Annotated in this window: 91 protein-coding genes, 1 tRNA gene and 3 rRNA genes (2 of these 95 running past the window's edge); 42 read left to right on the top strand and 53 right to left on the bottom strand. The window is 70.1% G+C overall.

The window, feature by feature from the left end:
- From ACUKCB_RS26050 to ACUKCB_RS26040, 3 genes are all read right to left on the bottom strand, one after another.
- Window positions 1–842: the 5' portion of a hypothetical protein gene (locus ACUKCB_RS26050; RefSeq protein ID WP_473038176.1), read on the bottom strand. 232 nt of this gene lie to the left of the window's left edge; 842 of the gene's 1,074 nt are visible here — the first part of the coding sequence; its start codon is at window positions 840–842; its stop codon lies off the left edge, out of view.
- 316 nt (window positions 843–1,158) lie between these two features.
- Complete coding sequence (locus tag ACUKCB_RS26045; protein ID WP_473038175.1) at window positions 1,159–3,621, bottom strand: ATP-binding protein; 2,463 nt, start codon at window positions 3,619–3,621, stop codon at window positions 1,159–1,161.
- 263 nt (window positions 3,622–3,884) lie between these two features.
- Window positions 3,885–4,559 (bottom strand): GmrSD restriction endonuclease domain-containing protein, encoded by a 675-nt coding sequence (locus ACUKCB_RS26040; protein ID WP_473038174.1) that lies wholly within the window; start codon window positions 4,557–4,559, stop codon window positions 3,885–3,887.
- A 617-nt stretch (window positions 4,560–5,176) separates the two neighbouring features.
- Here ACUKCB_RS26040 and thpD point away from each other — a divergent pair.
- Window positions 5,177–6,082, top strand: coding sequence for an ectoine hydroxylase (thpD, locus tag ACUKCB_RS26035; RefSeq protein WP_473038173.1), 906 nt, complete (start codon window positions 5,177–5,179; stop codon window positions 6,080–6,082).
- Between the two features lie 138 nt (window positions 6,083–6,220).
- Here the strand turns inward: thpD and ACUKCB_RS26030 are convergent, their stop codons facing one another.
- The 3 genes from ACUKCB_RS26030 to ACUKCB_RS26020 form a co-directional block, all read right to left on the bottom strand.
- On the bottom strand, window positions 6,221–10,144 hold the full coding sequence (locus ACUKCB_RS26030; protein WP_473038171.1) for a TcpE family conjugal transfer membrane protein: 3,924 nt from the start codon (window positions 10,142–10,144) through the stop codon (window positions 6,221–6,223).
- Window positions 10,145–10,162: 18 nt separating this feature from the next.
- Window positions 10,163–10,486, bottom strand: a complete 324-nt coding sequence (locus ACUKCB_RS26025; protein WP_191274107.1) for a hypothetical protein — start codon at window positions 10,484–10,486, stop codon at window positions 10,163–10,165.
- A gap of 83 nt (window positions 10,487–10,569) precedes the next feature.
- Window positions 10,570–11,535: a conjugal transfer protein gene (locus ACUKCB_RS26020; RefSeq protein ID WP_473038170.1), complete on the bottom strand. Its 966-nt coding sequence runs from the start codon at window positions 11,533–11,535 to the stop codon at window positions 10,570–10,572.
- A 405-nt stretch (window positions 11,536–11,940) separates the two neighbouring features.
- Here ACUKCB_RS26020 and ACUKCB_RS26015 point away from each other — a divergent pair, with 405 nt between their 5' ends.
- The 4 genes from ACUKCB_RS26015 to ACUKCB_RS26000 all read left to right on the top strand — a co-directional run bounded on the left by ACUKCB_RS26015 (window position 11,941) and on the right by ACUKCB_RS26000 (window position 15,219).
- Window positions 11,941–12,522, top strand: a complete 582-nt coding sequence (locus ACUKCB_RS26015) for a Uma2 family endonuclease (RefSeq protein WP_473038169.1) — start codon at window positions 11,941–11,943, stop codon at window positions 12,520–12,522.
- A 227-nt stretch (window positions 12,523–12,749) separates the two neighbouring features.
- Window positions 12,750–13,451: a hypothetical protein gene (locus tag ACUKCB_RS26010; RefSeq protein WP_473038168.1), complete on the top strand. Its 702-nt coding sequence runs from the start codon at window positions 12,750–12,752 to the stop codon at window positions 13,449–13,451.
- A 166-nt stretch (window positions 13,452–13,617) separates the two neighbouring features.
- Window positions 13,618–14,667 carry an AAA family ATPase gene (locus ACUKCB_RS26005; protein WP_473038167.1) on the top strand — a complete coding sequence of 350 codons (1,050 nt, stop codon included), beginning with the start codon at window positions 13,618–13,620 and terminating at the stop codon, window positions 14,665–14,667.
- Window positions 14,668–14,673: 6 nt separating this feature from the next.
- Complete coding sequence (locus ACUKCB_RS26000; RefSeq protein ID WP_473038166.1) at window positions 14,674–15,219, top strand: hypothetical protein; 546 nt, start codon at window positions 14,674–14,676, stop codon at window positions 15,217–15,219.
- Between the two features lie 82 nt (window positions 15,220–15,301).
- On the opposite strand, the gene ychF is transcribed toward ACUKCB_RS26000, so the two are convergent.
- Window positions 15,302–16,387 carry a redox-regulated ATPase YchF gene (gene ychF / locus ACUKCB_RS25995; protein WP_473038164.1) on the bottom strand — a complete coding sequence of 362 codons (1,086 nt, stop codon included), beginning with the start codon at window positions 16,385–16,387 and terminating at the stop codon, window positions 15,302–15,304.
- Between the two features lie 267 nt (window positions 16,388–16,654).
- On the opposite strand from ychF, the gene ACUKCB_RS25990 reads away from it, so the two are divergent.
- Window positions 16,655–17,620: an FkbM family methyltransferase gene (locus tag ACUKCB_RS25990; protein WP_473038163.1), complete on the top strand. Its 966-nt coding sequence runs from the start codon at window positions 16,655–16,657 to the stop codon at window positions 17,618–17,620.
- Window positions 17,621–17,669: 49 nt separating this feature from the next.
- Here ACUKCB_RS25990 and ACUKCB_RS25985 read toward each other — a convergent pair whose 3' ends face one another.
- Entirely contained in the window at window positions 17,670–18,368 is a 699-nt protein-coding gene (locus tag ACUKCB_RS25985) for an alpha/beta fold hydrolase (RefSeq protein WP_473038162.1), read from the bottom strand.
- Window positions 18,369–18,572: 204 nt separating this feature from the next.
- Here ACUKCB_RS25985 and ACUKCB_RS25980 point away from each other — a divergent pair, with 204 nt between their 5' ends.
- Window positions 18,573–19,910 carry a DNA recombination protein RmuC gene (locus ACUKCB_RS25980; RefSeq protein ID WP_473038161.1) on the top strand — a complete coding sequence of 446 codons (1,338 nt, stop codon included), beginning with the start codon at window positions 18,573–18,575 and terminating at the stop codon, window positions 19,908–19,910.
- Between the two features lie 192 nt (window positions 19,911–20,102).
- Window positions 20,103–20,642 (top strand): DUF6542 domain-containing protein, encoded by a 540-nt coding sequence (locus ACUKCB_RS25975; protein ID WP_473041145.1) that lies wholly within the window; start codon window positions 20,103–20,105, stop codon window positions 20,640–20,642.
- Between the two features lie 39 nt (window positions 20,643–20,681).
- Here ACUKCB_RS25975 and ACUKCB_RS25970 read toward each other — a convergent pair whose 3' ends face one another.
- From ACUKCB_RS25970 to ACUKCB_RS25960, 3 genes are all read right to left on the bottom strand, one after another.
- A complete protein-coding gene (locus ACUKCB_RS25970) occupies window positions 20,682–20,924 on the bottom strand; it encodes an exodeoxyribonuclease VII small subunit (protein ID WP_473038160.1) in 243 nt (80 codons plus the stop codon).
- A gap of 2 nt (window positions 20,925–20,926) precedes the next feature.
- The gene (xseA, locus tag ACUKCB_RS25965; RefSeq protein ID WP_473038159.1) at window positions 20,927–22,390 is read right to left on the bottom strand and encodes an exodeoxyribonuclease VII large subunit; all 1,464 of its coding nucleotides are present in this window, start codon (window positions 22,388–22,390) and stop codon (window positions 20,927–20,929) included.
- A gap of 136 nt (window positions 22,391–22,526) precedes the next feature.
- Window positions 22,527–23,243 (bottom strand): DUF8129 domain-containing protein, encoded by a 717-nt coding sequence (locus ACUKCB_RS25960; RefSeq protein WP_473038158.1) that lies wholly within the window; start codon window positions 23,241–23,243, stop codon window positions 22,527–22,529.
- Between the two features lie 298 nt (window positions 23,244–23,541).
- Here ACUKCB_RS25960 and ACUKCB_RS25955 point away from each other — a divergent pair, with 298 nt between their 5' ends.
- Window positions 23,542–24,513: a 4-hydroxy-3-methylbut-2-enyl diphosphate reductase gene (locus ACUKCB_RS25955; protein ID WP_473038157.1), complete on the top strand. Its 972-nt coding sequence runs from the start codon at window positions 23,542–23,544 to the stop codon at window positions 24,511–24,513.
- 143 nt (window positions 24,514–24,656) lie between these two features.
- Here ACUKCB_RS25955 and ACUKCB_RS25950 read toward each other — a convergent pair whose 3' ends face one another.
- Window positions 24,657–25,310 carry a DUF4245 domain-containing protein gene (locus ACUKCB_RS25950; protein WP_473038156.1) on the bottom strand — a complete coding sequence of 218 codons (654 nt, stop codon included), beginning with the start codon at window positions 25,308–25,310 and terminating at the stop codon, window positions 24,657–24,659.
- Between the two features lie 112 nt (window positions 25,311–25,422).
- Window positions 25,423–26,034 (bottom strand): TetR/AcrR family transcriptional regulator, encoded by a 612-nt coding sequence (locus tag ACUKCB_RS25945; protein WP_191274648.1) that lies wholly within the window; start codon window positions 26,032–26,034, stop codon window positions 25,423–25,425.
- Window positions 26,035–26,194: 160 nt separating this feature from the next.
- Here ACUKCB_RS25945 and glpX point away from each other — a divergent pair, with 160 nt between their 5' ends.
- Together glpX and ACUKCB_RS25935 are read left to right on the top strand one after the other, a co-directional pair.
- A complete protein-coding gene (gene glpX / locus ACUKCB_RS25940; RefSeq protein WP_473038155.1) occupies window positions 26,195–27,220 on the top strand; it encodes a class II fructose-bisphosphatase in 1,026 nt (341 codons plus the stop codon).
- Window positions 27,221–27,413: 193 nt separating this feature from the next.
- Window positions 27,414–29,138: a hypothetical protein gene (locus ACUKCB_RS25935; RefSeq protein WP_473038154.1), complete on the top strand. Its 1,725-nt coding sequence runs from the start codon at window positions 27,414–27,416 to the stop codon at window positions 29,136–29,138.
- A gap of 155 nt (window positions 29,139–29,293) precedes the next feature.
- On the opposite strand, the gene ACUKCB_RS25930 is transcribed toward ACUKCB_RS25935, so the two are convergent.
- Both ACUKCB_RS25930 and ACUKCB_RS25925 read right to left on the bottom strand, forming a co-directional pair.
- Window positions 29,294–30,115, bottom strand: a complete 822-nt coding sequence (locus ACUKCB_RS25930; protein ID WP_473038153.1) for an ABC transporter permease — start codon at window positions 30,113–30,115, stop codon at window positions 29,294–29,296.
- Window positions 30,112–31,038 carry an ABC transporter ATP-binding protein gene (locus ACUKCB_RS25925; RefSeq protein ID WP_473041144.1) on the bottom strand — a complete coding sequence of 309 codons (927 nt, stop codon included), beginning with the start codon at window positions 31,036–31,038 and terminating at the stop codon, window positions 30,112–30,114. The genes ACUKCB_RS25930 and ACUKCB_RS25925 overlap by 4 nt, the downstream gene beginning before the upstream one ends.
- 396 nt (window positions 31,039–31,434) lie before the next feature.
- Here ACUKCB_RS25925 and ACUKCB_RS25920 point away from each other — a divergent pair, with 396 nt between their 5' ends.
- The 5 genes from ACUKCB_RS25920 (at window position 31,435) to ACUKCB_RS25900 (ending at window position 36,664) form a co-directional block, all read left to right on the top strand.
- Entirely contained in the window at window positions 31,435–31,806 is a 372-nt protein-coding gene (locus ACUKCB_RS25920) for an RNHCP domain-containing protein (RefSeq protein ID WP_473038152.1), read from the top strand.
- Window positions 31,803–32,246, top strand: a complete 444-nt coding sequence (locus tag ACUKCB_RS25915) for an RNHCP domain-containing protein (RefSeq protein WP_473038151.1) — start codon at window positions 31,803–31,805, stop codon at window positions 32,244–32,246. Before ACUKCB_RS25920 ends, ACUKCB_RS25915 begins: the two co-directional genes overlap by 4 nt.
- Before the next feature lie 107 nt (window positions 32,247–32,353).
- On the top strand, window positions 32,354–32,923 hold the full coding sequence (locus ACUKCB_RS25910; protein WP_473041143.1) for a DUF1707 SHOCT-like domain-containing protein: 570 nt from the start codon (window positions 32,354–32,356) through the stop codon (window positions 32,921–32,923).
- A gap of 139 nt (window positions 32,924–33,062) precedes the next feature.
- The gene (locus ACUKCB_RS25905; RefSeq protein WP_473038150.1) at window positions 33,063–34,451 is read left to right on the top strand and encodes a class II fumarate hydratase; all 1,389 of its coding nucleotides are present in this window, start codon (window positions 33,063–33,065) and stop codon (window positions 34,449–34,451) included.
- 128 nt (window positions 34,452–34,579) lie between these two features.
- On the top strand, window positions 34,580–36,664 hold the full coding sequence (locus ACUKCB_RS25900) for a protein kinase domain-containing protein (RefSeq protein ID WP_473038149.1): 2,085 nt from the start codon (window positions 34,580–34,582) through the stop codon (window positions 36,662–36,664).
- A 129-nt stretch (window positions 36,665–36,793) separates the two neighbouring features.
- Here the strand turns inward: ACUKCB_RS25900 and ACUKCB_RS25895 are convergent, their stop codons facing one another.
- Window positions 36,794–37,459 carry an aggregation-promoting factor C-terminal-like domain-containing protein gene (locus ACUKCB_RS25895; protein WP_473038148.1) on the bottom strand — a complete coding sequence of 222 codons (666 nt, stop codon included), beginning with the start codon at window positions 37,457–37,459 and terminating at the stop codon, window positions 36,794–36,796.
- Window positions 37,460–37,503: 44 nt separating this feature from the next.
- Window positions 37,504–38,220 (bottom strand): aggregation-promoting factor C-terminal-like domain-containing protein, encoded by a 717-nt coding sequence (locus tag ACUKCB_RS25890; protein WP_473038147.1) that lies wholly within the window; start codon window positions 38,218–38,220, stop codon window positions 37,504–37,506.
- A gap of 878 nt (window positions 38,221–39,098) precedes the next feature.
- Here ACUKCB_RS25890 and ACUKCB_RS25885 point away from each other — a divergent pair.
- Window positions 39,099–44,018 (top strand): SCO7613 C-terminal domain-containing membrane protein, encoded by a 4,920-nt coding sequence (locus tag ACUKCB_RS25885; RefSeq protein ID WP_473038146.1) that lies wholly within the window; start codon window positions 39,099–39,101, stop codon window positions 44,016–44,018.
- Between the two features lie 186 nt (window positions 44,019–44,204).
- Here the strand turns inward: ACUKCB_RS25885 and ACUKCB_RS25880 are convergent, their stop codons facing one another.
- The 3 genes from ACUKCB_RS25880 to ACUKCB_RS25870 form a co-directional block, all read right to left on the bottom strand.
- Window positions 44,205–45,563 carry a PhoH family protein gene (locus ACUKCB_RS25880; RefSeq protein ID WP_473038145.1) on the bottom strand — a complete coding sequence of 453 codons (1,359 nt, stop codon included), beginning with the start codon at window positions 45,561–45,563 and terminating at the stop codon, window positions 44,205–44,207.
- A gap of 306 nt (window positions 45,564–45,869) precedes the next feature.
- Window positions 45,870–46,631, bottom strand: coding sequence for an isoprenyl transferase (locus ACUKCB_RS25875; RefSeq protein WP_473038144.1), 762 nt, complete (start codon window positions 46,629–46,631; stop codon window positions 45,870–45,872).
- 93 nt (window positions 46,632–46,724) lie between these two features.
- Window positions 46,725–47,336, bottom strand: a complete 612-nt coding sequence (locus tag ACUKCB_RS25870) for an RNA polymerase sigma factor (protein WP_473038143.1) — start codon at window positions 47,334–47,336, stop codon at window positions 46,725–46,727.
- A 312-nt stretch (window positions 47,337–47,648) separates the two neighbouring features.
- Between ACUKCB_RS25870 and ACUKCB_RS25865 the strand changes: the two genes are divergently transcribed.
- Entirely contained in the window at window positions 47,649–49,016 is a 1,368-nt protein-coding gene (locus tag ACUKCB_RS25865; RefSeq protein ID WP_473038142.1) for a serine/threonine-protein kinase, read from the top strand.
- Here ACUKCB_RS25865 and ACUKCB_RS25860 read toward each other — a convergent pair.
- The 3 genes from ACUKCB_RS25860 to mca all read right to left on the bottom strand — a co-directional run bounded on the left by ACUKCB_RS25860 (window position 49,013) and on the right by mca (window position 52,287).
- Window positions 49,013–51,052 (bottom strand): thioredoxin domain-containing protein, encoded by a 2,040-nt coding sequence (locus tag ACUKCB_RS25860; RefSeq protein ID WP_473038141.1) that lies wholly within the window; start codon window positions 51,050–51,052, stop codon window positions 49,013–49,015. The genes ACUKCB_RS25865 and ACUKCB_RS25860 overlap by 4 nt on opposite strands.
- A gap of 75 nt (window positions 51,053–51,127) precedes the next feature.
- Entirely contained in the window at window positions 51,128–51,403 is a 276-nt protein-coding gene (locus ACUKCB_RS25855; RefSeq protein WP_473038140.1) for a hypothetical protein, read from the bottom strand.
- Between the two features lie 5 nt (window positions 51,404–51,408).
- A complete protein-coding gene (gene mca, locus ACUKCB_RS25850) occupies window positions 51,409–52,287 on the bottom strand; it encodes a mycothiol conjugate amidase Mca (RefSeq protein ID WP_473038139.1) in 879 nt (292 codons plus the stop codon).
- Window positions 52,288–52,443: 156 nt separating this feature from the next.
- On the opposite strand from mca, the gene ACUKCB_RS25845 reads away from it, so the two are divergent.
- From ACUKCB_RS25845 to ACUKCB_RS25835, 3 genes are all read left to right on the top strand, one after another.
- Window positions 52,444–52,860, top strand: coding sequence for a DUF4307 domain-containing protein (locus ACUKCB_RS25845; protein ID WP_452547190.1), 417 nt, complete (start codon window positions 52,444–52,446; stop codon window positions 52,858–52,860).
- Between the two features lie 148 nt (window positions 52,861–53,008).
- Window positions 53,009–53,509: a transcription elongation factor GreA gene (gene greA / locus ACUKCB_RS25840; RefSeq protein ID WP_191274028.1), complete on the top strand. Its 501-nt coding sequence runs from the start codon at window positions 53,009–53,011 to the stop codon at window positions 53,507–53,509.
- A 161-nt stretch (window positions 53,510–53,670) separates the two neighbouring features.
- A complete protein-coding gene (locus ACUKCB_RS25835; RefSeq protein ID WP_473038138.1) occupies window positions 53,671–54,273 on the top strand; it encodes an RDD family protein in 603 nt (200 codons plus the stop codon).
- Window positions 54,274–54,290: 17 nt separating this feature from the next.
- Here the strand turns inward: ACUKCB_RS25835 and ACUKCB_RS25830 are convergent, their stop codons facing one another.
- Together ACUKCB_RS25830 and ACUKCB_RS25825 are read right to left on the bottom strand one after the other, a co-directional pair.
- Window positions 54,291–55,691 (bottom strand): hypothetical protein, encoded by a 1,401-nt coding sequence (locus ACUKCB_RS25830; RefSeq protein WP_473038137.1) that lies wholly within the window; start codon window positions 55,689–55,691, stop codon window positions 54,291–54,293.
- 250 nt (window positions 55,692–55,941) lie between these two features.
- Entirely contained in the window at window positions 55,942–57,096 is a 1,155-nt protein-coding gene (locus ACUKCB_RS25825) for an FIST signal transduction protein (protein ID WP_473038136.1), read from the bottom strand.
- Between the two features lie 136 nt (window positions 57,097–57,232).
- Between ACUKCB_RS25825 and ACUKCB_RS25820 the strand changes: the two genes are divergently transcribed.
- Window positions 57,233–58,654: a sigma 54-interacting transcriptional regulator gene (locus ACUKCB_RS25820; protein WP_473038135.1), complete on the top strand. Its 1,422-nt coding sequence runs from the start codon at window positions 57,233–57,235 to the stop codon at window positions 58,652–58,654.
- Window positions 58,654–59,808 (top strand): VWA domain-containing protein, encoded by a 1,155-nt coding sequence (locus ACUKCB_RS25815; protein WP_473038134.1) that lies wholly within the window; start codon window positions 58,654–58,656, stop codon window positions 59,806–59,808. The genes ACUKCB_RS25820 and ACUKCB_RS25815 overlap by 1 nt, the downstream gene beginning before the upstream one ends.
- A 33-nt stretch (window positions 59,809–59,841) precedes the next feature.
- Here the strand turns inward: ACUKCB_RS25815 and ACUKCB_RS25810 are convergent, their stop codons facing one another.
- Window positions 59,842–60,654 carry a GntR family transcriptional regulator gene (locus tag ACUKCB_RS25810; protein ID WP_473038133.1) on the bottom strand — a complete coding sequence of 271 codons (813 nt, stop codon included), beginning with the start codon at window positions 60,652–60,654 and terminating at the stop codon, window positions 59,842–59,844.
- Between the two features lie 7 nt (window positions 60,655–60,661).
- A complete protein-coding gene (locus tag ACUKCB_RS25805) occupies window positions 60,662–61,393 on the bottom strand; it encodes a GntR family transcriptional regulator (protein ID WP_473041142.1) in 732 nt (243 codons plus the stop codon).
- Between the two features lie 294 nt (window positions 61,394–61,687).
- Here ACUKCB_RS25805 and ACUKCB_RS25800 point away from each other — a divergent pair, with 294 nt between their 5' ends.
- Window positions 61,688–61,930 (top strand): hypothetical protein, encoded by a 243-nt coding sequence (locus ACUKCB_RS25800; RefSeq protein ID WP_473038132.1) that lies wholly within the window; start codon window positions 61,688–61,690, stop codon window positions 61,928–61,930.
- Window positions 61,931–62,059: 129 nt separating this feature from the next.
- Here the strand turns inward: ACUKCB_RS25800 and ACUKCB_RS25795 are convergent, their stop codons facing one another.
- The 3 genes from ACUKCB_RS25795 to ACUKCB_RS25785 all read right to left on the bottom strand — a co-directional run bounded on the left by ACUKCB_RS25795 (window position 62,060) and on the right by ACUKCB_RS25785 (window position 65,515).
- Window positions 62,060–63,205: a cystathionine gamma-synthase gene (locus ACUKCB_RS25795; protein WP_473038131.1), complete on the bottom strand. Its 1,146-nt coding sequence runs from the start codon at window positions 63,203–63,205 to the stop codon at window positions 62,060–62,062.
- 72 nt (window positions 63,206–63,277) lie between these two features.
- Complete coding sequence (locus tag ACUKCB_RS25790) at window positions 63,278–64,006, bottom strand: acyltransferase (RefSeq protein ID WP_473038130.1); 729 nt, start codon at window positions 64,004–64,006, stop codon at window positions 63,278–63,280.
- A gap of 141 nt (window positions 64,007–64,147) precedes the next feature.
- Window positions 64,148–65,515 (bottom strand): cystathionine beta-synthase, encoded by a 1,368-nt coding sequence (locus tag ACUKCB_RS25785; protein WP_473038129.1) that lies wholly within the window; start codon window positions 65,513–65,515, stop codon window positions 64,148–64,150.
- A gap of 377 nt (window positions 65,516–65,892) precedes the next feature.
- Between ACUKCB_RS25785 and ACUKCB_RS25780 the strand changes: the two genes are divergently transcribed.
- From ACUKCB_RS25780 to ACUKCB_RS25770, 3 genes are all read left to right on the top strand, one after another.
- Window positions 65,893–66,963, top strand: a complete 1,071-nt coding sequence (locus ACUKCB_RS25780; protein WP_473038128.1) for an SGNH/GDSL hydrolase family protein — start codon at window positions 65,893–65,895, stop codon at window positions 66,961–66,963.
- Between the two features lie 46 nt (window positions 66,964–67,009).
- A complete protein-coding gene (locus ACUKCB_RS25775; RefSeq protein WP_473038127.1) occupies window positions 67,010–68,230 on the top strand; it encodes an acetyl-CoA C-acetyltransferase in 1,221 nt (406 codons plus the stop codon).
- 292 nt (window positions 68,231–68,522) lie between these two features.
- Entirely contained in the window at window positions 68,523–68,774 is a 252-nt protein-coding gene (locus ACUKCB_RS25770) for a DUF4287 domain-containing protein (RefSeq protein ID WP_191273992.1), read from the top strand.
- 118 nt (window positions 68,775–68,892) lie between these two features.
- On the opposite strand, the gene ACUKCB_RS25765 is transcribed toward ACUKCB_RS25770, so the two are convergent.
- The 3 genes from ACUKCB_RS25765 to pruA all read right to left on the bottom strand — a co-directional run bounded on the left by ACUKCB_RS25765 (window position 68,893) and on the right by pruA (window position 72,799).
- On the bottom strand, window positions 68,893–69,780 hold the full coding sequence (locus ACUKCB_RS25765; protein ID WP_473038126.1) for a Bax inhibitor-1/YccA family protein: 888 nt from the start codon (window positions 69,778–69,780) through the stop codon (window positions 68,893–68,895).
- 242 nt (window positions 69,781–70,022) lie between these two features.
- On the bottom strand, window positions 70,023–70,949 hold the full coding sequence (locus tag ACUKCB_RS25760) for a proline dehydrogenase family protein (protein ID WP_473038125.1): 927 nt from the start codon (window positions 70,947–70,949) through the stop codon (window positions 70,023–70,025).
- Window positions 70,950–71,173: 224 nt separating this feature from the next.
- Window positions 71,174–72,799 carry an L-glutamate gamma-semialdehyde dehydrogenase gene (pruA, locus tag ACUKCB_RS25755; protein ID WP_473038124.1) on the bottom strand — a complete coding sequence of 542 codons (1,626 nt, stop codon included), beginning with the start codon at window positions 72,797–72,799 and terminating at the stop codon, window positions 71,174–71,176.
- 221 nt (window positions 72,800–73,020) lie between these two features.
- On the opposite strand from pruA, the gene ACUKCB_RS25750 reads away from it, so the two are divergent.
- Window positions 73,021–74,793: a PucR family transcriptional regulator gene (locus ACUKCB_RS25750; RefSeq protein ID WP_473038123.1), complete on the top strand. Its 1,773-nt coding sequence runs from the start codon at window positions 73,021–73,023 to the stop codon at window positions 74,791–74,793.
- 536 nt (window positions 74,794–75,329) lie between these two features.
- On the opposite strand, the gene ACUKCB_RS25745 is transcribed toward ACUKCB_RS25750, so the two are convergent.
- From ACUKCB_RS25745 to eno, 6 genes are all read right to left on the bottom strand, one after another.
- A tRNA-Leu gene (locus ACUKCB_RS25745) sits at window positions 75,330–75,403 on the bottom strand.
- A 148-nt stretch (window positions 75,404–75,551) separates the two neighbouring features.
- A complete protein-coding gene (locus ACUKCB_RS25740; protein ID WP_473038122.1) occupies window positions 75,552–76,928 on the bottom strand; it encodes an NAD(P)/FAD-dependent oxidoreductase in 1,377 nt (458 codons plus the stop codon).
- Between the two features lie 356 nt (window positions 76,929–77,284).
- Window positions 77,285–78,274: a Ppx/GppA phosphatase family protein gene (locus ACUKCB_RS25735; RefSeq protein ID WP_473038121.1), complete on the bottom strand. Its 990-nt coding sequence runs from the start codon at window positions 78,272–78,274 to the stop codon at window positions 77,285–77,287.
- The gene (locus ACUKCB_RS25730; RefSeq protein WP_191273955.1) at window positions 78,271–78,855 is read right to left on the bottom strand and encodes a DUF501 domain-containing protein; all 585 of its coding nucleotides are present in this window, start codon (window positions 78,853–78,855) and stop codon (window positions 78,271–78,273) included. The genes ACUKCB_RS25735 and ACUKCB_RS25730 overlap by 4 nt, the downstream gene beginning before the upstream one ends.
- 112 nt (window positions 78,856–78,967) lie before the next feature.
- Window positions 78,968–79,342: an FtsB family cell division protein gene (locus ACUKCB_RS25725; protein WP_473041141.1), complete on the bottom strand. Its 375-nt coding sequence runs from the start codon at window positions 79,340–79,342 to the stop codon at window positions 78,968–78,970.
- A 162-nt stretch (window positions 79,343–79,504) separates the two neighbouring features.
- Window positions 79,505–80,788 carry a phosphopyruvate hydratase gene (gene eno / locus ACUKCB_RS25720; RefSeq protein ID WP_191273953.1) on the bottom strand — a complete coding sequence of 428 codons (1,284 nt, stop codon included), beginning with the start codon at window positions 80,786–80,788 and terminating at the stop codon, window positions 79,505–79,507.
- A gap of 323 nt (window positions 80,789–81,111) precedes the next feature.
- Between eno and ACUKCB_RS25715 the strand changes: the two genes are divergently transcribed.
- The 3 genes from ACUKCB_RS25715 to ACUKCB_RS25705 all read left to right on the top strand — a co-directional run bounded on the left by ACUKCB_RS25715 (window position 81,112) and on the right by ACUKCB_RS25705 (window position 84,004).
- Window positions 81,112–82,581, top strand: coding sequence for an FtsW/RodA/SpoVE family cell cycle protein (locus ACUKCB_RS25715; protein WP_473038120.1), 1,470 nt, complete (start codon window positions 81,112–81,114; stop codon window positions 82,579–82,581).
- A gap of 182 nt (window positions 82,582–82,763) precedes the next feature.
- Window positions 82,764–82,895, top strand: a complete 132-nt coding sequence (locus ACUKCB_RS25710) for a hypothetical protein (protein WP_473038119.1) — start codon at window positions 82,764–82,766, stop codon at window positions 82,893–82,895.
- A gap of 2 nt (window positions 82,896–82,897) precedes the next feature.
- Complete coding sequence (locus ACUKCB_RS25705) at window positions 82,898–84,004, top strand: protein-L-isoaspartate O-methyltransferase family protein (RefSeq protein WP_473038118.1); 1,107 nt, start codon at window positions 82,898–82,900, stop codon at window positions 84,002–84,004.
- A gap of 480 nt (window positions 84,005–84,484) precedes the next feature.
- On the opposite strand, the gene ACUKCB_RS25700 is transcribed toward ACUKCB_RS25705, so the two are convergent.
- Together ACUKCB_RS25700 and ACUKCB_RS25695 are read right to left on the bottom strand one after the other, a co-directional pair.
- Window positions 84,485–84,712, bottom strand: coding sequence for a hypothetical protein (locus ACUKCB_RS25700; protein WP_473038117.1), 228 nt, complete (start codon window positions 84,710–84,712; stop codon window positions 84,485–84,487).
- The gene (locus ACUKCB_RS25695; RefSeq protein ID WP_473038116.1) at window positions 84,709–84,954 is read right to left on the bottom strand and encodes a hypothetical protein; all 246 of its coding nucleotides are present in this window, start codon (window positions 84,952–84,954) and stop codon (window positions 84,709–84,711) included. Before ACUKCB_RS25695 ends, ACUKCB_RS25700 begins: the two co-directional genes overlap by 4 nt.
- Window positions 84,955–85,390: 436 nt before the next feature.
- Between ACUKCB_RS25695 and ACUKCB_RS25690 the strand changes: the two genes are divergently transcribed.
- Window positions 85,391–86,281 carry a helix-turn-helix domain-containing protein gene (locus ACUKCB_RS25690; RefSeq protein WP_192733319.1) on the top strand — a complete coding sequence of 297 codons (891 nt, stop codon included), beginning with the start codon at window positions 85,391–85,393 and terminating at the stop codon, window positions 86,279–86,281.
- On the top strand, window positions 86,268–86,450 hold the full coding sequence (locus ACUKCB_RS25685) for a DUF397 domain-containing protein (RefSeq protein WP_473038115.1): 183 nt from the start codon (window positions 86,268–86,270) through the stop codon (window positions 86,448–86,450). The genes ACUKCB_RS25690 and ACUKCB_RS25685 overlap by 14 nt, the downstream gene beginning before the upstream one ends.
- 51 nt (window positions 86,451–86,501) lie before the next feature.
- On the opposite strand, the gene ACUKCB_RS25680 is transcribed toward ACUKCB_RS25685, so the two are convergent.
- Window positions 86,502–87,311 (bottom strand): MazG family protein, encoded by an 810-nt coding sequence (locus ACUKCB_RS25680; protein ID WP_473038114.1) that lies wholly within the window; start codon window positions 87,309–87,311, stop codon window positions 86,502–86,504.
- 1 nt (window position 87,312) lies between these two features.
- The gene (gene cysC / locus ACUKCB_RS25675; RefSeq protein ID WP_473038113.1) at window positions 87,313–88,929 is read right to left on the bottom strand and encodes an adenylyl-sulfate kinase; all 1,617 of its coding nucleotides are present in this window, start codon (window positions 88,927–88,929) and stop codon (window positions 87,313–87,315) included.
- Between the two features lie 482 nt (window positions 88,930–89,411).
- Here cysC and mfd point away from each other — a divergent pair, with 482 nt between their 5' ends.
- Both mfd and ACUKCB_RS25665 read left to right on the top strand, forming a co-directional pair.
- Window positions 89,412–93,020, top strand: coding sequence for a transcription-repair coupling factor (gene mfd, locus ACUKCB_RS25670; protein WP_473038112.1), 3,609 nt, complete (start codon window positions 89,412–89,414; stop codon window positions 93,018–93,020).
- Between the two features lie 119 nt (window positions 93,021–93,139).
- Complete coding sequence (locus tag ACUKCB_RS25665) at window positions 93,140–93,532, top strand: hypothetical protein (protein WP_473038111.1); 393 nt, start codon at window positions 93,140–93,142, stop codon at window positions 93,530–93,532.
- Between the two features lie 286 nt (window positions 93,533–93,818).
- On the opposite strand, the gene ACUKCB_RS25660 is transcribed toward ACUKCB_RS25665, so the two are convergent.
- Window positions 93,819–95,453, bottom strand: coding sequence for a cell division protein PerM (locus tag ACUKCB_RS25660; RefSeq protein WP_473038110.1), 1,635 nt, complete (start codon window positions 95,451–95,453; stop codon window positions 93,819–93,821).
- A gap of 154 nt (window positions 95,454–95,607) precedes the next feature.
- Between ACUKCB_RS25660 and ACUKCB_RS25655 the strand changes: the two genes are divergently transcribed.
- Window positions 95,608–96,141, top strand: a complete 534-nt coding sequence (locus ACUKCB_RS25655; protein WP_473038109.1) for a DUF1707 domain-containing protein — start codon at window positions 95,608–95,610, stop codon at window positions 96,139–96,141.
- 130 nt (window positions 96,142–96,271) lie between these two features.
- On the opposite strand, the gene sucD is transcribed toward ACUKCB_RS25655, so the two are convergent.
- From sucD to ACUKCB_RS25640, 3 genes are all read right to left on the bottom strand, one after another.
- Entirely contained in the window at window positions 96,272–97,150 is an 879-nt protein-coding gene (sucD, locus tag ACUKCB_RS25650) for a succinate--CoA ligase subunit alpha (RefSeq protein WP_473038108.1), read from the bottom strand.
- A gap of 14 nt (window positions 97,151–97,164) precedes the next feature.
- Window positions 97,165–98,346 (bottom strand): ADP-forming succinate--CoA ligase subunit beta, encoded by a 1,182-nt coding sequence (sucC, locus tag ACUKCB_RS25645; protein ID WP_191273786.1) that lies wholly within the window; start codon window positions 98,344–98,346, stop codon window positions 97,165–97,167.
- Between the two features lie 366 nt (window positions 98,347–98,712).
- Window positions 98,713–99,123 carry a cobalamin B12-binding domain-containing protein gene (locus ACUKCB_RS25640; RefSeq protein WP_473041140.1) on the bottom strand — a complete coding sequence of 137 codons (411 nt, stop codon included), beginning with the start codon at window positions 99,121–99,123 and terminating at the stop codon, window positions 98,713–98,715.
- Window positions 99,124–99,271: 148 nt separating this feature from the next.
- Between ACUKCB_RS25640 and ACUKCB_RS25635 the strand changes: the two genes are divergently transcribed.
- From ACUKCB_RS25635 to ACUKCB_RS25620, 4 genes are all read left to right on the top strand, one after another.
- Entirely contained in the window at window positions 99,272–99,586 is a 315-nt protein-coding gene (locus ACUKCB_RS25635; protein WP_473038107.1) for a hypothetical protein, read from the top strand.
- A gap of 69 nt (window positions 99,587–99,655) precedes the next feature.
- Complete coding sequence (locus ACUKCB_RS25630) at window positions 99,656–101,107, top strand: AlkA N-terminal domain-containing protein (protein ID WP_473041139.1); 1,452 nt, start codon at window positions 99,656–99,658, stop codon at window positions 101,105–101,107.
- Window positions 101,104–101,679, top strand: coding sequence for a methylated-DNA--[protein]-cysteine S-methyltransferase (locus ACUKCB_RS25625; RefSeq protein WP_473038106.1), 576 nt, complete (start codon window positions 101,104–101,106; stop codon window positions 101,677–101,679). The genes ACUKCB_RS25630 and ACUKCB_RS25625 overlap by 4 nt, the downstream gene beginning before the upstream one ends.
- Before the next feature lie 153 nt (window positions 101,680–101,832).
- A complete protein-coding gene (locus ACUKCB_RS25620) occupies window positions 101,833–102,867 on the top strand; it encodes a M23 family metallopeptidase (protein ID WP_473038105.1) in 1,035 nt (344 codons plus the stop codon).
- Window positions 102,868–103,220: 353 nt separating this feature from the next.
- Here ACUKCB_RS25620 and rrf read toward each other — a convergent pair.
- From rrf to pcrA, 4 genes are all read right to left on the bottom strand, one after another.
- Window positions 103,221–103,336: ribosomal RNA gene (gene rrf, locus ACUKCB_RS25615) — 5S ribosomal RNA — on the bottom strand.
- Window positions 103,337–103,440: 104 nt separating this feature from the next.
- Window positions 103,441–106,536: ribosomal RNA gene (locus ACUKCB_RS25610) — 23S ribosomal RNA — on the bottom strand.
- 327 nt (window positions 106,537–106,863) lie between these two features.
- A 16S ribosomal RNA gene (locus ACUKCB_RS25605) occupies window positions 106,864–108,396 on the bottom strand.
- Together the 16S, 23S and 5S rRNA genes form the textbook arrangement of a ribosomal RNA operon.
- Before the next feature lie 687 nt (window positions 108,397–109,083).
- Window positions 109,084–111,414, bottom strand: a complete 2,331-nt coding sequence (gene pcrA / locus ACUKCB_RS25600; RefSeq protein WP_473038104.1) for a DNA helicase PcrA — start codon at window positions 111,412–111,414, stop codon at window positions 109,084–109,086.
- Window positions 111,415–111,562: 148 nt separating this feature from the next.
- On the opposite strand from pcrA, the gene ACUKCB_RS25595 reads away from it, so the two are divergent.
- A complete protein-coding gene (locus ACUKCB_RS25595; RefSeq protein ID WP_473041138.1) occupies window positions 111,563–112,492 on the top strand; it encodes a nucleoside hydrolase in 930 nt (309 codons plus the stop codon).
- 93 nt (window positions 112,493–112,585) lie between these two features.
- Here ACUKCB_RS25595 and ACUKCB_RS25590 read toward each other — a convergent pair whose 3' ends face one another.
- Both ACUKCB_RS25590 and ACUKCB_RS25585 read right to left on the bottom strand, forming a co-directional pair.
- Window positions 112,586–113,257, bottom strand: a complete 672-nt coding sequence (locus ACUKCB_RS25590; RefSeq protein WP_191266338.1) for a response regulator — start codon at window positions 113,255–113,257, stop codon at window positions 112,586–112,588.
- Window positions 113,258–113,391: 134 nt separating this feature from the next.
- The gene (locus ACUKCB_RS25585) at window positions 113,392–114,597 is read right to left on the bottom strand and encodes an ATP-binding protein (protein ID WP_473038103.1); all 1,206 of its coding nucleotides are present in this window, start codon (window positions 114,595–114,597) and stop codon (window positions 113,392–113,394) included.
- Window positions 114,598–114,821: 224 nt separating this feature from the next.
- On the opposite strand from ACUKCB_RS25585, the gene ACUKCB_RS25580 reads away from it, so the two are divergent.
- Window positions 114,822–115,343, top strand: partial view of a PspC domain-containing protein gene (locus tag ACUKCB_RS25580; protein WP_473038102.1) — the 5' end (the start) only. Its footprint extends 993 nt past the window's final position; the window shows 522 of its 1,515 coding nt (coding positions 1–522); the start codon lies at window positions 114,822–114,824; its stop codon lies off the right edge, out of view.

The following is a 115,343-nucleotide window of genomic DNA, read 5'->3' as shown; positions in this document are numbered from 1 at the left end:
GCCAGGACCGCGGCGTCCACCAGCCGCCCGTACTCGACGATCTGGCCGACCCGGTCCCGGATGTGGCCCTCCACCGCGGCCAGGTGCCGGCGCTGGGGTTCGAGTGCCTCGCGTACCCGGGGTGAGGCCGCCCGCTGCCACCGCAGGACGTACCCCCGGCGCAGTTCGCGCTGTCGGGCCAGCAGGGAGGCGACCCGCCACTCCTGCTCCCGTAGGACCGACAGTCCGCGGGCGAGGTCCAGGCCGTCGGACCGGCCCAGTTCCGCCCGGGCGTCGACGACCCCGTCCACGGTCTGCTGAACCGCCGCCAGCAGTCCGTGGTCGGCGGTGCTGACGTCCTCGGGCCACAGGACCCGGTCCCGGTGGCGTTCCCTCGGAGGCTCCTTCGTCCCCGCGGTGAGGGTGTCCGCGGTGACCATGCCGACCAGCACCGCGAACAGCAGCCAGGGGGCGCCTCCGAGCGGGTCGGGCGGCAGGACGCCGAACAGCCACGGGGGAACGGACAACAGGACGGCCCCGCCCACCGCGGCACCGGCCCCGCGGACCGCCGGCGCGGCCTCCCTGCGCAGGGCCAGTGCGGTGACGTAGGCGACCAGGCTGATACTGGCGATCACCATGGCGAGATACCAACCCGCGGTGAACAGCGCCAGGAACAGGGTGAACCCGACCCCGAGCAGTTGGATGCCGCCCTCGCGCAGGCGCAGGGCGCGGCCGGCGTCCTCCCGGTCGGTGCGCGCACGGCGCGGTGCGGGGGCGTTGGCGTCTTGGAGGAGGCCCCCGCGCAGTTCCTCGGGCAGGGCGGGGTCGACGACGGGGCGCGGCCGGATGACGTCCTCACTCATGGGCGGTCCCTCGTGAGTGGTGGGTGTCGGTCGGGATGCGGGGTCGTCCGGAGAGTGGGGGAGAAGGCGTGGGGAGGGGCCGGTCGGGAAGGACCGTCCGGGGATCCGGGTCCGGGCGGTCGCCCCCGGGTCGGGGCGGGCTACGGGTCGGCTGGGGCCGGGGCACGGTACGGAAGGACGGACGACAGTCTCCTCGTTCCCCGTCCGCGGGGCGCCCGAACCCGGCTCCCCGCGCCCCTTCGGCGCCGGTGGCCCGCCCGCACCCGCCGCCCGCCCTCCCGAACCGCCGCTGAACTGCGTCTACACGAGGGGGCCGCTACTGGTCGCGGCCGTTAACGGACACCAGGGAATCTTCCGCTGGCCGCTCGCGGGTGGGGTTGGTGTCCAGCCAGCGCAACAGGTCCTCGGAGACCAGGTCGACACCGATCCGCCCGGTCCGGCCGTCGAGGTCGCGGAAGAGGCACTCCCCGTTCCCGAGGTTGCGGAGCACCGCCATGTGGTCCTCGTTGGAGTCCACCCCCAGCAGCGCCATCACGTCCGCCACCTCGTGGGCCTCGCTGGACCGGAAGGCGAACACCGAGGACAGGCAGTTGGTGACCTGCTCGTTGAGCATGTCGCCCGCGTTCTGCGACACCAGGATGAGCGCGGTGTTGCGGGACCGGCCCATCCGGGAGACCTCGGGGACGAGTTTGGCGCCCTCGGGGGTGGAGGTGACCGCCCACGCCTCGTCCAGGAAGATCGCCTTGGGCAGGCGCCGGTCGAGGCCGTTCATCAGGCGGCGGGCGAACTGGGAGACCAGGTAGAGGAGTGCGACGGACAGCCGCTGCTCGTAGGAGTAGTCGTCGCGGTTGACACCGGAGTCGGGCAGGGTGAGCCCGCCCAGGGTGAACACGGTGGTCCACCCCTCGGTGTCGATGCGCGCCTCGCCCTGGGGGTCGAAGCACAGCGAGGCCAGCCGCATCTCCGACATGGACCCCAGGACCGCCCCCAGGTTGCGGGAGGCGGCGTCCTCGGAGGAGACCAGGTGGTCGACGACCTTGGCCAGGGAGGGCTGGGGCTGGTTGGCGACCGTGGCGACCGCCTGGATCATCGCCGACTCGCGTTCCTCGCTCATCCGGGGCAGCAGCAGGCGCAGCGTCTCGGTCGCCATGGTCTTCTTGGCGGCGAGGTCGTCACCGAACGCGAAGGGGTCGAGCAGGCCGGGCTGGGCCGATCCCAGAGACATGATCCTGGCCTTGCGCCCGCGGTGCTTGAGCAGCTCCACGAGGGACTCGGCGTCGCCCTTGGGGTCGATGGCGGCGACCGTGACCCCGCGCAGCGCCAGTTGGTAGATCATCAGCAGCGCGAGGGTGGTCTTGCCGCCGCCGGGCTCGCCGGTGATGGCGATGGCCGTGGGGCGGTTGCGGGCCGCGGCGACCATCGGGTCGAAGTGCACGATGGACCGCGCCCGACCGATGGTCTCGCCGACGTAGGGGCCGACCCAGCCCCCGCCCCGGCCGTCCTCGCGGTCGCCGACGTCGACGGTCGCGGTGGGCATGCCGCCCGCGATGGTGCGCAGCGGCTGGCGCTGGGCGTAGGCGTTCAGGCGGATGCGGTCGCCCGGCAGTGACTCGTTGAACAGGGAGAACTGGTCGCCGGTGGAGTTGATGACGTCGATGCCGATGTCGCGGTAGTGCTCCACGACCGCCTCGACGTGCTGGCCGAGGAGGCGTTCGGTGGGCGCGGAGACCATGAGCCGGTGCCAGCCGTACACGAACGGCAGCCGCTCCTTGGTGATGCCGTGCTCCAGCATGCGGGCGGCATCGATCTGCTCGGCGAGCGCGATCGGCGCCTCGACCCCGGCCTCGCGGATGTGGGCGTCCATGTCGCGGGCGTGCGCGAGTTTGCGGCCGACGTCCTTGGAGGCCTTCGCCGGCGGGATGAGCTTCATCCGGAGCGAGATCTCGACGGGGAAGGGCAGCGCGTCCGCGTGGTGCAGCCAGGGCTCGCCGTCGGGGAAGGGCATGAGGTCCGGGAAGCGGGCGAACGACAGGAACGCCACGTAGGTGGACCCGGCGGGCTGTTCGAGGCGGAGCATGGAGCGGCCGTTGTGCACCACCCCGTCCACCAGCGCCTCGATCTCGCCCCGGCCCCAGGTGCGACGGCCCGCGGCGGAGGGACGGGGTTCCTCGGCGGTGCCGCTGACCGCGTGCCGGATGAGCCAGGCGACCTCGTCGGAGGTGGCGTGCCGGGCGTGCAGGGAGCTGGCGGCCAGGGCGCGGCCCAGCCGCTCGGACTGGTCGGTCCAGCGGGCGATCTCCTTGTCGTCGATCGCGTCGTCCTCGATCCCGAGGATCTGCTCGGTGCGCTGGTAGGCGCCGAAGAACTGGGAGAACAGGCCCAGGCCGGCGCCCGCGTTGCGCAGGCCCAGGCGCACGCCCAGGTAGACCTCCTTGGTCCAGAAGTCCTTGGCCCACACGTGCCGGTACATCTCGTCGAGGTAGTCGTACCAGCCGGGGCCGGCGTCGGCGGTCCCGTCCAGTCGGGTCGCCCACTGGGCGGCCGGGTAGGTGCGGTGGGCGACGCGCAGGTGCACCTCGGCGTCGTTCATCCGGATGGCGGCGAGGGCGATGGTGATGTTGGTGGCGAGCGCCTGGCGTTCCTCGGGGGTGGTGAACTCGTAGGACACCGTGGGGAGCCGGAAGTAGGCCCAGGCCTCGTTGTCGCTGAAGAGCACACGGTCGTCGAAGTAGCGGACCGCGAGGCGGGTCGCCCCACGGGTCCCCCTGGTGCCGGTCATCTGCTCGCCCTTCCTCGTGACAGCGCTGGCGGTTCCGCCCGTGAACCATCACCCATAGTGCTGCATCCGGCTGTGGCTGAGAAGCCGGGACTGTTTCGGCGCGCCAGAACCCCGGGCACTGGGCGGGCCACCGGGGTTCCGTACGGGTCCGGGAAAGACCGGACCGGAAGCAGAGCGCGGCCCGGCCCCGTACGAGGGACCGGGCCGCGTTCGTCTGCGGACGGGGGCGTCAGCGGACAGGGGCCGTCAACCGGCTGCGTCCGCTAGCAGGCGGTGTCGAGGGTGCTCTGGAGCGCGGACTCCTCGGAGAAGGTGATGGTGAGGTCGTAGACGTACTTCACGTTGATCCAGGACTTGGCGTAGTCGCAGTGGACGGCGGTGTTGGTCGGCATCCACTCCGAGGGGTCCTTGTCCCCCTTGGTGCTGTTGCTGGACGGGGTGGCCAACCACAACTGGGAGCTCGTGACGTCGTTGGCGAAGTCGGCGCGCCGGGCGGTGGACCAGTCGGCGGCGCCGGTCTTCCAGGCCTCGCTGAGCGGGACCATGTGGTCGACGCTGATGTCGCCGGGGACGTCGTACACCCACTCGTCGTCGAAGGCGCTCCACCAGCTCCCGGCGGTGGGCTGGCAGCCGGAATCGGTCACGACGCCGTGGCCGTCCCGCTGGAGCACGACCTGGCGGGCCGTGCAGGGGCTGTCGACCACGTACCAGTGCGGGAAGAGGCTTCGGTCGTAGCCGGACTGCGGACCCTTGGGGGCGACGGTGAGCGAGTTCAGCTGGGACTGGGCCGCGGAGTCGCCGGGGATGTTCGGCGCAAGGGTGTGGTCGGCGGCGGCCGGGGCGGACCAGCCGAGGACCATCGCCACCACGGCGGCGGAGACCGCGGCTGCGGCGCGAGCGAGCACCCGGGGGGCGGGGGGCCTGAGCGGAAGGGGCACTGAGTTCTCCTCTTGAGCGGGTCGAGGAAATACGGACCCCACCACTGTGGGTCGGCGAAGCCTTTCCTGCCAGTACCCGCGGGGGTAATTCCGCGTGAACCGGAGGGCACGGGGAGAGAACTCCGAAGACACGCACGGCGGCGCGTGGAGTAGCGTGCAAAGTCGCGTGCGGGAGCACGGGCAGGGACGCGCGTCCGGGCCCCCGACAGCGGTGGAAACACCCCTTGAGATTGCACCGCGAGCCGCACCAGATGCATGTGAAATAGATCACATAGACAGATGCGCCGAAGCGGCTCAGAGCCTGAGATCCGCCGCCGCAAGTGGACGACCTGGGATGATTACAAACCGACGGCGATCAGAGGGCCGGACGATCACCCTCCGCGACACCGTGCAGGTGAACACCACCGAAAGGCGGAGCGGGAGCACCGAAAACCCGCAGGCAAAGCCGCCGAGAAATATGTTTTCGCCCATATAGTATGGCTGTACTACCCAGCGGCCAGATCTGTAAACCCGCGCCGTAAAGGACGCCGGATATCCTCCCCGCGCAAGTTTGTTAAGTTCGCATGTCGTACGGAGAACCCGATTCTGAGAGGAGCACCCTCACCGAGGGGAACGGCATGACTCTGCAAATGGATCTTCCGACCGCGGACGAGTACCCGACCCGAAAGGCCACCGAACCGTCCCTGCTCTACCGCAGGGACCCCGTCGTCTGGCAGGGCTCCGAAGGAGGCCCGTTCACCTCAGGGGAACTGGAGGACTACGACCGCCGCGGCTACACACAGGTCGAGTCGATGGTGAACCCGCAGGAGGTCGAGGCCTACCGCGCCGAGCTCCGCCGACTCAGCTCCGACCCCGCGCTGCGCGCCGACGAGCGCGTGGTCGTCGAACCGTCCTCCGACGAGGTGCGTTCGGTCTTCGAGGTGCACAAGGTCAGCAAGGTCTTCAACGACCTCGTGAACGACCCGCGCCTCGTCAACCGCGCCCGCCAGATCCTCGGATCCGACGTGTACGTGCACCAGAGCCGCGTCAACTACAAGCCGGGCTTCGGCGGCGGTTCGTTCTACTGGCACTCGGACTTCGAGACCTGGCACGCCGAGGACGGCATGCCCCGCATGCGAGCGGTCAGCTTCTCCGTGGCGCTCACCGACAACTACACCCACAACGGTGCCCTGATGATCATGCCCGGGTCGCACCGGACCTTCGTGTCCTGCGTGGGCGAGACCCCGGACGACCACTACCGCTCCTCGCTGAAGAGCCAGCACGTGGGCACCCCGGACCAGGCGTCCCTGACGATGCTGGCCGACCGGCACGGCATCGACGTGCTCACCGGCTCGGCGGGCGACGTGACCGTGTTCGACTCCAACTGCATGCACGGCTCCGGCGGCAACATCACGCCCTACCCGCGCTCCAACGTGTTCATCGTGTTCAACAGCGTGGACAACGCGTGCACGAAACCGTTCAGCGCCAACGGCGCCCGCCCGGAGTTCCTCGCCGCCCGGGAGAACACACCCGTCGGCCGGTAACTCCGAACCCAACCATGATCTTGCCCCCAGTGCAGTCCTCGGTCGTCGAGCCCTGCACTACGGGCAAGATCACGGCTGTGGAGGCGACAGCACGGCGGCCCGCCCCCGGTCGGGGGCGGGCCGCCGTGTGCGTCCGGCTCAGGTGGCCGTGGAGGCAGGGGCCAGGGCGTTGACCAGAACCCCGCCCAGAGCCCCGTGGGCGCGTTTGGTGGCCGGGCGCAGGGCACCGACGTCGATCTTCGTGTACGAGGAACCCAGGTGGTCGTCCCACGGGATCCGCACGATCGCGCGGCAGCGGCCGCGGGCCACCCGCTCGGCGGCGTCCACGTCCTGGAGGCTGCGCTTGCTCACACCGTTGACCACCAGGATCGAGTTGGCCCTGAGGGCGCCGTAGCCGTTGCCGTCCAACCACTCGAAGGTCATGGAGACCGCGCGCTCGGCGTCCGCGCTGGCCGGGGCCACCAGGACGAGCCCGTCGGCCACCGGCAGGGCCCGAGCCACACCCGTGGCGGCCGGGTCCAGCAGCGTCACACCGTAGAACCCGCCGAGCAGACCGGTGAGCTGGCCGTAGTCGCGGTCGTCCAAGGTCTGGACATAGGGATCGTCCAGGGTCTGGACGACCTCCAGCCCGGTCCCGGCCCTGCCCGCGTAGGAACGCATCCGGTCGTACTCGTCCACGGAGTCGGCGTTGGCCAACAGCGCGGTGAGGGTCTCCGGGGCCTGCGCGCCGACCCTGCGGGACAAGCCGTTCGGGCCGGGGTTGACGTCGACCGCCACCACCCGGTCGTCGCGGTGCGCGGCGAGGGTGTGTCCGACCATCAGGGCGGTCACCGTCTGCCCGGCGCCACCGGTGCAGCCGAGGACGACCAGGGAGCGCGGTCCGGCCAGCGGGGTGCGCAACCGCTCGATGTCGCTGGCGGGCAGGTCCGAGCGAACCGGTGCCCCTCCCCCGGTGACGACCTTGGCCAGACGGCGCCAGCCGCGGGTACCGCCGGAGTCGGCGGCGGGCTCCTCGGCCTGCCCGGCCGACTCGGGTTCGGGCCGCTGGGAAGGTACCCCGTTGGGGGTGTCCCCCAGGCGGGCCTGTTCGCCGGTGCCGTGGTCGAGTTCCAGTTCGGGCTTGGCCGGGTCCGTGTCGACGGACGCGGGCCCGGAACCGCGGGACGGGTCGGGCTCCTCCCCCGGGGTGGGCTGGCCGAAAAGCTGGCCGATGCGCCGGGCGTTCTGGGCGACCCGGTGGAAGACCCCGTCGTGCAGGTCGTGCTCCCCCGGAGCACCCCGGGGTGCGTCCGTCGTGGTCTCCTCTGCGCCCGGAGCGGTCGGCTCCGCACCGGCCTGCGCCGCCCGGGCCTGTGGCTCGTCCTCCCCTGCGGCCGGAGAGTCCGCCGAAGCGGTCGGGGCAGTGGAGGCGGCCCGCATCGTCCGGGACAGCCGGTCGGAACGGGCCGGGGCCTCCGGTTCGGTCTCGGCCGCCGCAGGGGTCCGGCGGGCGCGGAGCGCGGCGGCCTCCGCCTCGGCTAGCTCGGCCTCGGTCCTCCTGGCCGCGGACTCGGACGCAGGCCCGGACGCGGCCCCGGAGCCGGATGCCGAGGCCGCGGGCTCGGGGGAAGCCGTCCCGGCCCCGTGTCCGGACTCGGCAGGAGCGGACGCGGTGGGTGCGGGGTCCTTACGGACCTCCGCGAAGCTCACGAGCTCACCCGTGCCGTGGTCCAGCTGGGTGGGCGGCTTGGGCCCCTCGTCCGGCTCGGCGGCGGCCCCGGCCGTACGGCGCTCGGCCTCCGCCGCCTCCTCCCGAACGGCACGTTCCCGGTCCTGCCGCTCCCGCGCCTGCTGTTCGCGGACCTCCTGTTCGCGGGCCTCGACAGCGGCCCGGCGCTCCTCGCGGAGCTCGCTGACCGCGATCACCGGGTTGTCGCGGTCCCCCACCTTGGGCTGGTCCGGGTGGCGGCGCTTACCGTCGTCGAACCACTCCGAGGGGTCCCTGCGCTCGTCCGCGCGCTCCCCTGAGGGCACGGCGTCGGCGAACTTGGGCCGCGGCGGGGCCGGGGTGTCGGCCTTGCTCAGATGCTGGTCGAGCACGGACATGTGCTCGGACCATTCCGGGCCACGCTCGGCGGGGTCCTCCTGGACGGGCTCCACCGGCATGGCCTCGTGCTCGCCGGTGCCGTGGTCCAGCTGTAGCGGCGGTTTGGCGGCACCGTCCGCAGGGACGGGGACGGGTTCGGCGTGGGAGGTCTGCGGCCCGGCCTCGGAACGGCCGATCCCGGCGTCGCCCCCCTCCTCGCGCGGCCCCCGCCCGCTCTGCTTCCGGTCCTGTTCCCCTTCCGGTGCGGCCTCCCCGGGCGTGCCGGAGGCCGGGGGCAGCCACGGCGCCGCGGACACCTCATCGGCCGCCGTGGGGCGTCCGGTGGCGGCGGCGTAGCGGGCGGCGTAGTCGGACAGGTCCGGGTAGTCGGTCCCGCCGGCGGAACCCGGCCGGCGCCCCTCCTCGTCGGCGTCGAGCGCCCACGGAGCAGCGTGCGGGCGCCCCTGGCGTCGTGTCTTCGCCGAAAGATCCGGACCGGTTCCCCCGCTGTCCGGGAGGGCCTGTCCCCGGGCCCTGGTTCTGGGCTCGGGCTGGGCCGGGCGGAGGCGTTCACGCACCGGGGCCGGTTCCGGGCCCACCTCCGCGACGGACCCCTCCTCGTCAACGGGGCGCTCACGGCGGTCCGCGAGGTCCTTGGCCACTCTGATGCCCTGGACCCGACCGCGCAGGCGGCGCGCGGCGGCGGACTCCTCGCCCGCCCCCTCCGGTACCGAGGCCGCCGCGCCCTGCTCGCGCTCGTCCGCGTCCCGCGCGGGGACGGGTGCGCCCGGGGTGACCGCGTCGGCGAGTTCGGCGCTGCTCATGGCGCCCGTCTCGCTGGCGGCGTAGGCGCTCTTGGAAGTCAGTCCGAGGGGGGTGTGGCCGGAGGAGGCACGCAGCTGGGCGAACCACGCGTCGCGGTCGCGCTGCTCGTCCTCCTCGGTGACGTAGAGCGGTTCGTCGAAGCCCTCACCGGTGTCGTCGTCGGCCTCGGGCAGATTCCGTCCCGGCCCCCGGCCCCCGTCGGTACCGTCGTCACCGGTTCGTCCACCGTGGTGTCCGCCTCCGTCGGGGCCGGAGCCGTCAGCGCCGGGTTCCGCCCCCAGGGCGAAGCCGAAGTAGTTGAGGAAACGGCGGCCCACCCCGGAGCGGGCACGGTCCTCGTGCTCGGGGGTGTCGGCGGCCGGCGCCCGGTGCCCGAACCCGTCCTGCTGCTCCGCCACGGCACCGTCCTGCCCGATCGGGTCGGTGCCGTGGCCGACCCGGCCGTGCCCGCCCACAGCGGCGGCGGCAACGGCCGGGACCCTCTGGGCGAAGGTGTACTCACGCACGGGGGTGTACTCGACGGAGTCGTCGGGGTCGGGGGTCGGGCGGGACACGGGTTCGGCCACGGGGTCCGGCTCGGGGGCGGGGCGGGGCGCGGCGCCGACGGGCACACCGCGCAGCGGCGGCGCGGCCTCGGGGTCGGCGCGCAGACCGCTGCCTCCCGTGGCCGGCTGCTCCTGCGCGGCCGATTCCTGATCCGCGTCATCGGAGACGGCGGCGAGCCCCTGACCGGCGGCCTCCTCCGCCTGGACGCGACGGGCCGCGCTCCGGGTCAGGGGCAGGGGCCCGGCGTCGGGGTCCCGGTGCCACACCCGGGCCGAGACCCGGGCCTCGGCGGGCTCGTACTCGGGAGCCAGCCGGGTGTAGACGCGAGCCTCGACGAGGAAGCGCGCCTGCGAGATGAGCAGTTCGGTGAGGCGTTTCCCTTCGACCACCGGTCGGGTGGCCAGCACGGTGATCACGCCCGGCGGAACGACCCACAGCACCAGGTGCCAGCCGTTGCCGAAGTCGAACGGGGCGTTGAGGATGCTCAGCAGCACCACCCACAGCGCGAACACGCCCAGGGCGACCCCGAAGGTACCCACCGGGAGCGGCATGGGCAGCCGGAAATCGTAGAGCTTGTACAGCCGCTTCTCGATACGCCAGATGTTGGTGTACGTGGGCAGATCCACGTTTCCGGCCTCCCTCGCCTATTCCGTCGATACGCCCATCGCTCGGGCGAGCGCCACGGCGATGACCTCGATGATGCCGGGGACGTAGAAGACGATCCCGATGAAGATCGCCAGGATGATGAACTGCATGAAGCGGGTGATCTCCCTGGTGAACAGGAAGAAGATCGCCACGATGGACACGATGACGAGGAAGAGCGGCCCGAAGAAGCCGCGCAGGAAGTCCGCGAGTCCACCGGTGTCGGGGGCGTTCTCCGCGGGGGTGGTCCCGTTCGCGAGGGAGGTCGGGTCGGCGCTGCCGAGGGCCGTCATGGTGTCGGCCGCGGCGGACAACAGGGGGAGCATGTCAGGCGCCTTCCTCCGCTGTCGGTGCTGGTGTGCACATGGTTTCTCTCGTCTCCTTGCCTACGGGCCCCGTCACCGTCCGGTCACTCGCCGAACGAGTGCGGGGCGCCCTGGATGTCACGCACGTACCACTCGTTGCCGGAGTCGACGATCGTGACCAGGTAGTTCTGCACCACCTGACCGGTCTCGCCCGCGCCGTCGTCGGAGTCGGCGGAGGGCAGGGACCAGACCACGGTGGTCGCCACCTGTCGTACGTCATCATCCCCGGTCGAGGACTGGGATGGCACCGTCAGATCGGACAGTTCGTGGAATTCCAGACTGTTCGCCGGAAGCGGGGTGATTGTGGCACCCGGTTCCACGTAGCGATCGAGGTGACCGGGCTCCTGCGCGTAGGCCTCGAAGAAGCCGGGGAGCACCTCCCAGAGCTGGTCGGCGACCTGCGGGTCCTCCTCGAACGAGGAGCCCGCGGGCAGCTCGGCCAGGTCGGGTTCGGCGAGCAGGGCGGGGCGGCCGGAGAGGACGAGGGAGTCGCCGTCGCTGTAGACCGGCACCTGGAGACTCATGGTTTCGCCGTTGACGTCGGCGCGGACGACCACGAGGGCGTTGTACTCGTCGCTGACGTCGACGGCGACCACGGTCAGGTTGTCCCCGGTGAGGCTGTCCGCGGGGACGTTGAGCCCTCCCGCCTCGCCCTCGGGGACGAAGGCGGCCAGGGCGGCCTGTCGGGCTTCGGGGTCGGAGGTGTCGAGGTAGGTCTCGGCGAAGCGCAGCGCGAAGGCGGCCGCGGCGGTCTCGGGGAAGTCGACCGTTTCGGCGGTCTCGGGTTCCGCCGAGGAGGTGGGGAGGGAGAAACCGTTTCGGACGGGGAACCAGATGCCGTTGAAGATGACGACGATGATGAACGCCCACAGCAGGACGCGCCCCACGCCGACCCACCAGCGCCCGCCGGCGCCGGCGCGCGGCCTGCGGGGAGGCGGAGCGTCGAGTTCGCGGTCGGTGTCGTCCGCCCGGTCACGCACCGCGGTGTCGCGCCGCGACGTCTTGGCCATCCCCGCCTCCTCCACACAGTGACGCGCCGGCTGGTAAGCCGACGCCCGAACATCATCGCGCCGTCGCCGACGCTTCCGTCATGCCCTTGTCTACCCCATCCCTATAGTGAGGCATTGTGCGGGTTGGGAGCCGCCAGGACGAGTCCGCGTTTCCCCGTCGGGTGCACATTGTCCCCCATGGAAGAACTTCGCAAAAAGCGCAGAATATGGCAATGCGCCACTGAACTCACCCTATGGCTGTGCACGTCAGCGTATTTCTGGCCAGACCGTAAAGGGGTTAGTCACCGTTCGGAGAGCAAGACCTGTCCCCGGAGGACAGGAAAACGTTGACCGGATGTAACCGGGATCTCCCCGAAGGTATCCGCCGCCGCGACCGGCCGACGGCCGAACCGCTAACGTGGGGACATGACCGCGCTGCCCGAATGGATGCGTCCGCCCCGGGAGGAAGGCTGGTTCGCGGAGGACCTGGACCACCTCCCGGAGGCCCCCCGGCACACCGAGCTCATCGACGGAGCACTCGTCTTCATGATGTCCCCCCAGCGCTCCTGGCACGGCCGTCTGGTCACCGGACTGACCACCGCACTGACGGACCAGGCTCCCCGGGGCGTCGAGATCGAACGGGAGATGACCGTCCGGCTCGACGCGCGCAACCGGCCCGAACCCGACCTCCTGGCCACCAGCGCCCCTTACGAGCCCGATCGCACGTGGTACGCCCCCGAGGACGTCCTGCTGGTCGTCGAGGTCGTCTCACCCGAGTCCGCCCACCGGGACCGGACGGTCAAGCTCCGCAAGTACGCGGAGGCCGGGATCCCCCACTACTGGTGCGTCGAGGAGGAGAACGGGGTCCCGGTCGCCCACGTCTACGAACTCGACGGGCCCACGGGCGCCTACGCCCCGGCGGGTATCTTCCGGGGCACGCTCCAACGGCCCCTGCCCTTCGACCTCGACCTGGACCTGGCCGGGCTCCTGCCCCGACGCCGGACCTGACCGGCGGTTCAGCCGGTACCGGGCTGCGGGAACGACGGTGCCCCGGCGTAGGGTTCCAGGCATGGAACAACGGCTCCCCCCGCTTACTCCGCGCGTGCGCGACGTCGTCGCCGCTGCGCACCACGACGGGACAGAGGGCTTCGAGCACCGCCCCGCCCCGTGCCGCACCGCACTCCCTGCGGTGCCGGGCACGCGGAACAGGGCGCCGGAAGGCCGGTGACGAGACCGTGAGCGGTAGGAACGGATCCGTCCGGCGCAAGGTGGGCAGGGCGCACCCGGCCCGGCGGATGGAGCGGGTGTTCGGGTACGGCGCTCTGGCGGGGCTGGGGCTGTTGCTGCTGAGCATCCCGATCGGCATCGTGACCAACCTGGTCACCGGCGAACTCGAAAGCCCGGTGTTCCTGGTGCCGCTCGGCCTGGGAACCGTACTTGCCTGCGCGGGCTGGGTCATGTGGGGCTCGTGGTCGGCGACGCTGGACCGGTACACCGAACCCCTGAGCACCACGGCGAAGCTCACCCTCGCCGGCACCACCGCGACCGTCCTGAGCGTGCTGCTGTTCATGGGCGCCGGAATCCCCGTGGTCATGTACGCCGACGCCGGCCCTCCGCCGGGGTGGGTGATCCCCACCGTGATCGGTATCGGCGGCACGGGGGTATTCCTGTTCACCGCCACCCTCGTCGGCGCGGCCGTCTACGGAGGCGTCGCGCTGGGCGGGCCGCGCTGGTGGTGGGTGGGGGTACTCCTGTCCGCAGGCATCGCGGCGACCAGCGCCGGTTGGGCGGTCGGGCACGTGCCGACCGCCGTGCTGGGTGCGCTCAGCCTGGTGGGGGCGATCGTCGGCTACCGCCGAGCGCTGAAGTCCGGCCTCCGGAAGGGCAGGCCGGACGCCGTGGAGGCGGACGACCACCGCCGGGGGCGCGGCCGGTGACCCCGGGCCGAACGAGCGGGTAGGGGACACGGCCCCTCGTGAACGGTTCGGGGCACACGCTCACCCCTTGACGCCGGTCCCCGGTGCGGTGACCGTAGGGCTTCACCGGACTCGTCCCCCTGGTCCGCACCGGCAATATTTCCGGTCAGCCCATTAGACTGGCCTCATGGCGAAGCACCCGATCACCCGACTCGACGCATTCGCGTTCGGCCCCTTCCGCGATATCAGTGTGGATCTCGCTCCCGGATTGAACGTGATCGTCGGTGACAACGCGACGGGGAAGTCGCAACTGCTCAAACTTCTTTATACCGGCACGAAGTCACTGCACGAAGCCGAAGTACTGACGAAGAAGGAACTCAGTTCAGCGATCGCGTCGAAGCTGGTCGGCACCTTTCGCCCCGAGAGTCTGGGACGGCTCTGCCGCCGCGTCCAGGGGACCGAAAGGACGAACGTCAGCATGAAGTACTCGGGGATCCGTGAACCGCTCAGCTTTTCCTTCTCCTCGAAGGCGACGCGCGAGGTGGTCATGGACCAGGTGCCGCATCGGCCGTTGGAAGACGAGCCGGTCTTCCTCCCCTCTCATGAACTGCTCTCGCTCGCCGCCACATTCGTCGCCCTGTACAACACCAGGGAGACCCCGTTCGAAGAGACGTGGAGGGACACTGCGGAACTCCTGCAGCGACCGGCCCTTCTCGGGCCCAAGGGGAAACGCGCCAACACGATCCTCAAACCGTTCTCCGACCTCCTCCAGGGCGGAACCGTCTTCGAGAGGGACGGGCGGTTCTTCCTCAAACAACCCGGTATCGGGAATCTTGAGGCCCCCCTCCTGGCGGAAGGCCATCGGAAACTCGCCATGATCGTCAGGCTCATCGCCTCCGGGGTCCTCCTGGAGGGGGGTTACCTGTTCTGGGACGAGCCCGAGGCCAACCTCAACCCCAGGTCACAAAGGGCGGTGGCGCACGCTCTGATCCATTTGGCCTCGCAGGGCTCCCAGATCTTCGTAGCGACCCACAGCATGTTCCTCCTACGCGAACTGCAGATGTCCTCCGGCGACGTCGCCCCCCGCTACATCGGACTGGAACGGCGTCGAAGCGACAACGAGAACGTAGCCGCCGCCGAAGTGACGGCACAGGCGAGTGACGATCTCGACGAACTCGATTTCATCGCCGCCCTCGAAGCAGAGGCCGAGCAGTCCGATCGCTACCTCGCTTGGTAACCCGCCATGACCACCCGTGAAATATGCGTGGACGGGACCTACTTCACGTTCCCGGACGGCTGGCAGGTCGACGTTTTCGACGAGTGGCCGCAGTTCCGCAAGGCAGCAGGAGCGCTGAGCCTCAAAGGCTGCGACGTCCTCGCCCTCGACAACGATGATCTGTGGATCATCGAGGTGAAGGACTACACCTACGCAAATGCGGAGCAACCACCGGATCTCGCCAAAACGGTGGCTCTGAAAGCGGCCGGAACGATGGCATTGCTCTACTCCCTCGCCCGAACGAACGCGGACAGCAGTGCCAGGGACTTCGCGATCAGGTGCGCCTCGAGCACACGGATCCACCTAGCGCTGCACATCGACGTGAAGGACGGGGGGCGGCGGCAGAGACAGATCAAGCCGGTGCTTTCACCGGTACTGAACAAACTCCGGCATTACCAGAAGGCGCTCGGTCTGCACAAAGCACACGTCACCTCGACGCTCGCACCGAGTGCCTCCACACCGTGGACCGCCCGTAGGGACCCCGCGACACGGGCCGTTCACGTGGACCGCTGAGGTCTCCGGGCAATCGTTGCGACACGAGGGGCGGACCGAACCGGTCGGGCCGCCCCTCGTGTGCATGTGTGGATTCGACGGGTCAGACGTTGAAGCGGAACTCCACCACGTCGCCGTCGGCCATCACGTAGTCCTTGCCCTCGATGCGGACCTTGCCCGCGGAGCGGGCGGACTGCATGTCCCCGGCCTCGACCAGGTCGTCGTAGGAGACCACCTCGGCCTTGATGAAGCCGCGCTGGAAGTCGGTGTGGATGACGCCGGCCGCCTCGGGGGCGGTGGCGCCCTGCTCGATCGTCCAGGCGCGGGCCTCCTTGGGCCCGGCGGTCAGGTAGGTCTGCAGACCCAGGGTGGAGAAGCCGACCCGGGCCAACTGGGCCAGGCCGGACTCGGTCTGGCCGAGGGACTCCAGCAGCTCCTGCGCCTCGTCCTCCTCCAGCTCGGCCAGCTCCGCCTCGATCTTGGCGTCGAGGAAGATGGCCTCGGCCGGGGCGACCAGGTCCTGGAGCTTGGTGCGCAGGGCCTCGTCGGCGAGCTCGTCGCTGTCGAGGTTGAACACGTAGATGAACGGCTTGACGGTGAGCAGGCTCAGCTCACGCAGCCGGTCCAGGTCGACGTCCTTGGCCTGGGACAGGGAGACGCCCTCGTTGAGGATCTCCTGCGCGGCCTGGGCGGCCTTGAGCAGCTCCTGGGCGTTCTTGTCCTTGGCGTTGCGCTTGGCGTCCTTCTCCAGGCGCGGAACGGCCTTCTCCAGGGTCTGGAGGTCGGCGAGGATCAGCTCGGTGTTGATGGTCTCGATGTCGCGGGAGGGCTCGACGTCACCGTCGACGTGTGTGACGTCGGCGTCCTCGAAGGCCCGGATGACCTGGCAGATGGCGTCGCTCTCGCGGATGTTGGCGAGGAACTTGTTGCCCAGGCCCTCGCCGGTGGAGGCGCCGCGCACGATGCCCGCGATGTCGACGAAGTCCACCGTCGCCGGCAGGATCTTCGCCGAGCCGAAGATCTCGGCCAGCTTCGCGAGCCGGGCATCGGGCACGCCCACGACTCCGACATTGGGCTCGATGGTCGCGAACGGATAGTTCGCGGCCAGAGCGTCGTTCTTGGTCAGCGCGTTGAAGAGGGTGGACTTGCCAACGTTGGGCAGGCCGACGATCCCGATAGACAGACTCACAAGGTCAGAGTCTATGCGGACCAAGGGGGCGGCCGGTCCGTCCCCGTCGGAAAGCAGACGCGGGTGCGAAAACACAGCCGGCGAAACCCAATCACCGAAACACAGTGCACTCATGACACTACCCAGAGTAGGTTCGGTGTGCGGCCGGGCTCCAGGGGCGGGAACCGGGCACACACCTGCGGGCCACAGGAACGCGCCCGAGGGGCGACGGAGCGTTCGCCGCCCCGGCAGCAGCCACCACGGCACCGTTCTTTGGGGGAAGACACTGTGGTCCAAGACCAGCTGCGCGCGTTCGTGCACCGATACCCGATCGTGCGCTTCGCCACCCGGAAGATCCGCGTCCACCTGCCCAGACGCTTCGGCGGCCTGGACCCGTCCAGGGTTCCGCCATGGAACCGCCGCTTCCGCCTGGACCTGCCCCGGCCCGCGGACGACCGGCGCAGGGTCGGCCCGGACACACTCACCCTCCAACTGCCCGGAGACCTGACGGTCCCCCGGCGACTGGCCGCCTCGGGCCTGTCCAGACACGAACCCGGCAGCCTCGCCAGCTTCATGGCGATCCTCGACCACACCCGCCCCGGCGCGGTCCTGGACATCGGTGCGGGCGTGGGGGTGTACTCGATGCTGGCGGCCGCGCGCTCCCGCTGCCCCGTCTTCGCCTTCGAGCCCACCCCGGAGCTCGCCTCCGCCGCACGGTCCGTCTCGGCCTCCGCCGACCTGGGCTTCAGCGTCGTGGACCTGGCCCTGAGCAACCACAACGGCACCGGACACCTGCGCCGGGCCCTGCACAACGACATGTGCAACCGGCTCGTGCGCACCGCCCGGCTGGGGTTCGCGCACATCACCGTGCGCACGACCACCTTGTCGCGCTGGAACGAGACCGCCGCCACCTACCCGACCGTGGTGAAGATCGACACCGCCGGAACCGAACCGGACGTGGTCGCCGGGGGCCTGGAAGTCCTGCGGCGCTACCGCCCCTGGGTGATGACCAAGGTGCGACCCGACCGGGGAGTGGAGGAGCGCCTGATGGCCCTCCTCGACCCGCTGGAGTACCGGTGGTTCCCGATCAGCGGCGCCCCGCCCTACGAGGCCCGCACCGAGATCTCCGGCAGGGCGTCCCCCGCCTGGGAACGGATGTGGATGCTCGCGCCGGAGGAACCGTCGAGCGAGTTCTGGGATTCGGTCACCGTGTGGCGCGAGGCCCTGGACAAGTGTCGGAGCGGACCCGCCTGATTCCCGGGGGCGCGGCCTATCCGCTCGGCCCGCACGTGTCGGGACCGGCTCAGATCCAGCCGTCCAGGGCGGTGAGCAGCCCCGGGAGGTCGTCACGGTGGATGCAGTGCCCGGCCCCTTCCACCGTGCGGACGGTGAAGCCGCGGTCGACCAGGGTGCGGGCGCCCTCGGGCCCGACCGGCGAGCCCACCCCCGCGACCACCGCGAGTGAGGGCACCTCGGCGGTTTTGGGGAAGTTGTCCAGCCCGGCGACCTGTTCGGCCACCCAGGTGTGGAAGTCCGGGTCGGCGGCGGCGAAACCCTCCAGCTCGATCCGTACGTCCTCGTCGCTCCACGACGGATGGAGTTCGCGTACCCGGGCGGCGTCGGCGGTGGCGTACGCCCGACGTATGCGTTCCGCGGTCCCCTCGGGCAGGGGCGGGACGCGAAAGGCCGGGTCCACGTAGACGGCCCGGGCCGGGCGCAGGTGCTCCAGCGCCAGGGACACGGCCACGCAGCCGATGGAGTGGCCCATGACCAGGTCGGCTCCGGCGGGCAGCGTGTCGACGAGGTCCTGGCGGAGCGCCTCCGTGGAGTACTCGCCGCGCGGGCTGTCGCCGTGCCCGCGCAGGTCCACCCCGACGACCCGGTAGCCGCGGCGGACGAGTTCGTCCTCCACGGCGTGCCAGGTGCGGTGCAGGGCCGATCCGCCGTGCACGAGGAGTGCGGTGCGGTCTCCGTCTCCGCTGGTATGGGTGGCGAGGCGCATGTGGGGCCTTTCTCCGGGGGCCGCGGATGTCACGGGGGTTCCGGAAAGCGTGAGTCTTCGGCTCCGCCCCGGCAACCCCCGCCGGTGGCCGGTTCCGGTCAGGGGTCGGGTGCCGGCGGGCCCGCCCCGGCCCGCGGTCTCCGAGCCGCCCGGGGTCCTGCGCGTTGACGACACGGGACGACCGTGGATTGAGAACATGGCGCCATGGATGCCCTCGCACTCGTACTCACGCTCCTGATCGGTCTGGCGGTCGGCACCGCCCTCGGATGGACGCTCGCCCGGGGCCGTGGCGCCGAGGCCCGAGCGGACGCCCGAGCGGCCCAGGAGCGCGCCGCCTACGTGGAGGAACAGCTCGCGGACCGGTTCCGGGCTCTGTCCGCGCAGGCCCTGGATCAGACCAACCAGCGTTTCCTCGAACTCGCCGAGGGGCGGCTCCGGGCCGTGAGCGCCGAGGCCGGGAGCGATCTGGACGAGCGGCGGCGGGCCGTGGAGCGGATGGTGGAACCGTTGACGGCGACTCTGGACCGGGTGGAGACGCAGTTGAGGGAGGTCGACGCCGGGCGGGCCGCCGCGCACGCGGAGCTGGCCAAGCAGGTCGAGTACGTGCGTGAGGGCTCGGATCGCCTGCGGGACCAGACGCAGTCGCTGGTGACGGCGCTGCGCAGGCCGGAGGCGCGCGGCCGGTGGGGTGAGCTGCAGTTGCGTCGGGTGGCGGAGCTGGCCGGGATGGCCGCGCACTGCGATTTCGAGGAGCAGGCGGTGTCCGGGTCGCAGCGACCGGACATGGTGGTGCGGTTGGCGGGCGGCAAGAACATCGTCGTGGACTCCAAGGTCCCGTTGGCCGCGTATCTGGACGCGGTCGAGGCCGGAGAGGGGCCCGGGACGCGGGACAGGCTGCGGGCGCACGCCAGGCACGTGCGCACCCACGTGGACCAACTGGCGGCCAAGTCGTACTGGGCGGCCTTCACTCCCGCGCCCGAGTTCGTGGTGCTGTTCATCCCCGGTGAGGCATTCCTGGCCCCGGCGTTGGAGTACGACCCGGAGCTGCTGGAGTACGCGATGGGGCGACGGGTGCACATCGCGACACCGACCACGCTGATCTCACTCCTGCGGACGGCGCAGTACGCGTGGCAGCAGGAGGCACTGAGCGAGAACGCCCGCGAAGTGTTCGACCTGGGCAAACAGTTGCACGCACGGTTGTCGAAGCTGGGCGGGCACGTGGAGGGGCTGGGCCGGGCGCTGAACCGGACGGTGGGCGCCTACAACCAGACCGTGGGGTCGCTGGAGAGCCGGGTGCTGGTGACCGCGCGCAAGTTCGGGGAGCTGGGTCTGGTCGAGGGCGATCTGGGGCGACCCTCGGGTGTGGAGGAGCGCCCGCGTACGGTGACGGCACCGGAGTTCACCGAACCCGCGTCGGTCGAATCGGATATGTCGGAACTCGGAATCACGGGCACCGCTGGTTTCGACGGTATTCGGCATGGGGGTAACGGCCACAACGGTTCGACCCAAAAGAAACACGGTGAGACCGTTCACGGAGAGTGACTTAACGGTCAACCGTCCGGAACCGGCCAGAACCAGCCGGGGAGATCCCGGCGTCCAAGGGGTGGAAGCCGCGTTCACCCCGGAAGGGGCAAGTGGCCGAAATGACGACACGATCCCAGGAAAGACCCCCGAACATTCACGAGAAGTGACACACTAAACACTGTGAGTAACAAACTTGGGAGGCGCACGACCATGCCCCCGCGCAAGACGGACGGTCCGGAGCCCGGACAGGCCCCGTACTTCGTGCGGTCCAGCGGTCGCAGCCGGGAGGCACCCAGCGCGGACAGGACGGCACGCAGGCAACCGAACACGGCCCCGGCGGCTCCCCGGCGCCCACCCCGGCTGACCGGGCGCGGCGGGGTACTGCTGATCGTCGTGTTCAGCTTCACCGGAACCATGATCGCCCACCTGGCCTCCGTGACCACCGCCCCGGGCCTGGCCTTCACCCTCGCCTGCCTGGTCACCGCGTCCCTCGTCCGGCCCAGTGACCTGCTGTCGCTGTCGGTGAGCCCGCCGATCGCCTACTTCGCCGCCGTGGTCGCCGCCGAGAGCCTGCTGGCTCTGGGCAACGAGGGCTTCGCCCGCGTGCTCATCCTGGGCCTGGCCTCCCGGCTGGCCGAGGTCGCGCCGTGGCTGTTCCTGGGCACGGCGCTGGTCCTGGTCATCGCGGTCTTCCGCGGTCTGCCCGGCAACCTGCGCACCCTCGGCGACGAGCTCAACGGCCGCGAATAGCCCCGCGACGTTCCGGGGCCCGAAGTCGGGCCGCCGGGGTCAGAAGGGCGCGTCGGCGTCCTCGGGCTCGTCGCCCCGCCGCTCGTCCATGGCGGCGGCCAGCTTGGCGCGAGCACCCTCCAGCCAGCGCTCACAGATCCGGGCCAGTTCCTCGCCGCGCTCCCACAGCGCCAGGGACTCCTGGAGGGTGAGGCCGCCCGACTCCAGTTTGCGGACGACGTTGTTCAACTCCTCCCGGCTCTCCTCGTAGCTCAGTTCCGGGGCCTCACTCGTGTCGGCCATACCTACTCCCCCTCGGGCTGTGCGGTGTCGGTCTCGGTGCCGGTCTTCCTCGCGGTACCAGCCTTCTTCGCGGTGCCGGCCTTCTTCGCGGTGCCGGCCTTCTTCGCGGTACCGGTGTCCTTGGCGGCACCGGCCTTCTTCGCGGTACCACCCTTCCCTGCGGCACCGGTCCTCCCGGTTGCGGCGGACCCGCGCGGGCCGGCCTTCTCCGCCGGTGCGGGCTCCGCGGCCGCCCCGACCACCGCGGTCTCCTCCTCGCTGTCCACGGAGTCGACAGTGGTCCTGAGTCCGTCCTCCGCGAAGCGCAGTCGCAGGACCTCCCCCACCTCGGGCTCGGTCGCCGAACGGACTACCGAGCCGTCCTCGCGCTGCACGATGGCGTAACCGCGCGCCAGAGTGGTGGCCGGGGACAGGGCGTGCAGCCGGGCCTCGGTGTGGCCGAGACCGTCGGTGGCGCGGTCCAGCGAGACGGTCAGGCTCCGCCGGGCCCGGTCGCGCAGCTCCAGGACCTGCTCGGTGAGCCGCTCCGTCTCCCGAACCGGGTCGGCCAGGACCGGGCGGGCCCGGATGCCCGACAACCAGGTGAGCTCCCGGTCGAGCCCGCCGCCGATGACCCTGCGGCCGCGGTCGCGGAGCTGACGGATGATCTCCAGCTGCTCTCCCACGTCCGGGACGGTGCGCTTGGCGGCGTCGGTGGGGGTGGAGGCCCGCACGTCCGCCACGTGGTCCAGCAGGGGCGCGTCCTGCTCGTGACCGATCGCGCTGACCACCGGGGTGGCCGCGGCGGCGACGGCGCGGACCAGGGCCTCGTCGGAGAAGGGCAGCAGGTCCTCCATGGAACCCCCGCCCCGGGCGATGACGATGACGTCGACCTCGGGGCGCGAGTCCAGTTCGTGCAGTGCCTCGATCACCTCACGGGTGGCACGCTCGCCCTGGACCGCCACCTGGCGCACCTCGAAACGCACGGCGGGCCACCGACGGCGGCTGTTCTCCAGCACGTCGCGCTCGGCGGCCGAGTCACGACCGCAGACCAGGCCGACGGTGTTGGGCAGGAACGGCAGCGGGCGCTTGCGGGCCGGATCGAACACGCCCTCGGCGGTCAGGGTGCGCCGCAGCTGTTCCAGACGGGCCAGGAGTTCACCGATACCGACGTGCCGGATCTCCCTGGCCCTCAGCGAGAAGGTGCCCTTGAGCTGGTAGAAGTCGGGCTTGGCGTGCATGACCACGCGGTCTCCGGGCCCCGGGGCCGGTTCCTGCCTGCGTAGGACGGAGGTCTCGCAGATCACCCGGATGGAGGCGTTGGCGACCGGGTCGCGCAGGGTCAGGTAGGACATGCGGCCGCGCGAGTTCAGCTCGGCGATCTGGCCCTCGACCCAGATGGCGCCCAGCCGGTCGATCCAGCCGCCGACCGCTTGGAGTACGACCCTGACCGGTTGCGGTGACTCCGCGGAACTCTCCATGCCCATGGCTCCAGAGCCTAGGCCAGGGTGGTGACAGTTCCGGGCAGGAGAGGCCGCGCGGCCCCGGAACCGGGCCCAGCGGAGTCGACCGGGCCGCCGGCCCCGGCGCCGGGCGTGCTCCACGGAGCACGCCGCGGCGCGCTCAGGCCCCGGCCTCGAGCTTGGCGATGCGGTTGTCGTACATCTTCACGAACTCGGGGCGGCCCTGGTGCGCGACCTCGTAGGCGCGCAGGTCGCGGACCTGATCGATGGTGAGCTTGCGCAGGCGGGCACGGACGGAGGGCAGGGTGAGCTCGTCGTAGGTGGGCACGGCCAGGTCCTCGGCGGCGGGGGCGGCCCCCTTGCGGACCTTCTCCAGGACCTCGTCGCTGGCGACCCTGGTGTGCGCCTCGGCGGCCTCGATCTCCTCGGCCAGAGCGGAGCCGTCCTCGGGAACGTCGGCGGTGGCCGGGGCGGAGGGGCCTTCCCTGCGCTCCTCGACCAGCCTGGCGGCCTCGGCGGCGGTGGACCCGGCCTCCTCCTCGGCTCCGTCCCCGGGCCGCGGCCCGTCGGACTGTGCGGCCTCGGCGGCGGTGGCCCCGACAGCAGTGGCACCGGTGTCAGGAGCGGCCTCGGACTCGGCGGGAGCCTCCTCCTTCTTCTCCTCCTTCTCCACGGGGGTCTCGGTCTTCTCCGAAGGAGCCTCAGTGGCGGCGTCGGCGGCCGCGGCCGGGGCCTCGGTGCTGTCCGCCGTCTCCGCGGTCTCCGCCGTGGGGGTCTCGTCCTTCTTGTCCTGCACGGTCGTGACGACCGGGTCCTTGCGCCCGAAGATGCCCTTGAAAAGGGAGGTCAGCTTCGTGACGATGGTCGGGTTCGACATAGGACGGGGGCTCCTGATGCTCTCGGCGTTGGGCCGGCGGCGCGCGTCCAGCAAACCAGGCAAGGCCGAGTTGAGGGCGAACCGCCTCATAACAGATGCGATGGTGAACCAGGATAGAGGAGGGATTACCAGCATGAGCGGGTGGGAAGTGAACGATTTCGCCACTTCGCAGCCCGGCCGGGAGCATTCCGTTGCCCTGCCGTCACCTGCCTGTGGCCTTACCGATAGGTGAACCCCCGACAGGTGCCCTATCCCACACCCGGACGCACAGCCCGAGATCACACCTAGGATGTGTCCCATGAGTGCGATGACGACTGCCACGAACCAACGCCGTGTGCTACTCGCCAACCCCCGGGGTTACTGCGCCGGTGTCGACCGGGCGGTCATCACCGTCGAGAAGGCCCTGGAGCAGTACGGCGCCCCGATCTACGTGCGCAAGCAGATCGTGCACAACACCCATGTCGTACGCACCCTGGAGGAACGCGGCGCGATCTTCGTCGAGGAGACCGAGGAGGTGCCCGAGGGCGCCATCGTCGTCTTCTCCGCCCACGGCGTCTCGCCGGCCGTCCACGAACAGGCCGAGCGGCGCCGGCTCAAGACCATCGACGCCACCTGCCCGCTGGTCACCAAGGTGCACAAGGAAGCCCAGCGCTTCGCCGGCCAGGACCGCGACATCATCCTCATCGGCCACAACGGCCACGAGGAGGTCGAGGGCACCAGCGGCCACGCACCCGAGCACATCCAGGTCGTGGAGAGCCCGGAGGAGGTCGACAAGGTCGAGGTCCGCGACCCGGACAACGTCTCCTGGCTGTCCCAGACCACCCTGTCGGTGGACGAGACCAACCAGACCGTGGACGCGCTCCGGAAGAAGTTCCCGAACCTGCTCGCGCCGCCCAGCGACGACATCTGCTACGCCACCTCCAACCGCCAGGAGGCCGTCAAGGCGATGGCGCCCGAGTGCGAGCTCGTGATCGTGGTCGGCTCCGACAACTCCTCGAACTCCGTGCGGCTGGTCGAGGTGGCCCTGGACGCCGGTGCGGACGCCTCGTACCTGATCGACAACGCCACCCTGATGGAAGAGGCGTGGCTGGAGGGCGTCACCACGGTGGGTGTGACCAGCGGCGCCTCGGTGCCCGACATCCTGGTCCGGGAGCTGCTGGACAAGCTGGCCGGTTACGGCTTCGGCTCGGTCAGCCCGGTGACGACCGCCGACGAGACCCTCACCTTCTCGCTGCCCAAGGAGCTGCGCCGCGACCTGCGCGCGGAGTAGGGCCGGGCCGCGAACGACGAAACGATGACGGGGCCTCGGAGGGCCGCCCCTTTTCGGGGGGGCGCCTCCGGGGCCCCGACGCGTGTGGGGTGCCTCGGCGTTCGGGTGCCCGGGACCCCCGGGCCGCCGGATACCCGGGGCGGTCAGGAGTCGGTGTCCTCCGACCCGCTCTCCCCGACGGTGTCGTCACCGTCTCCGGAGCCTTCGCTGCTGGCGGAGTCCTCGTCCGAACCCGCTCCGGCCGCCTCGCCTCCGTCGGCCTCCTCGGCCTCCCGGGCCGGGAAGGTCTCCAGGTGCTCGGCCAGAACGGCGAACTCGTCGACGGAGGTACTACCGGAGATCACCAGGGTCCGGTCCTCCTCGCGCAGCACCAGGGCTCCCCAGTCCTCGGACTCCAGGTGCTCCCACTCCTGACCGCCGACCATGACGGTGCCGACCGGCTCGGCGTCCTTGACCTGGTCCTCCACCACGTCGTCAGGGTCCCTGTCGCTCTGGGTCAGCCTGGCGTGGCTGTCCTGCGGGGTGGCGAACCCGACGGTCCACTCGACCGGGCCGGTCAGGTCCAGGGTGGAACTGGTGGGCGTCCATCCCTCCGGGAGGTCCTCGGAGGGCGCCGTCACCGGGTAGTCGGCGGCGTCCCGGAGCACCTCGATGTCCGGGCGGTACTCCACGGTGGGGATGTGTTCACCCGATCGGGTGGAGACCACGAACACCATCACCAGGAGGATCACGACGACGACCCCGAGGGAGATGGCGTAGTTCTTGAAGGTGGCGTTGGCCCGGCTGTATGCACTCATGACAGTGTCCAGCTTGCCCCAGACCCCGGCCCGCTTCGACCGGGGGTGCGGTTAGGGCACGTGAGCGGGGCCTCGCCCCGCCGCGGGCCCGGGACGCGAACCCGCCGGGAGCTCAGTCCCGGAGGCGGTTGCGGGGCTCGAGTTCGGTGAGCAGACCGGTGATCTCGTCGGCCAGCCGGTGGGCGTCGGCATCATCGCGACGAACGACCTCGGCGACGGCGAGGAGCATGGAACCGCTCACCACGATCAGCAGTGCCTCGTCCACGGGCTCGTCCGCCTTGCGGAACAGGGCCACGTTGCGGTCGGTCCACTGGGTGAGCCGGGACCGCAGCTGGTAGTCGAACCCGGGAGGTCCGTCCCCGCTGAAGAACAACCGGGCAGTCTCCCGCTCCTCGATACAGCCGAGGAGGTAGGCGTGCGCCGCGATGTTCATCAGCCGTGTGGGATCACTCTCACCGCTGGCCCGTGCCTCGCGGACCGCCTGGTGCGTGCGCTCCTGCTGCCGCTGCTGGAACTCCTCGTACAGGGCGATGTACAGATCCGCCTTGCCGGTGAAGTGGTGGTAGAGGCTGCCGACACTGGCCCCCGCGACCGAGACGACCTCGCTCACACCGGCCTTCGCGAAGCCCACGGTGCGGAACACCTGGGCCGCGGCCTTCAGCAGGGCACTGCGGGTGGCCGCGCCCCGCGGCGAGACCCGCGCGGGCTTGTCCGTCTTGTCCACTGTCACGCCCTCACTCCTGTCCGGGTCCCCGCCAGCGTAGACCGTAACGCCCCCGCCGCGGTCGCCCTCCCCCACAGGGCCCGTGACGACCGGGGCTCACCTCGGGTGACTACCCTAAGAGGTGAACTCCACCCTGTTCCCGACGGAAGGTGTCACGTCCATGTCGCAGCCCAGTGGTCAGCCCGCGCAAGCCCCGGCGCCCGACCGCAACCTCGCGCTGGAACTGGTCCGCGTGACCGAGACCGCCGCGCTCGCCGCGGCCCGCTGGGTCGGTAAGGGTGACAAGCTCGGCGCCGACGGCGCCGCGGTGCGGGGCATGCGCCACATGATCAGCACCGTGTCGATGAACGGCACCGTGGTGATCGGCGAGGGTGAGAAGGACAACGCCCCCATGCTCTACAACGGCGAGCGCGTCGGTGACGGCGGCGGCCACGAGTGGGACGTGGCGGTCGACCCGATCGACGGCACCACCCTCACCGCCATGGGCATGCCCAACGCCATCGCCGTGATCGCGATGAGCCCGCGCAACACCATGTTCGACCCGTCCGCGGTGTTCTACATGGAGAAGCTGGCCACCGGCCCCGAAGCCGCCGACGTGGTGGACATCGCCGCCTCGCCCGCGGACAACATCCGCGCCGTGGCCCGCGCCAAGGGCAAGTCTCCGCAGGACGTCACGGTCGTGATCCTGGACCGTCCGCGCCACAAGCAGATCGTGCAGGACGTACGCGACGCGGGGGCCCGGATCAAGTTCATCAGCGACGGCGACGTGGCCGGCGCCATCATGGCCGCCCGTCCCGGAACCGGTGTCGACCTGATGCTGGGCATCGGCGGCACGCCCGAGGGCATCATCACGGCGTGCGCGATGAAGTGCCTGGGCGGGGTCATCCAGGGCCGTCTGTGGCCCAAGGACGACGAGGAGCGGCAGAAGGCGGTCGACGCGGGCCACGACCTGAACCGCGTGCTGTACACCGACGACCTCGTGTCCTCGGACGACGTGTTCTTCGCCGCGACCGGTATCACCGAGGGCGAGCTGGTCGGCGGGGTCCGGTACGAGTCCACCGGCGCGACCACCGACTCACTGGTCATGCGCGGCCGCAGCGGCACCGTGCGCCAGGTCCGGAGCGAGCACCGCCTGACCAAGCTCTCCGCCTACAGCGGTGTCGACCTCACCTCCGCCCCGGAGTAGAACCCCTCCCCCTCTGCGCGGCCCGCACCCGGTGCCCGAAGCCCACGGCGCCCCGCCCCAACCGGCGGGGCGCCGTGGCACGCGGACCCAGAACCGTCCTCGTGTGTGCGAACCACCCGGGTCACCACGGCATCAGACCCATCACTGGCCCCGCGGCCGCGCCTGTCCCGTGAACACCCTCGTCGGAGGTCCGATGTCCTATCCAGATCCCCAGCAGCAGCCCCAGTGGCAGCCGCCGCAGCAGCCTGGGCAGCCCGGTCAGGGATTCCCGCCGCAGCAGGGGCCCGGGCAGCCGCACTTCGCCCCGCCGCCGGGGCCCGGAGCGCAGTACCCGGGCCCCGGCGGCCTGCACCCCAACAACCCGGGTGCCCCCATGGGCCCCGGAGGACCGGCTGGACCCATGGGCCCCGGCGGCCCCGGGCAACCGCCCTACGGCGGCCAGTACTCCGGCGGCCAGGTGCCGCCGTCCGGTGGCGGAGGGGGCCGCAAGTGGCTGATCCCCACGGCCGCCGCTGCCGCCCTCGTGGTCATGGGCGGCACCCTGTGGGCAGCGGCGTCCCTGGTCGACTTCGGTGGTCCGCAACCCGAGTCGGTCCTGCCCGGCAACTCCGTCGCCTTCGCCAAGATGGACCTGGACATCGACGGGTCCCAGGTCATGGATCTGCTCCAGTTCTCCTCGAAACTCCCCGACGAGGTCACCGAGGAGACCGGTGAGGTCGAGGAGGACACTTCGGGCGTCTTCGCCGAGATGTTCGCGGACACCTTCGACGTGGAGCAGGCCGAGGTCGAGGAGTGGATCGGGCAGAAGGGCGGGATCTCCGTCTGGCCGGCTTCGGACCCCGAGGCCGAGGCCGCGGACGGTATGGCCGCCATGGTGGCGTTGGCCGTCGAGGACCCCGAGGCGGCAGAGGCGCAGTTCAGCGAGATCAGCGGCTCCGAGGACCTGTACTACGAGCTGGCCGACGACTTCATGGTCTTCACCGACAGCGAAGCCGGTCTCAACGAGTACCGGGAGCAGATGTCGGCCCACGGCGACCTGGAGGGAAGCGACACCTACAGCGGCGATCTCCAGGGCGTGCCCAACGGCAGCATCGCCCTGGGCTGGGTGGACTTCGGCGCGCTCAGCCAGGCGACCGGGCTCGACGAGGAGTTCGCCGCCGAATTCGGCACCGGGGCCCAGAGCCTGGAGGGCCGGGCGACCGCCTCCATGCGGGTGGACGGCGACTACCTCGAGGCCAGGATGGACGTGTTCGGCTTCGAGGTCGAGAACGAGGACCTGGCCTGGCTCGCCGACGCCCCCGGCGCGAGCGTGGACGCCATGGGCGGCCTGTCGGAGGACTCCGTGATGGCCTTCGGCGGCAGCGGCCTGGACGAGGCCCTGAGCACCGCGTGGGAGGACGGGCTCCCGTTCGTCGGGCAGCGTGAGATCTCGGAGGCGGAGTCGTTCTTCAACTCCCTCGGCGCCCCCCTGCCGGACGGGTTCACCTCCCTGCTGGGCACCTCCACGGCCCTGGGCCTGGGCAACTTCGACCCGGACGGGTTCACCGAGCCGTCCTTCGAGTACCGCGCGGTCGACGGCGACCAGAGCGCGGTCGAGGGGTTCGTCGACGAGATCGCCAACGACCCCTACTCCTCCTCCCCCGTCCCCGACGTGGGCACGGACGGCGACACCGTGGTGGTCACCTACGGGGACGGCGGTTCCTCGGCCCGGCTGGGCGAGGACGAGGTCTTCCAGCAGACCATGCAGGATCTTGACGACGCGGTGATGGCCGGGTACTTCGACCTGCGCCAGGTCCTGAGCCGGGACGAGGTGGAGGCCCCGGACCAGTGGGGCGCGGTCGGCATGGGGCTGAGCGTCGTCGACGGCGGCGAGCGCGCCGTGGTCGAGCTGCGCTGGGCGCCCAGCGGCGGCCGGTAGCCGGTAACCGGTAACCGGACAAGCGTGTCGACGGCGCGGGAGGGTTCGCCCCTCCCGCGCCGTCGCGTTTCGGTCTGCCGGGCGCGCTGTGCGGCCGATCGCGTTGGGCGGCGGGGTGGGCACCCGTCCCGCTGCCCGGGCCCCGGGTCGACGCGCTAGTTCACGACCCGGCGCCGCATCTGGAAGGAGGCGAGGTTCCACATCAGCGCGACGAAGACCAGCAGGACGCCGACGTGGACCAGCACCGCGAGGACGTCCAGCCCGCCGAAGACGGAGCCGCGGATCAGTTCGACGGCGTGGTAGAGCGGGTTGACCATGGCGGCGGTCTGGACCCAGCCGGGCAGTTCGGTGAGCGGGAAGAACGTGCCCGCGACGAGGAACAGCGGGGTGAACAGGCCGCTGAACACGTAGTCCATGGAGCGCACCGAGGAGATCACCGCCGAGATCCAGATACCGAAGAGCGCGAAGGCGAACCCGGCGAGGAAGGCGATGAACGGGACCAGCAGCATCCCGGGGCCGGGCCGGAGTCCGAAGCCGATCGCGACCAACAGCGGTACACAGCCGTAGACCCCCGACCGCAGGGCCAGCCAGAGCGCCTCCCCGGTGACGAGTTCGCGCACGTCGACGGGGGCGGCCAGGATGCCCTCGTAGGTGTGCAGGAAGCGGCGCTTGATGAAGGTGTTGATGACGGCCGGCATCATCGACTGGAACATGACCGACACCGCGACGATGCCGGTGCCGAGGAAGTCGATGTAGCTGTATCCGGCGAGGGTCCCGATGAGGGCGCCCATGCCGAAGCCGAAGCAGAGCAGGTAGAGGGTGGGCTCGACCACGGCGGCGAAGGTCGTGGCCCGCCAGGACTGCCCGTACAGGATCCATTCCCGGGCGACCACGCCCATGACGGCGTCGGCCTCGAAGCGTCCCGGTCGGGCGTGCCGTTCCGGCCGGGCGTCGTCGCGGCGTTGTGACAGGCTCATTCCACAGACTCCCCGGTCAGGGTGACGAACACGTCCTCGAGGTTGCTGGCCCGGCGCTCGGGGGCGCCCAACCGCTCCCGGACCGACTCCGGGATCTCCTCGGCCCGCAGTACGGACAGAGTGGTCCCGGTACGGCGTGTGGTGAAGCCGTGCCCGTTGACCAGGCGTTCCATTTCGGCCATCCCTTCGCCGTCGGGGGTGTACTCCTCGACGGTGGAGCCCGCGTACTTGGCGACCAGGTCCACGGGGGCTCCCCGCTCGATGACGCGGCCGCGGGCCATGAGGGCGACCTCGTCGGAGAGGCGTTCGGCCTCCTCGATGTAGTGGGTGGACATGAGGACGGTGGCGCCCTCGTCGCGCAGGGCGGAGATGACCCCCCACAGCTCCTGGCGCACCTGCGGATCCAGCCCGACGGTGGGTTCGTCCATGAGGACCAGCTCGGGCCGGTGCAGGAGGGCGCGGACGATGAGCAGGCGGCGGCGCATACCGCCGGAGAGGTTGTCGACGGGGGTGTCCCCGCGGTCGCTGAGCTGGGCCAGGCGCAGGGTGCGGGCGATGGCCTCGCGGCGCCGGGAGCGAGGAACCCGGTAGAGGAACGAGAACATCCGGAGGTTCTGTTCGACCGTGAGTTCCTCGTCGAGGTTGTCGTGCTGGGGGACGACGCCCATGCGGGCCCGGGCCCACTTGGACTCGGCGGGGACCTCGTGACCGAGGATGCTGATGGTGCCCTCGTCGGCGATGGACTGGGCGGTGAGCATCTTCATGGTGGTGGACTTGCCCGCACCGTTGGGCCCGAGCAGGCCGAGGACGATGCCCTGGGGCACCTCCAGGTCGAGGCCGTCAACGGCGGTGAGCGAGCCGAAACGCTTGACGACGCCGCTCAGGTGCAGGGCCGGTACGGCGGATGGGGCCCGGGAGGTCATGGCAGCGCTCCCGGGGACGGCCCGTCCGGGCTCTGGTGTGGTCATGGGAACACGTTAGGCAGCGGGTCGGACGTTTTTCCAACGGTTTTCGCTGCGGCGCGGTCGCGCCGCTCTGCGCTGGGCCCGGTCTGTCCACAGTCGGAGAAAACCCGTTGCGTCCGCGCCCGCGCCGTACCTAACGTCGAGAAGTCGGATCCACACACGTGACCGGGGCGGAGACGCCCCGAAAAGGGATGGGTGAGTATGCCCCGGACTGCGCCGAGCGCGCCTCACAACCGCGAGGGCCTCCGCCTGCCCCGAAACCCTTCGGCCGCCTGAGCGGACCCCGCCCACGTCGAGAACCGCTCGGCGCTCTTGCTGTTGACCTCTTACTCTCTCCAGCAAGGAGTCCCCGGGTTGTCCTTCACCGACCCCGACACCACCGAGAACACCCGCCCCACCGCCTTCCGCTGTGTGCTCTGCGGCCTGGCCGTGCCCGCCACGGGTCCCGAGGGCCCGCAGCGCGGCCACTGCCCGAGCTGCCTGAGCTCCCGGCACGTCCACGACCAGGTCGGGGGCGGCGCCTCCGACTGCGAGGGGCGCATGACGCCCATCTCCGTGGTCGTCCCGCGCGACCACCGGTGGAGACTCGTGCACCGCTGCGTCCGCTGTGACGAGTTGTCCGAGAGCGCCGTCGCCGCGGACGACAACCCGCTCGTCCTCATGCGGATCGCCGTACGGCCGCTCGCCGAACCGCCCTTCCCGCTGGAACTGCTCGGGGAGGTGTGAGCGTGGGACGGCGCAACAACGACCGGCGGACCCAGCACAGACGGCAGCGCCCCAAGGCCGTCCTGCGGGCCCGCGGCGAGCGGGGCCGCCGCTTCGAGCCGACCGCGGAGTCCTTCCGCTGCACCGGATGCCGGCTCGACGTTCCCGTGCGGGCGGTGGGCACCGCGCACCGCAACCACTGCCCGCACTGCCTCACCAGCCTGCACGTGGACGCGCGGGTCCCCGGCGACCGGGCCGCCGACTGCCGCGGCCGGATGGTGGCGGCCGGTGTCAGCGCGCGGCCGGACGGCGAGTGGTTGGTCATCCACCGCTGCCTGTCGTGCGGCGAACTCAGCGCCAACCGGATCGCGGGCGACGACAACGCCCGCGCCCTGGTGCGGATCGCGGTGCGTCCGCTTTCGGCCTCCGCCGCGACCAGACGGGCACTGGTCCACCTGTGACCGGAAACGGCCGCGGGACCGGGTCCGCCCGGGCCCGCGGCCCCACCCCCCGTGACTGCTCCTCCTCTAGGCTTACGAGCGTGAGTGAGGATGTCTCCCCCGCCCGGATGAGGGCCTCGAACAGTGACCGTGAACGCGTCAGCGAGGTACTCCGCGCCGCCGTCACCGACGGCCGCCTCGACATGGAGGAGTTCGAGGAGCGCCTGAACCGGGCGCAGGAGGCCAGGACCCTCGGTGAGCTCCCGGCGATCACCGCCGACCTCCTGCCCCCGCAGGAGCAGCCCATCCGGGTCGACAGCGAGCCGATGGTCAGCTGGTTCACCACGCTCACCCGCAGGGGGCGGTGGGTCGCGCTCCCCGACGAGCAGGCCGGAGCGGTCGTCGGACGCACCGAGATCGACATGCGCCAGGCCCTGCTCACACACAACCACCACCGGATGACGGTCAGCACGTTCTTCGGCCGCGTCGTCATCGACGTCCCCGAGGGGGTGGAGGTGCGCATCAGGGGCTGGTCCTTCCTGGGCAGACGCAGCACCAACGCCCGTCGCAGCACCATGTCCGACCCGCCGGTCCTGGAGATCGACGGGTTCTGCCTGTTCGGCACCGTGCGCGTACGTGCCCCCAGGCGCCGCCTCTTCCTGGGCCGACGGCGCACCCGCCCGCAGATCAACCGCTGACCCTCCCCTGCGCCGCCTGTGACCTGGACCGATGTCAACATGACACGTGCAACACCGTGAAGTGCGGGTGAGGTGCGCTGTGCTCTGCCGCGTCTGGCAGGCTTTAGGTCACAGGTTTTCCCAGGAAAGACGGGTTGCAATGAGTGAGTTCCGTATCGAGCACGACTCGATGGGTGAGGTCAGGGTCCCGGCCGAGGCCAAGTGGCGGGCCCAGACCCAGCGTGCCGTCGAGAACTTCCCGATCTCGGGCCAGGGTCTGGAGAACGCCCACATCGCGGCGCTCGGCCAGATCAAGGCCGCGGCCGCCAAGGTCAACGCCGAGCTCGGTGTGATCGGAGACGACCTCGGCAAGGCCATCCGTGAGGCTGCCCTGGAGGTCGCCGGCGGCAAGTGGAACGACGAGTTCCCGATCGACGTCTTCCAGACCGGTTCGGGCACCTCCAGCAACATGAACACCAACGAGGTCGTGGCGACCGTCGCCAAGGAGCGCACCGGCCTCGACGTTCACCCGAACGACCACGTGAACGCCTCGCAGTCGTCCAACGACGTGTTCCCGTCCTCCATCCACATCGCCGCCACCTCGGCCGTGCAGAACGAGCTGATCCCGGCGCTGCGCCACCTGGAGGGTGAGCTCACCCGCAAGTCCGTCGAGTTCGCCTCGGTCGTCAAGAGCGGCCGCACCCACCTGATGGACGCCACTCCGGTCACCCTGGGCCAGGAGTTCGCCGGGTTCGCCGCGCAGGTCCGCTACGGGGTCGAGCGCCTGGAGGCCGTCCTTCCGCGCGTGGCCGAGCTCCCCCTGGGCGGCACCGCCGTCGGTACCGGCATCAACACCCCCGAGGGCTTCTCCGCCCGGGTCATCGCCGAGATCGCCGCCAACACCGGCCTGCCGCTGAGCGAGGCCCGCGACCACTTCGAGGCGCAGGGCGCCCGGGACGGTCTGGTCGAGCTCTCCGGGCAGCTGCGGACCATCGCGGTCGGCTACTGCAAGATCGCCAACGACATCCGTTGGATGGGCTCGGGCCCGACCACCGGGCTGTCCGAGATCTTCCTGCCCGACCTGCAGCCCGGTTCGTCGATCATGCCGGGCAAGGTCAACCCGGTCCTGTGCGAGGCCATGCTCCAGGTCTCCTCGCAGGTCGTCGGCAACGACGCCGCGGTGGCCTTCGGCGGTGCCTCCGGCAGCTTCGAGCTCAACGTCCAGCTGCCGATGATCGCGCGCAACGTGCTCGAGTCGATCCGCCTGCTGGCCAACGTCTCCACGGTCTTCGCCGACCGCTGCGTGGCCGGAATCAGGGCCAACGAGGAGCAGTGCCGCACCTACGCGGAGTCCTCCCCCTCGATCGTCACGCCGCTCAACCGGTACATCGGCTACGAAGAGGCCGCCAAGGTCGCCAAGCAGTCGCTGGCCGAGAAGAAGACCATCCGCGAGGTCGTGCTGGAGCGCGGCTACATCGAGGACGGCAAGCTCACCGAGGAGCAGCTCGACGCAGCTCTCGACGTCCTCAAGATGACCAACTCCCAGTAGTAGTCACCGGCGCCGGGGCACCTCGCGGACGCGGGGTGCCCCTTCGCGCGCGATCCCGCCCCCGATCCTGTTCCGTGCCCCACACGACAGGACCCCCCCGCACAGAGCCCGCTCCGAGAGGGCGACAGATGCCGAGCAACAACCACCCCACCATCGCGAACCGCTACGTCCTGCGCCGGGAACTCGGCCGCGGCGGCATGGGCATCGTCTGGGAAGCTCACGACACCGCCCTGGACCGGGTCGTGGCGATCAAGCAGGTCCTCCTGCCCGGCCACTTCACCGCCGCCGAACGTGCCCACGCCCACGCCCGCGTCCGCCGCGAGGCCCGGTCGGCCGCACGGATCAACCACCCCACGGTCATCACCATCCACGACGTGTTCGAGTTCGAGCACGACCCCTGGGTGGTCATGGAACTCGTCGACGGCGACTCCCTCCAGGACCTGCTCGCCGAGACCGGGGCCCTGCCACCGGACAGAGTCGCCGGCATCGCCGAGTCCCTGCTCCAGGCCGTGCGCGCCGCCGACACGGCCGGGGTCCTGCACCGCGACATCAAGCCGGGCAACATCATGATGTCCGCCGACGGGCGGGTCGTCCTCACCGACTTCGGTATCGCCACCATGGAGGGCGGACCGAGCATCACCCGCACCGGAGCACTGGTCGGCTCACCCGAGTACATGCCGCCCGAGCGGCTGGAGGGCGGCCCGGCCGAGCACCGGGGCGACCTGTGGAGCATCGGCGTGACGCTCTACGCCGCCGTGGAAGGGGTCTCCCCCTTCCGCCGCGACTCCATCACCGCCGCGATCGCCGCGGTCATCTCCGCCCCGCTCCCGTCCATGGCACGGGCCGGGTGGCTGGAGCCGGTGATCACCGGCCTGCTGGAGCGCGACCCCGACCGGCGGCTCACCGCCGACCAGGCCCTGGAACTACTACGGCGCTGCCGTGACGGAAGCGGGCAGGGCTCTCCTCCGAGCCGTAGGCGCGGAACCCCGGCGCGTGGCAGGCGCAGGTCCGGTGGCCGCAAGGCCGCGGACCGGCGCAGGGGTTCCAGGAAGACCGTGATGGCGCTGGGCGCGAGCGCGCTGGCGGTCCTGGCCGTCGGAACCACCGTGGTCGTGCTGTCCCTGCCCTCCGGCAACAGCGGCGGTCCCGCAGCCTCCACCACCTCCGAGTGCGGGATGGGAACCTTCGACGCCGAAGCCGACCTGGACGGCGGCACCTGGACGTCGCGCCAGGGCGGCGACGTCGTGTACGAGGGCGGTGACATGCTCCAGGCGATGCGCGCGGCGGTCGACAGCCTGGACCCGCAGCGCACGGAACAGCAGAGCGTGGCCGTGCGCGGGTCCGGCGTGATGCCCGCCGACACCTCCCTCGACCTGCCCAGCCACACCTCGCTGGAGGTCTGCGGCACCATCGACGTCACCGGTGACTCCACCGGCGACAGCGCCGCCGTGCGGATCCGCGACGCCCGGGACGTCTCCGTCCCCCATCTGTCCCTGACCGGGGCACCCAACTTCGGGGTCCACGTCCGGACCTCGCAGGACGTACACCTCGGACAGGTCGACCTACGACTGTCCGGCGGCCTCGGCGTGCGCGTCGACAGCCGTGACGACGACTCGGTCCGCCAGGCGCGCGACATCCGCATCGACGACGTCCACGTCTCCGGCACCAGCGACCACGGTGTGGAGACCTCCGGAGTCGATGGGCTCACCATCGGCACGGTCACCGCCCGGAACACCGGCTCTTCGGGGCTGATGCTCAACGACACCGTCAACGCCACCGTCGGCAGTGTCGATGCCGAGGGGGCCGGCACCGGGACCGGGTACGCGGCCCTGCGCATGGCCAACCGCAGCGGCCACCTGAACGGCGGTTACGAGACCAACATCCGAGTGGACGAGGTCCGCGCGCGCGGTGGCGGCCGCGGGATCTTCTGCCTCTCCGAGAGCGGCGGCGCCGTGATCGAGAACGTGGACATCGCCGAAACCGGCAACAACGCCGTCCTGTTCGAGAACTGCCACAACGTCAGCGTCAGGGGCGGAACCGTTGCCGGTCCGGGGGGTATCCGACTCGCCGCCCGCTCGGAGTTCGCCAACACCTCCGACATCACCTTCGAGGACCTGACCCTGATCGACACCCAGATCGTCGAGAACCCCTGCGGTGTGAACACGAGCGTCCGCGACCTCACCTGGCAGAACAGCCAGGACAACACCTGCTGATCCGGGCGCGTCCGGGTTCGACCCCCGGTGTCCCCGGCATCGGTGAACCGTTCGGGAAAGACGGGAGGCGGACCCGAGATCGGAATCCGATCCCGGGTCCGCCTCCCGTGGTCCGGAGGGGCCGACCGCCTAGTACCAGCCCACGGACTGGGAGTGGGCCCAGGCCTCGCAGGGGGTGCCGTAGCGGCCCTTGATGTAGTCGATGCCCCAGGCGATCTGGGTGGCCGGGTTGGTCTGCCAGTCAGAACCGTGGGAGGCCATCTTGCTGCCGGGAAGCGACTGCGGAATGCCATAGGCACCGGAACTCGGGTTCTGGGCCGTGTGGTTCCAGTTGCTCTCCTTCTCCCACAGGGGCTCGAGGCAGCCGTCGAACTGGTCGGAGCCCCAGCCCTGTTCCGCCACCATCTGACGGGCGATGCCCTTGGCGTCACCCGTGAACTCGGGCGTCTCCTCCGGCTCCTCCTCTTCCTCCTCTTCCTCCTCGATGTCGCTCCCGGTGGCCTGGGCGCTGCGCACCCCTTCGCCACTGGCAGCGTCACGCTGGGCCTGCGCGTCCATGCGCAGGTCCTGGAGTTCCTCTTCGGTCAGCGGTTCCGATGCGGCGAAGAACTCATCGCCTTCGGTCTCGTCGGTGTCGGTCGCGGGTTCCTCGGACTGCGGCACGGCGGCGCTGGCCGCCATGTCCGGTTCCACACCGTCGTCCGCGAAGGCGGAGACGGCGAACGTCGCGCCGGCGACCAGGGTGGCCGCACCGACCGCCGCGGTACTGCGCAGCGACATTCGGTTGAGTAGCACGGTCGCCTTTCCCAAAAGGGGGGTTATTGGCAGGGAAAAAACTATTAATACCAGTTGTTCGCCTGGGAGTGGGACCAGGCGCCGCACGGGTCCCCGTAGCGGCCCTTGATGTAGTCGATGCCCCAGGCGATCTGGGTGGCCGGGTTGGTCTGCCAGTCAGAACCGTGGGAGGCCATCTTGCTGCCGGGAAGCGACTGCGGAATGCCATAGGCACCGGAACTCGGGTTCTGGGCCGTGTGGTTCCAGTTGCTCTCCTTCTCCCACAGGGGCTCGAGGCAGCCGTCGAACTGGTCGGAGCCCCAACCCTCGTCGAGGACCATCTGCAGGGCGATCTCCTTGGCGGAGCCCGCGGGGACGGGGGCACCGCCACCCGAGGAACCGGAACCGCTGTCGGAGGAACCCCCGGCGGTTTCGCCGGAGGCCTCCTCGGGCTCGGGTTCGGGCTCGGGCTCAGCGATCTCCGAACCGCTGCCGCTCGCGGACTGCACAGCCTCCTCGGCCGCGGCCAGCACCCCGTCCCGGTTCTGCTCGCGCCGGTTCTCGCGCTCGGTGTCGTCGACCGCGGGCGGGCTCGCGAAGAACTCGTCCTCCGATGCCTGCGGTGCCTCCGTCGGCTCCGGGAGCGTTGCGACGGAGGCGGCCTGCCGGGGGTCGAGTTCGTCCGTCTCCGCGAAGGCCGAGACCGTGAACATGCCGCCCGCGACCAGTGCGGCGGCTCCGACAGCACTCATCTGGCGCAGTGAGATCCGGTTGAGTAGCAAGATCGCCCTTTCACGTTGGCGCACGCGGACCCGCCCGGGGGTGTTCACGTGGTGTGGGTGGCCGCCGTCGGACCGTGTGGCCCGTCAAGGTGCCGCGGAGGGGACGGAGGTGCTGTTCGACCGACCGCGGAGCGGGGCTCCCACACGGGAGGGGGTTGCGAACTGTTCTTGGTTGAGTATGCGCAGGTGTGTATACGTGCGCATAAGTGGTTTCTGGCGTGATAGTGGTTTTGCTGGTGTCACGCCGATGCGGTTACCGTGGGTGTGCGATCCGGAACACCCGGTGTGGTGTCGGTGTTACGGACCCCCTTGCCACCAGTGCGATGACCCGGGGCCTCCCGTGCACTTGTGGCCACACCCCATGACCGGGTCACCGGCCTCCCGGGATCGGACCAGGCACGGGATGCGTGTCGCCGCCCCGGGGCCGAGTACGCCGGGACCAGTGCGCCCAAGGCCGTTCGGGGCCCGAGGCTGAACGGGAACACTCCCGACCAGTCCACAGGAACGGTTCTCAGTGCAGCGAACTCAGCCTGCACCATCGTCACGGTAAAGTAACGCCAGTTTTACTATGCCCTGACTCACATCACGGAATGTAGGCATGTCGCGTGCCTCTGACCTGCATTCCGACACTAAGGGTAAATAGCGCGTCAATGCCGAACAGGTCTTTGTCACCCCCGCCCCAAGTGTTCGGGGAGAGCAGGGCCATGGCCCCGGCAGTACTCGCCCCACTCCGGCGCGGGTCCGCGCCCGGGCATAGGAGTATCTGAGTATCCGTACCGATGCGCCGGGTCCGGACAGCGGGGAGCATGGGCACCATGAACGCCCAAGGACTCCCACACCCCCCGCCGGGAGCACCGCGACACTGTCCGGACTGCCAGGTGGCGCTCACCCGCTCCGCTCCCTGGTGCCAGCACTGCGGGCTGGCCCTGGTCGGACCGACCGCGCAACGCCTGTGGTGGATCGACTCCGAACTGCGGGCGCTGCGCGGGCGCGAGCGCGTGCTGGCCCGGGAACGCCCCGGCGTGCTGGCCCAGCTGCGCCGGGAGTCCGAGGCGCGTTCCCGCTCCGAGGGCCCCGAGCACCCCGCCCCCGCTCCGGCTCGGGCCCCGGCCCCCGCGCCGAACCCCGCACCGGAACGGCACGCCGCGCCCGCGAACGCCGCCGGGGCCGTAGCTCCGCCCGATCCCGCCGGGCCCGGGCACGACGGGGCGTCCCGGACCGCCGCCGCCCACCAGGGCCGGCCCGGACAGCCCGAGCCCGGTCCGGCACCGGGCGGGGAGGTCAGCCGACGCTCGGCCCAGAACGTCATCCTCGCCCTCGGCGGTCTCCTCGTCGGCATCGCCGCCCTGGTCTTCGCCATCTGGACCTGGAGCGACATGGGCACCGGCGCCCGTGCCGCCGTGCTCGGCCTGACCACCCTGGCCTTCGCCGTCCTGGCCCGCCCGCTGTACCGGCGCGGGCTGCACGCCACCGCCGAGACCTTCGGCTCCGTGGCCGCCGGGCTGCTCTGCGTGGACGCACTCGCCCTGTGGCTGCTGAGCGACCGACTCACCAACGGCCCCGGGTACACCGGTGCGGCCCTCACCGTGATCAGTGCGCTCCTGGTGCTCTACCCGGCCCTGGTGCCGCTCCGCTCGCCCCGGATCCTGGCCGCCCTGTTCGCCCAGCCGGTTCCGGTGCTGCTGGTCATCGCGCTACCCACCGACGGGAACCCCGGCTGGCTGCTGGCCGTGCTCGCCGCCACCGCACTCGTCGACGGGATGGTCGTCCGCCGGCTCGGCGCCCCCCGCCGGGGCGTACCGGTCCGGACCCTGCACGTGTCGGCCCTCATCCTGTGGGGTCTGGCCCTGGCCGTCACCGGTGTGGTCGTGCTCGCCAGCACCTCCTCCTCCGGTTCCGATCCGCTGGGCTGGTGGTCACTGGCCACCACCCTGCTGCTGTCCGGGGCCACCGGTCTCCTGCTGGACCGCTGGCGGGGCCCGGGACGAACCGGCCCGGGGCAGGCCGCCACGCCCCGTGCCCTCTCCGTGTACGCCGTCATCGGCCTGGGCGCCCTGGCACTGGTGCCGCTGGTCGCCGGCCCCGCGCACCTGCCGGTGCTGCCCCGCCTGCCGGTCCTGCCGTGGAGCCTCGAACCGGCCGCGATGGCCGCTCCCGCCGTGGAACTCCTCCAACTGGACCGAGCGAGCACACTGCCGCCGCTGAACCTCGTGTACCTGGCCGGGATCCTGGTCGCCACAGGACTCGCCCTCGGCACGGTCCGGTTGCTGCGCCGCTCCGCCCTGTCCGTCACGCTCTCCCTGACCGCACCGACCACGCTCCTCGCCCTCCCCCTGCTCCTCGGCCTGCCGCAGGCCGTGGCGGCCGTGTGGGCTCTGGTGGTCGGCGGCTGCCTGGTCCTGGGTTCGGCGGTACTGCGCAGGTGGGCGGGCTCGGTCCCGGTGGTCACCGGGACGCTGACCCTGGTGACCGGCCTGGTCTGGGCGCTGCCCGAGCGGTACACGACCCTGGCCTGCCTGCTGTTGCCGGCCGTCACCGCGCTGGTCTGCGCGGCCGGGGCGCGCCGGTTCACGGAGCCGGGGCGCAGCCCCGCACCGGGCGGCCGCGCCGCGACCCTCTACATGGGAAGCGTCCTGCTCTGGGGGTTGTCCCTGCTGCTCGGTACCGCCTACCTGCTCGGGAATCGGGGTGCGGACGGCACCGTTCAGGCCCAGTGGTGGCTGCTGACCGGTGCCGTGCTGCTGTGCGGGACGACCGCGCTGCTACTCAGCCGGGTGCGGGCCCCGTCCCCGCTCTCGGTGTCCTCCCCCGGACAGGACCGGGCCGCCGACCCGCGCCCGCTGTTCACCCTCGCGGGCCTGGCCCTGCTCCCCGGGGCACCGCTCCTGGCCCTGCCCGAACGCTCACCCGCCCTGACACTGTTCTCCCCGCGCGCCTCCTGGTCGGAGCCGGCCGAGGCGATGTGGGGACCGGTGAACACCGTGCTCGGCCTTCCCGGGCAACCCGGAGTCCTCTCCGCGGTGGGTTCGGCCCTCGGCGTCCTACTGGTGGGCGCGCTGGTGACGGGCCTGGTGGCGTTGATCGACCGCCGTTGGCTCCCGGCCGCGCTGGCACTGACCGTGCCGCCGGCACTGGTCCCGCTGCCGGTACTGGCGGGGGCGCCGTTCGCCGCGGCGGTCGTGTGGACACTGCTCGTGGGCGCCGCACTGTTCCTGTGGGCGTCCCGCCTCCGGCCGGGCGTCGCCTGGTTGCCCGGGGTCACCGGCCTGGCCACGATGCTGCTCGCCCTGGCCTGGTCCCTGCCCCAACAGCACACCACGCTGCTCGCACTGCTCCTGGCCGCGACGGTGGTCCTGTTCTCCGCACTGGCCCACCGCAACGCCTCCGCCGCCCCGGCCCGCTCCGACACGGTCTCCACAGCCGCCATCGTGTACGGGCTGACCATCGTCGCCTGGAGCGCGATCCTCGCCTTCGGGTTCACCGCACTGGTCGCCTCCGCGACCGCCGGAGCCCCCGGCCAGGCCCCGTCGTGGCTGCTCAGCGCGACCGCCCTTCTCCTCGGTGCGACCGCACTGGTACTCGGCCGCACCCGCGGGGAAGGGGCGCCGAGCCCGTTCGGCATCGCGGCCCTACTCCTGCTGGCCGCCGTGCCGCTGGTCGCGGGGCCGCGCGGCCTCCCCACCGTGCCGGCGCTCACCCAAGCCCGAGGCGTCTTCGAGGCACCGGCCTCCGCAATGCTGGAACCCGCACGCACCTTCGTCGGACTCCCGGTCCCAGCCGACACCCTGACCGCCCTGGCGGCCGCCGCCGGGCTGCTGATCGCAGGGGTCCTGTCCCTGGGCGCGGTGCTGCTCCTGGACCGCAGACTGCTGGCCCCCACCATCGCCCTGGTCGGCCCGCTCACCCTGGTCCCGCTGCCGGTACTGGCGGGCGCGCCGTTCGCCGCGGCGGTCGTGTGGACACTGCTCGTGGGCGCCGCACTGTTCCTGTGGGCGTCCAGGCTGCGCAACCCCGACGCCTGGTTGCCCGGGGTCACCGGCCTGGCCACGATGCTGCTCGCCCTGGCCTGGTCCCTGCCCCAACAGCACACCACGCTGGTCACACTGCTCCTGGCCGCGACGGTCGTGGCGCTCTCCGCACTGGCACGCCGACGCCTCTCCCCCGCCGACGGGGCCCCACCCGTGTCCCTCGCCGAGGAACGCCTCCTGGCGCAGCTCACCTACGGACTGACGGCCATCGCGTGGGGCGCGATCCTCGCCTTCGGGTTCACCGCACTGGTCGCCTCCGCGACCGCCGGAGCCCCCGGCCAGATCCCGTGGTGGTTGCTCGGCGCAGCCACCCTCCTCCTCGGTGCGACCGCACTGGTGCTCGGCCGGCCCGGCGGGGGAAGGGCACCGGAACCAGTCGTGTCGGGCGGACCTGCCCCGTTCAGCGTGGCGGGACTGTTCCTGCTCGCCGCCGTGCCACTGGTGGTGGGTCCCCACGGCCTCCCCGCCCTCGCCGCCTTCTCACGAACCCATTCCCTCCACGAAGCACCGCTCTCCGCGCTCCTGGAGCCCGCGCACGTGTTCGTCGGACTGCCCGCCCCCGCCGACACCCTGAGCATGTTCACCGTCCCGCTCGGGCTCCTGACCGCCGGAACGCTGACCCTGGGCACGGTCCTGCTCCTGGACCGCAGGCTGCTGCTCCCGGCAGCGGCACTGGTCGCCCCGCTCACCCTGATAGCGCTACCGGTGGCGCTGGGCGCACCCTTCCTCGCCACCCTGGTGTGGGACCTCGCGGTCGGTGCCCTGCTGTTGACCGGGGCTGCACTGCTCCGCGGGGACCGGACCTCATGGATGCCGTGGCTGACCGGGCTGTACACCCTCGCGCTGGCACTGAGCTGGGCGCTCTCGGAGCGCTACAGCACCGTGGGGGTTCTGCTGGCGGCCGCCGTGATCATGTCGGTCAGCGCCGCCCCGGCCCGGACCCGGTTCGTGGCGACGGCCTCCACCTCGGCCGCCACGGCCGCCACGGGCGCCTTCTCCCTCACCTTGCTGCTGGCCCTGGACGCCCCGGTCGAGTACGCGGCCTTCGGCCCCATCGTGGTGGCCGCCGCCGTCGCCGCGGTCGCCCCTCGTCTACGCGGTCCACTCGTGGCCGCCGCCGAGGTTCCCGCCGCGCTGTGGGCTGCCGCAGCCCTACTGCTCACGGTCCTCTCCCCGGCCCGCCCGGAACTGGTGGCGGTGGCCCTGGGCTCGGTCGGCGTGGTGAGCCTGGCCAGCGCGGTCAGGCCGGACCGCCGATGGCTCGCGGTGGTCGGCGGCCTGCTGATGCTCCTCGCCCTGTGGACCGCGCTCGCCGCATGGGACGTCAGCATCCCCGAGGCGTACACGGTGCCGCCCGCGATCGCCTTCCTGGTCATCGGTTGGGAATGGTCGCGCAAGGCCGACCCGGCCCCGTCCAGTTGGCTGACCCACGGCGGCGGACTGGCCCTCCTGCTCGGGCCCACGGTGTGGCAGGTACTCATCTCCGACGACACGCTCTGGCGGCTCCCGGCCGTACTCGCGACCGGCCTGACCGTCACCCTGTGGGGGCTGCGCCAACGCCGCCAGGCGGCCCTGGTCCTCGGCGGCCTCACCCTGCTCACCACATCGCTGCGCGCCTTCGGACCGCCCCTGTGGGAACTGACCCGGCTGATGCCCAACTGGCTTCCGTTCGCGGTCATCGGCCTGATGCTGCTGTACATCGGTGCCCGGTACGAAGCCAGCCTGGCCCGGCTGCGCCAGGTCGGAAAACTGCTGTCCCAGATGCGGTAGAGGGTGGGTTGTGGTTGGGGGTTTGGGGAACCCGTTGTGGTGCGGGGACTGCGTGGGTGCGGAAGACCCCCTGTGGTGCGGGGGGTTCCCCAACCCCCGGCTACAACTCAGTGCGCCCGCCCACTGGGTGTGGGCGGGCGCACGTGTACGGGTCAGGGCAAGCACCCAGCAACCGGCGCCCAGCGCTTAGTTCTCCAGCATCTCCGTGACGAGTGCGGCGATGGGTGAGCGCTCGGAGCGGGTCAGGGTCACGTGGGAGAACAGCGGGTGGCCCTTGAGCTTCTCGATCACCGCGACGACCCCGTCGTGGCGCCCCACCCGCAGGTTGTCGCGCTGGGCGATGTCGTGGGTGAGCACCACCCGCGAGTTCTCACCCAGCCGGGACAGCACGGTCAACAGCACACCGCGTTCCAGGGACTGGGCCTCGTCGACGATGACGAAGGCGTCGTGCAGCGAACGCCCCCGGATGTGCGTGAGCGGCAGGACCTCCAGCATCCCGCGGTCCATGATCTCCTCGACGACGTCCTCGCTGGTCACCGCGGACAGGGTGTCGTACACGGCCTGGCCCCAGGGCGTCATCTTGTCGTTCTCGCTGCCGGGCAGGTAGCCGAGCTCCTGGCCGCCCACCGCGTACAGGGGACGGAACACCATCACCTTGCGGTGCTGACCGCGTTCCAGGACGGCCTCCAGTCCGGCGCACAGCGCCAGCGCCGACTTCCCGGTGCCCGCGCGGCCGCCCAGGGAGACGATGCCGACATCGGGGTCGGTGAGCAGGTCCAGGGCGACCCGTTGTTCGGCGCTGCGCCCCTTCAGACCGAACACGTCCCGGTCCCCGCGCACCACCTTCACCGACTTGTCCGCCTGGACCCGGCCCAGCGCCTTGCCCTGTTCGGAGACCAGCACCAGACCGGTGTGGCAGGGCAGGTCCCTGGCCTCCTCGATCTCGCTCTCCCCGGCGGAGAACAGTTCGCCGATGTTGTGGGCGGGCACGTCCAGTTCCGCCATCCCGGTCCATCCGTGCTCGATGGCGAGCTCGGCCCGGTACTCGTCGGCGGGGAGGCCGATCGAGGAGGCCTTGATCCGCATCGGCAGATCCTTGCTCACCAGGACCACGGAGTCCTCCTCGGCGCGCTCCTCCTGGATGTTGCGGGCCACCGTCAGGATCCGGGTGTCGTTGTCGCCGAGCCGGAAGCCCGCCGGAAGGATCGCCGGATCGCTGTGGTTGAGCTCCACCCGCAACGTACCGCCCTGTTCGTTCACCGGAACGGCGACGTCCAGACGGCCGTAGGAGACCCTGAGGTCGTCCAGTCGGCGCAGTGCGTCGCGCGCGAAGTACCCGAGTTCCGGGTGGTGACGCTTGCTCTCCAACTCGGTGATCACCACCACGGGGATGACGACCTCGTGCTCGGCGAACCTGGCCATGGCCATCGGGTCGGCGAGCAGGACGCTGGTGTCGAGCACGTAGACGCGCGTGCCCTCTCCTACCTCCGCTCGGGGGGTGCTGGGGGGCTGGATGTCACGGCGATCGGTCGAGGAACTAGCCACTCGTTCTCCCCTTGGGCACCACGGGGGTGCCCTGCTGTCACGGGATCATGGAGGACCGGGACCAGGCCCACGAGGGCCGGCTCCGGCCCTCCTCGCTGAAGTTCCGCTGTGACGCCGAAGTTCAATGAGACGGGGCCTCCCGAACGGGTGGACGAACACCACCCGCTGTTTCCGACGCTACGCGCCCAGGAGCCCGTTTGCCAGAGCCCGCACCCAGCACCCGATGAACACCGCGTTACGAACCTGCCGTCGACAGACACGGCACGCTCCGCGGAACGGGTGCGGGAGGGGGGACCGGATCGGGGGTCAGGAGCCGAAGCGCCGGTTGCGCGCGCCGTAGGAGCGCAGTGCACGTAGGAAGTCCACCCTGCGGAAGGCAGGCCAGAAGACCTCACAGAAGTAGAACTCCGAGTGCACGCTCTGCCACAGCATGAAACCCGAGAGGCGCTGCTCGCCCGAGGTTCGGATGAGCAGGTCGGGATCGGGTTGTCCGCGCGTGTAGAGATGCCGAGCGATGTCCTCGATGTCCAGGCGCTCTGCCAACTCCTGGATATCCGTGCCCTTGGCCGCCTCCTCGTGCAGGAGGGACCGAACCGCGTCAGCGATCTCACGTCTACCTCCATACCCGACGGCGACGTTGACAACCAGGCCCGGGTTACCGGATGTGGCCTCCTCCGCCTCCTTCAGGGCACGGGCGGTCGAGTCGGGCAGGACGTCGAGCGCCCCCACGGGCCGGGTGTTCCACCCCTCCTCGCGCAGTCGGGCGATGGTCTCCTCGATGATGCGCACCAACGGGCCGAGCTCGGTCTCGTCACGGGTGAGGTTGTCGGTGGAGAGCATCCACAGGGTGACGACCTGCACACCGATCTCGTTGCACCACCCGAGCACCTCGAAGATCTTGTTCGCGCCGGCCTGGTGACCTTGCTCGGCGCCCGGGAGGCCGCTGCTCTTGGCCCAGCGCCGGTTGCCGTCCATGGCCACACCGACGTGCCTGGGAATCTCCTGACTGGTCAGGCGGCGTTCGAGCCGCCGTTCGTACAGCCAGTACAGGGGGTCACGGAGCCCCATTGGCGGAACCTCTCAGAGCTTGATCAGAAGACGGCGCACTCCTGTGGCGGATGTGCCGACGGGGATGCCTCCAGAGTAGTTCGCCCGGGGACGTCACGTCACGGCGAGCGACTTCCGCACGTGCTTACGGCCCTGGTGGATACGGGACTTCACGGTCCCCAGCGCGAGGTTGAGCTCCGAGGCGATCTCGTTGTAGTCCATCTGGCACAGGTCCCGGAGCACCAGCGGCGCCACCAGGTTGGGGCGGTCCTTCTCCAGCTGGTCGAGGGCCTCCAGCAGGTCGATCCGCGAACCGGCAATGACGCTGGTCGTGCGCGGGTCGCGCTGGTGCGGCATCCGCTCGGCCTCGGTGGGGAACTCGGCGGAGCGGCGCTTCATGGAGCGGTAGGTCTGCCGGGCCGAGTTGGACACCACGGTGTACAGCCACGTGGTGAACAGGGAGTCGCCCTTGAAACTGTCGATCTTGCGGGCCACGCGCAGGAGGGCATCCTGGCACGCCTCCTCCGCGTCCTGGCGGTAGGGCAGGAAACGCGCGCAACGGCGCAGCACCTCGGGTTGGATACGCCTGAGCAGATCGTCCAGGGCCACGGCGTCACCGTGTTTGGCCCGTCGGGCGAGCTCCTCCAGTTCCTCGTCGACGTTGCTCGCCACCCTGCGCCGGGGTGCGGGGGTCTCCTCGTGGTCCGAGTGGTCACTACTACTCATGGCTCATCTCTTCCTGGCTTGCGACAGACGTCCGGTCCGTCCACACGGACGCGTGCGCGCCCGCTCCGAGAGGGTCACACGTCAATTGGACGCCCACGGGTCCCGTTCGGCTCCGACCTCACGAATCCTCACCTTCGCCGCTCCGCCATTCGCATGACGCGACCGGGCCCGAAGACTCCTCCAGTTTCCATGCCCCGAAGGGGACGGCACCACCCGGAGAGGGGATCATATCCACGGAAGTCAACGTGAAGGCGCAGATGGTGTATTAGTGGGCAACGAACGCGTATTAACCCCCAACAGACCGAGGCGGAAATGAGCCAACCGGAGGCCTTCGGACGTTACCGCGTCATCCGGCGCCTGGGTTCCGGTTCCTTCGCCACAGTCTGGCTGGCGCAGGACGATCTGCTGAACTACCCGGTGGCCATCAAGGTACTCGCCGAGAACTGGGCGCACCAGATGGACATCCAGCACAGGTTCCTGGAGGAGGCGCGGATCCTCCGCCAGACCGACTCCACCTGGCTGGTCGCGGTCCACGACGTCGACGTGCTGCCCGACGGCCGCCCGTACATGGTGATGACCTACGCCGACCAGGGCAGCGTCGCCGACCTCGTCCACCGAGGCCAGCTGCCCCTGGACGAGGCGCTCCGGCTGCTCACGGAGATCGGCCAGGGCATCACCGTGCTGCACGGGCACGGCACGATCCACCGGGACATCAAACCGTCGAACGTACTGCTGCAGTCCTCCCCTGTCGGCCAGCGCGTCCTGGTCGCCGACCTCGGTTTCGCGAAGTCCATCGACGAGGCCTCCGGCTTCACCGCGGCCGCCGGGACGCCCGGCTACATGTCGCCCGAGCAGAGCATTCCCGGCGGTGACCTGGACGTCCGCTCCGACGTGTACTCGCTGGGGGCCGTCGCCTACGAACTCATCACCGGCCGCCCGCCCTCGCGTCCGCCGGTTCGCGTCGCACCTGGCCGGATCCGGCCAGGTTTGCCGCCCGCGCTCGACGAGCTGATCCTGTCCGCGCTGTCGGTGGACCGGGAGAGCCGCCCCGCCGACGCCAAGACGTTCACCGACCGGGTCAGGGCGATCCGTATGGCGCCCAACCCCCCAGAGAACACGTCCTGGTGGAACCGCTACCGGATGCCCTGGCAGCGGGCGGGCGCCCTCGTCATGGCCTGCGGGCTTCTCGCCACCGTGGTGACCGCGTCCTTCGGCGCACCCGGGGTCTCCCTGGCCTCGGTCCGCAACACCACGGAGGAGATGCGGGTCGGCGTCCCCGCGGCGTGGGCCCGCGAATTCCACAGTGGCCAGGAGGCCCGCCCCGCCCTCGCCGCGGCCGGGGCGGGCCCGGGGCTGCTCGCCGCCACCGACGCCGACGACTGGCACTCCACCGACGTCCCCTCGTACGGGGTGTACGCCACGGTGGTGCCCGGCACCCCGGACCTGCGCGGTGTCGCCGACACCGAACCCTGCGCGGGTGCACCGGAGGAACGCGGCTTCCACAGCGACGGCTGGGAGGGCATGGTCTGGGAGTGGCCCGAGTGCAACGGCAACGGGGCGTACAGCACCGTGGCCGTGCACCCTCCGGGCACCCCCAGGACCGTGTACCTGGAGATCCGCCAGCCCGAGTACCGCCCGGACGTGGTGGACGAGATCATCGAGAAGGTCGAATTGCGTTAGGGGGTCCCGGTCAGCTGGGCCCTGAGCTCCTCCGGGGTGGTGACGGGGAGCTTGCAGACGAACCCCTCGCAGACGTAGGCGGTGGCCCGCCCCCCGACCGGTGCGCGCCCCTCCAACAGGGGCACTCCCCCGCTGTCACGGCCGTCCCCCCGGGACAGCACGGTCCCCAGAGGCGCCCACCGCAGCACCGTACGCACCAGCTCCTCGGTCTCCGGTGCGCCCGGCTCCCCCACCACGGCGACCGCACGCGGACCGGTGAGCAGGGCCTCACCCGCGGCCAGCCCCCACCCGGCGAAGCGGGGTGCCTTCTCCGCGAGCAGCGGCACCACCGCGAGGGCGCCCTCCGCGGCGGCGCGGTGGCGTTCGCTTCCGGTCAGTGCCGCGTACGACAGCAGTGCCGAGGCGGCGGCGAACCGGCCGGAGGGGGTGGCGTTGTCCGTGGGGTCCTGGGGGCGGCTGAAAAGCCTCTCCGCGTCGTCGGCGGTGTCGTAGAACCCGCCCTCCTCGTCGCCGAAGTGGTCCAGGACTGTGTCCAGCAGCCCTCCGGCCTCCCGCACGTAACGGGCCTGTCCGGTCACACCGTGCAGGGCGATCAGCCCTTCGGCGAGGTCGGCGTAATCCTCCAGGACGCCGTCGCTGGGGCCGGGGCGGCCGTCCCTGGAGGTGCGTACCAGGCGCCCGTGCCGCAGGTGGGTGCCCAGGACCAGGTCGGCGGCCTCGCGGGCCGCGGTGATCCACTCGGGCCGCTCCAGCAGCGCGCCCGCCTCGGCCAGCGCAGCGACCGCCAGACCGTTCCAGGCGGCGACCACCTTGTCGTCGCGGGCGGGCGGCACCCGGCCCTCGCGGGCGGCGAGCAGGGCGGCGCGCACACGGTCGTAGCGTTCGGGGTCGTCGGGGTCCTCTCGGAGCTGAAGCACCGAGGAGCCGCGTTCGAAGGTGCCCGCCTCGGTCACCCCGAACAGCTCCGCGGCCCAGGCGCCGTCCTCCTCCCCCAGAACCTCGTTCAGTTGGGCGGGGGACCACACGTAGTAGATGCCCTCCTCCCCCTCGCTGTCGGCGTCCAGCGCCGAGGCGAAACCGCCCTCGGGTGTGCGCAGGTCGCGCAGCATCCAGTCCGCGGTCTCCTGGACGACGCGCAGCAGCAGCTCCCTGCCCGCGGCGGCCTCCGGGTCCCCGCCCGCCGGTTGCCGGGCCATCCGGGTGTAGGCGCGCAGCAGCAGGGCGTTGTCGTAGAGCATCTTCTCGAAGTGCGGGACCACCCACTCGCGGTCCACCGAGTAGCGCGCGAACCCGCCGCCGATCTGGTCGTACATTCCGCCCCGGGCCATCGCCACAGCGGTGCCGCCCGCCATCAGTGCGGCGGGTGTGGGCTCGTCGGCGGTCTGGAACGGGAGGGTACGTTCGTGCTGCGCGGTGAGGAAGGACAGCAGCATCGACGGCGGAAACTTCGGCTCGTCGCCGAAGCCGCCGTTGGCGGTGTCGTAGTCACGGATCAACGCCTGCACGGCGAGGTCCAGGTCGGCCGCGGTGGGCGGGGGCGAGGACGCCAGGCGGCGCGGAGCCCCGAGCGCCTCCACCACCCTCCTGCCCTGGTCCAGCAGGTCGGCACGCTTGTCCCGCCAGGCGTTCGCGACGCCTTCGAGCAGCCGCCGGAAGTGGTCGCGCGGGAAGTAGGTGCCGCAGTAGAACGGGGCACCGTCCGGGGTGGTGAACACGGTCATGGGCCAGCCGCCCTGGCCGGTCATGGCCTGGGTCGCCTCCATGTACACGGCGTCGACGTCGGGACGCTCCTCCCGGTCGACCTTGACGTTGACGAACAGGGAGTTCATCAGGCTCGCGGTGGCGGGGTCCTCGAAGGACTCGTGGGCCATGACGTGGCACCAGTGGCAGGCGGCGTAACCGACGGAGACGAGGAGGGGCACGTCGCGGCGGCGGGCCTCCGCGAAGGCCTCCTCGCCCCAGGGCCACCACTCCACAGGGTTTTCGGCGTGCTGCAACAGGTACGGGCTGGTCGCGTCGCTCAGGCGGTTGGACATACCCCCACTCTGCCGGCCGGCCGCACGCCGCACCGTGCGGCCGCCCCGGGGGATGCCGGGGCGGCCGGACTCGGTCTATCCCTTGGCGGAGGGGTCCTGCTCCGGGGTCGCCGCGGTGTCCGCTGCGGCGACCGTCTCCCGTCCGTCCCCGTCCGCGGCCCCGGCGGGCCCGAACTCCTCGGCGCGCGCCGAGACGCCGCGCAGCTTGCCCACGAGGCTCCTCATCAGGAAGTACAGACACACACCGATCGCGAAGATGGCGAGGAAGCCCAGCACACCGGGGGTGACGGTGTCCTTGTCCAACGCGAAGTCCCCGGCGAGCACCGTGGCGGACGTGAGAAGGATGTTCATGCCGTTCATACTCTCATTGCCTCGCGCACACCCGCGAAGAGGTCCTTCTCCGGGACCTCGGTGTCCACCAGGGAGCGGACGAGGTGGTAGTCCTCGGTCGGCCACGCCTCGGCCACGACCTCGTTGGGCACGGCGAACCAGAAGCCGTCCGGGTCGATCTGCGTGGCGTGGGCCCTGAGCGCCGCGTGCGCGGTGTCGAAGTGCTCACTGCAGTGCACGCGGGTGGTGATCTCCCAGCGCGGCCGGTCCCGCTTCCTGATCCGCTCGGTCCACTCCGCGAAGGGGTTGTCCAGACCGCGTTCGGCGAGGATCTCGGCGAGTGCCTCGAAGCGCTCCGGCGGGAAGGAGACGAAGTAGTACAGCTTGAGGGGCTGCCAGGGGTCCCCCGCCTCGGGGTAGGCGTCCGGCTCGGCGGCGGCGTCGAAGGCGTGCATCGACACCTTGTGGGTCATGATGTGGTCGGGGTGGGGGTAACCGCCGTTCTCGTCGTAGGTGAGCACGACGTGCGGGCGGAACCGGCGGATCGCCGCCACCAGGGGTTCGGCGGCCTCCTCCACCGGCAGGGTCGCGAAGCAGCCCTCCGGCAGCGGGGGCAGCGGGTCGCCCTCGGGGAGTCCGGAGTCGACGAAACCGGCGAACTCCTGTTCCACACCGAGGATCTCGCGGGCTCGTCTCATCTCCTCGCGACGGACCTCGGCGATGTTCTCGCGGATCTCGGGGCGTTCCATCGCGGGGTTGAGGATGTCACCGCGTTCACCACCGGTCATGGTGACGACCAGCACTTCCGCGCCCTCTTGGACGTAACGCGCCATGGTGGCCGCGCCCTTGCTGGACTCGTCATCGGGATGGGCATGAACGGCCATAAGCCGCAGGCGCTCGGACAACGAAGGCTTCTCCTTGGCTCGGTCGACAGCCGCTGGACGCGGCTGTCCGCCGCCGCCCCGGTGCGCGGCGCGGACGACTCACGTGCGGGCCGCGTAGGGGGGCTGTCAGGTCGGGGATATCTTAGACAACACCGTCCCCTTGCTCGGAGATTCCCAATGTCAGCGACCCCGGAAGATGATGCCGTGAACAGTGCCGACACCGCGCCAGCGCTACGCAAGCGCCACGGCAACGGGCCCGTCTTCTTCGTCGTCGCGACCGTCTTCGCGGTGGCCGTCACCATCGGCTGGGGGTACTCGGTGATGAGCTACAGCGGGCTGGGCGGTGGCGTGTACCACCAGGTGATCTCGGTGTCCGCGCCCTCCGGGAGCGAGGCCCGGATCTCCTTCGAGGTGAACAGCAGGGAAGGGGCGGAGTGCCTGCTGCAGGCGCTCGACGACCAGATGGTCCTCGTGGGCGAGGAGAAGGTCGATGTGGAGAGCGGGAACCGCATGGTCAACAGGACCGTTGAAACGGTTCGTCAGGCTTCCACGGTAGAAGTGGCCTCGTGCAGGGAACAAGGTTCGCAGGACTGATCCACCGAACCCTCCCCTGGACGGTACCGGAACCGGAGCGGAACCCCCGGGAACAAGGGCACCGATGCGCGGTCGCGCACGGTGATATTCTCGTAAGTTCAGCTCTGGCCGCCTGGTGGCCTTTGCTACTAGTACACAAGGAGTTCCCGTGACCCAGACCCGCGATGACAACGTCACCTGGCTCACCCAGGAGGCGTACGACCGGCTCAAGGGAGAGCTGGACCACCTGTCGGGGAGTGGGCGTATCGAGATCGCGGAGAAGATCGAGGCCGCCCGGGAAGAGGGTGACCTGAAGGAGAACGGCGGCTACCACGCCGCCAAGGAGGAACAGGGCAAGATGGAGGCCCGCATCCTCCAGCTCACCGAGATCCTGCGCACCGCGCGGGTCGGCGAAGCGCCCCGCACCGAAGGCGTGGTCGGCCCCGGCATGACCATCACCGTCAGGTTCGACGGCGACGACGAGGAGGTCACCTTCCTGCTCGCCTCACGTGAGGAGAGCGGCTCCCCCATCGACGTGTACTCCCCCAAGTCCCCGCTCGGCTCCGCCATCAACGGCAAGCGCGTGGGTGAGACCGTCAGCTACAACCTGCCCAACGGCAAGAGCCTCGGTGTCGAGATCATAGAGGCGGTTCCCTACAGCGGTATGTGACCCACCGCTGCACGGCCGTTCGGCGGGCCGGGACCGAAGCACGACAGGGGCGGCTGCGGCCGCCCCTGTCGTATGCGCGGTACCCGGCGACCGTGTGCCCTGGGTAACCTGCTCTTGTCCCCGCTCTCCACGACCTCGTCCCCCCAGGAACTGGCGGCCGCATGTCCTCGCCCCACTGGAACCCCCACCACCCCCACCAGGGAGGTCAGCCCCCGCACGCCGGGGGATGGTCCTACGGTGGGCCACCGATTCCCGCGCCCGTTCCCCCCGGCCCGGGGGCTCCCGGCGGCCCGTGGCCCGGCCCCCCGACGGCCGGTTTCGGCGTCAGGCTTCTCGCCCGGCTGATCGACTACGTCCTCGCCTTCGTCACGGCGGCGGCGTTCTTCTTCGTCATGGCCGTCGTGACCGTGCTGCTGACCGGGAACACGGAGACCACCGACGCCGAGGGTGAGCTCTGGGCGTACCTGTTCGTCTTCGGCTGGGGCGTGCTGCTGTTCTTCTACGACTGGCTCTACCTGGTCACCTGGGGCCGCACCCTCGGCAAGATGATGGTGGGCATCAAGGTGGTGAGCGCCTCGGGCGGGGGCAGGCTCAGCCAGGGCCAGGCGGTGGGCCGCTCCGCCTTCTTCTGTCTGCCGCAGTCCCTGCCCTGTGTGGGCCACCTGTTCTCGACCGCGGAGTCCATGGCCATGCTGGGTGACACACGCGGGCGCGCCCTGCACGACCGGGTGGCGGGCACCCTGGTGATCCGCACCCGCCCCTAGCGGACTCCGGGGCGGTCCTACCCCTGCCCGGCCCGCGCCCCCTCGGCGGCCTTCGCGGCCTCCGCGTCCCCCACGCACTCGGGGGCGTCCTCCCCTCCGTCGGCGAAGGCTGCCGGAACGTAGTGCCCCGCACCGATGCGGTACCACACGTCGGTGGTACCGGAGGGGCCCGTGGCCTCGTCCCCGGTGGTCCGGCAGGCCACGTCCACGTTGGCCTTGTGGGCGGCGAGCCCCACGGTGTCGTGGGCCGTTCCCGGTCCGTCCCGGACGATCACCGGGTCCACCTGGGTGGCCGTGACCATCTCAGCGCGGGCCCGGTACTCGGCGGTCCACAGGTAGTCGACCTGTACCCAGCCGTTGGTGGGCAGTTGGAGGCCCTCGTTGAAGGCGCCGTCGGCGAGGTCGATGCCCGCGGGGTTGCGCACCCGGCGCCCGAACCCGTCCAGGCCGCTGTTGTGGTTCTCGGTGTAGGCGGCCTGGGCCTGGGGCCTGCCGCGGTCCAGGTCGCGCCAGGACTCACGGTCGTCGTTCCAGTGGTCGTCGGTGATGTTCCAGGGGCCCACGTCCCACACGGGCAGGTAGGCGCAACGCGGTTCGTGGTTATCGGTGTCGCCGACCGCCTCGGGGCCCAGTTCACCGGTGCTGCACACCCGGACGGTGTACTCGCCGCCGCCCCGGTTGGCGAGCCCCCGGCGGGAGGGCAGGGCGGCGAAGTGGTCGTCGGGGCGGACCGTGTGCCCGTTCGCGGTGGTGTTGCCGACCAGTCCGATCCGGGTGGCGAAGAGCCGCGCGGAGAAGGGTTGCGGTACGTCGTCGCCAGCCGCGGGGCCCTGCGAACCCTCCGCGCCCTCCTCCGTCTCATCCGTCTCCTGCGAACCACCGCCGTCCGAGTCACCGACGGACGGCGAACCCTCGACCGGACGGACCCGCACGTCGGTGACTGCGACCTCCGTCTCCCCGGGCGCCGATTCGACCCCGATCCGCAACTGGACCTCGATGACCGCCTCCGTCAGGGTTACCCGGCCGCCGCCGGGAGTCGTGGGAGACCACTCGGTCCACATCCCGTCGGCGCGCACACCTCGGGCTTCGGTGAGCACCTCCTCCGCGTCCCCGGTGGTGCGCACGTCCACGTCGAGGGTGTCGGTGGGCTCCTCCAGCGCCTGTTCGGGGAAGACCGCCAGGCCGGTGCGGCGTGCGGCGGGGTCCAGGCGCGGCGATGCACCCAGGGCGGAGGCCCCGGCGGTTTCCAGGCGCAGCGCGCCGGAGTCCAGGGCCAGGCCGACCCGGTCGGTCGAGGCCAGGTCCTGTTCCAGCCAGGAGGAGTCGGCCAGGGCCGCCGTGGGTGTTGCCAGCGGGGCCAGCAGTGCGAACGCCCCCAGTGCCGCGAGGGACGTGGTCGTGCGCCGGTTGTCGGCCATCGTTCCTTCTCTCACCAAACACACAAAGTGACAATATCCGTCACTCTTAGTAATAACCCTGGTGTGGGCACACTCAAGGAGCTTGTGGCGAGTGTTGGCGATCCGACGGTAAAAGTCCGACTCGGGGACGTTCGCGACCGTTTTCGACCCTCTCTTCCGCGGTGATCTTGCTACCAGGGGCGATTTCGGCGCCGAAGTTGCCCCTGGTAGCAAGATCACCGGGGTTTGGCCGACCCGGAGCAGCGGATGCTCAGGGGGCGAAGGCCAGCAGGCAGGCGGTGAAGCCGTGCACATGGTTCACCCCGGAGACCGGGCCGATCTCCCCCACCCCGAAGAACCCCGTCACCGGCCCCACCCCGAGGATCCTCCGGACCGCCAGGACGTCGTGGTCCGCCTGAGCGAACAGCGTCGCGCCCCGGCCGTTGCAGGAGAAGAGCAGTCCCGCGCCCACGGCGTGCTCGGCGCCGAACTCGGACAGTTTGCGGGCCAGGTCCTCGTCGGCGGTACCGGCGTCACGGACCTGGAAGCGGACCGTCTGCCCGACCTCCACCATGTCGTCGATGGTGAGCGCCCCCAGGTCGGGGTCGGCGCCGCTGAGCGTACGGATGAGGAAGTCGCCCTGCTCGTGGTGGTCGGCGTACTCGTCCATCGCGATGCCGATGTGCAGCCCGCGCTCGGCCAGTTCGCGGTCCTCCTCGGGGAGCTCCTCCACCAGGCTCTCCAGTTTCTCGTAGGCGTTGGCCCCGGCCAGCTCCAGCACCAGGTTGCCCTCGGCCTTGGTGACGGTCATGCTCGGGCCGACCGGGCGGCAGCCCTGACTGACCACCGTGCCGAGCACCCCGTCCCCGCCGATCAGCACGCCGATGGCTCCGTTCGGCGCCACGTCACCGTCACAGAACAGCCGTACCGAGTCCTCGCCGCGCATACCGTCGGCCATCCCGCCGACCAGCGGCAGGCCGTCCAGGGCCGCGGTGGTCTCCCGGACGAACGCCTGGGTGGGGAACTCGTAGGGGTTGGCGAGCAGGATCCCCGCCTGGTCCCGCGGGGTCGGCTCGCGCATGCCCACGACCGCCAGCTGGTCGGCCTCGATGACGGTGTCCAACTGGAACGGGGTCAACTCGACCCCGGGCAGGCGTGCGCTCCACACGCTCACCGCGCCCTGGTCCTGCACCCCGCGACCGCCGCCGATCACACCGGTGGCGCTGCACCCCAGCGTGACCGCGTCCCCGGCCAGCTCCATGACCCGTTTACCGGCGAGTGTGACCTCCTCCGGGTCCGCACCGCTGACGAAGAAGCAGACCAGGTCGGCGGGGCCGTCCATCTGCTCCAGGGCCTGCAGGACGGCACGTTCGGCCGCGTTCACGAGGTCGGCCCCCGTCGTCAGAGCATCGCCGAACCTAACCACCAGCTGCCACCCCCGCCTTCACCGGCCACCGGGGCCGGGCCTGGGAACCTTGCCGTCCCATTCTTCCATCCGAACTCCAAACAGGGGCTTTCCTCCAGCTGGCCCCTCAAACGCCCCCACCTCTAGACTCCTGCCTGTGACCCACGCCGTCTCCCCGCCGAGCGGGCTCCCGCGCACACGCGCCGCGCTGCGCGAGTCCGGCCACGTCCACCGCTCCACGGCCGCCGAGATCCGGGAGAACCTCCTGGCCCGCATGGCCTCGGGCCGACCCCGGTTCCCCGGTGTGCACGGCTTCGACGACACCGTGCTGCCCCAGCTGGAACGGGCTCTGTTGGCCGGACACGACGTCGTCCTGCTGGGCGAGCGCGGCCAGGGCAAGACCCGGCTGATCCGCACGATCGCCGGGCTGCTCGACGAGTGGTCGCCCGCCGTCGCCGGATGCCCGGTCAACGACCACCCCTACGCTCCGATCTGCCCTTCCTGTGTGCGCCGCAGCGCGACCGAGGGGGACGACCTCCCGGTGGTCTGGCGGCACCGCGACGAGCGCTACGGCGAGAAGCTGGCCACCCCCGACACCGGCACCTCGGAGCTGATCGGCGACGTGGACCCGGCCAGGCTCGCCGAGGGGCGTTCGCTCGGCGACCCCGAGACGGTGCACTTCGGCCTGCTGCCCCGCGCCAACCGCGGCGTGTTCTGCGTGAACGAACTGCCCGACCTGCCCGCCCGCGCCCAGGTGGCCCTGTTCAACGTGTTGGCCGAACGCGACCTCCAGGTGCGCGGGTACACCCTGCGCCTGCCCCTGGACCTGCTGCTCGTGGCCAGCGCCAACCCCGAGGACTACACGAGCAGGGGCCGTATCGTCACCCCGCTCAAGGACCGTTTCGGCGCCCAGGTGCGCACCCACTACCCGCCCGACCTCGAAGACGAGCTCTCCCTGGTCCGGCAGGAGGCGCACCTGCCCGCCGGTACGACCGTCCCCTCGCACCTGGTGGAGGCGGTCGCCCGCTTCACCCGGCTCGTCCGCTCCTCCAACCGGGTGGACCAGCGCTCGGGCGTGTCCGTGCGCTTCTGCGTGGCCGCGGCCGAGACCGTGGCCGCCTCGGCGCTGCGCCGGGCCGCGCTGATCGGCGAAGAGGTGCCGGTGGCCCGGGTCTGCGACCTTTCCGGGGTGGCCGAGCCCCTCCTGGGCAAGGTCGAGTTCGAGACGGGGGCCGAGGGGCGTGAGGCGTCGATCCTGGAAACCCTGCTGCGCCGGGCGGTCGCGGAGACCTTCCGGGCCCGCCTGGGCGGGGCCGACCTGGAACCACTCAGCGACCGGTTCGCCGGCGGCGCCACCGTGGAGAGCGGAGACCTGGTCGGCGCGGCCGAACTCCTGCGCAGGGTCGGTACGGTGCCCGGACTGGCCGGGCTGATCGAACGGGCGGCGCCGGAGGCGTCGGACGGCCCGCCCACCCCGGGGCTGGCCGCCGCGGTGGTGGAGTTCGCCCTGGAAGGCCTGTACCTGGAGCGCCGGCTGTCCAAGGACACGGCCCCCGACGGGGGTGTCTACCGCTTCTGATGCGATTCCGGTACCGGGCGTACACGGGCGGCCCCGACCCGCTGGCCGAACCCGATCTCCCTCCCGAGGAGGCGGTGCGGGCGGCCGCCGAGCTGTTGACCCTGGTCACCGGGGCACGCTCAGGCGATACGCTCCCGGAGGAGGCACTGGAGGCCCTGGCCGGAGCCGAGGACGCCCTGAGCCGTTACGCGGACGGCGACCGGGCCGCGGCGGACGGGGTGGACGCCGGGTTGCTCCGTGGGCTCCTCGGAGCCGCCGCACGCGGTCCCCTGGAGCGCCTGGACGCTGTGGACCACGAGCTGTCCCCGCGTGAACTGCGCAGACTTGGCGAGGCCGCGCTGGCGGAGATCGAGTCGGCGCGGCGGGCCGCACCCGGAGGGCACCGGGGCGGTGAGGGCGCCGGCGGGGAGCCCACCGGCGCCGCGGTACCCCACGACGGCCTCGACCGGGCCCTGGACCCCGTTGAGACTCTGCGCGAGGCGATCGTGCGACGGGCGGCGCAGGGCGGGATCCCTGGGGACGGCCATGGCTCCGGGGGCGCGGACGCGCTGCGCCCCGAGGACGTCCGGTACGCGGAGACCGAACCCGCGGGGGCCGCCGCCGTGTGCCTGCTCGTGGACCTGTCCCACTCGATGGTGACCCGCGACCTGCACGAGGCCGCGGTGCGCACCGCGTTGGCCCTGCACACCCTGGTGCGCACCCGGTACCCCGAGGACCGGGTCCTGCTGATCGGCTTCGGAGACCGGGCCCGCACGATGACCCCCGCCGACCTGGTCGGGCACGACTGGCGGCGGACACCGGGCACCAACCTCCAGCACGCCCTGCACCTGGCGCGGCGGTATCTGCGCCGCCACCGGGGGTTGCGGCCGGTGGTGCTGGTCGTCACCGACGGCGAGCCCACCGCGCACCTGGGCGAGGACGGCGACGCGCGGTTCTCCTGGCCGCCGACACCGCGCACGGTGGAGCTCACCGCGGCCGAACTCGACTCCGTCCTGGGTGAGGGCGCCGAGGCCACGTTCTTCCTGCTCTCCGAGGAACCCGGGCTGCGCGCCTTCCGGGAGCTCCTCGAACGCCGCCGGGGCGTGCGCGTGCTGCACGCCGACGGCGGGACGCTGGGACCGCTGGTCGTCGACCGCTACCTGCGGCGGCACTGAGCCGGTCGCGCGTTCGCACCGGGCCCCGGACGGTCAGTGCTCGAAGATGCTCAGGTCAGTGTCCACCACCGGCAGGTTCTCGGGGGCGTCGCCGCCCGTGTAGAGGAGCTGGTGGCGGTTGGCCGGCATGAACGTCTCGGTGAAGCGCAACGGGCGCTGTCCCTGGTAGGACACCCGTTCCTGGACGAGCAGGGGGGTGCCGGGGCCCAGTCCGAACGCGTCGGCCTCCTCCTGGGAGGGCATGCGCGCGCCCACGAGGTCCCGGTTCCACTCCTCGTGGAAGCCGAGCGCGCGCAGGGCCCCGGCGATGCCGCCCGCCAGGTGCTCCGGGGTCATGAGCGCCGTGTTGTTGGCGATGCTGAAGGGGAAGTAGGTGATCTGGGTCTGCCACAGGCCGCCGTCGACGAGGTGTTCGGAGGCGCGGATCACGACGAGCCCGGCGTTCGGGCTCTGCTGTTCGGGGCCGTTGATCAACCGTTTGGCCACACGCGGGCGCATGGTGTCCAGGCTGACCCTGACCCTCTCGTCGACGTCGCCGTGGCCGGCCTGCCTCAGGCGGGAGCTGTAGCCCGACTCGAGGCTGCCGGGATCGCCGTCCGCGGTGACCGGTTCCGCCAGGTGGGTGATCGGCTGGTGGTTCGCGACGAACGCGCCCCGCCCGACCTGGATGGCGATCCGGCCCTCGTCCTGGAGGATGCGCATGCCCAGACGCGCGGTGGCACGGGAGACGTCGAGCTCCTCGGCGAGCTCCTCCTCGCCCGGAAGCCGTTCTCCCGGCCGGTAGGCGCCTCTGGCCAGCGCGTCCCGCAGGTAGTCGGCGACCACGGTCTTCTTCGTCGTGCTCATGGTCTGGTCAGTCCCGGTGGTAGGCCGTGAGGTCGCCGTGCTCGAACTGGTAGCGGATGCTGTGTCCCGCGTGCACGGTGTGCACCAGTCGGATGGGGCGGTCCTGCGAGTAGTCGGTCCGGTTGACGTTCAGCACCGGAACTCCCGGGGGGAGTTCGAGCTGGGAGGCCTCCTGGGGCGTGGGCATCCGGGTCTCCAGCTCGTCCACGTACCCGACCTGGCGGTGGCCGTGTTCCAGGAGCACGGCCAAGGCGCTCTCCACGTCCTCGGGCACCATGAGCGGGGTGGACTGGACGAGGTCCATCGGGTAATAGGCGGAGCTGATCGAGCCGGAGCGCTCCCCGGAGAAGCGGTGCATGCGCCGAACCACCGTCATCTCGCCCTCAGGGACGCGCAGACGGCTGGCGATGTCGGGTGTGGCGCCGAGGAGCTGGAGCTCCTCCAGGGTCAGGCCGCTCATGTTGGACTCGTTGAGCCCGTCGGGGCCGCCCTTGGTACGGGTCGCGTAGAAGGTCTCGGGGACCACGTCCTGCACGAAGTGCCCGCGTCCGGGCCTGCTGACGATGAGCCCCTGGTTGCGCAGCATGCCCAGCGCCAGGCGGATCGTGTTGCGGGAGGCCTCGAACCGGTCCTCCAGCTGCTTCTCCGAGGGGAGTTGCCCGCCCAGGGGCAGGCTTCGCTCCTGGATCTCCCGTCGCAGCACTCGGGCGATCTGTCGGTATCTGCTTTCTGCCCGCATAAGTCCGCCCTCTGGGGGGTACAAGACCAACAACTTAGCTTGTACCAACAAGCTGAGTGGTACACCAGTCAAACAGGTACAACCGGTTTCGTTGAACCCATCTTAGTTGAAGGACGCTCCCGGTACAGGACGGCTCCACCGTCTGGGCACCGGAGACGGAGAACACGAACCCCGGGGCCGATCCCGCCCCACCCGACAGCAGAAACCGGACCTCATGCGACACACCCCGCCGCCCCCTCGAACGACCGGGGGGCCGATCAGGACCTGACCGCCCACCACCACAGAGGACCCGCCATGGAAACCACGTTCGTCATCCTCTCGTTCGCCGGGCTCGTACTCATGGGGCTCGCCACGGGGCTCTTGCTCACCGTCTCCATCGGTATCCGGCGGCAGGACAGCCGCGGCAGCTACCGTTCCCTGCGCAGGGGCGGCAACGACAGCGCCCTGGACCGCTCCGGCCGGGCCGTCTGCGGCCTGCGCTTCCGCGAGGACCGGAGCGAACTCCCGGACCAGAGCCGCACGCCCACCGCGGTCTGATCCGGACGAGGGCGCGGACCGGACGGACCGCGGCCCCGCACGGCACCGATGCGAGGCCGCGACGGGCCCGGCAGAGCGGCCGGGGAGCCCGCGCGGCGGCGCCGCACGGCCCCCGAGACCTCCGCGGAATCAGCCCTCCAGTGCCTGCAGCAGGTCCGCGACCAGATCGTCGCCGGACTCGATACCCACGGAGATCCGCACCAGATCGGCCGGAACCTCCAGCGGGGAACCCGCGGTCGACGCGTGTGTCATCCGCCCGGGGTGCTCGATGAGGGACTCCACCCCGCCCAGGGACTCGCCCAGGGTGAAGATCCTGGTCCGCTCACACAGCTCCAGAGCGGCCTTCTCCCCATCGCGCAGAGCGAAGGAGACCATCCCACCGAAGGACCGCATCTGCCGCTCGGCGATCTTGTGGCCCGGGTGGGAGTCCAGCCCCGGGTAGTAGACGCGCCGCACCGCGGGGTGGGCCTCCAGGGCGGCCACGACGCGCTCGGCGTTCTCGCTGTGGCGGTCCATCCGCACCCCCAGGGTCTTGGCCCCGCGCAGAGTCAGCCAGGAGTCGAAGGGACCCGGGACGGCGCCCATGGTGTTCTGGTGGAAGGCCAGCCGCTCCCCCAGCTCGGCGTCGGACACGACCAGCGCTCCCCCGACCACGTCGGAGTGCCCGCCGACGTACTTGGTGGTGGAGTGCACGACCACGTCGGCGCCCAGTGTGAGCGGCTGCTGGAGGTAGGGGGAGGCGAACGTGTTGTCGACGACGTGCAGGGCCCCCGCGTCGTGGGCGATCTGCGCGACCGTCTCGATGTCGGTGATGCCCAGCAGCGGGTTGGTGGGCGTCTCCGTCCACACCACCCTGGTGTTGGGGCGCACGGCCTCACGGACGGCGTCGACGTCGGTCTGGTCGACCGCGTCCCAGCTGACGCCCCAGCGCTCGACCACCTTGGAGATCAGACGGAAGGTGCCCCCGTAGGCGTCGCCGGGGATGATGACGTGGTCGCCGGGGGAGAGCACCGTGCGCAGCAGGGTGTCCTCGGCCGCCATTCCGGAGGCGAAGGCCAGGCCGCGCGCTCCGGACTCCAGGGCCGCCAGGCACTCCTCCAGCGCGGTGCGCGTGGGGTTGGCGGTACGGGAGTACTCGTATCCCTGTCGCATCCCGCCCACGCCGTCCTGGGCGTAGGTACTCGTCTGGTAGATCGGCACAACCACGGCACCGGTGCCGGCGTCCGGCTCCTGCCCCGCGTGGATGGCCAGCGTTTCAAACCCGTCGAACTTCATGTGGCCACAATAGTGCCCGTGGGCCGCCCCGAACCCGTTGTCAACAGGGAGGTCTCAGGATCCGGACAGGGATCAGGCCGGCGGGAAACGGGTGGACGAACCCGGCTCCGGGGGGTCGGCGGGCACCTCGGGCGGCAGTCCGGTCACGGGGGTGGGGACGCGGGTGGGCGTCCCGGTCTCGCGCAGCGGCGGGTCCCAGCCCAGTTCGGGGTCGTGGGTGCGCACGACCTTGCCGGGGATGCCCGCGATGATCGCGTGGTCGGGGTACGTGCCGGGCCGGACCACGGTCCCGGCAGCGACCACGGAGTTCCTCCCCAGGTGGACGCCGGGCAGGATCACGCTGTTGGCACCGAGCCAACTGCCGGCGCCGATGCTCACCGGGTCGTCCACCGGCCACTGGAGACCGACGGGGATCTCGGTGTTGGCGTAGGCGTGGTTCTGGTCGGTGATGTAGACGTAGGGGCCCGTGTAGACGTGGTCGCCGATGTCCACGGACCGGTGGGCGACGATGTGCGACCCCCGGCCGATGGCGCAGCCGGAGCCGATCCGCACGACCGTGCCCTCGCCGAGGTCGTAGTCGGGCCCCATCCCGGCCGCCAGGGTCATGTCCCCGCCCAGGACGGTGTGCACGCCGATCTCGATCCACGGCTCCCCGTAGAGCGTGGCCGTGGGGAAGGCGATCGCCGATCCGGCGCCGAAGCGCGCGAACTTCCGGGCGGCCTTGGAGCCGGCTCGGATCTCCGCGTGGCTCCGTGCGTACGACCAGACGGAGCGAATCATCCAGGACAAAAGCCGCGACACGCCTGCACCCACTTATTACCCGGCAGTAACACTGATATCGAACATTAGCAGTGTCCGAGTATGCGGCACCGTGTCCGGTAAGCGAACAGCGGGGCCCGAACGACGCTCGGTACGGGCGCCGTCCGGGCCGTGGGGCGGGTCTCAGCCCGAGAGGTGGGCCAGCAGGTCCTGCCTGGTGAGAATCCCCACCGGCTTGCCGTCGCGCAGCACCACCAGGGCCCCGGAGGTGCGCAGCAGGCGGACGCAGTCGCTGACCGGGGTGCCCGTGCCGACCGTGGCCAACGGCTTGCCCATGTGCGTCTCCACCAGGTCGTCCAGCTCGGCGCGACCGTCGAAGAGGGCGTCCAGGAGATCGCGCTCGGCGATGGAGCCGACCACCTCGGCCGCCATGACCGGAGGCTCCTCCTTCATCACCGGCAGCTGGGAGACGCCGTACTCGCGCATGATCGCCACGGCGGTGCCGACGGTCTCGTCGGGGTGGCTGTGCACGAAGTCGGGCATCTCGCCCTCCTTGTCCGCGAGCACCTGGCCGGCCGTGGCCTCCTCGGTCTCGGCGGACAGGAAACCGTAGTCGGCCATCCACTCGTCGTTGAAGATCTTGCCGAGGTAGCCGCGGCCGCCGTCCGGCAGCAGGACCACGATGACGTCGTCGGGTCCCGCGTCCCGGGCCACCCGCAGGGCCGCCTCGACCGCCAGGCCGCAGGAACCGCCCACCAGGAGGCCCTCCTCCTTGGCCAGGCGGCGGGTCATCAGGAACGAGTCCTTGTCGCTGACCGCCACGATGTCGTCGCAGATCGCCGTGTCGTAGGTGCCGGGCCAGATGTCCTCGCCCACGCCCTCGACCAGATACGGGCGGCCGCTGCCGCCCGAGTACACCGAACCCTCGGGGTCGGCTCCGACGACCTGCACGCCGCCCTTGGAGACCTCCTTGAGGTACCTGCCGGTACCGCTGATGGTGCCGCCGGTGCCGATACCCGACACGAAGTGGGTGATCCGGCCCTCGGTCTGGTCCCAGATCTCCGGACCCGTCGAGTGGTAGTGCGACTCCGGGTTGTTCTCGTTCTCGTACTGGTTGGGCTTCCAGGCGCCGGGGATCTCGGCGGCCAACCGGTCGGAGACCGAGTAGTAGGAATCGGGGTGCTCGGGAGCGACCGTGGTCGGGCAGACCACGACCTCCGCGCCGTAGGCCCGCAGTACCGACAGCTTGTCCGGGCCGACCTTGTCCGGGCAGACGAAGACGCAGCGGTAGCCCTTCTCCTGCGCGACCAGGGCCAGACCGATGCCGGTGTTGCCGGAGGTGGGTTCGACGATCGTGCCACCCGGCTTGAGCTCACCGCTCTTCTCGGCGGCCTCCACCATCCGCAGCGCGATGCGGTCCTTCACCGAACCGCCCGGGTTGAAGTACTCGACCTTCGCCAGGATCGTGGGGGCCAACCCCTCGGAGACCTTCCGAAGACGGACCAGCGGGGTGTCCCCGACCAGGTCGATGAGTGAGTCGTGTACCCGCAACTTCGCTCCTTCGCATAGTGGCGACCGGGTCTTCGGCCCGCCGGTGTCGCTTCCCCGGTGACACCCGGGGCAGGTGGGACCGGTCCGGTCCCCCACATCCTGACTCTAACCTCACCAACCAGCGTATTCGCCGCGCCAGCAGGCGGTGTGGACCGGTCCGCTCCGTGCCCGAAAAGCTCGTTTTCGGTGTCCTCGGGGCCCGGATTGTCTGCCGCCGGGGTGCGTGACCCGGAAGTTCCCCGCCGGTAACGTCGGGTGGGAGTGTTCCGTGGGCGTCCCGGGCGGGCACGGGCCGGCGACGGCCCCGGGAGCGGCCCGGAGGAACCCGGCCCACAGCGGTCCGCCTCCGGGCGGGCCCGACGCTTCGGGGAGTACCGATGCTGCGAGCCGTCCGAGCGCGGCGTATCGCCGCCGCCACCGCGTTCGGCGGGGGCGGACTCACACTCGTGGGCGGGGGCACCGTGGCCCTGCTCTACCTCCAGGCGAAGTTGGCCAAGAACGCGATCGGGCACACCGACTGGCGGCGCCCGAAGGCGGACGGGACCTACGGTGACGGCGAGGGGCCGCCACTGCGGCTCCTCATGCTGGGCGACTCCACCGCCGCCGGTTTCGCGGTGGCCCAGGCCCGGCAGACCCCCGGGGCGCTCCTCGCCGCCGGGATCGCGGCCGCGGCCGACCGGCCCGTCCGGCTGCGGTGCACCGCCACCCCCGGGGCCACCTCCGCGGACCTGGCGGCACAGGTGGAGCGGTCCGGGGCCACCCTGCCTGGATCGGGCTACGACGTCGCGGTGGTCTTCATCGGAGCCAATGACGTCATCCGCCGGGTCCGCCCCAACGACGCGGTGGCCGCGCTCCGGGACGCCACCCGGGGCCTGGTCGGCCTGGGCACCCCCGTGGTCGTGGCGACCTGTCCCGACCTCGGCACCGTACGCCCCATCGGCTGGCCGCTGCGCTCGGTCGCGCGGCGGGCCTCCCGACAGCTGGCGGCCGCGCAGACCATCGCGGTGACGGAGGTCGGCGGCCGGACGGTCTCACTGAGCGACATCCTTGCCGAGGATTTTCGGTCAGATCCAGTTTCCATGTTTGGGCCCGACCGTTTTCATCCGTCAGCTCGCGGGTACGCACAGGCCGCGTTCGCCGTGCTGCCCTCCGCCTGCGCGGCCCTGGGCCTGCTCCCCGAACTCGACGAGGGCGAACGCACCAGGGGCGTCCTGCCCGTCGACCGCGCCGCGGTGGTAGCCGCGCAAACTCCGGGTACGGAGGTCTCGCGGGCCGCTGACCAGGCACCCGCCGGGACCCGGGGCAGCTGGGCCGCGCTCGTCCGCGGCCCCTTCCGGCCCCGGGCCGCACGGCGGTCCGCACCCTCCGGCACCATCTCCGACGACGGCACACGCCAGGACTCGCCAAGGCCGACCCCGGGTGGCGCCGGAGAGCACCGGACGGGTTAACTGGTCAGTAACAAGTCTTGCCGTGACCCGAACAAGGACGAGGAACATGCCCGAAGCAGTCATCGTCGCCACCGCGCGCTCCCCGATCGGCCGAGCCTTCAAGGGCTCCCTGAAGGACATGCGCCCGGACGACCTGACCACCCAGATCGTCGGCGCGGCCCTGGCCAAGGTCCCCGGGCTCGACCCGAAGAGCATCGACGACCTCATGCTCGGCTGCGGCCTGCCCGGCGGTGAGCAGGGCTTCAACATGGCCCGCATCGTCGCCGTGCAGCTCGGCCTGGACACCGTCCCGGGCACCACCATCACCCGGTACTGCTCCTCTTCCCTCCAGACCACCCGGATGGCCTACCACGCCATCAAGGCGGGCGAGGGAGACGTGTTCGTCTCCGCGGGTGTGGAGACCGTCAGCCGCTTCATCAACGGCAACAGCGACAACCCGCAGAACCAGAACCCGCTCTTCGCCGACGCCACGGCGCGCACCGAGAAGCGCAAGGAGGGCGGCCAGGGCACCTGGACCGACCCGCGCGAGGACGGCAACCTGCCCGACGCCTACATCGAGATGGGCCAGACCGCGGAGAACGTCGCCGAGATCACCGGCGTCTCCCGCCAGCGCCAGGACGAGTTCGCCGTCCGCTCGCAGAACCTCGCCGAGAAGTCCCTCGACAACGGCTTCTGGGAGCGCGAGATCACCCCGGTGACCCTGCCCGACGGCACCGTGGTCAGCACCGACGACGGCATCCGCCGCGGCACCACCTACGAGAAGGTCTCCCAGCTCAAGCCGGTGTTCCGTCCCGACGGCACCGTCACCGCGGGCAACGCCTGCCCGCTGAACGACGGCGCCTCCGCCCTGGTCATCATGAGCGACACCAAGGCCAAGCAGCTGGGGATCACCCCGCTGGCCCGCATCGTCTCCACCGGTGTGACCGGCCTGAACCCCGAGATCATGGGCCTGGGCCCGGTCGAGGCCTCCAAGCAGGCCCTGGCCCGCGCCAACATGGCGATCGGCGACATCGACCTCGCCGAGATCAACGAGGCCTTCGCCGCCCAGGTGCTGCCCTCCGCCGACCAGCTGGGCATCGACATCGACAGCCAGCTGAACGTCAACGGCGGCGCCATCGCCGTCGGCCACCCGTTCGGCAGCACCGGTGCCCGCATCACCGGCACACTGATCAACGGCCTCCAGTTCCACGACAAGACCTTCGGTCTGGAGACCATGTGCGTCGGCGGTGGCCAGGGCATGGCCGCCGTCTTCGAGCGCCTCAGCTAGGCGCTCCCCGCCCTCGGTCGGACCGAGCAGGCAGGCGAGGGGTCCCGGGCACCGCCCGGGGCCCCTTTCTCCGTGTCCGGGCCCGTTCCGGGTGGTTCGCGAACAGTGTTCCCCGCCCGCCGGAACACGTGCGGACCGCCGTGGCCGCGATCCGGTTCGGCTACGGAGGGGGCGGGGGGAAACGTTCTCGCACGGCCAAGGTAAAAGCTGGTGACCGGGGCTTGTCCAGAAGGTGATCCTGATGCAGGGTCGCAGGTAAGTGCCACACACCGAACGCACTGCGGAGGTGCCTATGTCGGTAACCCACTCGCCGGAGATCCACGCAAAGCTCATCGAACGCATCCCGGCCGTCACCGGCCGCGGACTCCACGAGTGGTTCGACTCGCTCGACAGGGGCCCCGGACTCCTGCGCACCGCGGACCGGTCGTACTGGCTGGCTGACGAGTACGACCTCACCCACGGCTACGCCCAGGCCATCGTCACCGAGTACGACCGCCGCCGCAGGAACCGCTCCATCCCGGCACCACGCCGGGAGACCTCCTGACCGCCGAACTCCCGACCTGACCGACCGCCGACGACGGCGGAGGGGCCGCCCCCGGGAGAACCCGGGCGACGGCCCCTCGTCGCGCGAAGGTACGCCTGGAAGGCGCGTGTGCGCGAGGCTACTCCGCGAACATCGTCTTGATGATCCAGAGCAGGCGCAGGATCTCGATGTACAGCCAGACCAGGGAGACGGTCAGACCGAAGGCGAACTGCCAGGCGAACTTGTTCGGGATACCGGCATTGACGCCCTCCTCGATGCCACGGAACTCGATGGCCAGGGTCAGGGCGGCCAGGACCACGAACACGATGCCCACGCCCAGACCCAGCCAGGTGGGCTCACGCAGACCGATGCCACCGGCGATGAAGAAGCTGAGCACGAAGTTGACCAGCATCAACGCGGCCGCGCCGAGCACGGCGTAGGAGACGGCCTTGACGAAACCGTCGGTCACCTTGATGACGCGGAACTTGTACAGCGCGAGCATCACGGCGAACACCGCGACGGTGCCGATCACGGCCTGGGAGACCAGCGAGGTCCCGGCCGAGGCGTCACCCATCTGGATGGAGAGCATGTTGCCGAGCAGGGCCGAGAGACCGCCGACGAGCAGGCCCTCCAGCCCCGCGTAGACCAGGATGGCGACCGGGTTGGTGATCTGCTTGAAGGCGATCACCAGACCCATGACGAGCCCGCCGAGCATGCCCAGGATCATCAGGCCCAGGGCCAGGCCCGGGTTGGCCGAGAAGAGGAAGTAGTTGATGACGCCGAAAAGGGCGACGACGCCCAGGGTCATACCCGTGCGCACGACGACGTCGTCGATGGTCATCGGCTGGTCGCCGGTGGCCTGCTGGGGGTAGCCCTGCTGGGGGTAGGTCTGCTGACCGTAGGGCTGCGACGGGTACGGCTGTCCGTAACCCTGCTGCCCGTAACCGGGTTGACCGTAGCCCTGCTGGGGACCGGACTGCTGTTGTAGCGCCCGCTTGAGGACGGGGTTGGAACTCCGCATCCGCATGTCTAGTAAAGGCCTTTCACGCGTGGATTGCTGCCCACAAGGTAACGTACGGCTCTGGTCACCGGTTCCGCCGCCCAGGTCACCGTTGCGAAACGGCTTCGAGTCCTCCCCGGTCGCATGCCCCGGCCGTGACGTCGGTCACGTTTCGCGAAAACGGAAAGGGGTCCACACCCGTGTCAGGCGGTGCGGACCCCTCGCGCGGGCCGGGGCGCGTCCGACGGACACGCCCCGGCGGACGAACCTCAGTTGCGGGTCATCAGAGAACGCGCGAGGAAGAGCATGTTGGCCGGGCGCTCCGCCAGGCGGCGCATGTAGTAGCCGTACCACTCGTCGCCGTAGGGGACATAGACGCGCATGCGCTTGCCCTCAGCGGCCAGGCGGACCTGCTCGCCGTCCCGGATGCCGTACAGCATCTGGTACTCGTAGTCGTCCGCGCCGCGGCCGTTGGCAGCGGCCAGTTCACCCGCGATGGTGACCATACGCGGATCGTGCGAGGCGACCATCGGGTAGCCCTCGCCCGCCATGAGGACGCGCAGCGCCCGCACGTAGGCCTTGTCCACCTCGTGCTTGTCCCGGAAGGCCACGGACTCGGGCTCGTCGTAGGCGCCCTTGCACAGACGCACACGCGAACCGGCACCGCTGAGGTCGCGGCAGTCGGCCTCGGTACGGCGCAGATAGGCCTGGAGCACCGCGCCCACGAACGGGAAGTCCTCGCGCAGCTCGCCCAGGATGCCCAGCGTGGAGTCGACGGTGGTGTGGTCCTCCATGTCGAGGGTCACCGTGGTGCCGACCGCCTTGGCGGCCTCGGCGATCCGGCGCGCGTTGTCCAGCGCGATCTTCTCGCCGTCCTGGTTCAGGAACTGGCCCACGGCGGAGAGCTTGACCGACACCTCGACCCGGTCGCCCAGGCCGGCCTCGCCCAGGGCCGCGAGCAGGTCCTGGTAGGCGGTCACCGTGGCGGTGGCCTGTGCCAGGTCCGCGGTGTCCTCACCCAGGAAGTCCAGGGTGGCGTACCGGTCCCTGGCGAGTTCCTCGACGGCCGGAAGAGCCTCGTCCAGGGTGGACCCCGCGACGAAGCGGGAGACCATGGCCCGGGTCATGGGAGTGCGCTCGACGATCTTGCGGCAGGTCGCGGACCTGGCGGCGAGCAGCAGGGGTTTACGAAGCATGGAGACCTCGAAGAAGACGTGCGCGAGCCGGTGGGCTGGCGCGGACGATGGGCGCGACCGGTGTGCCGACCGCGCCGGTGGGTTCCTCGGGGGGTAGGCGAGCGCCCCGCCGGATCCCGGGGGCGCGCTCCCCGGGGACCCGTCCCCGGGCCCTCGGGCACCGGGGAGCGGGCCCCGCGGTGGCGGCGCGCCCCTCAGGACGGAGGAGGGGGCGCCGCCGGCGACTACCCCTGGTGGGGGTAGGAGGAGTTCGTCGGCGCGACGAAGGTCTCCTTGATGGCGCGCGGGCTGGCCCAACGGGACAGGTTCTGGGCGGAACCTGCCTTGTCGTTGGTGCCGGAGGCACGAGCGCCGCCGAAGGGCTGCTGACCGACGATGGAGCCGGTCGGGCGGTCGTTGACGTAGAAGTTGCCGGCGGTGAAGCGCAGGGCCTCGGTCGCCTTGGCCACCGCGGCGCGGTCGTTGGCCAGGACGGCGCCGGTCAGGGCGTAGGCGGAGCCCTCGTCGACGACCTTGAGGATCTCGTCGTACTTGTCGTCCTCGTAGACGTGGACGGCGATGATCGGACCGAAGTACTCGGTACGGAACACGTCGTTGGTCGGGTCCGTGCCCTCGATGATGGTCGGACGCACGAAGTAGCCGACCGAGTCGTCGGCGGTGCCGCCGGCGATGATGTCCAGGGTCGGGTCGGACTTGGCGTCCTCCAGGACCTTGGCCAGCTTGTCGAAGGAGCGGCGGTCGATGACGGCGCCGATGAAGTTCGACAGGTCGGTGACGTCGCCCATGCTCAGGGCCTCGGTCTCGGCGACCAGGTCGTCGCGCATCCTCTCCCAGACGGACCGGGCGACGAAGGCGCGCGAGGCGGCGGAGCACTTCTGGCCCTGGTACTCGAAGGCGCCGCGCACGATCGCGGTGCGCAGGATCTCCGGGTCGGCGGAGGAGTGGGCGACGATGAAGTCCTTGCCACCGGTCTCACCCACGATGCGCGGGTAGGAGCGGTAGTTGGAGATGTTCTCGCCGACGCTCTTCCACAGGTGCTGGAAGGTCTTGGTCGAACCGGTGAAGTGCACACCGGCCAGCTCCGGGTCGTTCAGGGCGATGTCCGAGACGGCCAGGCCGTCACCGGTGACCATGTTGATGACGCCGGGAGGCATGCCGGCCTCCTCCAGCAGGCGCATGGTCAGCTCGGCCGCGAACTGCTGCGTCGGGGACGGCTTCCACACGACCACGTTGCCCATGAGGGCCGGGGCGGTGGGCAGGTTGCCCGCGATGGCGGTGAAGTTGAAGGGGGTGATCGCGTAGACGAACCCCTCCAGCGGACGCTGCTCCATGCGGTTCCACACGCCGCGGACGCTCAGGGGCTGCTGCTCCATGAGCTGGCGGGCGTAGGAGACGTTGAAGCGCCAGAAGTCGATGAGCTCACAGGCCGAGTCGATCTCCGCCTGCTGGATGGTCTTCGACTGGCCGAGCATGGTGGCCGCGTTGATCGTGGCGCGCCAGGGGCCGGCGAGCAGCTCGGCGGCGCGGAGGATGATCGCGGCGCGGTCGTCGAAGGACATGGCGCGCCAGGCCGGGGCGGCGGCCTTCGCCGCGGCGATGGCGTCACGGGCGTCCTGGTGGGTGGCGTTGCGCATGGTGCCCAGGACGGAGGCGTGGTTGTGCGGCTGGACGGCGTCGATCGGCTCGCCGCCGCCCATGCGGCTCTCGCCGTTGATGCGCATCGGCAGGTCGATGCTCTCGCGGCCGAGCTCGTCGAGTTTGGCGACGAGCTCGGCGCGCTCGGCGCTCCCGGGCGCGTAGGTGAGAACGGGTTCGTTCACCGGCAGCGGGACGTTGGTCACGGCGTCCATGGGCACCTCCCTGAAAAGAATGTCCCTGAACGAGCAGGGTCTGGCTGATTCAACAGTCCCAGAACAGGCCCCGCCAGACCTTGTGGGGCGGGCCACTCTTTGCCAGCCTTATTTGTCCGGTAGGACAAAATCAGACACGGACGAACAATCACGCCCCGGCTTCCCGCCCCGGCCGCTCCAGTAGTGTCGGTCCCCGGACACGACCGGTGAGGAACGACGTCATGCCTGTTCAACCAGGATCACAGGACGAAGAGGTAGCGGGCCTGCCGCTGCGCCGCCTCCTTCTGGCCCTCGGCGACCCCATCGTGGACGTTGCGGCGGCCCCCGACGGACTTGATGTCCAGGTGAACAATGTCGTCATCATCGACCCCGAGGACCGGGTCGAGGCCCGGGAGGGGGACCTGGTCCTGCTCATCGGGGTCCGGGGCGGGGCCGCCCGGCGCCTGGTGCGCATGCTGGCCGGGCAGGGCGCGGCGGCCGTCGCGGTCAAGGCCGGCGGGCACTCCCCACCCGAGGAGACGCTCCCGCCCTCCGGTGACCAGCGGCACCGGCCGCCCAGGTCCGGCGCCGCCGACGAACTGCGGGCCCTGCGCACCGAGGCCCAGGAGAGCGGGGTCGCGCTTTTGGCGGTCCGGCCCGAGGTGCGCTGGGACCAGCTCCAGTCGGTGTGCCAGAGCATCGTGGACGACGCCCGGCTGACCGCCTCCGAGGACCTGGGCGAGGCCACCGGCGACCTGTTCTCCATGGCGCAGACGATCGCACAGCTCACCGGGGGCCTGGTCAGTATCGAGGACTCCGCGAGCCGGGTACTGGCCTACTCCAGCGGCGCCGAGGTGGACGAGCTGAGGCGGCTGTCGGTGCTGGGCCGTCAGGGCCCCGAGTCCTACCTCGCGCTGTTGCGGCAGTGGGGCGTGTTCACCAAGCTGCGGGCGGGCGAGGAGGTCGTCCGGGTCGAGGAGCACCCCGAGCTCGGTATCCGCCGCCGTCTGGCGGTCGGAATCCACGCCGGACGCCAGCCGCTGGGCGCGATCTGGGTGCAGGAGGGGTCCCAGCCCCTGGCCCGGCACGCCGAGGAGGCCCTGCTGGGCGCCGCCCGCACCACCGCACTCCAGATGATCCGGCAGCGCACCCAGACCAGCGCCGGGCTGCGGCTGCGCGAGGACCTGCTGTCCAGCCTTTTGGAGGGGCGGATCGACGCGAGCGCACTCGCCGACACCGTCGAGGTGCACACCGACCGGGCCGCACTGGTGGTCGCCTTCTCCCTGAGCGGTTCCGCGGTCGAGGCCGCCGAGCCCGAGGGCGCCCAGCCCCAGGGGCGGCCCGACCGCCCCGCCCGGGAGCTGCGCCGCCGACAGCTCATCGACCTGGTGTCCGTGCACACGGCCGCCTACCGGCGCAGTTCACTGGTGACCGAGCTCGGCGGACGCGTGTACGTGCTGCTGCCTGATCTGGCCCGAGGACCGGGAAAGGAGGGGTGGCGGGGGGTCGAGCACTCGGTGCTGGCGCTGACCCGCAAGACGGTGGCGGCCGCACGGGCCGCGCTGGGGTCGCACGTGCAGGCGGCGGTGGGTTCGCTGGTGGAACGGTTGGCGGACGTGCCCGAGTCCCGCGCGGAGGCGGACCGGGTTCTCGACGCCATGGGCCGTGACCTGGATCGGGACACCGACTGGGAGGTGGCGACCATCTCCGACGTGCGCTCCCGGGTGCTGATCAGCGAAACCCTCGCGCACCTGCGTGCGGATCCGTCCCTGCGCGACCCACGGGTGATCCGTCTGATCGAGTACGACCAGGCGGGCGGCGCGGATCTGGTGCACTCGCTGCTGGCGTACCTGGAGGCCTTCGGTGACGCGCGGGCCGCGGCCGAACGACTGCACATCCACCCGAACACACTCCGCTACCGGGTCCGCCGCGCGGCGGCCGTGAGCGGCATTGACCTGGGTGACCCCGGTGAGCGCCTGTTCACTCAGCTCCAACTGCTGATGGAGCAGCACTGACGGGCCGAACGGCCCGCGAACCCCGTCCCAGCCGAATGAGATCTGGGTTCCTCTATTGGCGGTGATCTTGCTACCAGGGGCTATTTCGGCGCCGATTTCGCCCCTGGTAGCAAGATCATCGCGATTGGGAGGGTTTTGGAAGCAGCGGGCACCCTGCTGAACGGGTTTCGGACGCTGCAGGGGTCCCTCAGACCTGTCAGCCCCTCCGAACCGGCGGCAAACACCGGCCCCAGGGGTCTCCTGATCGGCTCACCTCAGCCACAGGGAGTGCCCCTGCCCGCTCACCTTCGCCCCAGGGGGTGTTCTTTCGTTCGGGCGCGGGAGCCCGGGTTTCAGTAGACACAGTGCAAGACGAGTCAAGCCGCCGGCAGGGACGGGCACCGCGCCGTAGGCGTCCGTTGAGGGTGGTGGCGGGCGACGGGTGGGCGAGCCAGGCGCAGACGAGGATGCTGTGCCTGCTACAACCCGAACACCTCCCCTCAGGCGCCCGAACACGGTCCGAAGCGAAGCGGAGGACCAAAGCAAGCACTAAAAAGTACCCCCGGTCGGACTCGAACCGACACTTGTGACCCTTTTAGGGGGCCTGCCTCTTCCATTGGGCTACGAGGGCACGCCCATCATACCGGCCGGGCCGATTGCCCACTTTGGATCAGCTTGGCCGGATGGGGACACGAAACGACCGGCTTCCAGTGGAAACCGGTCGTTTCGCGGATGTGACGGCGATTCAGCGGCGGGTGGGCGGCGCCGCGGGCGTCGGATCAGCTGACCCTGCGAAGGTGGCCGTTCTCGACCTGGGGCTGGCTGGCCTCCTCGAAGGCCTGGCGCGGCTCGGACATCTCCGGGAGCGCGGCGAAGTCGCGGCGCAGGAAGAAGGCGAGCGTCCAGTCCGAGAGGACCCGCAGCTTGCGGTTGAAGGTGGGCACCGCGAGCAGGTGGTAGGAGCGGTGCGCGTACCAGGCCAGGCGGCCGTTCAGCTTGATCTTGCCGAACAGCTGGGCCGCGCCCATGTGCAGGCCGAGCCCGGCCACCGCGCCGAGGTTCTTGTGCCGGTAGGCCTTGAGCTTGCCGTTGCGCAGGGTCGCGATGACATTGTCGGCGAGCACCGGCGCCTGGCGGACGGCGTTCTGGGCGTTGGGCGGGTAGTAGCCGCCGTTGCCGTCGGGGACCTGGGCGTTGTCGCCGCCGGCGAAGACGTTGTCCGTGCCGTTGACGGTGAGGTACTCGCTGGTGTCGACGTGGCCCTTGGGGCCGAGGGGCAGGTTGCTGGCGGAGACGACCGGGCTGGGCTTGACGCCCGCGGTCCACACCAGGGTGCCGGCCTCGAACTCGCTGCCGTCGCTGAGCTTGATGCGCTGGTCGGTGGCGGATTCGAGGAAGGTCTCGAGCCGCACGTCGATGCCGCGGCGGCGGAGCTGGTTGAGGGCCTTGCCGCCGACCTCGGGACCGACCTCGGGCAGGATCTTGTCCGCGGCCTCGATGAGGTAGAAGTTCACGTCCTCGAGGTCGATCGAGGGGTGCAGACGAACCGCGTCGCGGACCATGTCCTCCAGCTCGGCGATGGCCTCGGCACCGGCGAAACCGCCGCCGACGAACACGAAGTTCAGCGCCTTGGCGCGGACCTCCCTGTCGTTGGTGGAGTCAGCGATGGCCAGCTGGTTGAGCACGTGGTTGCGCAGGTAGGCCGCCTCTTCGACGGTCTTGATGCCGACGCCCCACTCGGCCAGGCCCGGGATGGGCAGGGTGCGGGAGACCGCTCCGGCCGCCATCACCAGGTAGTCGTAGTGGAGGGTCTCGGGCTCGCCTGCGTTGGGCTCGTAGCGGACCGTGTTGTCGGCGTGGTCGATGCGCACGACGCGGCCGCCCAGCACGCGAACCCGGTTGAAGACCTTGCGCAGCGGGACCACGACGTTGCGCGGGGAGATGTTGCCCGCGGCCGTCTCGGGCAGGAACGGCTGATAGGTCATGTAGGAGTTCGGGTCGATGACGGTGATACGGGCTTCACCGGACCCGAGCTTCTTCTCCAGCCGCCTCGCGGTGTACATCCCGAGGTAACCGCCGCCGACGATGAGGATGTGCGGGATCTCCGCCTCGTCCCCGCCACCGTGTACCAGCCGGTAGTTCCTGCTCTCGGTCATCGCATTTCCGCCCTAACGGTTGTTCTGTGGCGCCCTTGCCTCAAGGGCCGCGAAGGCTGTCACGGTCTTCGGTCCCCCCGTGCCGTGGTTTTGGCCCCGACTCGAAGGCTGCTTGTGCATTCTTTCACAAGCATCTACCGACAGGAAGGTTCACATCCACCCACCTTCCGACCACCCCCACGTGCACACAAAGGAAGTTTTTGCAGGTCAAAATGGTTGTGAATGCTTTCACAAGGGCCATACGGGTGATGCGTCTCACCTGGAAGCCCAGGGCGGACCTCCCCAAAGGACCCCTCAGGGGTGCCCGAAGTGCTCTTTTGGGAGGTTACGCCCTGGTTGACACTAGTTTGACCCGGTTACTCCGGCGCGATGAGGCTCCACGCGACACCGTCGAGGATGTCGTGCTCACTCGCCGTGAAGTGGTCCGCGCCGGTGCGCGCGAGCACACGGGAAAGCACCAGGGCGCCCGCACCGATGACGTCGACCCGCCCCGGGTGCATCACGCCGATCTCCGCCCGCTCCGCGTGCCGCGAGGCCAACAGGTCCCCGGTGATCCGCTCCAGCTCCGTGGCCGAGACCCGGGTGTGGTGGATGCGCTCGGAGTCGTACTCGGGCAGGTCCAGCGCGATCCCGGCGACCGTGGTCGCGGTCCCGGCCACGCACACCACCGAACCGGCCTCCCGCAGCGGGACGACCTTCTCCACCTCGTCCAGAGCGGCCTCGATGTCGACCGTGGCCGCCTCGACCTGCTCCTTCGTCGGCGGGTCGGTACGCAGGTGGCGCTCGGTCATGCGCACACAGCCCACATTCACCGACAGGGACGCACGCACCAGCTCCTCGTCCTCGCCCAGGCCCCCCAGCACGAACTCCGTGGACCCGCCACCGATGTCGACCACCAGGAAGGGCGGGGTGAAATCGCCGGCCCCTCCCTCCGCGGCCTCGGCCTCCAGTTCCGCGGTGGCGCCCACGAAGGACAGCTCGGCCTCGTCCAGACCGGTGACCACCTCGGGCTCCACGCCCAGGATGCCGCGGACGCCGTCCACGAACTCCTGTCGGTTGCCCGCGTCCCGGGTCGCGCTGGTCGCGACCATCCGCACCCCGTCCGGGCCCAACGGGATCCCGTGCGCCTCGATCGCCTCGGCGTAACCGCGCAGCGCCTCGAAGGTACGTTCCAGGGCCTGGGGCGCGAACACACCGGTCTCGTCGACGCCCTCGCCCAGCCGCACGACCTCCATCCGCCGGTCGGCGTCGACCACCTGGACCTCGTCACCGTCCAGCAGGACGACGTCGGCGATCAGGAGCCTGATCGAGTTGGTTCCGCAATCGATCGCCGCGACACCGCTCATGAAACGTCCGTCCCTTCAGCGCCCTCAGGGGCGTTCTCGTCCACGCACACACAGGGGCCCTTCGCCCACCACTCGGGGAGTTCCGTCAGCGCCTCGGCGCCGAACGGGTTGGTCCCCGGCGCAGCCAGCTCGTGGCCGACCAGCGCGTGCAGGCACTTGACCCGGGAGGGCATACCCCCGGTGCTCTGCATACCCTCGGGCAGTGGCTCCAGCCCGTCGGCCCGCGCCTGCTCGGCCCGCTCCTCCAGGTAGGACTCATGAGCCCTGGTGTAGGCGGCCCGGAGGTCTGGATCCCCGCCCAGGCGCTCCTGCATCTGGCGCATCAGGCCGTCGTTCTCCAGCCGGCCGATGGCCGAGGCGGCGCGCGGACACGTCAGGTAGTACAGCGTCGGGAAAGGGGTGCCGTCCTCCAGGCGCGGGGCGGTCTTCACCACGTCGGGAAGACCGCAGGGGCAGCGGTGCGCGACGGCACGCACCCCGCGCGGCGGACGGCCCAGTTGGAGTTCGATCGCGGCGAGGTCCCTCTCGGAAGCGGGACCGCCGTCGGTGTGCCCCGGAACGGGCTGATCTGCGGAAGTCATGACCAACACAGCATAGGCCCACCCGCGGTCCGACCCCGCACCCTCGCCCTCACCGGACCGGCCTTCGGCACGACCCCGCCCCCGTCATCGACAGGGCGGTCCGGACGACGGGTCAGAGCCCGTCATCGGGTTCGGGGCGGTCCGCCTCCTCGACCGAACGCCACAGCTGGGTGAACCACGGCTCGTCGGGTGCGGCCGGATCGGCCTCGTCCTCGGCCTCCGACTCGGGGCGGATGACGATGTAGGCGGTCTCGTCGGGGTACTGGTAGTGCAGGCGTGCCCGTGCCTCGCGCTCCACGTACTCCTCGTCGCTGAGCGCCTCCTCGCGTTCCTGGAGGTGGGCGACGTTCTCCTGCATACGGGCGCGCTCGTCCTGGAGCTGGGCGATCTGGGACCGCTGCATGACGTACTCCCGCAGCGGATACGCCAGGCTCAGCGCGATCACGCAGACGACGAGGGCGAGGATCGCCGCCCGACTGGTGAGCATGGGCCGCACCCTGGGGGTGCGGCCCTCACCCGCGTTCCTCGTGTCCGCTTTCGCGGCACCGGGGGCGCCGCGCCTGGCAGCGGCCTTCACCGGCCTGTCGGCTTTGGCCGTCTTCTTGGCCTTTGTGGGCTGCTGTTTGGTTTCGCGGGACACTGGGGCAGACTAGCCGCGCTTGGCGAACCTCGGGAAGGCCGACACGCCCGCGTAGACGGCGGCGTCGTCCAGTTCCTCCTCGATACGCAGCAGCTGGTTGTACTTGGCGACACGCTCGCTGCGCGCGGGGGCACCGGTCTTGATCTGCCCGGCGTTGGTGGCCACCGCGATGTCGGCGATGGTCGTGTCCTCGGTCTCACCGGAACGGTGGCTGATCATCGCCGTGTAACCGCTGCGCTGGGCGAGGGAGACCGCGTCCAGGGTCTCGGTGAGGGTGCCGATCTGGTTGACCTTCACCAGGAGCGAGTTCGCGGTGTCGGCGAGGATGCCGCGCTGGAGCCGCTCCGGGTTGGTGACGAACAGGTCGTCGCCGACCAGCTGGACCCGGTCGCCGAGCTGCTCGGTGAGCTTCTTCCAGCCGTCCCAGTCCTCCTCGTCGAGGGGGTCCTCGATGGAGACCAGCGGGTAGGCGTCGACGAGCTCCGCGTAGTAGGCGGCCATCTCCTCGGCGGTGCGGGTCTGGCCCTCGAAGGAGTACACCCCGTCGGAGAACAGCTCGCTGGCGGCCACGTCCAGGGCCAGGGCGATGTCGGTACCGACCTTGTACCCGGCCTTCTCGATCGCCTCGACGATCAGGTCCAGGGCGGCCCGGTTGCTGTCCAGGTTGGGGGCGAAGCCGCCCTCGTCACCGACACCGGTGCCCAGGCCGTGCGCCTTCAGGACCGACTTCAGGGAGTGGTAGACCTCGGTGCCCCAGCGCAGGGCCTCGGAGAAGGTCGGCGCGCCGACGGGCGCGACCATGAACTCCTGGATGTCGACGTTGCTGTCGGCGTGCGCACCGCCGTTGAGGATGTTCATCATCGGCACGGGCAGGACGTGCGCGTTGGGGCCGCCGATGTAGCGGAACAGGGGCAGCCCGGCCTCCTCGGCGGCGGCCTTGGCCACGGCCAGGGAGGTGCCCAGGATGGCGTTGGCGCCGATCCGGGACTTGTCCGGGGTACCGTCCAGGTCGATGAGCGCACGGTCGATGATGCGCTGCTCGTCGGGCGTGTGGCCGAGCAGCTCGTCGGCGATCTCGTCGTTGACGGCGGTGACCGCCTTGGTCACGCCCTTGCCGCCGTAGCGGTCGCCGCCGTCGCGCAGTTCGACGGCCTCGAACCTTCCGGTGGAGGCACCGCTGGGGACACCCGCGCGGGTAATGGTCCCGTCGTCGAGCAGAACCTCGACCTCGACTGTCGGGTTGCCCCGGGAGTCAAGGATCTCCCGCGCCTGTACTGACTCGATGGACGCCACGATCTCTCCGTCTCTTCGGTGTCTGGGCCCACACGTTCCGGACCCGGACACGAGACTAGCGACCCGTACCCCGGCCGGTGGACCCCGCCCTGCCGGATTGGTCTAGTCCATACCGGACATTCCACTTCCACGGACCGCGGGTGCGGGGCCCCGGATCCCTTCGGGGGGCGGCCGGGACGCCCCGGGCCCGTCCCAAACCGAACCGCCCGGAACCGGCCGTTCCGCTTGAACCCGCCCCGCCCGTGCCTATAGTTCCAACTACGGGCCATGTCCCACCCCCGCACAGAAGCTCCGGCCCTCGCGCGAACGGTAAGAGGACAAGCATGGCCAATCCGCAGACCGACCCGACAGACGGGACCCTGCGCCCGGTGCGCCGAAGACGCGCCGAACTCACCCTCCTCCTGGCCTCGATCGGGGTGACCGCCGCCGCACTGCTCTTCGCCTCCGTGTCCGTCACCGACGGGATCGACTCCCGCGCCGTGGTCTACACGCTGACGCTCGGAGCGGGGGCGCTCGGCCTGCACGTCCTGCTGCGCTTCGTGGCGCCCTACGCGGACCCGGTCCTGCTCCCGGTGGCCACGGCGCTGAGCGGGCTCGGAACCACCATGATCTGGGCGCTCCAGATGACCCGCGACAACGACCCCGGCAACGGCGAGGCCGACCGCCAACTGCTGTGGACCCTGCTCGGCATGGGGTTGTGCGCGGCCGCGGTGCTGTTCGTACGGCACCCCCGCCGCCTGACCATGTACACCTACCTGATCGCGCTGTGCGCGCTGGTCCTGCTCCTGCTTCCGCTGTCACCGCTGGGCCACGAGGTGCTCGGCGCCCGGCGGTGGATCATGATCGGCCCCTTCACCATGCAGCCCTCGGAGTTCGCGAAGGTACTGCTGGTGGTCTTCCTGGCCTCCTACCTCGGCCGCCAACGCGACGTCATGGCCCTGGTCACCCGCACCTTCCGGATCGGCGGGGTGAAGGTGTTCAGCGCGCCCCGCGCCCGCGACCTGGCACCGATGGCCGTGGGCTGGGGCATCGCGGTCCTGCTCCTGGTCGGCACCAAGGACCTGGGCACCTCCCTGCTGCTGTTCGGCACCTTCCTGGCGGTGCTCTACGCGGCCACCGCGCGCAAGTCCTGGGTGCTCATCGGACTGCTGGCCTTCTCCGCCGCCGCCTACGTGGCCTACCTGCTGTTCGGGCACGTACAGAACCGGGTGCGGATCTGGCTGGACGCCTTCGACCCGGAGGTCTACCACAGCGACGGCGGCAGCTTCCAGGTGGTGGAGGGGCTGATCGCCCTGGCCTACGGGGGGCTCCTGGGCACCGGCTTCCACGACGGCGAGATACAGAACCTCTTCGCCGCCGACAGCGACCTGATCCTGGTCTCGGTCGGTGAGAAGCTCGGCCTGACCGGGCTGCTGGCGGTACTGGTGCTGCTGTTCCTGTTCGCCCAGCGCGCCCTGCGGATCGCGTTGGGCTGCCGGGACGTGTTCCTCAAGCTCACCGCGTTCGGCTACGGCTTCATCACCGCGTTCAACGTGTTCATCGTGCTGGGCGGCGCCACCCTGATCATCCCGCTCACCGGTATGACCACGCCGTTCCTGTCGGCGGGCGGGTCCGCGCTGATGGCCAACTGGCTGATCGTGGGCCTGCTGCTGACCATCAGCGAGACCGCCCGCCGACCCCAGGAGTCGTTCAGCGCGGGGCTGGCGCCCAGCGACCCCTCCACCGAGGTGATCAACGTGCGCGACCTCCCCGAGAGCGTCCGGGACCGCCGGCAGTCCCCTCCCGCTCCCTGAGGGCCCCGGGAGGCGAGGGGGCCGGGGGTCACTCCCCGGTCTTCGACCAGTACCCGCGCCACTCCCCCTCGGTGAGCTCGCGGGGCTCGCGGCCGGGCATGACCGGCTACGGACGCTCCGGGTTCTCCCGGACGCGCTCGGGGTAGGACGCGAAGGAACCCCCCTTCGTTCAGGAGATCCCCATGGCCACGTGCTCCATGTGCAACGGTGAGGGAACTGTGGTGATCAACTCCGACGGTGACGGTAGCGGCGGTAGCTGGACCCATCAGGAAGTCGTCACCTGCTCGGGCTGTAAGGGGACGGGCGAGAAGTGACGATGGAAGACCTCTCGGCGCTCCACACCGAATTGGTGGAGCGTCTCGACACGACCGACACGATCCGACAGGCGTTCGCCGACCACCCCCGGCACCGGTTCATCCCCGACATGATCTGGCCCGACGCGACCGGACTGCCGCTGTACCGAACAGCCGACCCCGGCCGATGGGCGCGCCTGGTCTACGGCTCCGACGCGGTCACCACCCAGGCGAACGACGGCGGGAGCGGACCTCGCAACGAACCCAGTTCGTCCTCGTCGGCCCCCCAGGTCATGGCGGACATGCTCGCCGCGGCCGGAGTCGGGGAAGGCATGCGGGTGCTGGAGGTCGGCACCGGCACGGGATGGAACGCCGCGATCCTCTCCTCCCTGGTCGGTGCGAAGGGGTCCGTCACCAGCGTGGAGATCGACCCTGGTGTGGCGGCCCTGGCCAGGGAGCGCCTCGGAGGGACGGGGGTCACCGTTCGTACCGCCGCCCAGCCACCCGAGGGTGAGGTCTTCGACGCGGTGATCGCGACCTGCGCGGCCACCCGGATACCCGCCGGGTGGCTCGCCGCGGCAGAGCCGGGCGCGCGGATCGTGCTCCCCTGGAGCCCCCACCCAGCCGCGCACAGCACGCCGATCGTTGCCATGACGAGGAGCGATACCGACGCGACCGGGCCATTCGTGCGGGAGGCCGCATTCATGCGGGACCGTACCCAGCGCGCGGGCGATCTTCCGTTTCCCGGCCTCGGTCGGCCGCCGACGCCCTTGGCGGACTTCCCGGTCGGATCGGTCGAGCTGATCGGCTCGGGGATGATGACCCGACTCATGCTCATGCTGCCCGGGGTGCGTCTCGGCACGGGGGTCCGACCCTTCCGGGGCGGTCACGGCCGGATCGTGTGGACGGGCGCGGGCGAGGCGTGGGCCTACGTCTGGCCGGATGGCACGGTGACCGGTGGTGGCGACCGCGACCTGGCCGCCGAGTTGGCCGATGCCTACCGGTTGCTGAGGAAGGCCGACCTTCCGGCGCTGGGCGCCTTCTCGTTGGAGGCCGGTGCCGAGCGCGATTCCTACCGGGTCGTGTACGGCACGGTCGGCCGGAGCTGGAACCACCCGGTCACGTTCTGAGCCTGGGGCCGGTCCGGGACCGGACCTCCCCGAGCTGAATCCGCTCCGATCTGGGACCGGCTGTCAGCTCGGAGGGTTGGTCACGGTCAGCACGTCCCGGCAGTGGCGGCAGGTCGCCGTCCGGACACGGGGTGCCGAGGGATCGGGTGGATCGGGAACGTAGTCGTGGGTCCTACCGGGTACGCACCTGGGCATGTGGCCTCGCCGGAGAGGTGGGTGCCTCCGCCCGGGTGGGGCGGAGGCACCGTGGCCGTGTGAGCCGCACGGCCGAGGGGTGGATCGGGGCCCGGCCCGGTAGGCCGTCCTACCGGGTCGGGGGGTCGAGTGTCTCCCCCAGCAGGCGCTGAACTCGGGCAACGGGGTCACCGGGGTCAGGACTACGGCGGGGCTCGATGATCGCGCGGCCGATGATGTCGACCGCCCGCAGCGGAGCTTCGGTCGTGGAGCCGGAAAGGCTCGCGCCGGCTCTTCGGCCGGGGGTCATGCGCGCGTCTCCAGGGGGCTTCGCCACCTCAGCGGCTGGGGGTTCGGGTCGCGGCTTGCGCCTCGGGCGACCCGTTCGACAGTGCCGAACCGGGTGAGGTAGACGGGGTGACCGTAGATGTCGGGCCCGGCGTAGGAGACCGGTGACCGGTGCAGGTGCGCGAGCTTTCGCAGGACGGTCACGCTGCCCACCTCGCGGACGTCGCAGACGGTGCGGCGCTTCACCCGGCCACCGCCGCCACGGCGTAGGTCAGGGGGAGCTGACCGATGCGCCGGTCGAGCAGGTCCAGACCGGCGCAGGGGTCACCGCTGTCGCGGGCCAGGGTGACCGCGTCACGGACCGCCTGGAAGCGGTCCTGTTCCAGGGCGGTACGGCGGATCGTGTCGATCGAGTCGGCGGCAGGGGGCAGGGTGAGCGCTTCGGTGATGGCGTCGAGCAGGTCTGCGGTGGTGGTGTCGAAAGCCATCAGGCCACCTCCGGGAGGCGTCGGAGCCCGTCCAGGACCCGGTGCAGGAGGGGGAGAAGGGGGCGCCGGGGCACCGGAACGGTGGGACCGCCCGGACGCGGCCGGGGCTGAGGGTGCTCGGAGAGCAGCCGGACGCACGCGGCCGGGGCGGGCATGGCGAACCGCCGCACCCGAGAAGCCCGCCGCCGGGGGCGGTCCGGCCGCAGGACGGCCCTCACGCCGGAGAGTGGGGGCCAGCCCCGAGAGGTAGAGTCGTTCACGTCAGCGCTCCTTACAAGCGTTGGCCAACGCCCCGGACGTTCCCGCGTCGCGGGGCACCTTCATCTGAGACCCAAGTCTCTCTCTGCCACACACAAAAAACAAGTCGTTTTAGAAAACTTCGCCAAACGACTTTGTTAAACAACTCTCCCCGGGGGCCTGTGGCATCCTTTGACCCATGGCAAACAGGCGCACACCGGCCCCTACAGCCCCCACGGTCGCCCGATGGCTGCTCGCGAAAGAGCTCCGACGCCTCCGAGGTGACAGGCAGTTCACCGCTGTGGTCAAAGCGGTCAAGACGCAACCGTCCTCGCTAGCCCGGTGGGAGTCCGGCCGAGCGGATGGACAGGTCCCTTCGATTAACAGCCTCGATCGCCTGCTCGCCCACTACCAAGTGAGCGAGGAGGAGACGGCTCTCCTCATGGACCTTCGCAGCGTGGCAAAGACTCCCGGGTGGTGGCAGAGCCATGAGGTGGAGAAGCACTACGGCACGTTGATCGGGCTTGAGGCAGCCGCCTCGGACATGTCCACCTACCAAGTCCAGCTGATCCCGGGTCTGCTCCAGACCGAGGACTACGCCCGATCTGTCATCACCGCAGGCGCCGCCTCATGGCGAGGCACAGATGAAGAGATCGAAGACCTCGTCAGGGTGCGCATGAGGCGGCAAGAGGACTGGATCAGTCGCGGGGCTCCTCACCTGTGGGCCATCGTTGGCGAGGCCGCAGTCAGGCAGGCTGTGGGAGGGCCGGGTGTGATGCGCGACCAACTGGCCCACCTCCTAGACTTGAGCCACAGACAAACCCGCATCACCCTGCAAGTTCTGCCGTACTCTGCCGGAAGCCACACGGCAATGGAAATGGCCTGCTTTGCGGTGCTGGACGTGGAGGAAGCGGAGTTGTCGACCGTGTACGTGGAGGGTCCCACCGCGAACCTGTTCCTGGACTCGCCGGAAGACCTCACCCGCTACCGGCGAATCTTCGAGCACCTACGCAAGTCAGCTCTCGGCACGGTGGACACCCGGGCCCTCTTGACCGATGTAATGGAAGGCTTCACCGATGACACCCCTTGAGTTCCGCACCTCCTCCTACTCCGGGAGCCAGGGCGACTGTGTCGAAGTCGCCTATCTGCCGGGCGAGCACCTGGTCCGCGACACCAAGAACCGCGCCGCCGGACATCTCGCATTCGTCGGCCCCGAATGGGCCGCTTTCCTGTCAGTCGCCCAGAACGACCAGAAGTAGGCTCAGCTGAACAGCCCCGGACGTCGGTCCGGGGCTGTCGGTGTTTCGCGGTCATTCGCTGGTCTGCGACCAGTACTCGCGCCACTCCCCCTCGGTGAGCTCACGCGGCTCACGGCCATCCGCCCGCGCGGCCTCCTCCGCCGCTCGGACCCGGGCGTCGAAACGGCGCGCGGCCAACCGAAGATCGGTCTCGGCGTCCCGGCCCTGGTCCCGCTCGGCGGCGACCGCCGCGAACAGCTCCCCGCCCTCGGCCCCGTCATCACCCACCAGGTCGGCGGGAAAGCCGTTGCGCACGGCCCGCTTCTGGAGCTCGTAGGCGAGCAGCACCGCGGGTTGCGCGAAGGGCACCCCGTCCAGCACCGAGGTCTCACCGCTGCCGCCGTCGGCCTTCGCCTTCTCCGCGCGCTCGGCCGCCTTGATGGCCTCCCAGTTCGACCACACCTCGTCGGTTCCGGACACCGCCACCCCGCCGAACACGTGCGGGTGACGCCGGGTCATCTTGTCGATGATGGCGTCGGCGACGTCGTCCACGGTGAAACGCGCCGGATCGCCCTCGGGGCGCTCGGCACCGATCGCGGCGTGGAAGACCACCTGGAGCAGGACGTCGCCGAGCTCCTCACGCAGCTGCGGGTAGTCACCGTCCTCAATGGTCTCCAGGGTCTCGTAGGACTCCTGGATCAGGTACTTGGCCAGGGACTCGTGGGTCTGGGAACTGTCCCAGGGGCACTCCCGACGCAGCGTCTCCATGACCTCCACCAGGCGCAGCACCCGGTGCCCGGGCGCCGGGGCGCCCCGCCCGTCAGGGCCGACCGCCCCCTCCGCGGCCTCGACCGCACCGTCCGGGTTCGACGCTTCGCTCATGTCAGTCCTCACTCACGTGCTGGTCGGCGGCGGGGAGCCAGCCGCCCTCGCGCAGGGCAGCCATCACCCGGGCCACGGACTCGGCGGGGTCCGCGTCCACGGTGTCGACCACCAGGTCGGCGTCGACCGGCTCCTCGTAGGGGTCGGAGATCCCGGTGAACTCGGGGATCTCCCCCGCCCGCGCCTTGGCGTACAGGCCCTTGCGGTCGCGGGCCTCACACTCCTCCAGGGGGGTGGCCACGTGCACCAGGAAGAAGTCCCCGAACTCCTCCACCATGGCACGCACCTCGGCCCGGCCGACGGCGTACGGCGCGATCGGCGCGCACACGGCCACCCCGCCGTGCCGGGTGATCTCCGAGGCGACGTAGCCGATACGGCGAATGTTGAGCTCGCGGTCCTCCCGGGAGAAGGTCAGCCCCTTGGAGAGCATGCGGCGCACCACGTCGCCGTCGAGCAGGGTCACCGTGCGCCCGGAACGGCGGATACCGTCGCACACCCCCTGGGCGATGGTGGACTTCCCCGAACCCGACAGGCCGGTGAACAGCAGGGTGAGGCCACGTTCGGTGCGCGCCGGGCGCAGCCGGGCCAGTTCGGCACCGACCCGGGCCGGAGTGAACCAGGAGGGCAGTTCACGGCCGTGCGCCAGCTCCGCCTCGACCTGTGCGTCGGGCAGCTCCCCGAGCGCGGCCCGGGGGTCGACGTGCGTCCGGGGTTTCCAGAGCTCCTGTTCGGTGTCGTACCGCCAGGGTTCGGGATCCAGGACGGTCAGCGGCGGCTCGAGCGCCATCACCCGTTCGGTCTCGGGCACCTGCTCCCCGGCCTCGGCCAGCAGGTGGGTGGCCCCGTAGGCGGCGGCGACGTGGGCGGCCAGGGCGACGTCGCGTTCGGTCCACGCGCCGCCGAGCCTTCCGGCCGAGCGCGCCTGGGAACGGGGCAGGGTGACCACGACGAACGAGCTGCGGGGCAGCAGCGGTTCGGCGGCCAGTACCGCGGCGGCCAGGCCCTCGTCGTGCAGGCCGGTGTCGATGATGACCAGGATCTCGGTGCGTTCCCCGTCACTGCCCAGGGCCTCGGCCTCGGCACGGATCTGGTGCAGGGCCCGGTGGTGCAGGGGCCGGTCGGTGACCACGGCGAGCAGGGGCTGGTCCGCGCAGGGTTCGAGGCCGCGCTGGGCGCGCACCTCGGCGGGGGTGGGGCGCAGTTCCCGCAGCACCCCGTACGTGGGCGGACGCAGCAGGCTGACGTCTCCGGCCAGATGGTGTCGGGTCACCGCGGCACCGCTCTCCCCGGTGCCCTCCCGCGACTCCCAGCTCTCCCGTACCGCCAGCTCCGCCAGGGGGGCTCCCTCCAGATCGGTGAGGGTGAGCCGTTCCTCTCCCACCAGCTCCTCCGGTACCTCCAGGGTGACCGGAACCGGCCAGGGCCGACCGTCGGGCAACCGCCCCCGGTCCGCCACCGACACCGCCTCCTCCCGGGTCATGAACCCGGGCAGCGGGTAGGCGCCGCTGAGGATGAGCTCCAGGTGGGCGAGACCGTCCGGACCTGGGGCGAAGACCGGAGCGGCCCGCCGGCCGGTGTCCTCGACCGACCCGCTCCCCTGCCTGTGGGCACTCACCACGCGCTTCCTCTCCTCTGGCTGTCCACTCGGATCCGTCAACTCGGATCCGGCCGCGAAATGCGTGCGCCCAGCGTATGCCCGACAGGGGTCCCGGCCCGTCGGCACGGCGACCGATCCGGAATAGAGCCTGTTCGGAACGGGTTCCCATGAACACGACCCGCCCGTGTCTCCGGACACGGGGGCCGTCGCACCGGTTCCGAACCGCCGACCCCGCGAACCCGGCCCGCACCCGACGGGCGGACTGGATAAGCTGAGGGGAGCCGGGTGACCCGGGCCCTTCTGCCACGGCCGCCCGCACCGTCACCGCCCACGTACGGACCGCCCCCAGCGACCCGCGGGGCGGCGGCGACCGTGCCCGCCGCACACACGCGGGTGCCGGTGCCGGGGCACATCACGGAGGGGACCGCGGCTGCAACCGCCTCGCCACCGCACGAACCGCAGGACGCGACGCCTGAACCGGACCACTCCCATTTTCTGGTGCTATGAGCCTCATTGGACTTCTCGCCGACGTCTCCAAGGACCCGGCACTGCACAGCGCGATCGAGACCGCCCGAAGCGGCCGCGATCCCCATCTCGACCTCGTCGCCCCGGCGGCGCTGCGCCCCTTCATGGTGGGGGCGCTGGCCGCCGACGCGCCCGTGGGCGCCGAACGGCCGGTACTCGCCGTCACCGCCACCGAGCGGGAGGCCGCCGACCTGACCGACGCGCTCGGCTCACTGCTGCCCGCGGACTCGGTCGCGCTCTTCCCCGCCTGGGAGACCCTGCCGCACGAACGGCTCTCCCCCCGTTCGGACACCGTGGGCCAGCGCCTGGCGGTACTGCGCCGACTGGCGCACCCGGACCCCTCCGACCCGCTCACCAGCCCGCTGCGGGTGGTGGTGGCCCCGGTCCGCAGCGTCCTGCAGCCGCTGGTCGCCGGGCTCGGGGACCTGGAACCGGTCCGGATCCGGCCCGGTGACGAGATCGCCATGGAGGACGTGGTCAGCGCCCTGACCAACACCGGCTACGCCCGCGTGGACCTGGTGGACAAACGCGGCGACATGGCCGTACGCGGCGGCATCCTGGACGTCTTCCCGCCCACCGAGGAACACCCGCTCCGGTTGGAGTTCTGGGGCGACACCGTCGACGACATCCGCTACTTCCAGGTCGCCGACCAGCGCTCCATCACCCCTGTCGAGGGCGACGGCACCGGCCCGCGCACCAGCGCCGCCTCCGGCCTGTTCGCGCCGCCGTGCCGGGAACTGCTGCTCACCGAAACCGTCCGCGAACGCGCCCGGGCCCTGGCCGCCGAGCACCCCTCGCTGGCCGAGGTCCTCAGCAAGATCGCCGACGGTGTGTCGGTCGAGGGCATGGAGGCCTTCGCGCCGGTACTCGCCGAGCGCATGGAGCCCTTCCTGGCCCACCTGCCCACGAACGCCATGGTGGTGGGCTGCGACCCCGAGCGGATCCGCGCCCGGGCCGTGGAACTGGAGGCCACCAGCGCAGAGTTCCTGGACGCTTCCTGGATCAACGCCGCGTCCGGCGGAGAGGCCCCCATCGACCTGGGCGAATCCGCCTACATGTCGATCTCCGAACTGCGTGCGAACGCCGCGGACCTGGGCCTGCCCTGGTGGGGGCTGACACCGTTCAGCTCCGGCGAGGACAAGGGCCCGGCCGAGGAGGACGACGCGGTCGTGGTGGGCGCGGTGCCCGCCGACTCCTACCGCGGCGACACCGAGCGCGCCCTGGCCGACGTCAAGGGCTGGCTGCACGACAACTGGAGCGTCGTGCTGGTCACCCAGGGACACGGCCCCGCCGAACGCCTGGTCGCGATGCTGCGCGACGCCGGGCTGGGTGCGACCCTCACCGACGACCTGGCCGAAGCGCCCAAGGAGGCGATCGCCACCGTCACCACCGGGCTGGTCGACCACGGGTTCCTGCTGCGGTCGGTGCACACGGTGGTGCTCACCGAGACCGACCTGGCGGGCCAGAAGTCCTCCACCCGCGACATGCGCCGGATGCCCAGCCGCCGCAAGGGCACGGTCGACCCGCTCCAGCTCAAACCCGGTGACTACGTCGTGCACGAACAGCACGGCGTGGGCCGGTACCTGGAGATGGTGAGCCGGCAGATCCAGGGCGCCACCCGCGAGTACCTGCTCATCGAGTACGCGCCGTCCAAGCGCGGACAGCCCGGCGACCGCCTGTTCGTGCCGACCGAGCAGCTCGGCGAGGTCACCCGGTACGTGGGCGGTGAGGCACCGACGCTGTCCAAGATGGGCGGCGCCGAGTGGACCAAGGCGAAGAGCCGGGCCCGCAAGGTCGTCCGCGAGATCGCCGGGGACCTCATCCGGCTGTACTCGGCACGGCAGGCCTCGCCCGGGCACGCCTTCGGCCCGGACACCCCGTGGCAGCACGAACTGGAGGACGCCTTCCCGTACGTGGAGACGCCCGACCAGCTGGCCGCGATCGACGAGGTCAAGAAGGACATGTCGAAATCGGTCCCGATGGACCGGCTGATCTGCGGCGACGTGGGTTACGGCAAGACCGAGGTGGCGGTGCGCGCCGCGTTCAAGGCGGTCCAGGACGGCAAACAGGTCGCCCTGCTGGTACCCACCACCCTGCTGGTCCAGCAGCACCTGTCGACCTTCACCGAGCGTTACGCCTCCTTCCCCGTCACCGTCAAACCGATGTCGCGGTTCCAGACCGACGGCGAGGTCGAGGCGACCCGGGAGGGGTTGCGCACCGGCGAGGTCGACGTGGTCATCGGCACGCACCGGCTGCTGTCGGCCGAGACCCGGTTCAAGGAACTGGGCCTGATCATCATCGACGAGGAGCAGCGCTTCGGCGTCGAGCACAAGGAGGCCCTGAAGCGGCTGCGCACCCAGGTGGACGTGCTGTCGATGTCGGCCACACCCATCCCGCGCACCCTGGAGATGGGTCTGACCGGCATCCGTGAGATGACCACGATCCTCACCCCGCCGGAGGAACGCCACCCGGTGCTCACCTTCGTGGGGCCCTACGAGGAGAAGCAGATCACCGCGGCGATCCGGCGCGAGCTCATGCGCGAGGGCCAGGTGTTCTTCGTGCACAACCGGGTGGCTTCCATCGACAAGGTCGCGGCGTCCATCAAACGCATGGTGCCCGAGGCCCGGGTGGCGTACGCGCACGGCCAGATGAACGAGCAGCAGCTCGAGAAGGTCATGGTCGACTTCTGGGAGAAGAACTACGACGTCCTGGTCTCCACGACCATCGTCGAGTCCGGTCTGGACGTGCCCAACGCCAACACGCTGATCATCGACCGCGCCGACACCTACGGCCTGTCCCAGCTGCACCAGCTGCGCGGCCGGGTGGGCCGTGGCCGCGACCGCGCCTACGCGTACTTCCTGTACCCGCCGGAGAAGCCGCTGACCGAGACCGCCTACGAGCGGCTGGCGACGGTGGCCCAGCACACCGAGATGGGCGCGGGCATGTACGTGGCGATGAAGGACCTGGAGATCCGGGGCGCGGGCAACATCCTGGGCGCGGAGCAGTCCGGGACGATCGCGGGCGTGGGCTTCGACCTGTACGTGCGCATGGTCGGTGAGGCCGTGGCCGAGCTCAAGGGGGACCCGGAGGCGGCCGCCGAGGTCGAGACCAAGGTCGAACTGCCGATCAACGCGCACATCCCGCACGACTACGTGCCGGGCGAGCGGCTGCGCCTGCAGTCCTACAAGCGGATCGCGAGCGTCGCCAGCGAGGAGGACATCCTCGCCGCCCACGAGGAGCTCACCGACCGGTACGGCCCCCCGCCGCAGCCGGTGGACAACCTCATGGCGGTGGCGCGGTTCCGGGTGCTGGCCAAGTCCGCCGGGCTGGCGGACGTGGTCATGCAGGGCAACCAGATCCGGTTCTCCCCGGTGGAGCTGCGCGAGTCCCAGGAGTTGCGGCTGCGGCGGATGTACCCCAAGTCCATCCGGAAGGAGGCCACCAGGACCCTCCTGGTCCCGGTCCCCAAGGCCGGCGGGCTGGGCGGCAAGCCGCTGCGCGACCTGGAACTGCTCAAGTGGTGCACCGACCTGGTGAACGCGATCTTCGAGCCGGACAAGCGCCGGGCCCAGCCGAAGGGCGAGTAGCCGGGTGAGGGCCCGGGCGGAGGGCACGGTCTTCGGGCCGTGCCCTCCACCCGTGTCGGTGGCGCGAACCGTGCGCTTGGAACCGCCACGAAACGGGCATGGTGCACCAGGAGGCCCCCATGACTTCGAGACACGCCCCCGAAGAACAGCGAACGTCGACAGAACGCACGAAAACCCTTCCCGCAGCGGGCGCGGCCGTGCTCGTGGGCGCGGCCGCACTGCTGGGCTGGTCCTCCTGGGAGGCGGCGGTCCCCGATCCCCTCGCGCACAGGATCTTCCTCCTCGCCTGCCTGGTGGCGGTCGGGGTACTGGCCCTGCGCCTGGTCGCCCCCGTGCCGGGCCGGACGGTCCTGGCCGTGACCCTGGGCGCCCTGGTCGGAGCGGCCGTGGGCACCACACCGTGGCAGGGGCTGGCCGAGGTGTTCTGGTACCAGCTGTGGTGGTCCGTCCCAATCGCCGTCGGCCTGGCCCTCGTGCTGCGGGCGCCGTCCGCCCCCTCCGCCGGGACCTGAGCCGCTCCCGCCACCCGGGGCGCGGCTGGACTGCCCGCCATGTCGAGACAGCGCGCTCCCCGGGCCGACCCGAGCGGACGCGGTTCCCGGTGGGCCGGCGCGGCCTGCCTGCTCCTGGGCGCCGTGCTCGGACTCGCCTCGCCGGCGCCGCTCCTGCCCCGAACACGCCGCCGATCCGCCGAACCCCGACAGCCCTCCGCCCGCGCCCCGTCACCGGGCATGACCCCCAGGCAGCGGCGCCGGGCACGCAAGCACCGCAACCGGGCGGCCGGTCGCCGCTGCCCCCTCAGCCGTTCCGGTCCGGCTCCTCCGGCGCCGTCGCCTCGTAGGTGATGCCGTACATCTCCTCCTCGGCTTCCTCGTCGGCCCTACGGCGCCACCAGCCGCCGCCCTCGGCCCGCTTCTCCGTGCGCCGCTGGGACCGGAGCTCCCGGCGGGCCTCCCTGCGTGCCCGCCGCTCGGCGGCCCTGTCCTGTCTGCGGGCCTGCCGTGCCCGCTTCAGCTCGGCCCTGCGCTCGACAATGGTCTGCTCCCGTGGCTGCTGGACCGGTTCCTCCTCGCGGGGGCGCAGCGCCGTGACCGTGGCCAACCCCTTGCCCACCGGCACGTCCTCGGGCAGCTCCACCACCGGCTGGGAGGGAACGGGACGCTCCGCTCCGACCTCCTCCCGCCGGGTGGCGGCCTCCCGGGACAGCTTGCGCGTGTACCACCAGTTCGCGATCCACGCCGCTACCGCCGCGGCCACACCCACCTCCAGGGCGGCCACCAGGCCGACCTGCCAGGCCGAGGGGCCCATCTCGGTGAGCCGCCGGGCGCCCAGCGACCCGCCCGCCAGTCCTGCCAACGCCGCGCAGAGCATCCCCGTGGTCACACCGCACACGAAACCCCACAGGGGCGCCGCCTCACTGACCACGTCCGGTGCGCTGCGCTGGGTCAGTACTCCGCCGATCGCGCCCGCCGCGAACGGCACCGCCAGCGCGGCCAGGGACAGCGCCGGGGCGGCCCCGTTCTCGGGCAGTGCCGCGAGCATCGGCAGCGAGGGCAACGCGCCCACCGACACCCCGGTCGGTGCGACCTCCGTCCCCCCGCCCATGGCGAAACCGGGCCCGAGCGCGTAACAGACCGCGAAGACCACCGCGTTGGGCAGGTAGGCCAACTGGACGATCAGCAGGAGCGCACCGCCGACCACCCCGGGGGCGAGCATGTGCGTGGCGTCGATCGCCTCGGGCAGGCTCACCGCCAGTGCCACCAGGAACAGCACCAGCCCTCCGGCCAACAGGACCCCCGTCGAGACGAGCATGCCCACCAGGAGTGACCGGGAGCGGGCGGGCATCAGGTCGAGCAGGTCGTGGACGGCCACCCCCTTCTCCCGCATGAGCTGGCGGAGCACCCCCAGCCCGCCGGCGAGGAACGCGATCACGAACCCCATCAGGAGGGCGCGCGGCATGCTCGGAACGACCTCGTCGGTCCGCGCGAGCAGCGCGAGCGTGCCGGCGATCGCCGCGTAGGGTCCGGCGATCGCCAGTGCCGCCCGGTAGACGTGGCGCAGGCGCCCGATCTCACAGTTGCGGGCCAGCCAGTGCCCGAACCGGTACAGCACCAGTCCCGGCAGCAGCACCAACCCCAGTGGGAGCAGGCTGATCTGTCCCTCCGCGATCGAGAAGGACACGTGATGTCCCACCAGCCAGGCCAGGACGGCACCGCGCAGCAGGTCGGCGATGTCCTCACCGAAGGTGTCGTGGGGGGCGGCGACCCAACCGATCATGGTGAGGGTGACGATCACCGCCAGCCCGATGCCCGCGGCAGAGGCGGCGGCGATCCCCCCGGTGGAGTAGACCGGGCGGGGCGCACCCTGGGGAGCGGGGGCGGCGCCGCTGCGGGACGGGCGGCCTCTGGCAGGGGGAGTTCCTGGCGTACTCACCCGACTTATGCTGCCAGGGACCGGAATGCTCCGTGGTATCCCGGCCGCGCGTGTCGTGTCCGCATCGGCCGTGCCCCGGCTCCGTGCGGAACCGGCAGCAAACGCGATACGTCGTAAGATGAGAGCCCGGTCACCCCCGCACGAAGGACACCATATGGGAGAGCTCGAACCCGACCACCGCTACCGTCTGTCCGACACCGAACGCGACGAGGCGCTCGGAAACCTGCGGTTGGCGTTCGAGGAGGGGCGGCTGGACACCGAGGAGCACGAGCGCCGGACGGACGCGGCACTCCGGGCGGTCAGCAACACCGGTCTGGTCCCGCTCTTCGAGGACCTGCCGCGCAGACTGGTCCCCAGCGCCGTCACCGCACCCGAACCGGTCGGCCCGGCTCCGGCCACCGACTCCCCCGCCGTCCCCGGGCCGCGGGAGGGCGAGGTCGCCGAGAGCGCCTCGGAGTCGTCCGCACCGGCCAAACGCGAAGGCCGCGGCCCCAACATGAACGGCCTGATCTTCCTCGGCGGGTTCTTCTTCATCCTGTGGGGGATCCCCGCGATCGCCAGCGGCAGCGCCGGCGCCCTGATCGGCTGGGCGATCTTCATGGTGGTGTTCATGGTCCCCGCCGTCACCGTCGCCACGGTGCAGGGCCTGCGCCGACGCGCGGAGAACCGCCCCGAGATCGAGGAGTGACCCGGCCGCTCCGTCGAAGCGACCGGCCGGCGGCCAACACACGAAAACGGCTCCGCCCCGCCTACCGGTGATCCGGTGGCGGGGCGGAGCCGTTCGCGAACGACAGCCCGAGAGCGTGGTGCCCCTGGGACTAGAAGAGCTCGCGCGCCAGGTTGGCGGTCTCGCTCGGGGTCTTGCCGACCTTGACGCCGGCGGCCTCGAGGGCCTCCTTCTTGGCGGCGGCCGTGCCGGAGGAACCGGAGACGATGGCGCCGGCGTGGCCCATGGTCTTGCCCTCCGGGGCGGTGAAGCCCGCGACGTAGCCGACGACCGGCTTGGTCACGTTCTCCTTGATGAACGCGGCCGCGCGCTCCTCGGCGTCGCCACCGATCTCACCGATCATCACGATCACGTCGGTGTCCGGGTCGGCCTCGAAGGCCGCCAGGGCGTCGATGTGCGTGGTGCCGATGATCGGGTCGCCACCGATGCCGACGGCGGACGAGAAGCCGATGTCGCGCAGCTCGTACATCATCTGGTAGGTGAGCGTGCCCGACTTCGAGACCAGGCCGATACGGCCCGGCTTGGTGATGTCGGCCGGGATGATGCCGGCGTTGGACTGGCCCGGGGTGATCAGACCGGGGCAGTTCGGGCCGATGATCCGGGTCTTGTTGCCCTTGGAACCGGCGTAGGCCCAGAAGGCGGCGGTGTCGTGGACCGGAATGCCCTCGGTGATCACGACGGCCAGACCGATCTCGGCGTCGATCGCCTCGATGACGGCGTCCTTGGAGAACTTCGGCGGAACGAAGATCACGGTGACGTCGGCGCCGGTGGCGGCCATGCCGTCGGCGACCGAGCCGAAGACCGGGACCTCGTTGCCGTCGAAGTCGACCTTCTGGCCGGCCTTGCGCGGGTTCACGCCACCGACGATGTTGGTGCCCGACGCGAGCATGCGACGGGTGTGCTTGGTGCCCTCAGAGCCGGTCATGCCCTGGACCAGCACCTTGCTGTCCTTGTTCAGGAAGATAGCCATGGTGTTTTCGTCCCCTACTTCGCCGCGAGCTCGGCGGCCTGAGCGGCAGCGCCGTCCATCGTGTCGACCCGTCGAACGGCCGGGTGGGCGCGCTCGTCGAGGATCTGGCGGCCCAGCTCGGCGTTGTTGCCGTCCAGTCGGACGACCAGCGGCTTGCTGACGTCGTCACCGCGCTTCTCCAGCAGCTCCAGCGCCTGCACGATGCCGTTGGCCACGGCGTCGCAGGCGGTGATGCCACCGAAGACGTTGACGAACACGCTCTTGACGGCGGGGTCGCCCAGGATGATCTCCAGGCCGTTCGCCATGACCTCGGCCGAGGCACCGCCACCGATGTCGAGGAAGTTGGCGGGCTTGACCCCGCCGTGGTTCTCACCGGCGTAGGCGACCACGTCCAGCGTCGACATGACCAGACCGGCACCGTTACCGATGATGCCGACCTCGCCGTCGAGCTTGACGTAGTTGAGGCCCTTGGCCTTGGCGGCGACCTCGAGCGGGTCACCCTCCGCGGCGAAGGTCAGGCTCTCCAGGTCCTGGCGGAACTCGGCGTTCTCGTCCAGGGTCACCTTGCCGTCGAGGGCGACGACCCGGCCGTCCTTGGTCAGGATGAGCGGGTTCACCTCCGCGAGGGTGGCGTCCTTGCCGACGAAGGCGTCCCAGAGCTTGGTGATGATCTCCGTGGCACCCGCGACGGCGGCCTCGGGCAGCTTGCCCGCCTTGACGATCTCCGCGGCGACGTCGGCCGGGGCGCCCTTGAGGGCGTCGATCGAGATCTTCGCTACGGCGTCGGGGTTGGTCTCGGCGACCTCCTCGATCTCCACGCCGCCCTCTTTGGAGCAGATGGCGAGGAAGTCGCGGTTGGCGCGGTCGAGCAGGAAGGAGAAGTAGTACTCCTCGGCGATGTCACTCGCCTCCTCGACCAGGACACGGTGGACCGTGTGGCCCTTGATGTCCATGCCGAGGATCTGCTCGGCCTTGGCCTGGGCGTCCTCGGGGTCGTCGGCGACCTTGACGCCGCCGGCCTTACCGCGGCCACCGGTCTTGACCTGGGCCTTCACGACGACGCGGGGCTTGCCCGCGGCGGCGAACTCATCAGCGATGGCACGCGCCTCAGCGGCCGTGCTCGCCACCTTCCCCTGGGGTACGGGAACCCCGTACTCTGCGAAGAGTTGCTTCGCCTGGTATTCGAACAGGTCCACGAGGGTCCGTCCTTGTAACTCGCTGGCTCAAGTGTGTACCGGGGTGGCGTGTCCGGATCGGCGGTGACGTACTGAACAGGTGTCACACGACGCAAACCCCGCTGGGGTTGAGCCGCCTACTCAAGATCGAGATCGCCGCGGCGTTGCCACCCGCGACATGCGAAAGCTTAGTCGCCCGCGATCCGGCCGCCGGACACCGGGGCGGCGTTGCTCCGGCGGGTCAGGGCCCAAAAGCCGCTCATGCGGCACCGGAACGGTCCCCGCGTGGGAATTTATGTGACCAGTGACACCCCGGATAACACCGTTCCCGGGCACTTTCGCCCCGCATCGGACTTCTACCGGGGTGCGACGAACGTCACGGTGCCCTCAGGCCGCGTGCGCGGGCCGGATGTTCTCGCGCACCCACTCCGCGATCTCCGCGGTGGGTGCCCCCGGTGTGAAGATCCTGGCGACACCCATCTCCTCCAGCTCCGCGATGTCGGAGTCGGGGATGATCCCCCCGCCGAACACCCGGATATCGGTGGCGTCGTTCTCCCGCAGCAGCTCCATGACCCGGCCGAACATGGTCATGTGGGCGCCCGAGAGCACCGACAGCCCGATGGCGTCCGCGTCCTCCTGCAGAGCCGCCGCCACGATCATCTCGGGCGTCTGGCGCAGACCGGTGTAGATGACCTCCACCCCCGCGTCCCGCAGGACCCGGGCGACGATCTTCACGCCCCGGTCGTGCCCGTCCAGTCCCGGCTTCGCGACGACGACCCGTGCTGCGGCCTCGGCCATGGCGTACCCCTCACTACGTTCCCCCGTACGCACCCGGCGCCCCTTGTGAGGGCCTCCCGGACACCCGGAGTGGAGATGATGAACTCGTGTGAAGAGTAACGCAGGTCACTTGCGGATGCCGGGCGCGGGTGCGGGTATCTTCCCAGACATGGACGACCACGTGACCGGTTTCGAGCAGACCAGCACCGAAGACCTGCGCGAACGCGCCGTGGAGCTGGCACGGCAACGGTGGGACGTACGTTTCTTCTGGCGGCTGTTGGGCCTGATCCCCGCCGCGGAGGCCGTCGCGGGCAACATGGACGCCAGCGAGGCCAGCGTCGCCCAGGCGTCCGGCTTCCTCTACGAGGCGCTCTCCTCCGAGAACGACCCCGAGGTGCAGGAAGCGCTCCGCCCCGTCTACATCCAATACCTGGAGGAGCACGGCGGAGACGAGGAACCGGAAAGGGATCGAGCACAGGACTGACCCCCTCGACCGCCATGTCCGAAAACCGCCAGCGCCGGGGCGCCTCCATCGGTGAACATGGTGGTCGTGATGGACGACGAGCAGCGCTACCGCGCGGTACACAGCAGGGACGCCCGCTTCGACGGGGTCTTCTACACCGCCGTGCGCACCACGGGCATCTACTGCCGCCCCAGCTGTCCTGCGGTGACCCCGCGCAGGGAGAACGTCCGCTTCTACCGGACCGCGGCCGCCGCGCAGGAGTCGGGGTTCCGCGCCTGTAAGCGGTGCCGCCCGGACACCGTGCCCGGGTCCCCCGAATGGAACGTGCGTGCCGACGTGGTGGGCCGGGCCGTGCGGCTCATCCACGACGGCGCCGTCGACCGGGGCGGCGTGGGTGCGCTCGCCGACGCCCTCGGCTACAGCGAGCGCCAGCTGAACCGGCTGCTCAGCGCCGAGGTCGGCGCGGGGCCACTGGCCCTGGCCCGGACCGAACGCGCACACACCGCCCGCGTCCTCGTGGAGACCACGGACATGCCGATGGCGGACGCCGCCTTCGCGTCCGGGTTCGCGAGTGTGCGGCAGTTCAACGAGACCATGCGCGCGGTGTTCGACCGCTCCCCGTCCCAGATGCGGGCCGCGGCGGGCCGGGGCGGCGGCACGCACGCCGCCCCGAGCTCGATCGTGCTGCGGCTGCCCTACCGGGGTCGGATCGACCTGGGCGGGATGCTGTCCTTCCTCGGCGACCGTGCCGTCCCGGGGGTGGAGGAGTACTCCGGCGGCGTGTACCGGCGGACGCTGCGGTTGCCGCACGGGCCCGCCGTCGCCGAACTCTCCCCGGGCCCCGGGCACGTGCTGTGCCGACTGCGGCTGACCGAACCGCGCGACCTGTCCAGCGCCGTGCGCCGCTGCCGGAGCCTGCTGGACCTGGACGCCGATCCGCAGGCAGTCGAGGAGGTGCTCGGCCCGGACCCCGTGCTGGGCCCGGTCCTGCGACGGCATCCGGGGGTGCGCGCCCCGGGGCACGTGGACCCGGCGGAGCTGGCGGTCCGGGCTGTCCTGGGCCAACAGGTCTCGGTCCGGGCCGCGCGTACTCTGGCGGGGCGCCTGGTGACCCGGTTCGGAGAGCGGCTTCGGACGCCGGACGGCGGGCTCACCCATATGTTCCCCACCTCCGAGGCCCTGGCCGCCGCCGACCCCTCCGACCTGTCCATCCCCGTTGCCCGGGGCCGGGCCCTGGTAGCTGTGACGGAGGCGATCGCCTCCGGACGGGTGGTTCTGGGGCCGGGCTGCGACCGCGACGAGGCGGAGCGGCGCCTGGTGGAACTGCGCGGGATCGGCCCGTGGACCGCCGGGTACGTGCGGATGCGCGGCCTCGGGGACCCGGACGTGTTCCTGTCCACCGACCTCGGCGTACGCCAGGCCCTGGACCGGGCGGCCGCGGCGAACCGCGAGACCCGGGCTTGGAGCCCGTGGCGTTCGTACGCCACCCATCTGCTCTGGGCCTCGCTCAACGAAGAACAGCACCGAGAGGAATCAGGATGAACACCGAACTCCCGCTGGATCTGCCCCAGGCACCAGCCGCCCCACCGAGGCGCACCGCGACACCGTTCCGCGAACCGCTGCCGGGGCCGACCCGCTACACCACGGTGGACTCCCCGCTGGGCGAACTGCTGCTGCACGGCGACGGCGAGGCCCTGGGCGGAGTGCTGACCCCGCCCAGGGAGGGCGTCGAACGGTCGGTCCCCCAGGACTGGGTGGCCGAGGCGAAACCGTTCGCCGAGGCGGCCCGGCAGCTGGCCGCGTACTTCGCCGGGGAGCTCCGGGAGTTCGACCTCCCCCTCGCCCCGGCCGGGACCCCCTGGCAGCTTCGGGTGTGGCGGGCGCTGACCACCATCCCGTACGGGGAGACCGCCGGTTACGGCCAGCTCGCCGAGGAACTGGGCAAGCCGACGGCCTCCCGAGCGGTGGGCACGGCCAACGGCCGGAACCCGATCAGCGTCATCGTCCCCTGCCACCGGGTCATCGGCGCCAACGGAAGCCTGACGGGCTACGCGGGCGGGCTGGAGCGCAAGGAGTACCTGCTGACCCTGGAGCGGGCGGGCCGGGGAGCGTGACCGAAGCGTGTTGGGCACAGGAGCGGGCGGGGCAGGGCGCATGAACTTCGGGTTGCCCCCCTTGTCGGGGAATGAGCCCGTGCTTACTCTGCGGTAGCAACAATCAAAGGTTGTGTTCAGACCCCCGCTCGCTCGACTCCCCCAGGAGAAGCGTTGACACCACCCGCCCCCGCACCTCGACGTGCCTCGTTCCTGCCCTTCGCGGTAACCGCCGCGACGGCACTCCTCGTCTCGGCCACCGTCACCCCCGCGGCTGCCCAGACCCCGACGCAGCCGCTCAGCGCCGCCGACAACGTGGAGGTCCTCGGTCTCGACGAGGACCTGCCGGCCGCCTTCGGCGCGGTCCCCGCCGAGGAGTCCCTGGCCGACTCCGTTATCGAGGACGTCCTCGACCTCCGCGCCACCGAACTCTCCACCCTCGACGCCCAGGACCGCGACGTCCGGGTCGACGTCAGGGAGGCCACCGACGAGGCGGCCTTCGGCGTCGCCATCGTCACCGCCCCCGAGGTCGAGGGCGAGGATCCCTACGCCTGGCTGTTCGCCGCGGAACTCGACGGCTCCGTTTGGTCCGTGGGACTTGAGGGCACCGAGGAGTTCTCCGAGATCCTCGCCGACTCCTCGCTCCTGGACACCGAGGAACGCGAAACCGTCGCCGCGTCCGCCGATCCCAACCGGATCTCCGCCATGGCCTACACCGGCGTCGGTCTGCCATTCTCGATCGGCACGTCCATGGTGATGACCGGCGGTCCTCACGGTTTCAGCGGCGGCCCTCCGTACAGCTCCGTGGACTTCGCCGGCGGCAACGGCCAGGCCCGTGCGGCCCGGGGCGGCTACGCCTACTCCCTGTGTGACGGCTGGACCCGGGTCATCCACGACAACGGGTACTCCACGGACTACTACCACCTGGAGAACTACCAGTGGTTGCCGGGTAACAACGTCGGCACCGGCCACTACCTCGGCACCCAGGGCAACAGCGTCTGCGCCGGCGGTTCCAGCACCGGGGCCCACATCCACTTCGCCCTGCGCGGTTACACCGACCCGAACGCCGCAGGCTGGTACGTGGCACTGAACGGCCTGACCCTGGGCGGCTGGACCTTCGTCGAGGGCGCGGCCTACGGCGGCTACGCCTACCGGAACGGCGTCGGCACCGTCTACCCGGGCGGCTGGATGTACAACTACGGCTTCTAAAGCCTCCCCCTGGGGTGCCGCACTGCCCAGCCACCAGCACCCCAGGGGCCCAACCCGCTGTTTGAAGCCGCACCCGCGCAGACCCCCGCACCCCCACCACGGTGATCTTGCTACCAGAAGCAATGTCGGCGCCGAGGTTGCTTCTGGTAGCAAGATCACCGCAAAAAAGAGGAGCCGAACCCACCCACCCGGAAAAACCCCTCCAAGCCACCCCCGGGAGGGCCGGCCCCCAGCCAGCAACCCCGCTTTCCCCAACCAACAACCCCGCTTTTCACATGTTCACAAACCACCACAAAAAAAGAAGAGAGAGAAGCCCGCACCAGCGAACCCCTCCCCCTTCTTCTCAAGAAAAACCGTGGCAGCGACCTACTCTCCCACCCCACCACAGGGCAGTACCATCAGCGCAAGGAGACTTAACGACCGGGTTCGGAATGAGACCGAGTGTGACCCTCCTGCTACAACCACCACGGAAACCTAACACCCACAACCACCACTCAACCCCAAAAAAGAGGGAACGATGACCACGAGCAAGCTTCGTGTGAATACAGTGTGCGCGAACATCCAATTATCTGCAGCGGACAAGCCCTCGGCCTATTAGTACCGGTCAGCTCCACCCCTCACAAGGCTTCCACACCCGGCCTATCAACCCTGTCGTCTACAGGGAGCCTTACCCTCTCCAGGAGGCAGGAGACCTCATCTCGAAGCAAGCTTCCCGCTTAGATGCTTTCAGCGGTTATCTCTCCCGAACGTAGCCAACCAGCCATGCCCTTGGCAGGACAACTGGCACACCAGAGGTTCGTCCGTCCCGGTCCTCTCGTACTAGGGACAGCCCTTCTCAAGTCTCCAACGCGCACAGCGGATAGGGACCGAACTGTCTCACGACGTTCTAAACCCAGCTCGCGTGCCGCTTTAATGGGCGAACAGCCCAACCCTTGGGACCAACTCCAGCCCCAGGATGCGACGAGCCGACATCGAGGTGCCAAACCATCCCGTCGATATGGACTCTTGGGGAAGATCAGCCTGTTATCCCCGGGGTACCTTTTAGCCGTTGAGCGACACCGCTTCCACACGCCGGTGCCGGATCACTAGTCCCAGCTTTCGCTCCTGCTCGACACGTCCGTCTCACAGTCAAGCTCCCTTGTGCACTTACACTCAACACCTGATTACCAACCAGGCTGAGGGAACCTTTGGGCGCCTCCGTTACTCTTTGGGAGGCAACCGCCCCAGTTAAACTACCCACCAGACACTGTCCCCGAACCGGATCACGGTCCAAAGTTAGATGCCCGAAACAGTCAGAGTGGTATTTCACCAACGCCTCCACCGCCACTAGCGTGACGACTTCACCGGCTCCCACCTATCCTACACAAACCATCCCAAACACCAATGTCAAGCTATAGTGAAGGTCCCGGGGTCTTTCCGTCCTGCTGCGCGAAACGAGCATCTTTACTCGTAGTGCAATTTCACCGGGCCCATGGTTGAGACAGTGGGGAAGTCGTTACGCCATTCGTGCAGGTCGGAACTTACCCGACAAGGAATTTCGCTACCTTAGGATGGTTATAGTTACCACCGCCGTTTACTGGCGCTTAGATTCCTAGCTTCGCCGGGGCGAACCCCAACTAACCAGTCCTCTTAACGTTCCAGCACCGGGCAGGCGTCAGTCCGTATACAGCGTCTTACGACTTCGCACGGACCTGTGTTTTTAATAAACAGTCGCTTCCCCCCGCTATCTGCGACCCCACCCAGCTCAGGCCGTAAAGACCGTCACCAGACAGGGCTCCCCTTCTCCCAAAGTTACGGGGACAATTTGCCGAGTTCCTTAACCATGGTTCACCCGAACGCCTCGGTATTCTCTACCTGACCACCTGCGTCGGTTTAGGGTACTGGCCACACACGAACTCGCTAGAGGCTTTTCTCGACAGCATGGGATCACTCACTTCACCAAAAACGGCTCGGCATCACGTCTCAGCCTCAACGAGAGGCGGATTTACCTACCCCTCGGCCTACACGCTTACCCCCGGACAACCACCGCCGGGTAGAGCTACCCTCCTGCGTCACCCCATCACTTACCTACTACAAGCTCGGGTCCCAGACCAGATACAAACAATCTCCCGAAGGATTTTGAAAGATCCGGCGTGGTTAGCATCACCTGATTCAGTATTGGACGCTCATGCACGGGTACGGGAATATCAACCCGTTATCCATCGACTACGCCTGTCGGCCTCGCCTTAGGTCCAGACTCACCCTGGGCGGATTAACCTGCCCCAGGAACCCTTAGTCAATCGGCGGCAACGTTTCTCACGTTGCTTTCGCTACTCATGCCTGCATTCTCACTCGCACACCCTCCACCACACGATCACTCGGCAGCTTCACTGGATGCACGACGCTCCCCTACCAACCCAGCCCTCAACGGGCTGAACTTCACAGCTTCGGCGGTGTACTTAAGCCCCGCTACATTATCGGCGCAGAACCACTTGACCAGTGAGCTATTACGCACTCTTTAAAGGATGGCTGCTTCTAAGCCAACCTCCTGGTTGTCTGGGCAACTCCACAACCTTTCCCACTTAGCACACGCTTAGGGGCCTTAGCTGATGATCTGGGCTGTTTCCCTCTCGACTACGAAGCTTATCCCCCGCAGTCTCACTGCCACGCTTCACTTCACCGGCATTCGGAGTTTGTCTGACGTCAGTAACCTTGTCGGGCCCATCAGCCAAACAGTAGCTCTACCTCCAGCAAGAAACACGTGACGCTGCACCTAAATGCATTTCGGGGAGAACCAGCTATCACGGAGTTTGATTGGCCTTTCACCCCTACCCACACCTCATCCCCCAGATTTTCAACTCTGGTGGGTTCGGGCCTCCACGAGGTCTTACCCCCGCTTCACCCTGGACATGGGTAGATCACTCCGCTTCGGGTCCACAGCATGCGACTCAACCGCCCTATTCAGACTCGGTTTCCCTACGGCTACCCCACCCGGGTTAACCTTGCCACACACCATGACTCGCAGGCTCATTCTTCAAAAGGCACGCCATCACCAGGAACAAGTCCCAGCTCTGACGGCTTGACAGCACACGGTTTCAGGTACTATTTCACGACCCCTCACCGGGGCACTTTTCACCTTTCCCTCACGGTACTAGTGCACTATCGGTCATCAGGACGTATTTTGGCTTAGCAGGTGGTCCTGCCAGATTCACACGGAATTTCTCGGGCTCCGCGCTACTCGGGAACACACCAACACCTAGACTCTTCCTTCACCTACGGGACTCTCACCCACTCCGGTACCGCTTCCCAACGGATTCAGCTAGAAGAACCATCAGCGCTCCAGGCCGACAGACCTGGAAAGATGCACCCCACAACCCCGCACACGCAACGACTGCCGTCTATCACACGCATACGGTTTAGCCTCTTCCCCGTTCGCTCACCACTACTAGGAGAATCACTGTTGTTTACTCTTCCTACGGGTACTGAGATGTTTCACTTCCCCGCGTCACCACCAACTACCCTATACATTCAGGTAGCGGCAACCCGACACAACTCGGGCTAGGTTTCCCCATTCGGACACCCGCGGATCAAAGCTCGGTTGACAGCTCCCCGCGGCCTATCGTGGCCTCCCACGTCCTTCATCGGCGCCTGATGCCAAGGCATCCACCGTGTGCCACTATCACTTGGCCACTACAGATAATAAGATGCTCGCGCACACTATTCACAAGTCAAAACACCCACCACAAACTCCCCTACCTCACACCACAACCACCAACCCGAAACAACGGGCCCGCGGCGTGGGAGTTACTGGAGGTGGCATCGGGAAACCAACCCACAAGGGATTGCTTCCTCAGATACCCAACAGCGCGCCCCCGGTGCTTCTAGTCACCAGAGGTATGAGTCCGATTCTCTTCAGCCACTCCCGAACACCTGCCGGCCATCAAGACCAGCACGCTCGGGTCCACTTTCGAGTCCGACCAACGATAGGAAAAAGTTGGCCTTCAAAAGACTCCTTAGAAAGGAGGTGATCCAGCCGCACCTTCCGGTACGGCTACCTTGTTACGACTTCGTCCCAATCGCCAGCCCCACCTTCACTCATTCCCTCCCCGAAGGGTTAGGCCACAAGTTTCGGGTGTTGCCGACTTTCATGACGTGACGGGCGGTGTGTACAAGGCCCGGGAACGTATTCACCGCGGCGTTGCTGATCCGCGATTACTAGCGACTCCACCTTCATGGGGTCGAGTTGCAGACCCCAATCCGAACTGAGACCGGCTTTAAGGGATTCGCTCCACCTTACGGTATCGCACGCCCATTGTACCGGCCATTGTAGCATGTTTGCAGCCCAAGACATAAGGGGCATGATGACTTGACGTCGTCCCCACCTTCCTCCGAGTTGACCCCGGCAGTCTCCCATGAGTCCCCACCATTACGTGCTGGCAACATGGAACAAGGGTTGCGCTCGTTGCGGGACTTAACCCAACATCTCACGACACGAGCTGACGACAGCCATGCACCACCTGTCACCCACCAACTAAATGACCCTGTATCTCTACAGGTCCACGGGTGATGTCAAACCTTGGTAAGGTTCTTCGCGTTGCGTCGAATTAAGCAACATGCTCCGCCGCTTGTGCGGGCCCCCGTCAATTCCTTTGAGTTTTAGCCTTGCGGCCGTACTCCCCAGGCGGGGCGCTTAATGCGTTAGCTACGGCGCGGAAACCGTGGAAAGTCCCCACACCTAGCGCCCAACGTTTACGGCATGGACTACCAGGGTATCTAATCCTGTTCGCTCCCCATGCTTTCGCTCCTCAGCGTCAGGTAAGGCCCAGAGACCCGCCTTCGCCACCGGTGTTCCTCCTGATATCTGCGCATTTCACCGCTACACCAGGAATTCCAGTCTCCCCTACCTACCTCTAGCATGCCCGTATCCACTGCAGAACCGGGGTTAAGCCCCGGTCTTTCACAGCAGACGCGACACGCCGCCTACGAGCTCTTTACGCCCAATAATTCCGGACAACGCTCGGACCCTACGTATTACCGCGGCTGCTGGCACGTAGTTAGCCGGTCCTTATTCCCCACCTACCGTCAACCCCGAGAGAACCCGGGGCCTGCGTTGGTGGTAAAAGAGGTTTACAACCCGAAGGCCGTCATCCCCCACGCGGCGTCGCTGCATCAGGCTTTCGCCCATTGTGCAATATTCCCCACTGCTGCCTCCCGCAGGAGTCTGGGCCGTGTCTCAGTCCCAGTGTGGCCGGTCGCCCTCTCAGGCCGGCTACCCGTAATCGCCTTGGTAGGCCTTTACCCCACCAACAAGCTGATAGGCCGCGAGCCCATCCCTGACCGATAAAACTTTCCACACACCACCAGGAGATGGTGTGTCATATCCGGTATTAGACGGCGTTTCCACCGCTTATCCCGGAGTCAGGGGCAGGTTGCTCACGTGTTACTCACCCGTTCGCCGCTCGTGTACCCCGAAGGGCCTTACCGCTCGACTTGCATGTGTTAAGCACGCCGCCAGCGTTCGTCCTGAGCCAGGATCAAACTCTCCATAAAGGTCCTGCAACCCTACCCGGCGACCCGAGGGTCTGCCTGGGACGGGTAAACCTAGAAGAAATCCTGACCAACCAACTCGCGTTGGTTAATCAAAGGAACCCTACGCACCGTGGTGCGTCGGGGCCAAAACAAACATGGCTTAAAGAAAATCAAACACGCGCTGTTGAGTTCTCAAGAAACAATCGCTTTTCCCGTACAAGCTCCGGAACGTGTGTTCCGGTTGCTCTTCCGTGGAAGGCTTTGTCGCGGTCCGGCCGCTGTTGCGGCTTTCTCGCTGTGTTGTGTCTTTACTTTATCAGGTGTTCCGCGCCCCGCCAAATCGGCGGTTTGTGTCTTTCCTGATCGGGGTAAAGCCCGTGTGCTCCGTTTGCCTTTGCGTTTCCGCCGTGTTGGCTTCCACTGGGCTTTTGAAGCGACTCTCCGAAGTTTACATGCCCCGAGCACCGCTCGAACCACCGTGTTTCGAAAAGAGGTGGACCGGCCCGCCCGCGGAAGAAACCGCGTTCGTCTCGCTCGGTCTTCCCCAACTCTACCCCCGGGCCGGAGTGCTCGTGACGGGTTCGGCGAAACTCCCCGGTGCCGTGGCTTACACACCGTCCCGTGCCCACCGCCGGCCCCACCGGCCCCCGCCGGCGTCACCAGCCCTACCGGCCGCGCCGACCCCGTCCGACCACCCCGGACGAGCGGTCAGAGCTTCTCGATGGGCGCGTACTTGACGAGCAGGTCCTTCTCCCCGATGTCGGCCCCGAAGTCGATCCGGGCCTTGGTCCGGTCACCGGCACCGTCGACCAGCTCGACCCGGCCCATCCCGAAGGAGTCGTGGTTGACCAGGTCGCCGACGCTCAGTGTGGGCGCCTCCTTGGCGGCCTTCGCCCTCCCGCCGCCGAACGTGCTCCCGAAACCACCGGAACCACCGCCGAAGCCACCACCCGAACGACCGCCGATGGTGCGGCTGGGCGGAGCCGCGAGAGTGGACTCGGCCCGCCGCCAGTCGACCAGTGCCGATGGGATCTCGTCCAGGAACCGGGAGGCCGGGTTGTAGGAGGGCGTCCCCCAGGCGCTGCGCACCGCGGCCCGGCTGACGTACAGGCGTTCCTGCGCCCGCGTGATGCCCACGTAGGCCAGGCGCCGCTCCTCCTCCAGTTGGGTCTTGTCCCCCAGGGTGCGGGTGTGCGGAAAGACGCCGTCCTCCATGCCGCTGAGGAAGACCGCAGGGAACTCCAGCCCCTTGGCGGCGTGCAGGGTCATCAGCGTGACCACGCCGCCCTCGTCGTCCTCGTCGGGGATCTGGTCGGTGTCGGCGACCAGCGCGATGCGCTCCAGGAAGTCGACCAGCGTCGGTTCACCGGGGTCGATGCCCTGGTTCTCCTCACCCTCCAGGTCCGCCTCGTCCTGCAGGAGCGTGGCGAAGGTGTGCTCGAACTCCCGGGCGAGGTCGACGAACTCCTCCAGGTTCTCCACCCGGCTCTCGTCCTGGAGGTCCTTGGACTCGGTCAACTCCGACAGGTACCCGGTCCTGCTCAGCACCGTCTCGACAATCTCCGCCGGGGTGCTGCCCGGGACGGTCTCGGCGAGCTCGTCCAGCAGGGCGGTGAAGTTCCTGATCGCCTTCGCCGAACGGGTCGCCAGGCCCGGGGCCTCGTCGACACGGCGTAGTGCCCCGGCGAACGAGATCCGCTCCCGGGCCGCCAGCAGCTCGATGGATTCCTCCGCGCGGGCCCCGATACCGCGCTTGGGCACGTTGAGGATGCGGCGCAGGCTGACCGTGTCCTCGGGGTTGGCCAGTACCCGCAGGTAGGCGAGGATGTCGCGGATCTCCTTGCGCTCGTAGAAGCGCACGCCGCCGACGATCTTGTACGGCAGCCCGGTCCGGATGAAGACGTCCTCGAACACACGCGACTGCGCGTTGGTCCGGTAGAACACCGCGACCTGCCCCGGCCGGACCACGCCCTCATCGGTGAGCCGGTCGATCTCCCCGACCACGAACGCGGCCTCGTCGTGCTCGTTGTCGGCGACGTACCCGATGATCTTCGGGCCCTCGCCCTGTTCCGACCACAGGTTCTTGGCCGGGCGCCCCTCGTTGCGGTCGATGACCGTGTTGGCGGCGGAGAGGATGTTCTGGGTGGAGCGGTAGTTCTGCTCCAGCAGGATGGTGCGCGCGTTCGGGAAGTCGCGCTCGAACTCCAGGATGTTACGGATGGTCGCGCCCCGGAAGGCGTAGATCGACTGGTCGGCGTCGCCCACCACGCACAGTTCGGCGGGCGGGACCACGCTGGTGTCGGAGTCCTCGGCCGCACCGACGAGTTCACGGACGAACACGTACTGGGCGTGGTTGGTGTCCTGGTACTCGTCGACCATGACGTGCCGGAACCGGCGCCGGTAGTACTCGGCGACGTCAGGGAACATCTGGAACAGGTTGACCGTGATCATGATCAGGTCGTCGAAGTCCATGGCGCCGGCCTCGTGGAGGCGGCGCTGGTACAGCCGGTAGGCCTCGGCGAGCTTCTTCTCCTGCTCGTTCTGGGCCTGTTCGGAGAAGGTGTCGTAGTCGACGAGCTCGTTCTTGAGGTTGGACACCTGGAAGCTGAAGGACCGGGGCGGGAAACGCTTGGGGTCCAGGTCCAGCTCCTTGCACACCAACTGCATGAGGCGCTGGGAGTCCGCGGCGTCATAGATGGTGAAGCTGCTGGGGTAACCCAGCCGGTGCGCCTCCCGGCGCAGGATGCGCACGCACGCCGAGTGGAAGGTCATCGTCCACATGGTGTTGGCCGCACGGGTGCCGAGGAGGGCCTCGATGCGCTCCTTCATCTCGGCAGCGGCCTTGTTGGTGAAGGTGATCGCGAGGATCTCCCCCGGGCGCACCCCGCGTTCGGCCATCAGGTGGGCGATGCGGTGGGTGAGGACACGGGTCTTGCCCGAGCCCGCGCCCGCCACGATCAGGAGCGGTGAGCCGGCGTGGGTGACGGCGTCGCGCTGGGGACCGTTCAGACCTTCGAGAAGCTGTTCTTGGGAGGACACGCCTACCAGGTTACGGCCGACCGGCGACATGCCCGTCCACGTCCGGTGCCGAGTGCGCCTTAGGCTGTTTTCACACCAGTCGAGTCCTTTGCTTCGCTGGTCCGTGTCCTTTATCGGGGGGAGATTGGTCTTGGCTGACCGGGAGTCCATGCGTGTGTTCGTCGACTGCGATCCGGGGATCGACGACGCTGTCGCGCTCGCCTACCTGGCCGCGCGGTCGGAGGTGGAAATCGTCGGAATCGGTGCGGTGTTCGGCAACAACGCCGTCGACGTGACCGCTCAGAACGCACTGCGCCTGCTCGACCTGTACGACCGCCCGGACGTGCCGGTGGCGGTGGGCGCCGCCCGGCCGCTGGTGCAGGAGCCGCGCCTGGCCGGGCACGTGCACGGCGGCAACGGCCTGGGCGACATCAAACTTCCCGAACCCGTGCGCGCGCCGGTACCGGAGACCGCCGCCGAGCTGCTCGTGCGGCTGGTGCGGGAGAACCCGGGCGAGATCGACGTGCTGGCCGTGGGCCCGCTGACCAACCTGGCGCTCGCGCTCGGGCTGGAGCCGCGTCTGCCGGCACTGGTGCGGCGGCTGGTGGTGATGGGCGGCGCCGTCGAGGTGCCCGGGAACGTGTCCTCGCACGCCGAGGCCAACATCGCCAACGACCCGGAGGCGGCCGAGGCCGTGTTCGCGGCCGGGTTCGACCTGGACCTCGTCGCGTTGGACATCACCATGAGGACGGTGGCCACCGGCTCCTGGCTGGACCGGCTCAAGGAGGTCCCCGGGACGCGCGCGCAGAAGACGTCCGCGTTCCTGGACTTCTACGCCGAGTTCTACCGGGGCATCTTCGGGGTGCGCCAGTGCGCGATGCACGACCCGCTGGCCGCGGCGGTGCTGGTGGACCCGCACCTGGTCACCGAGGCGTTCGACGCTCCGCTCCGGGTGGAGCTGGCCGGGGCGCTGACCCGCGGCATGACCGTGGCCGACCGGCGGCTGCGCCCCGGGCAGGACGAACGCCGTCCGGCGCGCGTGGTCACCGGGGTGCGTGAGGACGAGTTCCTGGACCGGATGCTCGACTCTCTGCGCTGACGCCCGCTCCGGTCCGTGCTCCGGACCGCACCGCACAGCCGAAACGGCCGCTCCCGAGGGGGCGGCCGTTCGCGTCTGCGGGGTGCCGGGGTGTCAGACCAGGCGGCGGGCGGTGGCCCAGCGGCTCAGCTCGTGACGGTTGGACAGCTGGAGCTTGCGCAGCACCGAGGAGACGTGCGTCTCTACCGTCTTGACCGAGATGAACAGCTCCTTGGCGACCTCCTTGTACGCGTAGCCGCGAGCGATGTGCCTCAGGACCTCGCGTTCGCGCTGGGTGAGGCGGTCGAGCTCGGGGTCGACCGGGGGTGCGTCGGTGGCGGAGAAGGCGTCGAGCACGAAACCGGCCAGGCGCGGGGAGAACACGGCGTCCCCGTCGGCGACCCGGACGATGGCGTCGGCCAGTTCCCTGCCGGAGATGGTCTTGGTGACGTAGCCGCGGGCGCCGCCACGCACCACGCCGATGACGTCCTCGGCCGCGTCGGAGACCGACAGCGCCAGGAACCGGATCTGCGGGTGCCTGGCGAGGACGCGCCGGAGCACCTCCACTCCCCCGCCGCCGGGCAGGTGGACGTCGAGGAGCACGAGGTCGGGGAGGGTCTCTCCGATGACGTGCACCGCGCTGTCAACGTCCCCGGCCTCGCCGATGACGTTGACAGCGTCACCGAGCTCGCCGCGTACCCCGCTGCGGAACAACCGGTGGTCGTCCACGATCACGACGCGGGGTACCGCCGCCTTGTCACTGAGGTTCGTGCTCTCTTCTCCCACACCTGGACCCTACCCACGGAACACCTCGGGAGGGTAGCCGCCCGCTGTCCGTATCCGGACTCCCCGCCCGGTCGGAGCCGCCGCCGGTACCGCTCCGTGTCCCGGCGGGCACGGAGGACCACATCCGCGGAGGGCTACATCTGCGGGATGCGCGGCATCCGGAGCTGAACCTCCGTGCCCTCGCCCGGTTCGGTGCGGATGCGGGCCGAACCGCCGTGGCGTTCCATCCGGCCGATGATGGAGCCGCGCACGCCCATCCGGTCCTCGGGGATGTCGCCGAGGTCGAACCCGGCGCCCCGGTCGCGGACGAACACGAGGACCTCTTCCTCCTCGACCTCGCCGAACACCGAGATGCTGTCGCTCCCGGCGTACTTGGAAGCGTTGACCATGGCCTCGCGGGCGGCGCGGAGCATCGCGCTGACGCCGTCGTCGATGGGGGCGTCGCCGACGCACACCACCTCGATCGGCACGCCGTGCTCCTCCTCGACCTCGGCGGCCACCCGTTCCAACCCGGGGGACACGGTGGTCTCGGCGTCGGCGGGGCGCTGGTAGAGCCAACTGCGCAGGGCCCGTTCCTGGACCCGGGCCAGGCGCTGGACCTCGCGCGGGTCGTCGGCGCGGCGCTGGATGAGGGTGAGGGTGTGCAGCACGGAGTCGTGGATGTGCGCGGCGAGTTCGGCGCGCTCGGCGTTGCGGATGCGCTCGCGGCGTTCGGAGTCGCGTTCGCGGATGAGCCCGATGATCCAGGGGGCGACGATCAGCGAGATCCCGGCGATGAGGGTGAACGCGAAGGTGAGTCCGGCCCGGGCCTCCTGGAGCTGCTGTTGGAAGACCAGGAAGCCGATGACCCCGACGACGACGAGCAGGATGCCCGCGGTGGTGCGCATGATGCTCTTGGGGCGCGAACGGCTGACGGTGCTGTTCATCCACTCGTCGCGTTCGGCGGGGTTGGCCTGTTGCCACAGGATGGTGGCCCCGAGCGCACCGAAGATGACGAACCACAGCAGGGGGTCGAAGACGCCGCCGAAGACCAGGAAGAGCATGCCCAGCGCGGCGGCGAGGCCGACGTAGGCGATGAGCTGCGAGATGTCGCGGCCCCGGCGTCGGGCGTCCTCGGTCCGCCCGGGGCCCTCCTCGGTCACCTCCTCCTGGGGCACGAGGAAGTACAGGGCCGCGTAGACGGCCACCCCGATACCGCCGACGGCGAGGGCCATGAACGCCAGCCGGACCACGAGCGGGTCCAGGCCCAGGTGCCGGGCCAGGCCCGAGGCGACACCGCCGAGGAGTCTGCCGTCGACCGCCCGGGTGAACCGCGGGGTCTCCACGGCTGTCGTTGGCACCGCCCGATCACCGCTCTCGTCTGTGGCACGCCGGGGTCGTCCCGGCGCGCGCGTGGGACTGGATGGTTTCCAGCATGCCCTGTGCGACCCCCGTGGGGCATCGGGGGCGTGCCCCTGGTCCTGCCCTGGTGTCCCGGTCAGGGTGGGTTCAGGGTCGTCCCGGATTCCCCCGACGACGCACCGGAGGCCACGATGGTTCCATGAGGAAAGTGTGGTGATCGACTATGACCGACGGTGAGGAGCCGACGGGGCCCGACGGGGGGACCGGCCCTGTGTCGGGCGCTTCGGCCGCGGACGTCCCCGGCGGGGCCGCCGGGCCCGAGCTGCGCCGCGACGACGAGCGGCGGGCCCTGGCCGGTGTGTGCGCCGGGTTGGGCGCGTACACGCGGGTCGATCCGGTGGTCTGGCGCGCCGCGTTCGTGCTGACGGCGTTCGGCGGCGGTACGGGGCTGGTGCTGTACACCGCGGCGTGGATGCTGATGCGCGACCCCCAGGGCGGGCCGGCGACCTTCGAGCAGATGCTGAACCGGGGCATCCCACCACACGCGGTACTGAAGCTGCTGACGGTGGGCCTGGCCGGGGCGACGGCGCTCAGCCTGGTGGGCGGGTTCAGCTGGGGGACGATGGTCCTGGCGATCCCGCTGGTCCTGGGGCTGCTGACCGCCCGGAACCGGGGGGTGGACCTGCGCACCTCGTTGCTGGCGCTCCGCTCGGACCTGGCCGCGCACGAGCCCCCTCCCGCCGGG

This window comes from Nocardiopsis moroccensis (assembly GCF_055763695.1).
The sequence above is the reverse complement of the archived record's forward strand: the minus strand, read 5'-3'. Positions and strand labels throughout refer to the sequence as shown.

Excerpts from the sequence above, each read along its gene's own strand:
- ACUKCB_RS26045 (WP_473038175.1), bottom strand. The coding sequence starts at position 3,621 with ATGACCGGCACCAGGGGGACCCGTGGGGCGACCCGCCTCGCGGTCCGC.
- thpD (WP_473038173.1), top strand. The coding sequence starts at position 5,177 with ATGACTCTGCAAATGGATCTTCCGACCGCGGACGAGTACCCGACCCGA.
- ACUKCB_RS26025 (WP_191274107.1), bottom strand. The coding sequence starts at position 10,486 with ATGCTCCCCCTGTTGTCCGCCGCGGCCGACACCATGACGGCCCTCGGC.
- ACUKCB_RS26020 (WP_473038170.1), bottom strand. The coding sequence starts at position 11,535 with ATGGCCAAGACGTCGCGGCGCGACACCGCGGTGCGTGACCGGGCGGAC.
- ACUKCB_RS26015 (WP_473038169.1), top strand. The coding sequence starts at position 11,941 with ATGACCGCGCTGCCCGAATGGATGCGTCCGCCCCGGGAGGAAGGCTGG.
- ACUKCB_RS26005 (WP_473038167.1), top strand. The coding sequence starts at position 13,618 with ATGGCGAAGCACCCGATCACCCGACTCGACGCATTCGCGTTCGGCCCC.
- ACUKCB_RS26000 (WP_473038166.1), top strand. The coding sequence starts at position 14,674 with ATGACCACCCGTGAAATATGCGTGGACGGGACCTACTTCACGTTCCCG.
- ACUKCB_RS25985 (WP_473038162.1), bottom strand. The coding sequence starts at position 18,368 with ATGCGCCTCGCCACCCATACCAGCGGAGACGGAGACCGCACCGCACTC.
- ACUKCB_RS25980 (WP_473038161.1), top strand. The coding sequence starts at position 18,573 with ATGGATGCCCTCGCACTCGTACTCACGCTCCTGATCGGTCTGGCGGTC.
- ACUKCB_RS25975 (WP_473041145.1), top strand. The coding sequence starts at position 20,103 with ATGCCCCCGCGCAAGACGGACGGTCCGGAGCCCGGACAGGCCCCGTAC.
- ACUKCB_RS25970 (WP_473038160.1), bottom strand. The coding sequence starts at position 20,924 with ATGGCCGACACGAGTGAGGCCCCGGAACTGAGCTACGAGGAGAGCCGG.
- xseA (WP_473038159.1), bottom strand. The coding sequence starts at position 22,390 with ATGGGCATGGAGAGTTCCGCGGAGTCACCGCAACCGGTCAGGGTCGTA.
- ACUKCB_RS25960 (WP_473038158.1), bottom strand. The coding sequence starts at position 23,243 with ATGTCGAACCCGACCATCGTCACGAAGCTGACCTCCCTTTTCAAGGGC.
- ACUKCB_RS25955 (WP_473038157.1), top strand. The coding sequence starts at position 23,542 with ATGAGTGCGATGACGACTGCCACGAACCAACGCCGTGTGCTACTCGCC.
- ACUKCB_RS25950 (WP_473038156.1), bottom strand. The coding sequence starts at position 25,310 with ATGAGTGCATACAGCCGGGCCAACGCCACCTTCAAGAACTACGCCATC.
- glpX (WP_473038155.1), top strand. The coding sequence starts at position 26,195 with ATGTCGCAGCCCAGTGGTCAGCCCGCGCAAGCCCCGGCGCCCGACCGC.
- ACUKCB_RS25935 (WP_473038154.1), top strand. The coding sequence starts at position 27,414 with ATGTCCTATCCAGATCCCCAGCAGCAGCCCCAGTGGCAGCCGCCGCAG.
- ACUKCB_RS25930 (WP_473038153.1), bottom strand. The coding sequence starts at position 30,115 with ATGAGCCTGTCACAACGCCGCGACGACGCCCGGCCGGAACGGCACGCC.
- ACUKCB_RS25925 (WP_473041144.1), bottom strand. The coding sequence starts at position 31,038 with ATGACCTCCCGGGCCCCATCCGCCGTACCGGCCCTGCACCTGAGCGGC.
- ACUKCB_RS25910 (WP_473041143.1), top strand. The coding sequence starts at position 32,354 with ATGAGGGCCTCGAACAGTGACCGTGAACGCGTCAGCGAGGTACTCCGC.
- ACUKCB_RS25905 (WP_473038150.1), top strand. The coding sequence starts at position 33,063 with ATGAGTGAGTTCCGTATCGAGCACGACTCGATGGGTGAGGTCAGGGTC.
- ACUKCB_RS25900 (WP_473038149.1), top strand. The coding sequence starts at position 34,580 with ATGCCGAGCAACAACCACCCCACCATCGCGAACCGCTACGTCCTGCGC.
- ACUKCB_RS25875 (WP_473038144.1), bottom strand. The coding sequence starts at position 46,631 with ATGGGGCTCCGTGACCCCCTGTACTGGCTGTACGAACGGCGGCTCGAA.
- ACUKCB_RS25870 (WP_473038143.1), bottom strand. The coding sequence starts at position 47,336 with ATGAGTAGTAGTGACCACTCGGACCACGAGGAGACCCCCGCACCCCGG.
- ACUKCB_RS25865 (WP_473038142.1), top strand. The coding sequence starts at position 47,649 with ATGAGCCAACCGGAGGCCTTCGGACGTTACCGCGTCATCCGGCGCCTG.
- ACUKCB_RS25860 (WP_473038141.1), bottom strand. The coding sequence starts at position 51,052 with ATGTCCAACCGCCTGAGCGACGCGACCAGCCCGTACCTGTTGCAGCAC.
- ACUKCB_RS25855 (WP_473038140.1), bottom strand. The coding sequence starts at position 51,403 with ATGAACATCCTTCTCACGTCCGCCACGGTGCTCGCCGGGGACTTCGCG.
- ACUKCB_RS25845 (WP_452547190.1), top strand. The coding sequence starts at position 52,444 with ATGTCAGCGACCCCGGAAGATGATGCCGTGAACAGTGCCGACACCGCG.
- ACUKCB_RS25835 (WP_473038138.1), top strand. The coding sequence starts at position 53,671 with ATGTCCTCGCCCCACTGGAACCCCCACCACCCCCACCAGGGAGGTCAG.
- ACUKCB_RS25830 (WP_473038137.1), bottom strand. The coding sequence starts at position 55,691 with ATGGCCGACAACCGGCGCACGACCACGTCCCTCGCGGCACTGGGGGCG.
- ACUKCB_RS25815 (WP_473038134.1), top strand. The coding sequence starts at position 58,654 with ATGCGATTCCGGTACCGGGCGTACACGGGCGGCCCCGACCCGCTGGCC.
- ACUKCB_RS25810 (WP_473038133.1), bottom strand. The coding sequence starts at position 60,654 with ATGAGCACGACGAAGAAGACCGTGGTCGCCGACTACCTGCGGGACGCG.
- ACUKCB_RS25805 (WP_473041142.1), bottom strand. The coding sequence starts at position 61,393 with ATGCGGGCAGAAAGCAGATACCGACAGATCGCCCGAGTGCTGCGACGG.
- ACUKCB_RS25800 (WP_473038132.1), top strand. The coding sequence starts at position 61,688 with ATGGAAACCACGTTCGTCATCCTCTCGTTCGCCGGGCTCGTACTCATG.
- ACUKCB_RS25795 (WP_473038131.1), bottom strand. The coding sequence starts at position 63,205 with ATGAAGTTCGACGGGTTTGAAACGCTGGCCATCCACGCGGGGCAGGAG.
- ACUKCB_RS25780 (WP_473038128.1), top strand. The coding sequence starts at position 65,893 with ATGCTGCGAGCCGTCCGAGCGCGGCGTATCGCCGCCGCCACCGCGTTC.
- ACUKCB_RS25775 (WP_473038127.1), top strand. The coding sequence starts at position 67,010 with ATGCCCGAAGCAGTCATCGTCGCCACCGCGCGCTCCCCGATCGGCCGA.
- ACUKCB_RS25770 (WP_191273992.1), top strand. The coding sequence starts at position 68,523 with ATGTCGGTAACCCACTCGCCGGAGATCCACGCAAAGCTCATCGAACGC.
- ACUKCB_RS25765 (WP_473038126.1), bottom strand. The coding sequence starts at position 69,780 with ATGCGGATGCGGAGTTCCAACCCCGTCCTCAAGCGGGCGCTACAACAG.
- ACUKCB_RS25760 (WP_473038125.1), bottom strand. The coding sequence starts at position 70,949 with ATGCTTCGTAAACCCCTGCTGCTCGCCGCCAGGTCCGCGACCTGCCGC.
- pruA (WP_473038124.1), bottom strand. The coding sequence starts at position 72,799 with ATGGACGCCGTGACCAACGTCCCGCTGCCGGTGAACGAACCCGTTCTC.
- ACUKCB_RS25750 (WP_473038123.1), top strand. The coding sequence starts at position 73,021 with ATGCCTGTTCAACCAGGATCACAGGACGAAGAGGTAGCGGGCCTGCCG.
- ACUKCB_RS25740 (WP_473038122.1), bottom strand. The coding sequence starts at position 76,928 with ATGACCGAGAGCAGGAACTACCGGCTGGTACACGGTGGCGGGGACGAG.
- ACUKCB_RS25735 (WP_473038121.1), bottom strand. The coding sequence starts at position 78,274 with ATGAGCGGTGTCGCGGCGATCGATTGCGGAACCAACTCGATCAGGCTC.
- ACUKCB_RS25730 (WP_191273955.1), bottom strand. The coding sequence starts at position 78,855 with ATGACTTCCGCAGATCAGCCCGTTCCGGGGCACACCGACGGCGGTCCC.
- ACUKCB_RS25725 (WP_473041141.1), bottom strand. The coding sequence starts at position 79,342 with ATGCTCACCAGTCGGGCGGCGATCCTCGCCCTCGTCGTCTGCGTGATC.
- ACUKCB_RS25715 (WP_473038120.1), top strand. The coding sequence starts at position 81,112 with ATGGCCAATCCGCAGACCGACCCGACAGACGGGACCCTGCGCCCGGTG.
- ACUKCB_RS25710 (WP_473038119.1), top strand. The coding sequence starts at position 82,764 with ATGGCCACGTGCTCCATGTGCAACGGTGAGGGAACTGTGGTGATCAAC.
- ACUKCB_RS25705 (WP_473038118.1), top strand. The coding sequence starts at position 82,898 with ATGGAAGACCTCTCGGCGCTCCACACCGAATTGGTGGAGCGTCTCGAC.
- ACUKCB_RS25695 (WP_473038116.1), bottom strand. The coding sequence starts at position 84,954 with ATGGCTTTCGACACCACCACCGCAGACCTGCTCGACGCCATCACCGAA.
- ACUKCB_RS25690 (WP_192733319.1), top strand. The coding sequence starts at position 85,391 with ATGGCAAACAGGCGCACACCGGCCCCTACAGCCCCCACGGTCGCCCGA.
- ACUKCB_RS25685 (WP_473038115.1), top strand. The coding sequence starts at position 86,268 with ATGACACCCCTTGAGTTCCGCACCTCCTCCTACTCCGGGAGCCAGGGC.
- ACUKCB_RS25680 (WP_473038114.1), bottom strand. The coding sequence starts at position 87,311 with ATGAGCGAAGCGTCGAACCCGGACGGTGCGGTCGAGGCCGCGGAGGGG.
- mfd (WP_473038112.1), top strand. The coding sequence starts at position 89,412 with ATGAGCCTCATTGGACTTCTCGCCGACGTCTCCAAGGACCCGGCACTG.
- ACUKCB_RS25665 (WP_473038111.1), top strand. The coding sequence starts at position 93,140 with ATGACTTCGAGACACGCCCCCGAAGAACAGCGAACGTCGACAGAACGC.
- ACUKCB_RS25655 (WP_473038109.1), top strand. The coding sequence starts at position 95,608 with ATGGGAGAGCTCGAACCCGACCACCGCTACCGTCTGTCCGACACCGAA.
- sucD (WP_473038108.1), bottom strand. The coding sequence starts at position 97,150 with ATGGCTATCTTCCTGAACAAGGACAGCAAGGTGCTGGTCCAGGGCATG.
- ACUKCB_RS25640 (WP_473041140.1), bottom strand. The coding sequence starts at position 99,123 with ATGGCCGAGGCCGCAGCACGGGTCGTCGTCGCGAAGCCGGGACTGGAC.
- ACUKCB_RS25635 (WP_473038107.1), top strand. The coding sequence starts at position 99,272 with ATGGACGACCACGTGACCGGTTTCGAGCAGACCAGCACCGAAGACCTG.
- ACUKCB_RS25630 (WP_473041139.1), top strand. The coding sequence starts at position 99,656 with ATGGACGACGAGCAGCGCTACCGCGCGGTACACAGCAGGGACGCCCGC.
- ACUKCB_RS25625 (WP_473038106.1), top strand. The coding sequence starts at position 101,104 with ATGAACACCGAACTCCCGCTGGATCTGCCCCAGGCACCAGCCGCCCCA.
- ACUKCB_RS25595 (WP_473041138.1), top strand. The coding sequence starts at position 111,563 with ATGCGTGTGTTCGTCGACTGCGATCCGGGGATCGACGACGCTGTCGCG.